Source organism: Microbacterium alkaliflavum (assembly GCF_044325405.1).
Classification (GTDB): domain Bacteria; phylum Actinomycetota; class Actinomycetes; order Actinomycetales; family Microbacteriaceae; genus Microbacterium; species Microbacterium alkaliflavum.
Genome location: NZ_JBIQWL010000001.1, coordinates 1,035,726 through 1,150,461, shown reverse-complemented (window position 1 = coordinate 1,150,461; position 114,736 = coordinate 1,035,726). Strand labels below are relative to the sequence as shown.

The window sequence follows — 114,736 nt, the reverse complement described above, 5'->3', positions numbered from 1 at the left end:
GGCCGAGGAGCTGCGCGCACGGGCGCGCGGCGGCGCCAAGGTGCTCGAGTGGTTCGAGACGGACATCACGGATGCCTCGGGCGACGTCGTCGCCCGAGTGCGCCGCGAGGTGTACGTGCGCGAGAAGAGGCGCGTGACCGACGGCACTGCGGTCTAAGTCGCCGCGCGGTACTCCGACGCCGTCATCCCGAGGACGGCGCGGAAGTCGTTCGCGAGGTGCGCCTGGTCGGCGTAGCCGAGGTCGGCGGCGATGTCGGCGAGGGATGCCTCCGGTTCGTCGCGCACGCGCTGCGCGGCCTCCTGGAGTCGACGGCGGCGGATCATCGCGACCGGCGACAGGCCCACCGTGCGGTGCGCAAGCCGCTGGAGTGTCCGCACCGAGACGCGGAGGCGCTCGGCGGCGTCCTCGACCCGGAGGATCGACGCATCCGTCAGCAGCAGCTCGGCCATCTCGTTCGCGAGGCGCCCCTCGGGCGTCGGCGGCGCCGCACGCCGAACCAGCCACGCCGCGAAGACGTCGACGGCCGCGCCGTCGTCGGGCATCGCGCCGCCGACGGCGTCCCTCAGCTCCGGGGCCTCGACGACGACCGACGTGTCGACCAGGTCGCTGGGCGCACCGCTCAGTCGCGCGAACGCCGCGGGTCGCAGGAGGGCGCCGACCGCCCATCCGCTCCCCCGGAGCACGCGCTCCGACGCCCGCGTCGTCGCTCCCCACAGCGTCACGTCGGGCCCTTCGACGACGAGGTTCGCGGCGGGGAAGCCGAGCACCGGCTGCCGCGACTCGACGCCGTCGGGGAGGTCCCACCGGGGAATCCAGAACCACGCGACGAGGTCGGATGCCGCGACCGGCGGCGCAAGCCGGGTGAAGCGCGGCAGACGGTCGGGGTAGAGCACGCCACGCGTTGGGTCGGTCACGCTTGACACGGTAGACGCACCCCCGACGCGGAGGTTGTCGCGAATCTCCAAGCCGGCGGCATCCCCTGTTCGCGAAGGTGGAGGCATGACGAACACGACCGGCGCGACCGGCGCCCACACGACAGACGGCCGTCCGCACAGCGCGACGAGCCTCACGCCCTTCCTGGCGATCTCGGGCGCGCGCGGCGCGCTGGACTTCTACCGCGACGTCTTCGGCGCGCGGATCGTGGATGTGACCGAGTTCGACGGCCTCGTCGTGCACGCGACGGTCGACTTCGGTCTCGGTCTGCTGCAGCTCGGCGAGCCGAGCCCGCAGTACGGCCTCGTGCCCGCGCCCGAGGGCGACGCCGACTGCTATTCGATCGGGATCTACGTGTCCGATGTCGACGCTGTCACGGCGCGCGCGGTCGAGGCGGGCGCGACCGTGCGCGAGGAGCCCTCGACGTTCGTGTCGGGCGACCGGTTCGCGAGCATCCGGGACCCGTTCGGCGTGCGCTGGTCGGTGATGACGCGCATCGAAGACCTCTCGGAGGAGGAGAGCGCCGCACGCGTCTCCGAGTGGGCGGCGTCGGTCGGGTCGCAGTGAGGTTCAGGCTCTGTTCGCGCGAGCGGCGGCCTCGGCTGGCGCCTCGACGAGGGCGGCCTCGGTCTGGTCGCAGTGAGGTTCAGGCTCTGTTCGCGCGAGGGGCGGCCCCGGCTGCCGCCTGAATGAGGGCGGCCTCGGTCGGGTCGCAGTGAGGTTCAGGCTCTGTTCGCGCGAGCGGCCGCCTCGGCTGGCGCCTCGATGAGGCGGCCCGGGCTGCCGCGTGGATCAGGGGTGCCTCAGCTGCCCCCTGGATCAGGGCGCCTTACCCGCTGCGTGGATCAGGGGCGCCTCGGCTGCCGCGTGGACGACGGCGGGGAGGAGCGCGTCGGCCGTGCGGCGGTAGCCGAGCGCGCTCGGGTGGAAGCGGTCGAGGCTGAACATCTCGTGCGGCTGCGAGACGAAGACGTGGCCGACGGCACGGCGGAGCGACACGGGCGTGGCGCCGATCCGCAGGGCCGCGGCGGCCTGCGCCGTCGCGAGCTGCCGCGACATGCGGCCGCCGAGCGCGCGGAGCGGCTGAGGCACCGGCCGGAGCGCGCCGAGGTCGGGACACGTGCCGACGACGACGCCCGTGCCGCGCTCGTGCAGGCGGCGGATCGCGGCCTCGAGGTGTCCGATCGAGGTCGACACCGGCACGCGGTGCGTGACGTCGTTGCCCCCGACGATGATGACCGCGACGTGCGGCCGGTAGTCGGCAGGCAGGGCGTCGAGCTGTCCCGAGAGCATCGACGTCTCGGCGCCGACGACCGCGCCGGTGCGCAGCCGGACAGGACGATGGAGGCGCCCCGCGAGACCCTTCGAGAGCCGGGCGCCGAGCGTCTCCTTGCGGCGCTGCGCTCCGAGGCCCGCCGCGATCGAGTCGCCCAGGACGAGCAGGTCGATGGGATCGCCACCGAGCGAGCGGCGCCACACGCGGTCGGCATCGAGGGCGTCCTCGCCGTGCGGCTTGCCGATGCGGCGCCGGGCGATCGCCGCCTGCCGATGCAGGAGCGCGCGGACGCTCACCAGGGCGACACCGGCGCCGACGATCGAGCCCGTGGTGGCGAGGACGGCGGTCCGCGAGCGGGTCACGGCCCGATTCGACGCCCCTGGGGTGAACGGATGGTTACGCGAGACTTCACAGATGCTCCGTTCGAGCGCTCAGAGCGGACATACGCGAAGTCTCGCGAGGCCTGGTCGGTAGGTTCGAAGCGTGAGTGCACCCGGTCTCTCGCGGCGCCTCGGCCTGGGCGACGCCGTCTTCATCGGTCTCGGCTCGATGATCGGCGCCGGCGTCTTCGCGGCGTTCGGTCCCGCGGCGGGGGCGGCGGGTTCCGGCCTGCTCATCGGGCTCGCCGTCGCCGCGATCGTCGCCTTCGGCAACGCGACGTCGTCGGCGCAGCTCGCGGCCGTCCATCCGATGTCCGGCGGCACTTATGCCTACGGGCGCGCCGAGCTCGGTCCGTGGTGGGGCTTCATCGCCGGCTGGGGCTTCGTCATCGGCAAGACCGCGAGCTGCGCCGCGATGGCTCTGACCTTCGCCGCCTACGCCGCCCCGCCCGGATGGGAGAAGCCCGTCGCGATCCTCGCGGTCGTCGCGCTCGTGACGGTCAACTGGTTCGGCGTCACCCGCACAGCGCAGCTCACACGCATCATCGTCGTGGTCGTGCTGCTGACGCTCGCCATCGCCGTCGCGGCGGGCTTCGCCGCCCCCGACGCCCCGGGCTGGCTGAGCGCGGACGCGCTCTGGGCGGACGGGTGGTACGGCATCCTCCAGTCGGCCGGCCTGCTCTTCTTCGCCTTCGCCGGATATGCGCGCATCGCGACGATGGGCGAAGAGGTGCGCGACCCTGCCAGGACGATCCCGCGGGCGATCGTGCTGGCCTTCCTCGGCGCGCTCGTCGTCTACACGGCGGTCGCGTTCGCTGTGCTCTCGGCACTCGGACCCGACGCGACCGCCGCGTCGACGGAGCCCGTCGCGGCGGCGGTCGCGGCATCCGGCTGGCAGTGGGCGGAGCCTGTCGTGCGCGTCGGCGCTGCCGCGGCGTCGCTCGGCGCTCTCCTCGCGCTCATCGCCGGGATCGGCCGCACGAGCTTCGCGATGGCGCGCGAGGGGGACCTCCCCCGCTACCTCGCCGCCGTGCATCCGCGCTGGCACGTGCCGCACCGCGCCGAGCTCACCCTCGGGATCGTCGTCGTCGTGCTGGTGTCGCTCGTCGACCTGCGCGGGGCGATCGGCTTCTCGTCGTTCGGCGTGCTGCTGTACTACCTCGTCGCGAACATCGCGGCGTTCCGCCAGCGCGCCGACGTGCGCCGCTACCCGCGCGCACTGCAGATCGTCGGCGGCGTGGGCTGCGTCGTGCTCGTGGTCACTCTGCCCTGGCAGGCCGTGGCGATCGGCGCGGGGATCATCGTCATCGGCGTCGTCTACCGCGCCGTGCGGCTGCGCCTCACCAGGGCGGCCTGAGGCGAGGGAAACTCAGTTGCGGCGATGTGCAGTGCCGACGGCCAATCGCCGCAACCGAATCACGGCGCCGGAGACTCAAATCGCGGCGAGGTGCTTCCCCGAGCGCGAATCGCCGCAGCCCACGCGCCGAGGTCACGCGAGCTGTTTGATCTCCAGGCTCTCGCGGGACGCGCCGGCGGAGACCGTTGCGAAGGCCGAGTAGCCGTCGGATGCCGCCCGCTCGAGAAGCGGCTTGAGGTTCTTCGTGCGCTGCTCGAGCCGCACGCGCGAGCCCTCCGCGACGAGCACGGCCTTGAGCGCGAGGAGCTCCCCGACCGGCACATCGCGGTCGTGCACGAGCACGACGGCGGCTGCGCCGTCCGCCTCGGCCGACGTCACCAGGTCGACGATGCGCTCGAACCCGATCGAGAAGCCGACGGCGGGCACGTCCTGACCGAGGAACCGGCCGATCATGCCGTCGTACCGCCCGCCGCCGCCGAGAGAGTACGACACCGAGGGATGCGCCAGCTCGAAGATCGTGCCCGTGTAGTAGCCCATGCCGCGCACGAGGAACGGGTCGAACACGAGCGGCACGTCTGCGACGAGGTCGCTCACCCGGCCGCGCGACGCCACGACGGCCTGCCCGATCCCGACGAGGTGCGCCACGACGTCGTCGGGCGCGCCCTCGGGCAGCGCCTTGCGGATCTGCCGCTCGCCGTAGGGGTTGTACTCGAGCGTCATGGGCCGCCGCAGGAACGCCTCGAACGCGTCGACGGCGGCCGGCGTCGCGCCGCGGTCGCGGAGCTCGGCGACGATGCCCTCGGGACCGATCTTGTCGAGCTTGTCGATCGTGATGAGCACGCCGGGACGCTCGTCGGGCGTGAATCCGAAGCTGTCGAGCATCCAGTCCAGGGCGCGCCGGTCGTTGATGCGCACCGATCCGCCCTCGAGGCCCAGCGCGTCGACGGCGTCGAGCGTCGCGACGACGAGCTCGGCCTCGGCGCGGGCCGAGGCATCCCCGATGATGTCGATGTCGCACTGCACGAACTGGCGGTAGCGGCCCTTCTGGGGACGCTCGGCGCGCCACACGGGCGCGATCTGGATGGCGCGGAAGACCGTCGGCAGCTCGGCGCGGTGGCTCGCGTAGAAGCGCGCGAGCGGCACCGTGAGGTCGTAGCGCAGGCCCAGGTCGGTCAGCGCGGACTGGTCGTCCGCCGCGGCGCGGACGGCCTCGGCATCCATGCCCCGCTTGAGGATGTTGAACGCGAGCTTCTCGTTGTCGCCGCCGATGCCCGCATGCAGGCGGGCGTACTCCTCGACGACGGGCGTCTCGATCTCGTCGAAGCCGTGCGCGCGGTAGCGCTGGCGGATGACGGCGAGCACGCGCTCGCGCCGGGCCTTGTCTGCGGGAAGGAAGTCGCGCATGCCGCGCGGCGGATTGACGGATGCCACGGCTCTATCTTTTCAGGTCGGCTGCCACGTCCCAGAACAGGAGGATCGGCGACCCCAGGACGATCCCGCCTCCCGCGTCCTGTCTCAGCCGTCGCTCCTGTTTTCGGGAGGGGTGGATGTGGTTTCGGGGGGCGTGGACGCCTCGGCGGAGCGGATGCTCCGCTCCAGGTCACGGAGACGTTCGCGCAGCGCCCGCTCGGCGTCCCAGCCGTGGGCTCGGGCCGTCGCGACGAGGGCGAGGAGCGCGTCGCCGAGCTCGGCCTCCGACGCCACTCCCGACTCGACCTTGCGAGAGCGGGGATTCTCGTCGAGACCCGGGGCGTCGCCCTCGGCTTCGGCGGGAATCCCCGGCTTCGGCGATGGGGCGGGGACCGGAGCGCCGACCGAGGTCGCCTTGCCGAGGAGCTTCTGCGCGAGCGCGAGCGAGGGCATGTGCGAAGACACGCCGTCGAGCACGCTCGTGCGCGAGCCCTTCTCGGCGGCCTTCGCGGCGTTCCAGTGCACGAGCACCTCTTCGGGCGTGTTCGCGACGGCGTCGCCGAAGACATGGGGATGCCGGCGCACCATCTTCTCCGTCAGCCCGCGTGCGACGTCGTCGATGTCGAACGGATCGTCGGCATCGCGCGACGCGATCTCGGAGTGGAAGAGCACCTGCCACAGGAGGTCGCCGAGCTCTTCGCGGAGGTCGTCGCGCGTTCCCTCCTCGACGGCGTCGATGAGCTCGGCGCTCTCCTCGACGAGGTAGGGCACGAGGGCGCGGTGGTCGATCTGCTGCGTCCAGACGCAGCGGTCGCGCACGGCGCGCATCGTGTCGGCGGCCTCGCGCAGCGGGTCGGCGCCGACGCGCGGCCATCCGTCGTCTTCGGTCATGTCGTCTGCTCCTCCACGGCTGTGCCGGCAAGGCGATGGTGGCGCACGCGGAGGGTCAGCAAGATCCCCGCCGCGATCGCCGAGATCACCGAGCCGGCCAGGACGCCGAGCACGGCCTTGTCGCGCACGACCGCGTCGGCCGCGAACGCGAGGTTCGCCAGCAGCAGCGACACGGTGAAGCCGATGCCGCCGAGCGCGCCGACCGCGATGAGGTCGCCGAGCGCGAGCTTGGGGTGATCGGGCGTTCCCACAAGACGCTGGCCGAGCCAGCCGAGCCCGGCGATGCCGATCATCTTTCCGACCGGGAGCGCGATGAGCACGCCCCAGAACACGCTCACACCCGGTCCGCTGAAGTCGGGGATCGGGACGAGCGCCGCCGTGAAGGCGAACAGCGGCAGGATCACGGCGTTGACCCACGGCTCCATCACATGGCGCGTCACGAGCGCCGGCGTCTGCGCCATCGCGAGCCCCAGCAGCACACCGGCGATCGTCGCGTGCACGCCGGACAGCAGGATGAACACCCACGTGAGGGCGGCGAGCACGACGAGAAGCGCGATCACAAGACGGCGCGCCCGCGTGTGGAGCATGCGGCTGAGGATGCCGAACAGCACCGTCGTGAGCAGGCCGGCGGCCAGCATCCCGTAATTCAGATCCGTCGCGAACAGCACCGCGATGAAGACGATTCCGACGACGTCGTCGATGATCGCGAGGGCCAGCAGGAAGATGCGCACGCCGGAGGGAAGGCCTCGGCCGAACACGGCGAGCACACCGAGCGCGAATGCGATGTCGGTCGCGGTAGGGATGGGCCAGCCCTCTTGGAAGCCGCTCCCTGCGGTGATGAGCAGGTAGATCGCGATGGGCACGATCACGCCCCCCGCCGCCGCGAGGGCCGGCTGGATCGCGCGCCGCGCGCTGCGCAGCTCGCCGCGCGTGAGCTCGAACTGCAGCTCGACCGACACCATGAAGAAGAAGAAGACGAGGAGGCCGTCGGACACCCAGTGCGTCAGCGAGAGGTCGATCGGCGTGCCGGGGATCGCCAGATGCGCGTGCGACAGTTCGATCACGTCGTGGCCGATGGGCGAATTGGCGATGACGAGGCCTGCGACCGCCGCGATGAGCAGCAGGATGGCAGGGAACCGGGCGGATCGAAGCAGCTTCACGAGACCTCCGAGAGTGAAGTTTGTCACACGTCACGAACGTGAAACACCGCGGCGATACGGTGGAACGCATGCCCGAACTCACCAAGACCGAGGCGATCGACCTCGTCGGTCGCTACGAAGCCGGTCAGGAGATCCCCGAGCGGATGCGCGCCGACGTGCGCAAGCTCGGCGCCCTGCTCGGGCGCGTCCTGCGCGAGAGCGGCTCGCCGGGCCTGTACGAAGACGTCGAGCGACTCCGAGGCGCGACGATCCAGGCCTACACCGACGAGACTCCCGAGGCCTTCGCGCGGGCGGCCGCCATCGCCGATTCCTTCACGGTCGAGCGCGCCGACGAGGTCGCGCGCGCCTTCACCGTGTACTTCCACCTCATGAACCTCATCGAGGAGCACCAGCGCGTGCGCATCCTCCGCGAGCGCGACGGGCGTCCCGAGAAGGAGGATGCCACCGACTCGGTCGCCGCCGCGTTCGTGCGCCTGGCCGCCGAGGTCGGCGACGACACGGCGCTCAAGCGCCTGCAGTCGATGCGCTTCCACCCGGTCTTCACCGCGCACCCCACCGAGGCGCGCCGGCGCGCGATCTCGCGCAGCATCCGCCGCCTCGCGACCCTCCTCGACGAGCACGACGCCATGCTGCGCAACGGCGCCGACGAGCGTCGCGCCGAGCGCCGGATGGTCGAGGAGATCGACACGCTGTGGCGAACGGCGCCCCTGCGCGCCGAGAAGCCGGCGCCCACCGACGAGGTGCGCGCCGTCATGGAGATCTTCGACGAGACGATGTACACGTCGATCCCGCATGTGTACCGACGCATCGACGACGCGCTGCAGGGTCCGGCGGCGGGCTCGCGCGCGCCCATCGTGCGCCCCTTCGTGCGCATCGGCTCGTGGGTCGGCGGCGACCGCGACGGCAACCCGTTCGTGACGTCGTCGGTCACGCGCAAGGCCGCCAAGATCGCGAGCCAGCACATCCTGCTGGGCCTCGAGCGCACGACCAGCCGCATCGGCCGCACGCTGACCCTCGACGCAGCCACCACTCCCCCGAGCGCCGCGCTGACGGCGCTGCTCAAGCGCCTCGTGATCGACGACGAGGATGCCGCGGCGGAGATCGCGAAGCGCTCGCCCAACGAACCGCACCGCCGCGCCCTGCTGCTCATCGCACGCAAGATCGCCGCGACCGAGCGACGCGACGCGGCGATCGCCTATGCCGACCCCGAGCAGCTGCTCGCCGACCTGCGCGTCGTCCAGGAGTCGCTGGTCGCGGCCCCTGCGCCGCGGCAGGCGTACGGGCACCTGCAGCAGCTCATCTGGCAGGTCGAGACGTTCGGGTTCCACCTGACCGAGCTCGAGGTGCGCCAGCACTCCGCTGTGCACGCGAAGGCGCTCGCCGAGCTCGACGCGGGCGGTGCGCGCAGCGAGCAGACCGAGGAGGTGCTCGAGGTCTTCCGCAGCATCGCAGCGATCCAGCGCCGCCTCGGCCCTCGCGCGGCCGGCCGCTACATCGTGTCGTTCACGCAGTCGGCCGACGACCTCGCCAATGTGCATCGCCTCGCGGCGTACGCGGCGGGCGAAGGTGGCGACACCCCCGTGCTCGACGTCATCCCGCTGTTCGAGACCTTCGCCGACCTGCAGGCCGCGCCCGGCATCCTCGCCGAGATCGTCGAGCACCCCGCGTTCGCGGCGCGCCTCGCGGCGACCGACCGACGCCTCGAGGTCATGCTCGGCTACTCCGACTCGTCGAAGGACGTCGGACCGGTCGCCGCGACCCTCGCGCTCTACGAGGCGCAGGCGCGCATCGCCGCGTGGGCCGAAGACAGCGGCATCGAGCTGACCCTCTTCCACGGCCGCGGCGGCGCGCTCGGCCGCGGCGGCGGTCCCGCCAACACGGCGATCCTCGGTCAGCCCCCGCACTCGGTCGACGGGCGCTTCAAGCTCACCGAGCAGGGCGAGGTCATCTTCGCGCGCTACGGCGACCCGGCCATCGCGATGCGCCACATCGACCAGGTCGCCGCGGCCGTGCTGCTCGCGTCGGCACCCTCCATCGAAGAGCGCAACCGCGCCGCCGCCGAGCGGTACGCCGAGGCGGCCGCGACGATGGATAAGGCATCCCGCGACCGCTTCTTCGCGCTCGTGAAGGCTCCGGGCTTCGCGCCGTGGTTCGCGCAGGTGACCCCCATGGAGGAGATAGGCCTGCTCGCGCTCGGCTCGCGCCCCGCGCGACGGGGGCTGTCGGTCGAGTCGCTCGAAGACCTTCGCGCGATCCCGTGGGTGTTCGCGTGGACGCAGGCGCGCATCAACCTCGCGGGCTGGTTCGGCCTCGGCACGGCGCTCGAGGCCGTCGGCGACGAGGAGCTGCTGCGCCGCGCGTACGACGAGTGGCCGCTGTTCCGCACCCTGATCGACAACGTGGCGATGAGCCTCGCGAAGGCCGACAGCCGCATCGCGCGCAGCTACCTCGAACTGGGCGACCGCGACGACCTCGCCGAGGTCGTCATGGACGAGCTCGTCCTCACGCGGTCGTGGGTCATCCGCGTCGCGGGCGGCGCCGAGCTGCTCGAGAACCGTCCGATCCTGCAGCGCGCCGTCAAGCTCCGCAGCCCCTACGTCGATGCCCTGTCGCTCCTGCAGCTGCGCGCCCTGCGGGCGCTGCGCGAGGCCGCACTCGAAGGGATCCCGGCCGATCCCGATCAGCAGCGCCTGCTGCTGCTCTCGGTCAGCGGCGTCGCGGCGGGCCTGCAGAACACCGGCTGACACGCGCGTCGCTCCCGCGCGCCGGGAAGGCGCGGCGTACCGTGGGCGCCATGGTCAGGACGTGGGATGACGGCCCGGCAGTGGCCGTCGAAGTGTGTCCCGTCTGTGCGTCTCTGCGGGTGCAGACGGTCGAGCCGGATTGGTTCACGGTGGAGCTGGAGCGCGGCGACGAGCTGCGACGCCAGGTGTTCGAGATCGAGTTCAGCTGCCGCGACTGCGGGTCGGTCTGGAGCTAGCGTCGGGGTGAGGGATGCCGCGGCATCCCGTCATTCCAGCTGTCGGTCGTGGGCGTGCCGGGCGAGCCCGCGGCCGTAGCGCTCGGTGAGCTGCACCATGAGATCGGGCGTGTCGCGGTCAAGTCCGAAGACGTAGCCGGGGAAGTCGAGTTCGCGCTGCGCCGCCCAGATCTCCTCGTGCCGGTCGGGGGGAAGGATCTGCACCGGGTCGCCGACCGCGACCCAGCCGATGGGCACCGTCGACTCCTCCGGCAGTGTCGTGCGCAGGTGCACGACGGCGTTGATGCGCACCTCGGTGCGGGCGCCGATGTGTGCGCCGTTGAAGATGCGCGTGCCCGTCGCGAGGAACACCTCGTCGCCGATGATGGCACCCGAGACGCTCGCCATGGGTCCCACCAGCACGTGGTCGCCGATGTGCACCGGGTTCGCCGCCGTCGCCCGGATGAGGGCGTTCTCCATGACGATCACGTTCTCGCCGAGAGTGATCGCCCCGCCCTCCGCGGTGATGACGGCGCCGTGCAGCACATGGCAGTCCGGGCCGATCGTGACGTCGCCGCTGATGACGGCCGTCGGCGCGACGACGGCTTCGGGATGGATGCGGGGGCTCGCCCCGAGATGCTCGAACTGCATCGTTCCTCCTGCGTGGTCGGTGCCAGCGTATCGTCGCGGGCTCGCGCTGCGAGTGGCCGCGCCCGGTCGCCCTAGGGTGGAGGAGGCTTCCGAGCCCTGCCCCCTCTCGACCAGAAAGCTCCACCGTGACCGAGACCCTCCTCGCCCTGCCCGCCGTCGTGCGCGACGTCTACGACACCGTCGTCGCCCGCAATCCGCACGAGCCCGAGTTCCAGCAGGCCGTGCACGAGGTGCTCGTCTCGATCTCGCCCGTGCTTGAGACGTACCCGCAGTTCGTCGAGGGCGGCATCGTCGAGCGGCTCGTCGAGCCCGAGCGCCAGATCATGTTCCGCGTCCCGTGGGTCGACGACGCCGGACGCCTGCAGGTGAACCGCGGCTTCCGCGTGCAGTTCTCCTCGGTGCTCGGCCCCTACAAGGGCGGCCTCCGCTTCCACCCGTCGGTGAACCTGTCGATCATCAAGTTCCTCGGCTTCGAGCAGATCTTCAAGAACGCCCTGACGGGTCAGGGCATCGGCGGAGCCAAGGGCGGCAGCGACTTCGACCCGCACGGCCGCTCCGACGCCGAGGTCATGCGCTTCTGCCAGTCGTTCATGAACGAGCTGTACCGCCACCTCGGCGAGCACACCGACGTGCCGGCCGGTGACATCGGCGTCGGCGCGCGCGAGATCGGCTACCTGTTCGGCCAGTACCGCAAGATCACGAACCGCCACGAGTCCGGCATGTTCACGGGCAAGGGCGTGCAGTGGGGCGGTGCGGAGGTGCGCACCGAGGCCACGGGCTACGGCGCGGTCTTCTTCGTCGACGAGATGCTCGGCGTGCACGGCGAGTCGCTCGAAGGCAAGCGCGTCGCGATCTCGGGCTCGGGCAACGTCGCGATCTACGCGACCGCCAAGGCGTGGCAGCTCGGTGCCCTCCCCGTCACCGCTTCGGACTCGTCGGGCTGCATCGTCGACGACGCCGGCATCGACGTCGATCTGCTGCGCCAGGTCAAGGAGGTCGACCGCGCGCGCATCAGCGAGTACGCGGCACGCCGCCGCTCGGCCCGCTTCGTCGAGGGCGGCCGGCCGTGGGAGGTCGCAGTCGACATCGCGATCCCGTCCGCGACGCAGAACGAGCTCGACGAGGACGACGCCCGCACGCTCATCGGGAACGGCGTCCGCGCCGTCGCGGAGGGCGCCAACATGCCCTCCACGCCCGGCGCCGTCGCCGCGTTCCAGGAGGCCGGCGTGCTCTTCGGACCGGGCAAGGCTGCCAACGCGGGCGGTGTGGCGACCTCGGCGCTCGAGATGAGCCAGAACGCCGCGCGTCAGCGCTGGTCGTTCGACGACAGCGAGGCCAAGCTCCGCTCGATCATGAAGAACGTGCACGACTCGGCCTTCGACGCCGCCGCCCGCTACGACTGCCCCGGCGACTACGTCGTCGGTGCGAACTCCGCAGGCTTCGAGCGTGTCGCGCACGCGATGCTGGCACAGGGCGTCATCTGACGGCCGGCGGCGGGGGCCTGGCGAAAACAGGAGGTCTGGCGCCGACAGGTCGATCCGCGTGGAATCGGCCTGCGTGCGCCAGAACTCCTGTTCTGGCGCGCGGCCGATGAGGCGGAACGCGTGTTTCCGGCGGCCGCGGACCTACTGATGTGAGGCCGACCGCGAGTTTCGCGATGGCCGACGACCGGCTTGCGTCAGGCCGCCGCAGCCCGCGCGAAGTCGTCGAGAAGCGCCCGGAGCGCCGCGGGGTCGGCCCCGGCGTCCTCGGGGTGCCACTGCACGCCGACCGCCCACGCGTCGCCGGCGAGCTCGACCGCTTCGACGATGCCGTCGGGCGCCGTCGCGCTCACGACGAGTCCCTCCCCGAGCCGGTCGATGGCCTGGTGATGGCCCGACCGGATGTCGTGGGCGCCGGCGCCGAGAATGCCCGCAAGGCGCGTGCCCGCGGCGACGTCGACGGGGTGCGTGAGCATCAGCACGTCCGGATCCTCGTCGCGGTGCATGCCGGAGCCGAGGTCCTGCACGAGCGTGCCGCCGAGCGCGACATTGAGCAGCTGCGCGCCGCGGCAGATCGCGAAGACCGGCGTTCCCGCGTCGATCGCGGCGCGCATCAGCGCACCCTCGAAGGCGTCTGCCGCAGCATCCGCCGAGTCCATCCACGTGCCGGCGGGTTGCGCCGAATAGCCTGCAGGATCGACGTCTGCGCCCCCGAGCACGATGACGCCGCGGCTGCTGGAGACGAGCGCGTGGGCCGAGGCATCCGGAGCCGCCGCGTTCACCCAGCGCACGTCGAGCCCCGCCTCGCGCGCCGCGTCGCCCGCGATGTCGGCGAGCTCGCGCAGCTCGCGGGCGAACTGCGCGTCGTGGCGCGGGGTCGAGCTCGAGTAGGTGACGACGACAGGGATCACGGCGTCGCACCGCCGGCGTCGGCGGCCGGCTCGGGCCACAGCTGCTCGAGCAGCTGTCCGACCCACGCGATGAGGTCGGCGTCGCCGACGGATTCGCCGCCCGCCGTGGGCAGCGGCACGACGAGCGCCTCGCCGCTCGCGACGAGCTTCGCCTTCGGGTACAGCCGCTGCAGGCGCACGCGGCGCGAGTCGGGCAGGTTCGCCGGCGCGATGCGCAGGTTGGGTCCCATCGCGACGACGTCGGCGAGCCCCGCGCGAGCGGCGCGGCGGCGGAGGCGCGCGACCGCGACGAGGCCCTCGACCTCGGCGGGGGGCTCGCCGTAGCGGTCGCGGAGCTCGTCGATGACGAGGCCGATCGATTCGTCCTTCGCGGTGGCGGAGGCCGCCGCCGAGAGCTTCTGGTACGCCTCGAGGCGCAGTCGCTCGCTGTCGATGTACGACTCGGGGATGCGCGCCTGCACGGGCAGCTCGAGCCGGAGCTCGGCGGGGCCCTCGTTCTCCTCGCCGCGGAAGGCCGCGACGGCCTCGCCGATCATGCGGAGGTACAGGTCGAATCCGACGCCGGCGATGTGTCCTGCCTGCTCGGCGCCGAGTAGATTGCCGGCGCCGCGCAGCTCGAGGTCTTTCAGCGCGACCTGCATGCCGCTGCCGAGGTCGTTGTTGACGGCGATCGTCTCGAGCCGGTCGGCCGCGGTCTCGGACAGCGGCTTGAGGTCGTCGTAGAGGAAGTACGCGTACGCCCGCTCCCGCGCGCGGCCGACGCGCCCACGCAGCTGGTGCAGCTGGCTGAGCCCGTACTTGTCGGCGCGGTCGATGATGATCGTGTTGGCGTTCGAGATGTCGAGGCCCGTCTCGATGATCGTCGTCGAGACGAGCACGTCGGCCTTGCGCTCCCAGAAGTCGTCGACGACCTGCTCGAGCGCGTGCTCGCCCATCTGGCCGTGCGCGACCGCGATGCGCGCCTCGGGCACGAGCTCGGCGAGCTCGGCCGCGACGCGCTGGATCGACTGCACGCGGTTGTGCACGTAGAACACCTGGCCCTCGCGCAGCAGCTCGCGGCGGATCGCGGCGGCGATCTGCTTGTCGTTGCGCGCTCCGACGAAGGAGAGGATGGGATGCCGGTCCTCGGGCGGTGTCTGCAGGGTGGACATCTCGCGGATGCCGGTGACCGCCATCTCGAGCGTGCGCGGGATCGGCGTCGCGCTCATCGCGAGGATGTCGACGTTGGTCTTGAGCTTCTTCAGCTGGTCCTTGTGCTCGACGCCGAACCGCTGCTCCTCGTCGATGATCATGAGCCCGAGGTCTTTGAAGATCACCTTCTCGGTGAGGATGCGGTGGGTGCCGATGACCATGTCGACGGTGCCGTCGGTGAGGCCTGCGATCGTCTCGCGCGCCTGCTTGTCGGTCTGGAAGCGCGAGAGCGGCCGCACCTTGACGGGGAACCCCGCGAACCGCTCGGAGAACGTCTCGAGGTGCTGCTTGACCAGGAGCGTCGTCGGGACGAGCATCGCGACCTGCTTGCCGTCCTGGATCGCCTTGAACGCGGCGCGCACGGCGACCTCGGTCTTGCCGAAGCCGACGTCGCCCGACAGCAGCCGGTCCATCGGGATCGGCTTCTCCATGTCGGCCTTGATCTCGTCGATCGTCTGCAGCTGATCGGGGGTCTCGGCGAACGGGAAGGCCTCTTCGAGCTCGCGCTGCCAGGGGGTGTCGGCGCCGAACGCGTAGCCCTTCGCGGCCATCCGCGCCGAATACAGCTTGACCAGTTCGACGGCGATGTCGCGCACGGCTTTGCGAGCCCGGCCCTTCGCCTGCGCCCAGTCGCTGCCGCCCATCTTCGACAGGGCCGGCGCCTCTCCCCCGACGTAGCGCGAGAGCAGGTCGAGCTGGTCGGTGGGCACGAAGAGCTTGTCGCCCGGATAGCCGCGTTTGGACGGCGCGTACTCGAGCACGAGGTACTCGCGCACGCTCTTCACGGCGTTGCGCCCGCCGCTGGACACCTCGCGCTGCGTGAGCTCGACGAACTTGCCGATGCCGTGCGTGGCGTGCACGACGTAGTCGCCGGTCTTGAGCTGCAGGGGGTCGACGACATTCTTGCGCCGCGACGCGAGCTTCTTGACGACCCGGTTGTCGCCGCCGATCGTGCGGCCGTAGAACTCGGTCTCGGTGAGTACGGCGAGCTTCGCGTCGGGCGCCTCGAAGCCGCGCTCGAGCGCCGCGACGACGACGTGCGCGACGCCGGCCTCGGGAGCCTGATCGAGCAACTCGACCTTGCGGGCGGCGATCCCCCGCTCCGCGAGCACATCCCGGGCGCGCTCGACGAGCCCCGTTCCGGATGCTGCGACCACGACCCGCCAGCCGTCGGCGAGCAGCTCGCCGACGTGCGCGGTCGAACCGTCGACGTTGCCCTGGAACGACGGAACCGCCGAGCCCGGCACGCGGATCGCGGCCGAGGCCTCGAGCGCGACATCGATGTCCTCGTCGAGCAGGCCCTCGGCGCTCGCGGCGGCCGCCCCCGAGTCGAAGCCGGAGAGCGTCCACCAGGCGTCGCCCCGATCGCCCGCGGCCTCGCGGAGCTTCGGAATGGTGAGGAAGTCGCCCGCGCCCAGGTCGATCGGCGTGCTCGCGCCCGACGTCGCCGCGAACCAGGCGGCATCCAGGAACTCCCGGTTCGTCTCGCCGAGCGTGATGGCGCGCGTGACCGATCGTTCAGGATCGACGAGGGCGACCGCCGATCCCTCGGGCAGGTAGTCGACGATCGTGACGAGGCTGTCGACGAGCGCCGGCGTGAGCGACTCCATGCCCTCGACCGGGATGCCCTCGGCCATCTTCTCGAGCATGCCCCGGATGGCGGGGAACTCATCCTTCAGCTGGCGCGCGCGCGCCCGCACGCCGTCGGTGAGCAGCAGCTCGCGGCTCGGCACGAGCGAGACCTCGCGCACCTCGCCGGGGAGCGAGCGCTGGTCGGCGACCGAGAACGCCCGGATCTGGTCGACCTCGTCGCCGAAGAACTCGACACGGAACGGATGCGGCGCGGTGGGAGGGAAGACATCGAGAATGCCGCCGCGCAGCGCGAACTCGCCGCGCCGCGAGACCATGTCGACGCGGTGATAGGCCAGCTCGACGAGGCGCGCCGCGACGTCGCCGAGGTCGAATCCCCGGCCGCCGACGACGAGCTCGATGGGCGCCGCATCGGCCAGGCCCGCCGCCAACGGCTGCAGGGCGCCGCGCACGGACGCCGTGACGATGAGCGGCGCGTCGGCGGTCCGCGCCGCGACGCGGCGCAGCACCTCGAGGCGACGGCCCACGGTCTCGGCGCTCGGGCTCAGCCGCTCGTGCGGCAGCGTCTCCCACGCCGGGAAGTGCATGACCTCGCCGCGGGGCAGCAGCGTCTCGAGCGCCGTGCCGAGCGATTCGGCCCGACGGCCGGTCGGAGCGATCGCGAGGAGTACGGGCGGGCGCCCGGTTGCACGGCGTCGCTCCAGGAGCGCTGCGAGCAGCGGGGCGTCGAGGCCGTCGGCGAGCGAGAAGTCGGCGTCGACGGACGCTGAAGCCACGGCATCCCGGAACGAGTCAGCCTGTTCTAGGGCGCGCACGATCCCGGGAACTGTCACCGGAAGAGTCTATTCGCGCCCTCCGACATGCGGGCTCCAGGCGGCGACGCGCGGCTCCTAGGATGAGTCGCGTGACCGACCCCGTGCCGCCGCGCCCGCCGCTTCCGAACCCTCCCGCGGGTCAGGATGCCGCGCCGCAGGCACCCTCGGGCGAGCAGGCGTCCTACGCGCCGGTGCCGCCGGCTCCGCGGCATCCCCCCGGCCCGCAGGCCGCCCATCCGCCGGCGCCGCAGCAGAGCGCCCACCCGCAGCCTCAGGGGGCCTATCCGCCGGCTCAGGCGCCGCATCCGCCGGCTCAGGCGCCGTATCCGCCGGCTGCAGGGCCTCATCCGCCTGCGCAGGGCTCGTACCCGCCGGCGCGGGGCGGCTACCCTCAGCCGCCGCAGCAGGCAGGATACGCACAGCCGCCGCAGGCGGGACACGCACAGCAGCCACAGGCGGGACACGCACAGCAGCCACAAGCGGGGTACGCACAGCCGTCGCAGCAGGCAGGATACGCACAGCCGCCGCAGGTGGACTACGCACAGCCGCCGCCGCAGGTGGGGTACGCGCCGCCGCAGCAGGCAGGGTACGCGCCGCCGCAGCAGGCCGGACACGCGCCGGCCCCGCCGTCGTTCGCCGCCCCGTCGGGCTATCCCCCGCCCTCGTCATACCCCGGGTATCCGGGCACGGCGCCCCGCCCGCCGGCGCCGGAGCCCCTCGCTCCCGCCTACGTCGCGCCGTCGGGATACCCCGGACCATCGGCCCAGCCCGCGTTCGGCGGTCCGCTGGCCGCTCCCGAGCGCCGACGCACGCTCGGCGTCGTCGCGCTCGTGGTCGGCATCATCGCCGCGGTCGGCTCGACGCTCGTCGTGTCGATCGCGTCGTTCCAGATCGGCCTCGGCACGGGCAAGGAGCTCGCGAACCGGCCACTGTCGAGCGACTTCGACTGGAGCGTCCTGTCCCCCGTGCGTGACTGGGTGCTGCTCGGCGAAGTGTCGTTCTGGGTGGGGACGGCCCTCGGCCTGTGGGCCCTCGCACAGGGCATCGTCGCGATGGTGACCGATCGCGGCCGCGGTGCCGGCATCGCCGCCGTCGCTCTCGCCGTGTTCGCGCCCGTGGCGTTCTTCGTCGCCGTCAACGTCTTCATCTCGGCAGGCTTCGCCGCGGGATCGGGTGTCGGCGGCTGACGCCCCTCGCGGGTTCGGCGTCGACCCCTCGACAAGCTCGGGGACCGAGGCGAGGAGTTCGCAGACCTCGGACGTGCACAACTGCGGAGAATCTGCGCGGCGCGCCGAGGTCACCCGGCGCGTCGGGCGAGATCTCCGAAGCTGTGCACGCGCGGAGAGCGCGTCAGACCCGCGGGGCGTGATGCTTCTGCTGCGCGGCGAGGAGGCCCTCGCCGATCAGCTGCTCGACGGCGTCGGCCGCATCGCCGACGAGGATGTCGAGGTTCTTGCGCTCGGTCGCGCCCCAGGGGTCGAGCACCCAGTCGGCGGGATCCTGCCGGCCGGACGGGCGCCCGATCCCCACGCGCACGCGGGGGAAGTCGGCTGTGCCGAGCGCCTTCGCGACGTCGCGGACGCCGTTGTGACCGCCGTGCCCGCCGCCGACCTTCAGCTTGATCGTATCGAACGGGATGTCGAGCTCGTCGTGCACCACGACGACATGGTCGGCATCGATGCCGTAGAACTTCACGAGGCCGGCGACCGGGCCGCCCGAGACGTTCATGAACGAATTCGGCTTCGCGAGCACGATCTTCGGGCCGCCCGGGCGCAGCCAGGTCTCGGCCGCCCGCGCGTTCGCCTTGTGCTGTTTGAACGCTTCGCTTCGCCGCGCCGCGAGCTCGTCGACGACGAGCTGGCCGACGTTGTGCCGCGTCAGCTCATAGCGCGGCCCCGGGTTGCCGAGCCCCACGACCAGCCACGTCTCCGCCATGCTCTCCATCCTCCCCGATCGCGCGTGCGCAGAATGCGACGAGGGGGCGCGGCATCCCGCACCCCCTCGCCGTGTGGAACCGGATTACTCCGAGGCGGTCTCGGACTCCTCGGCCTGCTCCGAGGCCGCGGCCTCGTCAGCGGCCTCGATCTCCTCGACGGCGGCGGCCGACGGCACCGCGACGGCGACGATCAGCAGGTCGGGCTCGGAGACGAGCGCGGCACCGCGCGGGAGCTTGAGGTCGGCGGCCGTGACGTGCGTGCCGTCCTCGAGGCCCTCGACGTCGAGCTCGACGTGCTCGGGGATGTGCGTGGCCTCGACCTCGAGCGAGACACTCGTGGTGTCGAGGGCGGCGATGGCGTCACCGGCGGGCTCGCCCACGACGACGATCGGCACGTCGACCTGGATCTTCTCGCCGGCCTTCACGACGAGGAGGTCGATGTGCTCGATGATCTGGTGCACCGGGTCCTTCTGGACGTCCTTGACGAGCGTCAGCTGCTGCTTGCCGTTGACGTCGAGCTCGAGCACCGCGTTCGCACGGCGGATCAGGAGCGCGACCTGGTGGCCGGGGAGCGCGACGTGCACGGGGTCGGTGCCGTGGCCGTAGATGACGGCGGGGATCTTGCCGGCGGCGCGGAGGCGGCGGGCGAAGCCCTTGCCGAAGTTCTCGCGGACCTCGGCGTGGACCTTGGTGTCGGTCTCGGTCGACATGATGGTTCTCCTTGCGGGCGCACGGGCCCGTTCTGGTCAGGCGTGGAGCCTGGCGTATTGGGGTCTGGATTCGACTCGAACGCGAGCGCGTGAGGAAAGCCGTGAGCCTTGATCACCGCGTCGATCACGGATGCCGCAGCCGACCGCAGGGCCGGTGCGAGGCATCCCTCGCCGAAGTTCAATCGACGAGTCTACCAGGGCCCGCGGCCCCGCTACGATGAGGAGCGCCCGCTCCCCCAGACTTCGGAGGTTTCCATGGACTACGGCTCCGCTTCGCACGTCGTGCTCTGGGTCATCGGGCTCATGGCCCTTGTCGGCGCCATCGGCGTCGTGGGCGCCTTCTGGACGATGGGCCGTCAGGCCTACCGCAAGGACTGAGCGCGCACCGCCGTCAGACGGCGGGGTCGAACGCGAGGAGCACCTTCGACGACACCGACGGATCGCCCGCGATCTCGAGGGCCTCGAGCGCGCGCGACGCGGGCAGGACGTGGGTGACGATGCCGTCCACGGCGAGAGAACCGTCGGCGAGCGCGGCGATGACCTCGTCGAACTCGTCGCCGAACCGGAACGAGCCCACCAGGTTCAGCTCACGCGTGATCGCGGTGGCGAGCGGTGCCTCGACCGCGCCATGACGCTGCAGGCCGAGCATGACGACGGTCCCGCCACGCCGGCACGCGGCGATCGCAGCCGCGAGCCCCGGCACGGTTCCGCTCGACTCCACGACGATGTCGGCATGCAGCGCGGCGATCGCCTCGTGGTCCCGTGCGTCGAGCGTGCGTGCGCCGAGCGACTCGGCGATGCGCCGCGGCGCCGGCTCGAGATCGGTTGCGACGATCTCCGTCGCGCCATGGTGCAGGGCGACGGCGACCACGAGCAGTCCGATCGGCCCCGAGCCGATCACGGCGACGCGCTTGCCTGGCACCTCGCCTGCGCGCCCGAGCCCGTGCCACGCGACCGCGGCGGGCTCGGCGAGCACCGCCCGCGCGAGCGGCAGGGCGTCCGGCACGGTGTGCAGCATGCGGGAGGGCAGCGCGACGCGACGCGCGAAGCCGCCCTGCGTGTGCGGCAGGTGCATGGCGGACCCGAGGTATGTGGAGGCGGGTGCGAGGTTCGGGCGGTCGGCCGGCCACGGGGTCGCGCCGTCGCCGCGCGGTGTGAGCGGATGCACAGTGACGCGCGTGCCCGCGCCCGGACCGGAGCCGTCCGAGGCCGCTGCGACGACGGTGCCCGACACCTCGTGCCCGAGGAGCATGGGCTCGCGCAGCACCGACTGGCCGGCCGCACCGTGGCGCCAGTAGTGCAGGTCGGACCCGCACACTCCCCCGAATGCGATCTCGACGACCGCCTCGTCGGCAGCGGGCTGAGGCTCGGGGAGGTCGATGACGCGGACATCGCCGGCGTCGTAGGCGATGACTCCCGGATTCGACACGGTGTTCTCCATCCGGCGTCAGACCGTCGGGGTGACGAGCACGACATCGCCGACCTGCACTTCGACCACCGCTCCGGGCTCGATCGGAACCGCCGTGAACGGCGCGCCGGTCATCACGATGTCGCCCGGGCCCAGCGGTGACCACCTGGCGACATACGCGAGGCATTCCCTGATCGATGACGGCAGGGCTCCGGCATCCGTCTTGGCGACGGTCTCTCCGTCCACGCGAAGCGTCAGGGCGATGGTGTCGAGGTCGGCGCGGGTGTCGATCCACGGCCCGAGCGGCGTGTAGCCGGCACCGGACTTCGACTCGAAGTTGCGCGGGTCGAGGGCCGACCGGTCGGGACTGGAGAGGTCGTTCACCGCCGTGAGCCCGAGCACGTACTCGTGCGCGTTCTCGGCGGTGAGGCCCGTCGTGTCGCGCCCGATCACGACGGCGATCTCGCCCTCGGCGACCGTGGTGCCGGCATCCCTCCGCAGCTCGACGGTGCACCCGCTCGCGACGACTCCGCGCGGGCTCTTGAGCCAGGCCTGCACGGGCGAGGGATGCGACGGCCCGTTCTGCGCGATGCCCACGACGAGCCCCGGTGTGCTCGGTGCGAGGAGCGGTCCGTCGCCGCCGGGCCCGATGTCGGCGGGCTCGCGCGACGCGGCGAGCGCGGCGTACGGGTCGGCGATGACGACCCAGCCGTCGGCGGTCTCGCGCACGTGCCGCTCGCCGCCGTCGACGAGGGCGCGTCCGATGCGCATCAGACGACCGCCGTCATGCCGCCGTCGACGTAGAGCGTCTGGCCGTTGACGAAGTCGCTCGCGGGGCTCGCGAGGAAGACGAGGGCGCCCACGAGGTCGCGCGTGCGTCCCCAGCGCCCGGCGGGCGTGCGCCCGCGCACCCATTCGGAGAACCGCTCGTCGGCGACCAGCGCCTGCGTGAGCTCGGTGTCGAAGTAGCCGGGTGCGATCGCGTTGGCCTGGATGCCGTGCGGGGCGAGGTCGGCGCACAGGCCCTTCGTGAGCATCGCGATCGCACCCTTCGTGGCGGAGTACGGGGCGATGCCGGGGCGGGCGAGCTGCGACTGGACACTGCCGATCTGGATGAGCTTGCCCGACCCCCGCGCGACCATGCCGCGCGCCACTCGGCGGGAGACGTAGAAGACGCTCGAGAGGTTGGTGCTCACGAGGTCCGTCCAGTCCTCGTCGCGGAACTCCGTGATGGGCGCGCGGCGCTGGATCCCCGCGTTGTTCACGAGGATGTCGAGCGCGCCGTGCTCGTCTTCGAGGGCCTGGATGCCGGCATCCACCGCCGACGGATCCGTGACGTCGAACACGGCGCTGCGCACATCGCGGCCGACGCCGGTCGCGATCCCGTCGGCCGTGGCGGCCGCCTTCGCGGCATCCCGTCCGTGGACGATGACCGTGGCTCCCGCCTCGGCGAGACCCTGCGCGAGCGTGCGTCCGATGCCCTGACTCGAGCCGGTGACGAGGGCCGTGCGACCCGTGAGGTCGAAGGCGGCGGTCCCGGTGGCGACCGCGGCGTCGGTCGTGGCCATGACGCGGTCACCGGTCCCGATGGCCACGCCGGCGTCGGTCGTAGCCATGACGCGGGCGTTGGTCACGGCGGTCACCACTGGACGGTCCGGATCGTCACGGTCGTGGCGCTCACGTCGTCGCCGACCTCGTCGCGCGACACCTTCACGGCGTCGTCGATGCGGGTGAGGTCGCGGCGGAGCGTCTCGGGGACGAGGAACGTCGAGGCAGCCGTCACGGTGGCGAGCGTCGCCATGTAGATCGCGAGCAGCAGCCAGTTGCCGTTGCTGACGGCGATCAGGTACGCGCCGAGCACGCCGGCGAGGCCACCGGCGAGGACGGCCGACAGCTCACGAGCCATCGCGACGCCGAGGTAACGGTGCCGGTTGCCGAAGAGCTCGGGGAGCATGGCGCACTGCGGTCCGAGCATCGAGTTGACCCCGACGCCGATGCCGACGGCGACGACCGCGATTGCGAGGTAGTAGTTGCCCAGCGACAGCAGCCACCATGCGGGGAACGAGTAGCAGAGCAGGAACACGGCACCGAAGCGGTACACCGTGCGGCGGCCGAAGCGGTCGGACAGGGCGCCGGTCAGCGGCACCGAGAAGATCCCGATGAGCGAGCCCAGCGTGACGCCCCACGTCAGGAGGCTGCGATCCGCGTCCGCGCCGACCATCGAGACGAAGAACGTCAGCGCGAGCGTGTTGAACATGTACGACCCGCCGTTCTCGGCCATCCGCAGGCCGATGCCGACGATGACGCCCGGCAGACCGCGGGTGAAGATCTCGCGGATCGGGTGCTCCGCGATCTGCTCGTGCTTCTCGAGCTCGACGAAGGTCGGCGTCTCCTTGAGACGCATGCGGATGAACAGCGCCACGAGGATCAGCAGGAACGACGCGAGGAACGGGATGCGCCATCCCCACGCCAGCAGCTGGTCTTCGGGCAGCAGCGAGATGAGGCTGAAGACGACGGCCGCGAGGAGCGTGCCGGCCTGGATGCCGATGAACGGCAGCGCGGAGAAGAAGCCGCGGCGGCGCACCGGCGCGTACTCGGCCATGAGGACCGTCGCACCCGCCTGCTCGGCACCCGCCCCGAAGCCCTGCAGGAGGCGCAGGAAGACGAGGATGATCGGCGCCAGGATGCCGATGGCCTCGTAGGTCGGCAGCAGGCCGATCGCGGTCGAGGCCCCGCCCATCAGCAGGATCGTGATGACGAGCACCCACTTGCGTCCGAGCCGGTCGCCGAGCGTTCCGAAGAACAGGCCACCGAACGGCCGCGCGAGGAAGCCGACGCCATAGGTGGCGAACGCCGCCACCGTCGCCATCGCGGGGTCGTCCTGCGGGAAGAACAGAACGTTGAAGATCAGCGCGGTCGACAGCCCGTAGAGGGCGAAGTCGAAGTACTCCAGGGCGCTCCCCACGCTCGAGGCGAGCGTGGCGCGGCGCAGGTTGGCGGCGTATTCAGGGTCTTCCGTCGGCGGTGGCGCCAGGTCGGGCTTCGAGGTGCTCATGCCATCTCCTTCGATCGGCTCGCCGAGGTGGCGATGTCCTCACGATACCACCCTGATGGACAGAGTTCAATATGTTGAACAGCAAATCTCAGCGAGAAGCTTTTCTCCCCGCCGCACTGAACGGATTCGTGAGGGCCTCGACGGCATCCGCGAGAGCGCCCGCGACCCGTTCGACGTGTGCGTCGTCAGCCTCGGCGGCCGGCATGCCGACGCCGAGCGCGAGCTGCGGATCGCCGGGAGCCCACGGATCGAGCGGCACGGCGACGCCGACGATGCCCGGGTACGACTCCTCGGCATCCAGCGCCCAGCCGCGCTCGCGTGCGCGGGCGAGCCGCTCCAGGAGCGCCGCCAGATCGGTGGGCGACCGGTCGGTGAGCTGCGGGAAGGGCGCCTGGCTTTCGAGGAGCTCCGTCACGGCGTCGTCGTCGAAGCCCATGAGCAGCGCCCGGCCCGTCGCCGAGAGCGCCGCGGGAAGCCGCGACCCGAGAGGAGTGCCGAGCCGCACTCGCGCGCCGCCCTCGTGGCGGGCGAGATAGAGCGCATCCGTGCCGTCGAGCATGGCGACCTGCACGAGCTCATGGCGGAGCACGGGAGAGGCGTCGCAGACGGCGTAGAACTCGCGCACCTGCTGGAACTGCACGGCGAACGCGCCGCCGAGGACGGCGGTGCGCCGTCCGAGTCGGAAGCCGAGCGCGACCCGCTCGATCATGTCCGACGCCTCCAGAGCGAGGCAGAGGTTCGCCGTCGACGACTTGGCCAGGCCGAGGCCCGTGGCGAGCTCGGTCAGCGTCATCGGCCCGTTGGCCTGCGCGAGCAGATCGAGCAGACGGATGCTGCGCGTGACGGCAGGCGCGGGGTCGCGGCCGAGGCGGTCGTCCTGGTCGTCGGTCATCGGCGTCCCTTCGCTCGGGGACGTCCGGGCGTCCCTCAGTAGAACTCGACCGTATCCACCACGCTGGACAGGGCGCGACCATCGAGGAGCCGTGTCGCGCTGTCGGCGAACCGCCGCGCGATGCGCTCCTCCTCCTTGCTGCTCAGCGCAGCCGTGTGAGGGCTCACGAGCACCCGCGGGTGCGACCACAGTCGCGAGTCGCGGGGAAGCGGCTCGACTTCGAAGACGTCGAGGGCCGCGAACGAGATGCGTCCGTCGTCGAGCGCGTGAAGCAGCGCCGCTTCGTCGATGACGGTCCCGCGCCCGACGCTCGCGAGGATCGCGCCCGGCTTGACTGCCGAGAGCACCCGCTCGCCGATCAGGTGGTGGGTCTGCTCGGTTCCGGGCAGCGTCACGACGATCGCGTCCGCCTCGGCGACGGCCGATTCGAGCTCGTCGAGCGGGATGAGCCGATCGACCCCGTCGACCGGAGCTCCCGAGCGGCTCGTCCCCCAGACACGCGCGCCGAGCGCGCTGAAGCGGCGCGCGCACTCGGCGCCGATCCCGCCGAGGCCCACGACGAGCACCGTCAGCTCGTCGAGCTGGCGCATCTCCCAGCGGTCCGGCCACGCCCGGCTCCCCTGATCCTGCAGCAGCCGGGGCAGGCCCTTGGCGCCGGCGAGCACGCCGAAGACGGCGAACTCGGCGAGCGGCCCGCCGTGCACGCCGGCGCTCGTGGTGAAGACGATGCGGTCGAGCGCCTCACGGTCGAGGCCGGCCGCCTTGACCTGGCTGCCGCCGCCGGCCGCGGTCGTCATGACCCAGCGCAGACGCGGGTTCGCCGCGACGGTGCGCGCCAGCGCCGCCGGGTCGACATCCGGGATGCCGAACAGGGCGTCGGCGGAATCGATCAGCTCGTCGAAGGCGGCCTGCTGCTGCGGAGTGCGAACGAAGGCCGGGTCGCCCGACCAGTCGGCGGCGCCGCGCATGGGCCGCATGAGAGTGTGGTCGCGCACGACCTCGACTCGCGGCTCGAGTTCCTCGATGAGAGCGCAGAGCTCTTCGCGCAGGGGCACGGCGGCCACGACGCGGAGCGTTGCGACGGCGGTCTTCACTGAGTCGATCATCCGGATCCCTTCCTCGGGGTCAGCGGTGCGGAGTCTGATTCGAGTCTAGCGTGAGTTCAACCTGTTGAACACTGTTCCATTGGATGGACTCTGCGCTAGGCTCCTCTCATGAGCACCTTCGAGGGAGAAGTCGACACAAGCCGGGACGTCGTGGGCGTCATCGGGCTCGGGGCGATGGGCGAGCCCATGGCACGGCGCCTCCTCGCCCACCGGGGTCGCCTCGTCATCCACGCCCGGCGGCACCACGCGGAACTCGTGGCCGCGGGAGCGACCTGGGCCGCGACACCCGCCGAGCTGGCCCGGCAGGTGGACGCCGTTCTCGTCATGCTCCCCGACCTGCCCGAGCTCGAGGCGCTGCTCGACGGTGCCGACGGACTCCTCGCCGGCGACCGCGAGCTGCTCGTCATGATCGGGTCGACGTCGTCGCCGACGGGGGTGCGAGCGCTTGCCGCCCGCCTCCGCGACGAGACGGGCGGCCGTGTCCGCGTCGTCGACTGCCCGGTCTCGGGCGGCACCGACGGCGCCGCGTCCGGGACGCTCTCGATCATGCTGGGCGGCGTATCCGCCGACACGGCGAGCGCCGCCCGACTGCTCTCCCCCTGCGGGCGACCCGTGCCGCTCGGACCGCTCGGCGCGGGCGAGGTGGCGAAGGCCTGCAACCAGCTCGTCGTCGCCGCGACCATCCTCGCGCTCGGCGAGGCCACCGTGCTCGCCGAGCGATCGGGCATCGATCCGCAGGCCCTCTGGGATCTGCTCGGGAGCGGATACGCGGGCTCGAACCTGCTCGCCAGCCGCAAGGCCAGGCTCGTGACGGGGGACGATTCGCCGAGCGGCGCGGCGCGCTACATGCGCAAGGACCTCGCGTTCGCGACCGACGTCGCCGACGAGACCGGCACGCAGGCGGTCGTGCTTCCCGCGGTGCGAGCCGCGTTCGAAGAGCTCATCGCGGCGGGCCTCGGCGACCGCGACATCGCTGTCACGAAGCGGTTCGTCGCGGAGCGCGGCGCATGACCCCGCCTCACAATCCGAGGCGCTCGACGGTGAGCATCACGCCCAGACGGCGTAACACGGGTGCGGCAAACTCTAGGCTTGATGTCAACCCCTGCGCGATCTATTCAAGGAGCACGTGTGTCTGAGACACCTTCGAATACCGAGCCCGACGTCCAGACGAAGATCTCGACCGACCAGGACCAGGCCCCCGGTGTGGCGGCCACCGCCCACGAGGGAGCTCCGGCTCGGGAGGACGTCGAGCGTTCCGTTCCGACCCCCGAGGGTCCGGATGCCACGGCCGCCGCGACCGCCAACATCGGCGTCGTCGGGCTCGCGGTGATGGGCTCGAACCTCGCCCGCAACCTCGCCAGCCGCGAGGGCAACACCGTCGCGGTGTACAACCGCAGCCGGTCCAAGACCGACGAGCTGACCGCAGCCCACCCCGAGGCCGAGTTCGTCCCCGCGTTCTCTTACGAGGAGTTCGCCGCGTCGCTGCAGAAGCCGCGCGCCGCGATCATCATGGTCAAGGCCGGCCGCCCCACCGACGCCGTCATCGACTCGCTCGTCGAGGTGTTCGAGCCCGGCGACATCATCGTCGACGGCGGCAATGCCCTGTTCACCGACACCATCCGCCGCGAGAAGGCCGTCCGCGAGACCGGCATCAACTTCGTCGGCGCCGGCATCTCCGGCGGCGAGGAGGGCGCGCTCAACGGCCCGTCGATCATGCCCGGCGGCTCGGACGAGTCGTGGGTGACCCTCGGCCCGATCCTGAAGTCGATCGCCGCGGTCGCCGAGGGCGAGCCGTGCGTCACGCACGTCGGCCACGACGGCGCCGGCCACTTCGTGAAGATGGTGCACAACGGCATCGAGTACGCCGACATGCAGCTCATCGCCGAGGCGTACGACCTCATCCGCCGCGGCACGGGCAAGACCCCCGCCGAGATCGCCGAGGTCTTCGCCGAGTGGAACACCGGCGAGCTCGAGTCGTACCTCATCGAGATCACCGCCGAGGTGCTCCGCCAGGTCGACGCCGCCACCGGCCGGCCGCTCGTCGACGTCATCCTGGACCAGGCCGGCGCCAAGGGCACCGGCGCGTGGACCGTGCAGACCGCGCTGTCGCTCGGTGTGCCGGTCTCCGGAATCGCCGAGGCCACCTTCGCCCGCTCGCTCTCCAGCCACCCCGAGCAGCGCGAGGTCTCGCGCGACCTGCCCGGCCCTTCGACAAGCTCAGGGACCGAGGAGGGCCTCACCGTCGACGACGCCGACGCGTTCATCGAGGACGTGCGCCTCGCCCTCTACGCGTCGAAGATCGTCGCCTACTCGCAGGGCTTCGACGAGATCCGCGCCGGCGCCGCGGAGTACGACTGGACCATCGACCTCGGTGCCGTCTCGAAGATCTGGCGCGCCGGCTGCATCATCCGCGCCCAGTTCCTCAACCGCATCGCCGACGCGTACGCCGCCGAACCCGAGCTGCCTGTGCTGCTCACCGCACCGTACTTCGTCGAGGCCCTCGGCCGTGCGCAGGGCGCGTGGCGCCGCATCGTGTCGGCCGCCGCAGGCGCCGGCATCCCGGCCCCCGCGTTCTCGTCGTCGCTGTCGTACTACGACGGCCTCCGCGCCGAGCGCCTCCCCGCCGCGCTCGTGCAGGGCCAGCGCGACTTCTTCGGCGCCCACACCTACAAGCGCATCGACAAGGAAGGCACCTTCCACACGCTGTGGTCCGGCGATCGCACCGAGATCGAGGCGGAAGACACGCACTGACGCCGAGCCGTCGGGCACCGACGCGAAGGGCCGAGCCGCTGAGGCTCGGCCCTTCGCCGTTCCTGGATGATCAGGCGGGCACGACGTTGTGGTTGCGCGCGAAGAGGTTGCGCGGATCCCACGTCGCCTTGACCGCGGCGAGGCGCGCCATCGTGTCGGCGGGGTACATGCGGCTCGCGAAGGCCGGATCTGTCGACGTCGAGAAGTTGCCGTACACGCCGCCGCCCTGCGCCTCGAGCGACGCCCACGCACCCTCGAGCCGGGCACGCTCGGCGTCGTCGACCACCCCGGGGATGTCGAACCCGCCGGCCATGAGGAACCACGTCGCATCGCGTGCGGGGAACGGCGTCGCGTCCTGCGGGACATCGCCGTACGCGCCGCCGAGCGAGCGGAGGAACAGCACCGAGGCCGGCGTCGACTCGCGGAAGGCGACGAGCTCGTCGACCAGCTCGTCGTCGAGAACGCGGGCGAGCGTGTTGCCGCCGATGAAGCCAGGGATCTGCTGCCCGGGCTCGGGTTCGGGGTGCTCGAGCAGGATGTCGGGGTAGTCGCGCACCGCGATGTCGCGCTCCTCGACGCCGTCGAGGGCGAGGAGCGGCGCGAGCACGGCGCGGAGCGCGTCGACGTCGTCGCCGATCCAGCACGCGGCGATCGAGGCGCCCGCGGGGGCGCTCGGGTCCATCGCCGGCACGTCCATGAAGGTGAGGGTGAGCTCGCGCGGCGCCGTCGCGAGCAGATCGCGGACGGCGCGCAGAATCGGTCGCGTATCGCCCGAGATGCCGAGCTCGGCCCACACGATCGAGCTCAGGTCGTGCGCCCGGAAGTCGAACCGGGTCACGACGCCGAAGTTGCCCCCGCCGCCGCGCAGCGCCCACAGCAGCTCGGGATGCGAGGCCTCGGTCACCTCGACGACCTCTCCCTGTGCGGTCACGAGCTGTGCCCCGACGAGCTGGTCGGCCGCGAGGCCCCACGCCCGCACCATCCAGCCGATGCCGCCGCCGAGCGTCAGGCCGCCGACGCCGACCGATGCCGTGTCGCCCGAGCTGATGCCCAGGCCGTGCTCGCTCAGCACCTGGGCGACGTCGCCCCAGCGGGCGCCGCCGCCGATGCGCACGAGTGCTCCCCCGTCGCGATCGCCGACGACTTCGACGGCGTCGAGCGCCGAGAGATCGATGAGCACGCCGTCGTCGAGCGTGCACCAGGCGCTGTGACCGCCGCCCCGGACGACGGCGACGCGGCGCGCGGCGGCCGCGAATCGGACGGCCTCGCTGACATCGTCGAGGTTCGAGACGCGGACGATGACGTCGGGACTGCCGGTGCCGGCATGCGACGCGCGGGCGGAGTCCCAGCCCTGGTCCTCGGCGGCGAGGACCGCTCCGGAGACGGAAGTGCGCAGAGGTGCGATATCCATACCGGGGACGCTACCGCGAGTCCCCGACATCGGCATGGGGTGATGTCAAGCGCCTGTGCACCACGCCACCACGGACTACCGTCGGGAGACCGGGACGGGAAGGCGGTGGGATCGGCGTGCGGATCGCGATGCTCGGGCCGATCGCCTGGCGGACGCCGCCGAGGCATTACGGTCCGTGGGAGCGCGTCACGAGTCTCCTGACGGAGGGCCTCGTGCGGCGCGGCGTGGATGTCACACTCTTCGCCACGGCCGACTCGATCACGGCGGCGCAACTCGATGCTGTCGCACCCCACGGATACGCGGAGGACAGCGCACTGGACGGCCGCGTCTGGGAGGCCCTGCACGTCGGCCATGTCCTCGCGCGCTCCGGCGAGTTCGACCTCGTCCACAACCAGCTCGACTGGCTTCCCCTCGCCTTCTCGGAATCGTGGCGGGCCCCCATGATCACGACGATCCACGGATTCTCCGGTGGAGGCATCCTGCCCGCCTATATGAAGGCGCGATCCGCGTTCGTCTCCATCTCGGAATCCGACCGCTCGCCCGACCTGCCGTACATCGCGACCGTGCACCACGGCATCGACTTCGGCGAGTTCGAGGAGGTGCCGACGCCGGGCGTCGACCTCGTCGTCTTCGGCCGCATCCACCCCGACAAAGGCACGGCCGAAGCGATCGCGATCGCCGCGCAGGCGGGACGGCGGCTCGTCATCTGCGGGATCGTCCAGGATGAGGCCTACTTCGCGACGCACGTCGAGCCGCACATCGACGGAGATCGCGTCGTGTATCGAGGATCGGTGGGTCCGCGCGAACGGGCGGAGGTGCTCGGGAGCGCCGCCGCGCTTCTGCATCCGATCGACTTCGACGAGCCGTTCGGCCTGTCTGTCGTCGAGGCGATGGCGTGCGGCACCCCCGTCATCGCCTACCGCCGCGGGTCGATGCCCGAGGTGATCGACGACGGCGTCACGGGGTTCGCCGTCCGCGGACGCGACGAAGCCGTGGCTGCGATTCCGCTCGCCGCGCGACTGGATCGGCGAAGAGTGTGCTCTCGCGCCCGTGAGCGCTTCGGCGTCGAGCGGATGGTGGACGACTACCTCCGCGTGTACGAGACGGTGCTTCGGGATTCGTCGTTTGTCAAGGGTTACTGAGCGGGTATTCCCGGATGCTGTAATGCCCTGGGGAGCGCGGAGCGCTCCCCAGGCGCCTCGCCCACGCCGCTCCCTCGCGCGAAATCAGAACCCCTCGCGCCAGGAAGAAGGCCCAGATGACCCGATTCGGGATCCTCTCGACGTATCCGCCCACCCGCTGCGGCCTCGCGACGTTCTCGCTGGCGCTGCAGACCGCGCTGACCGCATCGCGCGGCGACCAGGTGTCGATCGTGCGCGCGCTGGACTCTCCGAGCGAACGCGCGGCGGAGAGCAGGATGCCGCGGCGACACCCCGACGCCGAACTGGTCGCCGGCGACCCTGCCAGCATGCGCAGGGCCGTCGCGGTCCTCGACTCGTGCGACGTGGCGATCGTGCAGCACGAGTACGGCATCTACGGCGGCCCCGACGGCGACGAGGTCGTGTCCGTTCTGCGGCAGCTCCGCTCGCCCGCCATCGTGGTGCTGCACACGGTGCTCCCCTCACCCTCGGCGCACCAGCGCGCCGTCCTGGAGGCGGTGTGCGAGCACGCGGCATCCGTGGTCGTGATGACGCTCCTTGCACGCGACACGCTGCTCGCGGCCAATCAGGTGGACCCGGCGAAGGTGGTCGTCATTCCGCACGGTGTCGCCTCGCTGCGCGACCCGGATGTCTCGTCCGAGCGCTCCGCGCGACCTCGCATCCTGACATGGGGACTCATCTCGCGCGGAAAGGGTCTCGAGTGGGGCATCCGCGCCGTCGATCGCCTGCGCGATCTCGACGTCGAGTACGTCATCGCGGGTCAGACTCATCCCAAAGTGCGCGCCGTCGAGGGCGAGGAGTATCGCCGCCACCTCGAGTCGGTCATCCGCGACCTCGGGGCGGGCGGCTTCATCCGCCTCGACGATCGCTACCTCGCCACTGAGGAGCTCGGGCGCCTCGTCGAGACCGCGGACATCGTCCTGCTGCCCTACGAGTCCAGCGAGCAGGCGACCTCGGGCGTGCTCGCCGAGGCCGTCGCCGCCGGGCTGCCGGTCGTGGCGACGCAATTCCCCCATGCGATCGAACTCCTCAGCGGCGGAGCCGGGATCATCGCGGCGCACGGCGACCCGGAATCGATGGCCGGGGCGTTGCGAAGCATTCTCGAGGCGGACCCCACCTCGAGACGGGCACGTGAGGCTGCCGCGCGGCGGACGTCGCCGGCCACCTGGCCGGTCGTCGCCGACGAGTACCGGTCGCTCGCCGCCTCCATCAGGGCAGAGCGGGCGGCATGACGGCGTGGGATCGGGCGCCCGTCTTCGACCACCTGCGAGCGCTCAGCGACGACGTCGGAGTGTTCGAGCATGCCCGGTTCGACGAGCCGCGACGTGACCTGGGCTATTGCGTCGACGACGTCGCCCGAGCCCTCATCGTGCTCGCACGCGAGCGCGCACTCGCCCCGGATCTCTTCGTGATCGCGCGGCGATGCCTCGCGTTCGTGGTCGAGGCAGTGGCTCCCGACGGGCGCGTGCACAACCGCCGGACGACGGACGGGCGCTTCACCGGTCGAGCCGGCGTCGGCGACTGGTGGGGCCGCGCGGCCTGGTCGCTCGGGGTCGCGTTCGCGAGCCTGCCCCTCAGCAGCGACACCGCCGGAGCACTGGAGGCGTTCCATCGCGTCGTGGGCCGACGACCCCGGCATCTGCGACCGATGGCCTTCTGCGCGCTGGGTGCTGCCGATGTGGTCCGGATCCTGCCTCGAGATCGCGCTGCACGCGACGTGCTGCGAGACGCCGCCGAGATGATCCGCGTGCAGCCCGACTCGGAGTGGCCCTGGCCCGAGCCGCGACTGCACTACGCGAACGCCGTGCTTCCCGAGGCCGTCCTGGCCGCCGGCGCGGCTTTGCACGACGCGAAGATCATCGAGCGCGGGCTCGAGATGCTGTCGTTCCTGCTGAAGATCGAGACGAGCGACGGGCACCTTTCGGTCACCGGCACGCAGGGACGCGGACCACACGACCACGGCCCGCAGTTCGATCAGCAGCCGATCGAGGTCGCCGCGATCGCGGACGCGTGCGCTCGAGCCTTCCGCCTCACGGGCGATGAGCGATGGCGCGACGCGATCGTGATGGCCTGGGCGTGGTTCACGGGCGGCAACGACGGGAGAACACCGCTCTTCGACCCCGAGACCGGCGCGGGCTACGACGGACTCACGCCCCACGGGCGCAACGAGAATCGCGGAGCCGAATCGACGCTCGCGATGCTGAGCACCTACCAGCAGGCTCGGCGGCTGGGCGTGCTGAGTACCGTGGGGACATGAGCCTCACGGCGCACGAGGCGCTCCTCGAGCATGATCCCGGGCGTGTCGTGACGCGCCTGTTCCTCCCTGAGGAGGACCCCGCGTCGTCCGAGACGCGCGTGGATCGAATGGTGGCGCGCGTACTCGCATTGACGCCGGACCAGCTCGCCGCGACGGCGGAGCGAGCCGTCGGCGAGTTCGCATCGCAACACCAGGATGCCGAGGCCATCCTCATCTCGCATGCCGAGGCTGTCGCCGATCGCTCGACCGGCGCTGATGGTCTCACGCGGGAACAGAAGGTGGTGATCGGCTCGATCTTCACGGCGGACTTCGCGGTCGAGGGTGCGGCGCTGTGCAACCCCAGCGCGGTGCCCCACCCATCCCAGGAGGGGCTCGGACCCGATGAGCTGCGCATCGCGGTCTCACTGCGCTGCATCGGCGAAGGCCACATCTCCTCGATCGGCTTCGCCGAGGCCGTCGTCGGCTCAGATGGGTCCTGGACGTTCGGCGAGCGCGCGCGGCCGCTGCAACGAGCGCGCATCGAGGACGGTGAGTGGTCGCGTGCACATTTCCGGCGAATGCTCGCCGACGAAGGAGCGCTCGGCGATCTCGCGAGCACCGTCATCGCGACGCTGCCCGACCGGTTCCGGCGAGCCGACCTCGAAGCGGCGATCGGCGGCCTTCCGCACGCAGTCTCCATGCGTCCGAGCACGGCCCCCACGCTGCACCTGCTCCGCGAGCTGAGCATGGGTGCATACGATGCCGCGTTCGCCCCGGATTCGCCGCTGAGCGCCCGCACCCTCATGCCGGTGACCCCCAGGGAGGACCACGGAGTCGAGGACGCCCGCTTCGTGCGCTTCACCGACGAGGACGGCGACCTCGGCTATCGGGCCACGTACACGGCGTACGACGGCCGGCACATCGCTCCGCGGCTCATCACCTCCCCCGACCTCGTCGACTTCGCGTTCCACCGGCTCAGCGGCACGGGTGCGCACAACAAGGGCATGGCGCTGTTCCCGCGTCCGGTGAGCGGGCGCCAGTTCGCCCTCACTCGCCTGGGCGGCCAGAGCATCTCGCTCGCGTCGTCCGACGACGGTCTCGTCTGGAACGACGAGGGTCTGCTCTGCGAGCCCCGCGAGACCTGGGAGCTGATCCAGCTGGGCAATTGCGGATCGCCGATCGAGACCGCGGCGGGGTGGCTCGTGCTCACGCATGGCGTGGGGCCGCTGCGGACCTACTCGCTCGGCGCCCTGCTCCTCGACCTCGACGACCCGTCGAGGATCATCGCCCGCACGAGGGATCCGCTGCTCAGGCCGACGGGCGCGCTCGTCGAGGGCTACGTGCCGCGCGTCGTGTACTCGTGCGGGGGCATCGTCCACCGCGACACGCTGTGGATCCCGGTCGGCGTCGGCGACTCGCGCGTCCGGGTCTACTCGACCCCGCTCGGCGATCTGCTGTCGGCGCTCGACCCCGAACCGCCTACAGCCAGCCGCGGCGCTTGAAGATGAAGTACAGCGTGACGCTCGTCGCGATCATGAGCCCGAGCGCCATGGGATAGCCCAGCGGCCACGACAGCTCGGGCATGTAGTGGAAGTTCATGCCGTAGATCGTCCCGACGAGGGTCGGCGCGAACAGGATCGCCGCCCACGACGACACCTTCTTGACCTGGTCGTTCTGCGTGATGCTGTGCTCGGTCATGCGGCGCATCGCGTCGTTGTTGGCCTGCTCCACGAGGGTCGCGTGCACACCGAGCGCCGACTCGAGAGTGTGCCGGAAGGCGTCGACCCTGTCGGTCACGTGCCGTGCCGTGTCCTCGAGCTCGCGGAAGGCGGGGGCCGCGGCATCCTGATCCGATTTCGCCATGATGTCGCGCACACGCTCGATCATCGCGGGAAGCGGCGCCGTCGCGTGCTGGAGGTCGATCACCTCGCGCTGGAGCTTGAAGATCCGCCGGGACACGCCCGCGCCGTGCGAGAAGAGCTGTTCCTCGATCTCGTCGATGTCGTTCTCCACGCCCGCGAGCACCGGGCCGTAGCCGAAGAGCACGTGCTCGACCATGCCCCACAGGACGCCGAACGGCCCGCCCGCGAGCACCTGGGGGTGCTCGGCGAGCTTGTCGCGCACGACCGAGTCGTCGACGCGGTCGTCGCTGTCGACGGACAGCACGTAGTCGGGGCCGATGAACAGATCGATCTCGGAGCACTCGACCGTCTCGCGGTCGTCGTAGTAGTGCGCGGGCTGCAGCACGACGAAGGTCATGTCGCCGTAGCGCTCGAGCTTGCTGCGCTGATGCCCCTTGAGGCTGTCGCGGATGGCGAGCGGATGCAGGCCGAGGACCTGGCCGAGACGTTCGAGATCGTCGGCGTCGGTGCGGCTGAGCGAGATCCAGGCGAGACCGCCGCGGGAGCGGGCCTCGCGCACGGCAGCCTCCGGGTCCTTCTCGTCGGCGACGCGCGCCCCGTCGACGTAGACCCACGACTCGATGAGCGCCATGCAGCAACCCTAAGTCTCCGCCCGCGAACGGTCGTGAGACTCCACGGACGGCACGCAAACTGCGTACCTCTCGCGGAGCTGCGGCCGACGGGAGACCCCGTCCGCGCGGACGACCAAGGGGACAGGCGCGCGCGGACGGGGAGTCTTTCACCCGCGCGTGATGTCGCGGACCGAGCCCTTCTCGAGGCGCAGCCGGCGCCGCGCGCGGCGCGCGACCGCCGAGTCGTGCGTCACGACGATGAGCGTGAGCCCCTCGGCGTTCAGCGACTCGAGCACCAGGAGGATCTCGTCGCGCATGCTCTCGTCGAGGTTGCCCGTGGGCTCGTCGGCGAGGAGCACCCGTGGGCGCTTGACGATCGCGCGGGCGATCGCGACGCGCTGCTGCTGTCCGCCGGACAGCTCGCCGGGACGATGGTCGCCGCGATCCGCGAGGCCGACGTGCGCGAGCGCCTCCGTCACGCGCTCCTTGCGCTCGGTCTTGGACAGGCCGAGCGGCTCGAGCGCCATGTCGACGTTCTCGTGCGCCGTCAGGGTCGGGATGAGGTTGAAGCCCTGGAAGACGAACCCGATCTCCTCGGCGCGCAGCCGGCCGAGCTGCGCGTTCGACGCCCTGGCGACGTCCATCTCGCCGAGGAGCACGGATCCCGACGACGGGCGGTCGAGCGCGCCGAGCAGCTGCAGCAGCGTGGACTTGCCGCCGCCCGTCGGGCCCTGGATCGTGACGAAGTCGCCCGCGGCGATCTCGAGGTCGACCCCCGTGAGGGCCTTCACGACGCGTCCCTTCTGCTGATACGTGCGGGTCACGCCGGTGAGCCGGTAGGCCGGCCCGGGAGGGGCGTGGGGTGTGAGTTCGGCGGGCGAGCTGTCGGTGATCGTCATGGCTTCGTCTCCTGTCGTGGGTGCCTGATCCGGAATGGTGTGCATGGATGCCTCAACCGACCGACCGCAGCGCTTCGGCCGGGCTCAAGCGCGCTGCGCGCCAGCCGCCGAAGGCGCCGGCGATGAGTCCGCCCGCGATGGCGAGGCCGACGGCTGCGACGACGACCCACACCGTCACGGGTGCCGTGAGGACGATGTCGGAGGTGGTCTGCGACAGCGCCTGCATGAAGCCGCCGCCACCGCCGCTGGGACCGCCGCCGGGTCCGCCCGTCTGCGCCGTCGGCGCCGACGAGATCGTGGGCTGGATGATGTTGATCGCGAGGATGCCTGCGAGGCCGATGACGAGGCCGATCGCGCCGCCGATGAGCCCCTGCACCACGGACTCCCCCGCGACCTGGCCGACGACGCGGCCGTTCGACCAGCCGATGGCCTTGAGCGTTCCGAACTCACGCGTGCGGCGCGAGACGCCGGAGATCGTGAAGAGCACGGCGAGCACGACGGCGACGGCGAGCACGAGGATCGACAGCCACGTGCCGAGGTTCGTGATGAGCGACGTCGCGCTGGAGAGTGAGCCCGAGACGGTGGAGGCGAGGTCGGACTGCGAGCTGACGGTGGCGTCGGGAAGCGCGGCCTCGATAGAGGACTGCACGGCCGAGATGTCGCTCGCCGACTCCGCCTGCACGTACACCGTCGAGACGACGTCGCCGGCACCCGAGAGGGTCTGCGCGACATCCAGCGGGATGTAGACGTTCGCGGCGGTGTCTGCCGTGCTGCCCGTCGAGGCGATGATGCCGACGATCGACATGTCGGTGCCGCCCACGTCGATCGTGCCGCCCACCGCGAGGTCGTTGGAGGTCGCGTAGGTCTCGTCGAGCACGGCCACGTTCTGGCCATTGTCGTCGGTCGAAAGCGCGCGGCCGTCGACGACCGAGACCGCCGAGAGCGGTCCGACCTCGGTGTTGGAGGCGTCGACGCCGAGCACCGTGAAGGAGTTCACGTCGAACGAGCCGCCACCGAAGCCGCCGCCCTGCTGGCCCTGCTGGCCGTCCTGCGGGGGTTGCTGCTGCGTTCCGTCGGTGCTGCCGCTGTCGGACGGGCGCTGCGGGAGCTGGCCGTCGAAAGTCGTGTTGGTGAGCGAGAGCGCACCGGATGCCGCCGCCACGCCGTCGACGCCGGCGACGGTGTCGATCGTCGACGAGTCGAGCGTGCCGCGCATGAAGTCGGTCATGAGGCGGGACTGGCTGATGTTGGTGGTGCCGTCGTCGGCCGTCGATCCGTCGTCCTGACCGAAGTCGAACCGGCGGCCTCCGCCTTCGCCCGGCTGCGCCTGGGCGCCCGTCACGGTGAGGTCGGTCCCGACGCCGTAGACGGACTGCAGCGCCTGGGTCTGCGCGGCGCTCACGCCCGCCGACAGGGCGTTCACGATGATGACGAGTGCGATCGCGATGGCGAGGCCCGTCGCGACGATGATCGTCTGCTTCTTGCGGCCGGCCAGCTCCCGCCGCAGATACGTCCAATACATGGGTCTCCTCTCGGCAGGCGGAAGGCCGGCCGTCAGCGAAGACGGTAGGAAGGGCGCCGATGGGACGGTTCAGCGCAGACTATGAGCGGGTTATGAACGGCGGGATGCGGCATCCCGGACCCTCTTCCTCTTTCACAGACGACGCATAGGATTCCCCATAGGATCCGCAAAGGTAGGCGGCTCAGGATAGTGGCATGACCGTGACAGCTCCCGTTCCCGCACTGCACCGTCCCGACGGCTCGGCACTCCGAGTGCTCGTGGTCGACGACGAGCAGATGCTCACCGACCTGCTCTCCATGGCGCTGCGCATGGAGGGGTGGGACGTGCGGACGGCCGCCTCCGGCTTCCAGGCGCTGCAGGCCGCGCGCGACTTCGACCCCGACGCCATGGTGCTCGACATCATGATGCCGGACCTCGACGGCATGGCCGTACTGCAGCGGCTGCGCCAGTCGGGCAACGATGTGCCGGTGCTGTTCCTGACCGCGAAGGACGCCGTGAGCGACCGCGTCGCGGGCCTCACCGCCGGCGGCGACGATTACGTCACGAAGCCCTTCAGCCTCGAAGAGGTCGTCGCGCGCCTCCGCGGCCTCATGCGGCGCGCCGGCACCGCGCTCGCGAGCGACGCCGAGCCGATCCTGCGCGTGGGCGACCTGTCGCTCAACGAGGACAGCCACGAGGTCGAGCGCTCCGGCGAGGAGATCGAGCTCACCGCGACGGAGTTCGAGCTGCTGCGCTACCTGATGCGCAACCAGCGCCGCGTCGTCTCGAAGGCCCAGATCCTCGACCGCGTGTGGAACTACGATTTCGGCGGACGCTCGAGCGTCGTCGAGCTGTACATCTCGTACCTGCGCAAGAAGATCGACCAGGGCCGCGAGCCGCTCATCCACACGGTGCGCGGCGTCGGCTACATGATCAAAGCCCCGCAGTGACAGTTTCAGCCCCGATCGCTCGTCCGACGCGTCGCCGCCGGCCCTGGAGCCTGCAGACGCGGCTCATGGTCACGATCACGGGCATCGTGGCGCTGATCCTCGTCGGCATCGCCGTGGCGATCAGCGCGGCCCTCGGGCAGATCCTGCAGGAGAACCTCGACGCGAAGCTGCAGCAGACCGCCAACCTTACGGTCCAGACTTATCAGCGGATGCAGGGCCCGCTGGGCAGCGGCGCCGATGTCACCGCTGCCGACACCCTCAGCCAGGTGCGCCAGCAGGGGGCGCTGTTCATCGTGCGTCCGTTCAACGGCGCGGCGTCGGGCGCCGTCGTCGAGTCCGACGGCACGGTGACGGAACTCACCGACGACCAGATCGGCGACGTGCTCAACGACCTCACACGCACGGGAGTCGACTCGATCGACATCCATGGACTCGGGGAGTACCGCGTCGTGGCCGGCCAGGTCCAGGGCGCGGGAGTCCTGATCGGCCTGCCGCTCAGCGAAGTGCGCAACACCGTCACTCAGATCATCACGGCCGTGCTCATCGTGACGGCCGCGGGGCTTCTTCTGATCGCGCTCGCGATCATCCTCATCGTGCGCCGCGGACTGCGTCCGCTGCGGGCCGTCGCCGACACCGCCACCCGCGTCGCGGCACTCCCGATGTCGGAGGGCGCCGTCTCGATCAACGAGCGCGTGGCGGCCGACGAGGCCGACGAGCGCACCGAGATCGGCCGCGTCGGCCACGCCCTCAACACGCTTCTCGACCACATCGACTCCTCGCTCGATGCGCGCCAGCGCAACGAGGAGCGGATGCGGCGCTTCGTCGCCGACGCGAGCCACGAGCTGCGCACTCCCCTCGCCTCGATCCGCGGATACAGCGAGCTGTCGCTGCGCGCGATCCGTCAGGCGGAGACGAACGGCGGATCGGCACGCATGACGGTGGAGACGACGGGTCAGTCGCTCGAGCGCATCCAGGCGCAGTCGCTGCGCATGACGACGCTCGTCGAGGATCTGCTGCTGCTCGCCCGCCTCGACGAGGGGCAGGAGCTCGTGTACGGCAGCGTCGACCTCACGCGGCTCGCGATCGAGTCCGTCGCGGACGCGCGGCCGGCCGGCCCTGAGCACGACTGGGTGCTCGAGGTCGGCGAGGAGCCCGTCGTCATCGCGGGAGACTCGGGGCGCCTGCATCAGGTCGCCGCGAACCTCCTCGCGAACGCCCGCACCCACACGCCCGAGGGCACGACGGTGACGGTGACCGTGTCGCGCGAGGGCCACGACGCCGTGCTCCGCGTGCACGACGACGGACCGGGTGTCGATCCCGCCGTCAAGGACGAGCTCTTCGAGCGCTTCTCGCGCGCCGACCGCTCACGCGCCCGCAAGACGGGCGGCACGGGACTCGGCCTGTCGATCGCCAAGGCGATCGTCGACGCCCACGGCGGCACGATCTCGGTCGCAAGCGAACCCGGCGACACGACGTTCGAGGTGCGCCTGCCGGCGAGGCCGGCCGACCCCACGGCATCCTGACCCGCTCTCCCTCCGCCGTCGAGGCAGCGTTCGCCGGCTGCACCCGCGGCGATGTGCGGGTGCGGCATCCCGGCACCCGCACAATGCCGCGGGCGAGCACGTGAGCGTCCCGCTCAGCCGCGGCGATCTGCGGGTGTCGTCGGTGCAGACCCGCAGAATGCCGCGGGCGAGCCCCAGCGTCGGCATCCCGACGCCGCTCGACCCACTCCGCCGTCGAGGCAGGGGATCTCGCCGAGACAGGGTGACACGCCACCTGACCTCGGCGAAATCCCCTGTCTCGACGTTCGCAGGCAGCGTTCGCCGGCTTCACCGCGGCGATCTGCGGGTGTCGTCGGCGCAGACCCGCGCAATGCCGCGGGCGAACCCCAGCGTCGGCATCCCGACGCCGCTCGACCCACTCCGCCGTCGAGGCAGGGGATCTCGCCGAGACAGGGTGACACGCCACCTGACCTCGGCGAAATCCCCTGTCTCGACGTTCGCAGGCAGCGTTCGCCGGCTTCACCGCGGCGATCTGCGGGTGTCGTCGGCGCAGACCCGCGCAATGCCGCGGGCGAACCCCAGCGTCGGCATCCCGACCCCGCTCGACCCGCTCCGCCGTCGAGGCAGGGGGTTCTCGTCGAAACAGAGGGCCGCGCCCTGCGGCTCGGCGAGAATCCCCTGTCTCGAGAACTGGGGGCAGGTCAGTAGCCCGAGAAGGCGTCGGTCGCGATCGAGCGGGCCCGCTCGAGCGCGGGAGCGAGCTCGGCGAGCAGGCCGGGAGGGCCCGAGATGTACGCGTGACGCGACGAGATGTCGGGCACGACCTTCAGCAGGCCCTCGGCGTCGAGCCGCACTCCCCGCGCCCATATCCAGTGCCGGGGAAGGTCGGCGGGGCGGTCGCGCGTGAAGATGATGACCGGGATGCCGGATGCCTCGAGCTCCGCGCGGAACGCGAGCTCGGAGGCGTCCGATGCGACGTAGACCAGCACGACGTCGCGGTCGTCGCCGGCGAGGCGCTGATGGCGCAGCTGCGATACGAACGGCGTGATGCCGATGCCCGCCGCCACCATGAGGATCGGCGCTGCGCCGCGCTTGGGCATGACGAAGTCGCCCCACACGCCCGTCACGGCGAGCGCGCCGCCCGGCTGCACCTCGGCGAGCGCCTTCTTGTACGAGCTCTGCGGCTTGACGCCCGGGCCCGCCACCTCGCGGAACGCGACCGACAGCTCGGGGAGGTCTTCCGGGGCCGATGCGATGCTGAACTCCCGGCGCGTGCCGCGCGCGTCGGGATGGCGGTGCGGCACATCGAGCTCGAGGTACTGGCCGGGCAGGAACGCGAGCCGGTCGTGCGTGCGGAACGTGAGCTGCTTGACCGTCGGGGTGAGCTCGGTGCGCGAGACGAGCGTCAGCTTGACGGCCGAGCGCAGCGAGAACGCGAAGACGAACGCGACGGCGTTGCCGACGAGGAGCGCGCGCTCCTGGCCGAGCGTGACCTCGCCGATCGCGATGGGCCAGCCCGCCAGCACGCCGACGACGCCGGCGACCGTGAACTGCTGCCAGCGGCGCGGCGGCATCGTGAGCGGCTCCGACAGCATGAACGCGCCGAGGAACAGGAACGGCGAGGCCCACAGGATCTGCCAGAACATCGTCCACGCGTCGAAGGTCAGACCCGCCGCCTGGTACTGCGCCGACGTGCGCAGCACGGCGACGGCGACCGCGACGACGAGGAAGACCGTGACGACGCGCACCTTCTCCGTGCGCAGCAGCACGAGCGCGCCCAGGACCACGACCGGGGCGGCGAGGACGGGCGTGCCCACCCACCACGACGACGCGCCGAGCGCGGGAACCCACACGCTGATGATCGTGAGCACGGCGGCGCCGACCGCCGCCGGGTTGAAGATGTGGCGTCCGCGCCACGCGAGGACGTACTTCGAGACGGATGCCACGAAGCCGGCGAGCGCGATCCCGAGGAGCGCGACGAGGTCGACGGTGGGCCGCAGGACGAACAGCAGGATCCCCGCCGTGATGAGCGACGACTCGATGCGCCACGGGAGCTTCAGGATCGACTGGGCCACGGCATCCGTCGCGGCGCAGACTCCCGCCAGCACGGCGGCGGTCGCGAGCAGCTCGAACCACGTCGGAGCCACAAGGCCCCCGAACGAGACCAGGAGGGCGATGCCCGCGAGCGCCACGAGGCACAGGAACGCGAGGCGGTACATCGAGAGACGACCCAGCACCGCGAACACGCGGTTCCAGAGCGCAGTGAGGGATCCGATCACCTGAACAACTCTGCCTTACTGCCAGGAGACCACTCGACGCGGCCGTCGCTGGTCATCCGCACCCAGTCGACGCCCCACTCGTGCGCGAGGCGGGGTCCGCCGTCGAAGAAGAGCGCCGTCGCGGCGGCGTCGGCGCGCATCGCGGTGGGTGCGACGGCCCACGTCGCGACGATGGAGCGCACGGGATGCCCCGTCCGCGCGTCGAGCACATGGTGCAGGCCGTCGCCCCATGCGCGCCGGTTGGTCGCCGACGCGCAGAGCGCGGCATCCCGGACCTCCATCACCCCGATCGCGCGACGCGGGTCGTAGGGATGCTCGAGCCCCACGCGCTCAGGGCCTCCGCGCACGGCGAGGTCGCCGCCCGCGTCGACGACGACGTCGCCGTCGGCCCACGCAGAGGTCACCTCGAGCACGAGGTCGACGAGGCGCCCCTTGCCGAGCGCACCGACGTCGACGACCGCCGGCTCGCTCAGGGCGAGCCGCCCGTCGCCCCACTGGAGGATGCGCTTCCAGGCGGGCGCGGGCATCGCGCCACGGTCGACGAACGAGTAGGTCGCGTCGTACCCGCGCCGCGCGAGGGTCTCGCCCACGAGCGGGTTGACTGCGCCGTCGGTGGCGGCGGAGAGCTCGGCGTACACGTCGAGCATCGTCGCCGCGTCGACGGGCGCGGGCTCCGATCCGCCCGATGTCGCGAGACGCGACACGACCGAGTCGGCGCGGAACCGCGACCACGCGGCGTCGAATCGGTCGATGCACTCCGCGACGGCGGCCCGCGCGTCGTCAGGCAGAGGCGAGGGCGTCTCGATCTGCCAGACGGTGCCGATCGCGTCGAACCGCCAGACGGCGGACTGGGCGCCGGCCACGGGGATCAGCCTGCCGCTTCGGCCTTGATCTGCTCGATGGCGTCGTTGAAGCCGCCGCTCGTGAGCGACGAGCCCGCCACGCGGCTCACCGAGAGGGAGTCGATGTCCTGACCCACGACGACGTCGGCGATGCCGCCGATGAACTTGCTCTGGTACTCCTGCGACTCTCGGGCCTGAGGGCTGCCGCTGACCTCGACGTCGGTGATGACGTCGTCCTTCAGCGTCACGGTGACGCTGATCGTCTCGACGCTCTCGGGCGTCGCGTACGAGCCCTCCGCCGTGTAGGTGCCGTCGGCGTAGCCGCCGGTGCTCGAACCGGAGTCGGTCGTGGTCGAGCTCGAACCGGAGTCGGTCGTGGTGGTGCCCGTGTCGCTGGAGCCGGTGTCGGCGGTCGCGCTCGAGTCGGTCGCGGAACAGCCCGCCAGGGCGATCGCTCCCGCGACACCGACGACGGCGGCGCCGACGCGGAGCGGGCGGGGTACGGCGGTGGTGCGGATCATGATGGTCCTCCTTCTGTCGTGCCTCGCGGCGTACTTGCCACGTTATGGGACACGACTCAGGCGACCGTCCGGTTCAGGCTATGAAGGTCCTTTGAATGCAGCCGCATGCATCAGCGACGACGACGGAACACCGCCTTGAGCACCTCGACGATGAAGAAGATGGCGATCGAGAGGACGACGGGGAGGATCCAGGATGCCGCGGCCAGCGGCTCCGACTCGAAGAGCGTGTTCATGACGGGCACGTACGTGAAGATCAGCTGCAGCACGATGAGCGCACCCGCCGAGATCCAGATCATGCGGTTGCCGCGGAAGACGTCGCCGGTGATGCTCGAGCGCGACATGAAGCGGCAGTTGAGCAGGTACGCGAGCTGGCCGAGCGCGAGCATGAGGACCGCCTCGGTGCGGGCGTACGCGACGTCGACGCCGGCGGCGTTGACGCCGTAGAAGACGCCCATCGTCGCGCCGCCGATGACGACCGACACGATGAGCACGAAGGCGAGCTCGCTGCCGTTGATGATCGGCCCGCCGGTGCGTCGCGGCGGGCGCGTCATGATGCCCTTCTCGGCGGGCTCGTAGGCGAGGGCGAGGGACAGCGTGACGGCCGTCACCATGTTGACCCACAGCACCTGCACCGAGGTCAGCGGCAGCGTGAGCCCGAACACGACGGCGACGAGGATCACGAGCGACTGCGCGCCGTTGGTCGGCAGGAGGAAGACGATCGACTTGCGCAGGTTGTCGTATATGCGCCGGCCCTCGGCGATCGCGCTGCGGATCGTCGCGAAGTTGTCGTCGGCGAGGACGACCTCGGCGGCCTCCTTCGTCGCCTCGGTGCCCTTGATGCCCATCGCGATGCCGACGTTCGCGCGCGTGAGCGCGGGGGCGTCGTTGACGCCGTCGCCTGTCATCGCGACCACTTCGCCGTGCGACTGCAGCGCCCGCACGATGCGGATCTTGTGCTCGGGGCTCGTGCGCGCGTAGACGTCGACGTCTCGCACGACCTCTTTGAGCTGCTCCTGGGTCAGTGCCTCGAGGTCGGCGCCCGTGAGCACGCGCACGTCCTCGCCGCGCACAAGGCCCATCTCGCGGCCGATCGCGAGTGCCGTGCCGGCGTGGTCGCCGGTGATCATCTTCACCTTGATGCCGGCCGTGTGGCAGTCGGCGATCGCGTCGATCGCCTCGGGGCGCGGCGGGTCGACGATGCCCCACACCCCGAGGAACTCGAGGCCCTCGAGGTCGTCGATCCCGATGCCGTCGACGCTCGCCGGGACAGGCTTGCGCGCCGCGGCGAGCACGCGCAGCCCCTGCGCGCTCAGCTCGTCGATGACGGCCTCCCAGCGGACGATGTCGAGGGACTCCGCTCCGGCCGCGCCGCGCTGCGTCGCGGAGCGCTCGAGCAGCCGATCGGGGGCGCCCTTCACGAGGATCGCCCGCGAGCCGTCAGCGCCCTGGTTGAGCGTCGCCATGAACTTGTTGGCCGAGTCGAACGGGATGACCCCGACGCGCGTCGAGCCGCCCGCGTCGAGGCGCCCCTTCATGGCGACGACCTTGAGCGCGCCCTCGGTGGGCTCGCCGACGAGCTGCCACAGCGCCTGACCTGAGCCTGTCGAAGGGCCGCCGCGCACGATGTGCGCGTCGTTGCACAGCAGCGCGACCGCGAGGACCGCCGTCAGGTCGCCCCCCACGCGAGCATCGCCGACGGGGCGGATCTCGCCGGCCGGGTCGTAGCCGAGTCCCGTGACGTCGTACGCTGCGATCGGCGTCACGATGCGTCGCACCGTCATCTCGTTCTTGGTCAGGGTGCCGGTCTTGTCGGAGCACACCGTCGTGACCGAGCCGAGCGCCTCGACGGCGGGGAGCTTGCGGGTGATCGCATTGCGCCGGGCCATCTGCTGCACGCCGAGCGCAAGGGTGATCGTGACGAGCGCCGGCAGACCCTCGGGGATCGCCGCGACGGCGAATCCGATCGCCGCCGAGATGAGCTCGTCGAACGGCATCTGGTGGAGGAAGCGGCCGATCAGGAGCATGACGGCGGCCATGCCCAGGATGACCACCGTCAGGACCCGTCCGAATGAGTCGAGCTGCTGCGTGAGAGGCGTCGCGAGCGATCCCGCCTCGTCGGCGAGGCTCTGGATCTTTCCGATCTCGGTCGTGGTGCCCGTCGAGGTCACGATGCCGCGTCCCTGTCCCGCCGACACGATCGTGCCCGAGAACGCCATCGACGACCGGTCGCCGACGCCGGCCTCCGCCGCGACGGGGTCGACCTCCTTCGACGCGGGCACCGACTCCCCCGTGAGGGCCGATTCGTCGATGCGCAGCTGGAACGCCTGGATGAGCCGCACGTCGGCGGGCACCTTGTCGCCGGGCATGAGGCGGATGACGTCTCCCGGCACCAGTTCGGCGGCGGGAACGGTCGCCCATCCGCCGTCGCGCCGGGCCGAGGCATCCGCCGACAGCATCCCCCTGATGCCGGCGAGAGCCTTCTCGGCGCGCCCTTCCTGGATGTAGCCGACGATCGCGTTGATGATCGCGACCGCCATGATCACCCAGAAGTCGAGCCAGTCCCCCATCACGGCCTTGATGACGGCCGCGGCGATCAGGATGTAGATGAGGGTATCGTTGAAGTGCGCGAGGAACCGCACGATCGCGGGCTTGCGCTTGGGCTCCGGAAGCTCGTTGCGCCCGACGAGCTGGAGCCGGCTCACGGCGTCGTCGGTCGTGAGTCCGCGTTCGTCGCTGCGCAGCTCGCGCGCGACCTCGTCGACCCCGAGCGCGAACGGGCGCGCGACGACGAGATCCGCTTCGGTGACCTGAGCTGCCATGCGAGGCTCCCTTCGACAGGGTCAGGCTAAAGCACGCCCGCCGCCGTCGGCAGATTCACGTGCGCCGATTCGCGGCGCCCTCCACGAATCGGCGCAACCGAACAAGCCCGAGTGCCTTCAGTTGCGCCGATTGGCGGCGCCGTCGACGAATCGCCGCAACCGAACGGGTGCGTTGGGGTGGCGGAAGGGTCAGGCCGCGCCGTCGAACATGCTCGTGACCGAGCCGTCCTCGAACACCTCGTGGATCGCGCGTGCGAGCAGCGGCGCGATCGGCAGAACCGTGAGCGACGCGAAGCGCTTTTCGGCGGGCAGCGGGATCGTGTCGGTCACGACGACCTCGTCGATCGCCGCGCTCTGCAGCCGCTCGGCGGCGGGGTGCGAGAAGATCGGGTGCGTCGCGGCGACGATGACACGCTCGGCACCGTTGGCCTTGAGCGCCTCGGCGGCCTTCACGATCGTGCCGCCCGTGTCGATCATGTCGTCGACGAGGAGGCACACGCGACCGTCGACCTGGCCGACGATCTCGTTGACCGTCACCTGGTTGGCGACGTTGGGGTCACGGCGCTTGTGGATGATCGCGAGCGGCGCGTCGAGGCTGTCCGACCAGGTGTCGGCGACGCGAACGCGGCCCGTGTCGGGCGAGACGACGGTGAGCTTCTCGCGGTCCTCCCGCGAGAGCGTGCGCTCGAAGTAGTCGAGCAACACGGGCTTGGCGAAGAGGTGGTCGACGGGACCGTCGAAGAATCCCTGGATCTGCGCCGCGTGCAGGTCGACGCTCATGACGCGGTCGGCGCCCGCCGTCTTGAGGAGGTCGGCGACGAGGCGCGCGCTGATGGGCTCGCGGCCGCGGCCCTTCTTGTCCTGGCGCGAATACGGGTAGTACGGAGCCACGACCGTGATGCGCTTCGCCGACGCGCGCTTGGCGGCGTCGAGCATGATGAGCGTCTCCATGAGCCACTCGTTGACGGGTGGGCCGAAGCTCTGGATGAGGAAGAAGTCGCAGCCGCGGATGGAGACCTCGAAACGGGTCAGGATCTCCCCGGACGCGAACGTCCGGTACTCCGTCGGCACGAGCTGCGTGCCGAGAGACGCGGCGACGTCGGCGGACAGGGCGGGGTGCGAACGACCCGATGCGACGACGAGCCGCTTCTTCGTCTTGGCGACGAGGCCGGGTGCGATGTCGTTGTCGCGGTCAAGGTCAACCGTCTTCGTCTTGCGCGCCATCGCCCGCCTTCTGTGCGGACCGGGCTCGCGCTGCCACATCGGCGGCGCCGGTGCCCGGTCGGTTCTTCTCCACCCACCCCTCGATGTTCCGTTGAGGGGCGACGCTCAGAGCGAGTGCACCGGCCGGCACATCCTTGCGGATGACCGCCCCGGCCCCGGTCTTCGCGCCGTCTCCTACCCTAACGGGCGCGACGAAGACGTTGTGCGACCCGGAGTGCACCTCGTCGCCGATCTCGGTGCGGTGCTTCGCGAGGTCGTCGTAGTTCGCCGTGATGGCGCCCGCGCCGAGATTGACGTGGCGGCCGATGGTCGAGTCGCCGATGTAGGAGAGGTGCGGCACCTTGCTGTCCTCGCCGATCGTCGAGTTCTTCACCTCGACGAACGTGCCGATCTTGCCCTTGGCGCCCAGAATCGCGCCCGGCCGGAGGTAGGCGAACGGGCCGACGTTCGCGCCCGCGCCGATGACGGCGAGCGTCGCGTCGGTGCGCGTCACGACCGCCCCCTCGCCCACCTCGCAGTCGACGAGGCTCGTGTCGGGCCCGATCACAGCCCCCTCGTCGACCACGGTCGCACGCAGGATGTGCGTGTTCGGCAGCACCGTGACGTCGGGCGCGAGCTTCGCGGTCACGTCGATCCACGTCGTCGCGGGGTCGAGGATCGTCGCGCCCTCGAGCTGCCAGCGGCGCACCGTGCGGGCGTTCAGCGTGCGAGCCGCCTCGGCCAGTTGCACGCGGTCGTTGACGCCGAGCGCGGCTGCGGCATCCGGAGCCGTCGAGACGGCGACCGGCAGGCGCGAGTCGTGGAGCAGGCCCACGACGTCGGTGAGATACTTCTCGCCCTGCGCGTTGGCGGTGCCGACGAGCGCGATGTGCGTGCGCAGGTCGCCTGCGCGGAAGACGTAGACGCCGACGTTGATCTCGGTGACGGATGCCTCGTCGGGGGTGGCATCCTTCTGCTCCACGATGCGCTCGAGGTTTCCGGAGCCGCCGCGGATGACGCGGCCGTAGCCGGTCGCGTCGTCGACGACGGCGCTCATGACCGTGACGGCGGCGCCCGAGCCGCGGTGCGTCGATACCAGCGTCGTGAGCGTCGCGCCGTCGAGGAGCGGCACGTCGCCGCTCAGCACGAGCACGTCGCCGTCGAAGTCGCCGAGCTCCGCGAGCGCGATCTCGACGGCGCGGCCCGTGCCGGGCACCTCGTCCTGATCGACGACGGTCGCCTCGGGGTGCGCGTCGAGCACGGCCGACGCGACGAGGTCGCGCTCGTGCCGCACGACGACGAGCACGCGGGCCGGCGCGAGGCCCTGAGCGGTGTCGAGCACATGCCCGACGAGCGGGCGCCCGCCGATGCCGTGCAGCACCTTGGGGAGCGCCGACTTCATGCGGGTGCCCTGGCCTGCGGCCAGGACGACGACAGCGAGCTGCGTATCGGTCATGCTCCGCCGCCAGGACTCGAACCTAGACCTCACAGCTCCAAAGGCTGTCGTGCTGCCATTACACCACGGCGGACCGGCCGCGACTCGGACGCCGAGGCCTCGACAAGTCTGCCATGGCGAGCGGACGGACCAGGGGCAGGCGGGCGGGTGGAGCCCCTCGATAATGGAGGGATGGCAGCAGAGGCGGACGAGGTCGATCGGATCGTCGAGGCGTGGATCCTGCAGCGACCCGACCTCGACTTCTCGCCCCTCGAAGTGCTCTCGCGCGTCGACCGCCTCTCGCGGCACCTCGACCGCGCGCGGCGCGACGCGTTCCGCCGCAGCGAGCTGGAGCCGTGGGAGTGGGACGTCCTGTCGGCGCTCCGCCGCGCGGGCGAGCCCTTCCAGCTGAGCCCCAAGCAGCTGCTGCAGCAGACGCTCGTCTCGAGCGGCACGATGACCAACCGCATCGACCGGCTCGTCGGCCGCCGGCTCGTGCGACGCGAGCAGGACCCCGACGACGGGCGCAGCATCCTGGTCACCCTCACCGAAGACGGGAGAACCAGAGTGGATGCCGCGATCACGCGCCTGGTGGATGCCGAGTCACTGCTGCTGGCGAGCCTCTCGCGCGGCGACCGCGAACGGCTCGCGGGCCTGCTGCGCAAGCTGAGCCTCGGCTTCGATGTGGGCGAGGGCTGATGGCGCACCTGCTCGGCGGCGAGGCGCTGCACCTCGAGTTCCCCACGAAGGTCGTCTTCGACTCCGTCTCGCTCGGCGTCGACGAGGGCGACCGCATCGGCATCGTCGGCCGCAACGGCGACGGCAAGAGCTCGCTGCTGGCGATGCTCGCGGGCAGGATCCAACCCGACGGCGGACGCGTCACGGTCCGCGGCGGCGTGCGTGTCGGCGTGCTCGACCAGGGCGACACGCTCGACGACACGCACTCGATCCGTGAGGCCGTCGTCGGCGACGCCGCCGATCACGAGTGGGCGGGAGATGCCCGCGTCCGCGACGTCATCGCGGGGCTCCTCGCCGACCTCGACTGGGAGGCCTCCGTCACGAACCTGTCCGGCGGGCAGCGCCGCCGCGTCGCGCTCGCGAAGCTGCTCGCCGGCGATTGGGACGTGCTCGCGCTCGACGAGCCGACCAACCACCTGGACGTCGAGGCGATCTCGTGGCTCGCCGAGCACCTGAAGACGCGCTGGGCGCGCGGCAGCGGAGCGCTCCTCGTCGTGACGCACGACCGGTGGTTCCTCGACGAGGTCTGCACCGCGACGTGGGAGGTGCACGACCGCATCGTCGAGCCGTTCGAGGGCGGCTACGCGGCGTACATCCTGCAGCGCGTCGAGCGCGACCGGCAGGCCGCCTCGATCGAGGCGCGGCGCCAGAACCTCGCCCGCAAGGAGCTCGCGTGGCTGCGCCGCGGCGCGCCCGCGCGCACGTCGAAGCCGAAGTTCCGCATCGACGCGGCGAACGCGCTCATCGCCGACGTGCCCGAGATCCGCGACAAGGTCGCGCTGCAGTCGCTCGCCGTGAACCGGCTCGGCAAAGACGTCGTCGACCTCCTCGACGTCAGCGTCGACTACGACCGCCCGATCCTGAAGGACGTCGAGTGGCGCCTCGCGCCCGGCGAGCGCACCGGCATCCTCGGCGTGAACGGCGCCGGCAAGTCGACGCTGCTGGGGCTCATCGCGGGCACCGTCGAGCCGACGGAAGGCCGGGTGAAGCGCGGCAAGACCGTGCAGGTCGCGACCCTCACACAGCGGCTCGACGACCTCGACCCCTACCTCGACGAGCCGGTGCGCATCGTCGTCTCGCGCCTGCGCACGAGCTACACGTTCGGCACCGGCTCCAAGGCGCAGGAGCTCACGCCTGGTCAGCTGCTCGAGCGCATGGGCTTCCAGTCGGCGCAGCTCTCGACGCCCGTGAAAGACCTCTCCGGTGGGCAGCAGCGCCGACTGCAGCTGCTTCTGATCCTCCTCGAGCAGCCGAACGTGCTGATCCTCGACGAGCCGACGAACGACCTCGACACCGACATGCTCGCGGCGCTGGAAGACCTCCTCGACTCGTGGCCGGGCACGCTCATCGTCGTGTCGCACGACCGCTATTTCATCGAGCGCGTGACCGACCAGCAGTACGCGATCCTCGACCGGCACCTCCGCCACCTCCCCGGCGGCGTGGACGAATACCTGCGGCTGCGCACGGTGCAGAAGAACCGGGTCGAGCCTGCCTTGACCGCGACGCCGGCCGCGGCATCTCCGAGTCTCTCCGGCGCGGACCGCCGCGCGGCCGAGAAGGAGCTGTCGTCGATCGACCGCCGCCTCGAGAAGCTCACCGCGTCGATCGGGGCGCTCGACACCCGGTTCGCCGACGCGCACGACGACTACGCGCGCCTCACGGCGCTGCAGTCCGAGCGCGCGACGCTCGCCGATGAGCAGGCGACGCTCGAGGAGCGCTGGCTCGAGCTCAGCGAGGCGCTCGAGGCCTGACCCCTCGGCCCTCGGATCAGGGCCGGAGCAGCACCTTGCCGGCACGGCCGGGCTCGAAGTTCGCGCGCGCGGCGAGCGCGATGTCGTCGAACGAGTAGGTGGCGTGCACGGGCAGCGTGAGCGCGCCCGAACGGATGCGCTCGAGGAGCTCGCCGAGGAGCGCGGCCCGCCGCTGCGGATCCATGGTGGCGCTGACCCTGCTCCCCCAGAAGCCCTTCACTGTGGCCTGCTTGAAGATGACATCGCCGGAGCCGAGCTGCATGACGGGCGAGGCCATCGCACCGAACACGACGAGCGTGCCGTTCTCGGCGAGGAGCGAGAGCACGTCGCCGCTCGCCGTACCGCCGACCGAGTCGACTCCTGCGGTGATCGGCTTGCCGCCCGTGATCTCGAGCACCTCATCGCGCCATCCGTCGTGATCGGTCGCGACGACACGACGGATGCCCTGGGCGGCGAGCTCGTCCACGCCCGCGGAGCGGCGCACCAGGCCCACGACCTCCACGCCGCGGGCGGCGGCGAGCTGCGCGAGGAGCCGGCCGACGGCGCCGTTCGCGGCGTTCTGCACGAACCATTCGCCCTCGCGGAGGTCGAGGTGGTCGAGCAGGGCGATCGCGCTGAACGGCATCGACACGAGCTGCGCGGCCGTCTCGTCGCTCAGCCCGTCCGGCACGCGGATCAGGCCCGCCGCCGAGGCGACGAACCGCTCGGCCCACACGCCGAAGGTGCCGCCGGTGGCGACGCGCCGGCCCGGCGTCAGGCCGGTGACACCCGCCCCGACCGCCTCGACGACGCCCACGGCCTCGGTACCGGCGCGCGCGGGAAGCTCGGGCTTGTATCCGTACGTTCCCTGCACCGTCCAGAGGTCGTGGTTGTGGATCGGCGAGAGCACCATGCGCACGAGCGCCTGACCGGGCCCGGGCTCGGGAGTCGGCACCTCTTCGACGGCGAGGACCTCGGCAGGATCGCCGAACGAGTGGTGGATGAGTGCGCGCATGGGATCTCCTCTGAGGATCGCGTCAGTACCAGAAGCTCAACCGCGCGGGCACCGGCCACGCGAACAGGCGCGCAGCGGCGAACACGTCCGTCGCCTCGACCCGGCCCGCTGCGGTGAGCGTCGCGAGCGACACCGACCCGAGGTACGCGGCGGACAGCTCAGCGACGCCGAGCCGCACGACCGGCAGCCCTTCGGGGATGTCCGTCGAGACCGTCGCCGTGCCGTCGGCGTCGACCTCGAGCAGCCAGCGGCCCTCCGCGAACCCGAACGGGTCGGTCACGTCGAGCACGACGGAGCCGGATGCCGCGTAGCGGCGTGCCGTCAGCGCCGCGGGCACGTCCAGGATGCGGAGGTACTGGTGGTCGCGCACGGTCACCGTCGCGGCCCGCCGGTCGCCGATCATCCAGAAGACCGGCTCCTCGACAGCGAGCTCCGAGGCCTCCACCTCGCCGATGAGGTCGAGCTCGAGCACGAAGCGCCAGAGCGCGGCGTACGCATCGGCGGTGGCGGCGACGAGGCGGAGCAGATGGGCCTTCGACCGCGGGAAATCCGCCTCGTTCTCGCGCACCGTGTACAGCGCGACGCCCTGCAGCTCGCCCGCGGCATCGGTGTACTGCAGGGCGCGGATCCGCTCGGGATGCTCGGCGTCGGGCCGCGTGCCCGCGAAGCGGTCCCAGTGCCCGACGGGCATCGCGATCTCGCCCGGCATGGCCCGCCGCGCGCGATCGTGCAGGTCGGGGGCTACCTCGCGGAAACGCTCGCGCGTGATGAAGTCGATGCGGCCCGGCGTCGCAGGACCCGTCCACCGCACGCGGGTCGTGTCGATGCGCCCGCGCGCGCTGTAGGCGGCGGAAGCGAACCCGAACCGGCCGTAGATCGTCGACTCGCTCACGGTGAGCATCGCCATCGGCACGCCGAGCTCGTGCGCGACGCGCAGCTCGCCCGCCATCATCGAGCGCAGCAGTCCGCGCCGGCGGTGCGTCGGCGCGACCGTGACCATGCTGATGGCGCAGGACGGGATGCCGCCCCCGCCCGGCACCGTCAGCTCGCCCACCCACGACGCGAACGTGCCGATCGGCAGGCCGGGCAGGGGGCCCGAGGCATCGAAGACCCCGGCGAGCCGGCGCTGCACGATCCGCTCGGCGACGGCGCGCGTGTGCTCCTCCTTCGGCTCGGAGGCGAGGAATCCGCGCTCCATCGCCCGGAGCCACTCGACGACGCCGTCGGCGTCGTCGTTGGCGACGATGCGCAGTTCGAGATCCTGAGCGGCCAGAGCGGCCCGCGACTCCTCGTCGACGGGCGCGTCGTGATGGCGCGCGGCGAGGTCGTCCATGGTGGAGCTCCTTCGATTCCGGCCGTCAGAGGATGCGGGCGCCCGGGACCGGGCCGTGCACGTGGAGGGCGGTGAGACCCGATGCCGAGAGGCTGACCTGCAGCTCGAGCGCCGCCTCAGGTCCTGCCGTGAGGAAGGCGAGGGTCGGGCCCGACCCCGAAACCATGCCGGCGAGCGCCCCGGCTTCGTCGCCCAGCTCGAGAGCGGCGCGCAGCGACGGCCGCAGCGACAGGGCCGCCGCCTGCAGGTCGTTGCGCACGCACTCGGCGAGCACCGCCGCGTCGCCGGCCCGGAGCGCCTGCAGCACGGCGGGGTCGACGGCGGGCGAGCGCACCGGCGGTGCGATGTCCGCGGCGCGGTCCTCGCGCAGGCGATCGAGGTGGCGGTACACCTCTGGTGTCGACAGGCCCGCCTCGTCCGACGGGACGATGACCCAGTCGAATCGCCCCTTCGCGAGGGCGGGGCTCAGCTGGTCGCCGCGGCCGGTGCCGATCGCCGTGCCGCCGAGGAGCGAGAACGGCACGTCGGCGCCCAGGCGCGCCGCGAGTCGCTGCAGCTCCTGGCCTCCGAGGTCGGTGCCCCACAGCTGGTCGCACGCGAGGAGGGCGGCTGCGGCATCCGCCGAGCCCCCTCCCATGCCGCCCGCGACCGGCACGTGCTTGACGATCTCGAGGTGCACACCGGACTCGTACCCCGCGCGCTGCGCGACGAGCCGCGCCGCGCGCAGCGCGAGGTTGCGGTCATCGGCGGGCACGCCCGCGACGTCGACGGTGCCGCTGACCGTGATCGAGAAGCCGTCGGAGTGCTCGGCCCAGACATCCTCGTAGAGCGACACGGCCTGATAGGCCGAGGCGACGTCGTGGTATCCGTCGTCCTGCACATCGCCGACCTGGAAGAAGAGGTTGATCTTCCCGGGGGCGCGGACGTGCACGCGATCGGCGACGTGCGCGTGGCTCACGAGGTGGCCGACTCCGCCCAGAGGTCGACGTCGATCGAGTCGGCGAGAGCGTCGATGCGCTCCAGCTCCTCGGTCGTGAAGCCGGGTCCGCCGAGCGCTGCGATGTTCTCGTCCAGCTGCGCCGTCGACGACGCGCCGATGAGGGCCGAGGCCACCACCGGATCGCGCAGCACCCACTGGATCGCCATCTGGGCGAGCGTCTGCCCACGCTCGTTCGCGATGACGTCGAGGCTGCGCAGGGCCGACAACGCCTTGTCGCTGAGCCGCCTGCCCGGGAGCGACGCGCGATTCTGGCTGCGATCGGCCGTGCCGTCGCCGAGGTACTTGTTCGTCAGGAGCCCCTGGGCGAGGGGGACGAAGGCGATCGCGCCAAGACCCTCCTGCTTCAGGACGCCCGTCAGACCGTCCTCGATCCAGCGGTCGAGGATCGAGTACGACGGCTGGTGGATGACCAGCGGCGTGCCGAGGCTGCGTGCGATGGCGGATGCCACGGCCGTGCGCTCCGCGCTGTACGACGAGATGCCGACATAGAGCGCCTTGCCCTGGCGCACGAGCGTGTCGAGCGCGCCGATCGTCTCCTCGAGCGGCACGTCGGGGTCGAAGCGGTGCGAGTAGAAGACGTCGACGTAGTCGAGGTTCATCCGCGTGAGCGACTGGTCGGCGCTCGCGATGAGGTACTTGCGCGGCCCGCCGTTCGCGTAGGGGCCGTGCCACATGTCGTAGCCGGCCTTCGACGAGATGATCAGCTCGTCGCGGTAGCGCGCGAAGTCCTCGCGCATCATGCGGCCGAAGTTCGTCTCGGCCGACCCGTACGGCGGGCCGTAGTTGTTCGCGAGGTCGAAGTGGGTGATCCCCTTGTCGAACGCGTGACGAAGCACCTCGCGCTGGCGATCGAATGGGATGTTGTCACCGAAGTTCCACCACAGTCCGAGCGAGATCGGCGGCAGCAGCAGGCCCGACGAGCCGACGCGCCGGTACTCGGACGAGTCGTAGCGGTCGTCGGCGGCGGCGTAGGGGCGGTGGAGGTCTCCGCCGCGGGAACGGTAGGGCGATTCGTCGGTCACCGTTCGAGGCTAGCGCTCGCACGGCGGCCGCGGTCAGCCCGTTGCGGCGCGGCATCCCGATGTCGTCGTGTCAAGGGTCTCGCGAGGGAAACGAACCCGTAACAACCTCTGCATAGGGTGGCCGGACACTCCCCCGCCTCGCCCCGATCTCACGCTCACTCGAAGGAGGACGCCATGCCGTCACTGTCGGCGCTGCCCGCCGCGCAGCATCCGTGGACCGCTTTGCTCACCAGGCCTGACGTCGTCCTCGACCGCGGCGTGCTGCACGTCGTGCACGACAGCGTGACGCCCCACGAGGCGCGCATCTCCGACCTCCTGCTGGTCGCCGAGACGCTCGAGAAGGCCGGCGTCGAGATCACCCTCATCCGTCACGAGCGGTCGCTGCCGGCCCTCGTCGTCGACATCGCGGCGCGGGATGCCGCATTCGACGCGCTGCGCGGGCTGGGGCGCGACGAGCCGATGTACGTCAAGCGGCGGGGCGGCACCGCCGTGCTCGCGACCGATGCCACCCTCCCCGGCGCCGAGCCGTCGTCGTGGCGCGTGTACCGGCCGCGCGTCACGCGCCGAGGCGACCTTCGATACGGGGCCTCGAACGGCGCGCGCCTGGAGTTCTGGCGGTTCGGCGACGACGTCGTGGAGGCCCCGAACGCCAACGTCCTGACCCGGCGCGTGACCGCGGCATCCGATCTCGCCTTCTCGTCGGTCGTGCAGCACGGCCGATCATGGCGCACGATCGCCGGCATGTTCGACGCGCAGCCCGACGAGTTCACGGCCGACGTCGACATCGTCTTCTCGTGGGTCGACGGCTCGTCGACCGAGTTCCAGCGTCAGCGCGCCGCCCGCATGGCGGGATACGTCGTGGGCGAGGGCGACGAGGGACCGGCGCGCTACCGGCACGTCGACGAACTGCGCTACGCGCTGCGCAGCGTGCACATGTACGCGCCCTGGGTGCGGCGCATCTTCATCGCGACCGACTCCCCTGCGCCCGCCTGGCTCCAGGGCCACCCCAAGGTCACCATCGTGCGCAGCGAGGAGTTCTTCGCCGACCCGTCGGTGCTGCCGACGCACAACTCGCACGCCGTCGAGTCGCAGCTGCACCGCATCGACGGGCTCGCGGAGCACTTCCTCTACTCGAACGACGACATGTTCTTCGGCCGGTCCGTCGAGCCCGAGCTGTTCTTCACGCCCGCGGGCATCACGAAGTTCGTCGAATGCGAGGTGCGCATCGGCACCGGTGCGGCGGCCGCGCACCGCAGCGGTCACGACAACGCTCTGCGGGTCAACCGCGATCTGCTCCGGGAGCGGTTCGGTCGCACGATCGTGCGCGACCTCGAGCACTGCGCGACACCGCTGCGGCGCAGCGTCATGACCGAGCTGGAGCGGCAGTTCCCCGACGACTTCGCCCGCACCGCGGCATCCCGATTCCGCGCCGCGACCGACATCTCGGTGACCAACTGCCTGTACCACTACTTCGCGCTCATGACGGGGCGCGCCGTCACGACCCGTCGGCCCCGCACCCGCTACATCCAGACGACGCAGGCCGCGTCGCTGGGGCGCATGGAGTCGCTCGCGAAGCGGCGCGACGTCGACATGTTCTGCCTCAACGACGGCGGCGAGAAGGAGCTGCCGGAGGAAGTGCGCGTCGAGACGCTGCGCGCGACGCTCGAGCGCATGTTCCCCGTGCGGGCGCCGTGGGAGCGGGCCGAGCTCAGCGCAGCACAGGAAGCGGCTCGGTCGGCGCATCCTTCCGCACGTCGCTGAACGGGGCAGGCGCCGCGAGGCGGGATGCCGCGGGCGCGATGCCCGCGAGCGCCAGCCGGCGCAGGGACTCCTGTGCGTCGATGTGCTCGAGCGGCAGCGGCGCGTCCACGGGCACGACGGAATGGACGACCGTGTCGTCGTAGACGTGCACGAGGTTGAACGACTGCGAGCCGTCCTGCGGGCGCGTGCCGCCCGTGGGCACCGTCAGGTCCTGCGTGTAGCAGGTCGCCGAGGCGACCGAGACGGGGATGCCGGCGAACGTCGCGAACGTCGAGTAGTGCAGGTGGCCGGCGATGATGGCGCGCACATCCGTGCCGCGGAGGACGGCGGCCAGGTGCGCCTGATCGCGCAGCTCGACGCTCGCGGCGAGGGCGAGGACGCTGGGCACGGGCGGGTGGTGCATCGCGAGGATCGTGCCGAGGGGCGCGGGCACAGCCAACACCTCGCCCAGCCATGCGAGCTGCTCATCGCGCAGCTCCCCGTGGTGGTGACCGGGCACCGTCGTGTCGAGGGTGACGACGCGCAGGCCGTCGAGCTCGTCGACGCGGTCGACGGGATCGATCCCGACCTCGCCGAGCAGGTGCTCGCGGAAGCCCGCACGATCGTCGTGGTTGCCCATGACCCACAGCACGGGCGCGCCGAGGCGCGCCGCGAACGGCTCCACGAGCTCGCGGATCGCGACGTAGGCGTCGCGCTCGCCCCAGTCGGCGAGGTCGCCCGTGAAGACGAGGGCGTCGGGACGGATGCCGGTCCCCTCGATCGCGGCGAGCGCCCGCGCGAGGCGCTCGGTCGAATCGACGGTGTCGAACAGTCGCGAGCCGGCGGTACGCAGGTGCGTGTCGCTGAGGTGGAGCAGGATCCGTTCGGGGGCCGGGTGTTCGGCGGTCCGCATGGTCTTTCGTCTCCCTGTGCGCGGGTCGTCGGTCGCCGCGCGCGCCGGTCGGCGCATCCCGGAAATGTTACCGGCATGTTTCGGGACACCGGCGCCAACACTGCGTGAACGTGCGGGAAACCCGTATTCGACGCTCAGGTTCGCGCCGGGTCAGACGCGGGCGATCCTGACGAAGTCGTCGATCGAGAGCTGCTCGCCGCGCGCCGTCGGCGCGACTCCGGCCGCCTCCAGAACCGTGGATGCTGCGGCCGCGGAGCCGCCGAGCACGGGCGACAGCGCTTGGCGCAGCATCTTGCGGCGCTGCTGGAACGCGGCGTCGACGATCGCGAACGTGCGACGGCGCAGCTCCTCGCTCCCCCGCGGCTCGGGGTCGCGCTGGAATCCGACGAGCACGCTGTCGACGTTGGGGACGGGCCAGAACACCTGCCGCGACACCCTGCCGGCGAGCCGCCACGGGCCGTACCAGGCGGCCTTGACGCTTGGCGCTCCGTAGACCTTCGACCCGGGCGGGGCCGCGAGCCGCTCCCCCACCTCCGCCTGCACCATGACCACGCCGCGATCGAGGTGCGGGAACGTCTCGAGGAAGTGCAGGAGCACGGGGACGCTGACGTTGTAGGGCAGGTTCGCCACGAGCACCGTCGGGTCGCCGGGCAGCTCTCGCACGCGCAGTGCGTCGGCGTCGACGACCGTCAGCGCGCCGTCTGCGACGCCGTGCTGAGCCGCGGTCGCGGGCAGGCGCTCGGCGAGGCGGTGGTCGATCTCGACGGCCGTGACGGATGCGCCGGCCTCGAGGATCGCGAGGGTCAGCGAGCCGAGACCCGGTCCGACCTCGACGACGCGGTCGCCCTCTTCGACGCGCGCGACCTGCACGATCTTGCGCACGGTATTGGCATCGACGACGAAGTTCTGGCCCAGCTTCTTGGTCGGCGTGACGTCGAGTTCGGCCGCGAGCGCGCGGATCTCGGCGGCGCCGAGCAGGCTGACAGGCATGCGTGCAACTGTAGCGATCGCCGCGCCGGTTGCCCGGGTCGGTGCGCGTGGCACCCTCGACCCGCGTCTGCCCCGGGTCTAGCGTCTGGAGAATGAACACCACCGGAAGCATCCCGGCGGACGCGTTCTCGCTCCGCAGCCCCTACGGCCGCAGGGCGATCGGCCTCTCCGTCGCCGCCGCCGTGGGCGGCTTCCTGTTCGGCTTCGACTCCTCCGTCATCAACGGCGCCGTCGACTCGATCCAGCAGGACTTCGGGCTCAACGCCGTCGTGACGGGGTTCGTCGTCGCGATCGCGCTGCTCGGCTGCGCCGTCGGCGCGGTCATCGCGGGCAATCTCTCCGACCGCTTCGGCCGGCTGCGCGTCATGTTCCTCGGCGCCGTCATGTTCTTCGCGAGCTCGCTCGGCGCCGGCTTCTGCTTCTCGGTGTGGGACCTCGCCTTCTGGCGCGTCATCGGCGGCCTCGGCATCGGCATCGCCTCCGTCGTCGCCCCCGCCTACATCGCCGAGATCGCGCCGCGGCAGGTGCGCGGGAGCCTCGCGTCGCTGCAGCAGCTCGCGATCACGCTCGGCATCTTCGCGGCACTCCTCAGCGACGCGCTGCTGCAGAACGCTGCCGGCGGACCCGACGAGCCGCTGTGGTTCGGGCTCGAGGCGTGGCGGTGGATGTTCCTGGTCGGAGTGATCCCGTCCGCCGTGTACGGCATCCTCTCCTTCACGGTGCCGGAGTCCCCGCGCTATCTGCTGGCGAAGGGCCGCTACGACGAGGCGCGCGCGATCTTCGAGCGGCTCGTGCCGCCCGCAGACCTCGACCAGACGGTGCGTGACCTCCAGACCGCGATCGAGACCGACCGCAAGAACGCGGGCGTCTCGATCCGGGGGCCGGTGCTCGGTCTTCAGCGCATCGTGTGGGTGGGCATCATCCTGTCGGTGTTCCAGCAGTTCGTCGGCATCAACGTGATCTTCTACTACTCGACGAGCCTCTGGAGCTCCGTCGGCTTCGACGAGTCGAACTCGTTCACCATCAGCGTCATCACGTCGATCGTCAACGTCCTCGTGACGCTCGTCGCGATCTTCCTCGTCGACCGCATCGGGCGCAAGCCGATCCTCCTCACAGGGTCGGTGATGATGACCCTGTCGCTCGGGCTGATGGCGATCTCGTTCCTGTTCTCGACGACCGATTCGTCCGGCGCCGTCGTGCTCCCCGCCCCGTGGGGTCCGGTCGCGCTCGTCGCCGCGAACGTCTTCGTCATCGGCTTCGGCGCGTCGTGGGGACCGCTGGTCTGGGTGCTCCTCGGCGAGATCTTCCCGAGCCGCATCCGCGGCAAGGCGCTCGGCGTCGCCGCCGGTGCGCAGTGGATCGCGAACTTCCTCATCACGGTGAGCTTCCCCGCCATGAGCGAGTGGTCGCTGCCGCTCACGTACGGCATGTACGCCCTCTTCGCCGCCCTCTCCTTCGTCTACGTCGCGTGGCGCGTGCCCGAGACGAAGGGCATGGACATCGAGCAGACCGAGACGCTCTTCGTCCGCAAGAAGGCGCAGACCGCCGGGAACGCCTGACCTCATCCGCGGATCAGATCCCACGAGCGTGTCGAAAGCCGCTCCTAGGATGGGCGGATGCCTTCCCTCGGCGACCTCATCGCACCGCGTCGCCTCGGGACGGACTTCCGCTGGCTGCTCGCGTCGTCGTGGACGAGCAACCTCGGCGACGGCATCGCCCTCGCCGCCGCGCCGCTGCTGATCGCCTCGCTCACGTCGTCGCCGATCCTCGTCGCCGCCGGCGCGATGATGCAGTTCCTGCCGTGGCTGCTGTTCGGCCTCCTCGCGGGGGCCGTCGCCGACCACCACGATCGCCGCCGGCTCGTCATGATCGCCAACGGGCTGCGCGGAGTGGTCGTCCTCGCCCTCGTCGTCTTCCTCGTCACGGGGCAGGCGACGGTCTGGCTCGTGCTCGCCGTGTCGTTCCTCTACGGGACGGCGGAGGTGTTCGCCGACTCGGCGGGCAGCACGCTGCTGCCGATGCTCGTGAAGCCCGCCGATCTCGGCATCGGCAACGCGCGCATGCAGGCGGGCTACCTCATCGCCAACCAGCTCGCGGGGCCGCCGCTCGGCGCCTTCCTCTTCGCGCTCGGGTCGTTCTGGCCCTTCGTCCTGCAGGCGGTCTGCGTCGCGCTGGCCGTGCTGCTCATCTCGCGCATCGCGCGCACGCCCGTGCCGGAGCATCCCGAAGCGTCCCCGGGGACGAAGGTGCACGCCATCCGCGAGGGCCTGCGGTGGCTGCGCCACAACGCGCCGGTCCGCACTCTCGTGATCATCATCCTCGTCTTCAACATCACGTGGGCGGCGCCCTGGGGCGTCCTCGTGCTCTACGCGACCGAGCACCTCGGCATGGGGCCCGTCGGCTACGGCGCGCTCACGACGGCGTCGGCGCTCGGCGGCATCATCGCGGTCTTCAGCTTCGGCTGGCTCGAGAAGCACGTGTCGTTCGCGACGCTCATGCGCGTGTGCCTCTCGCTCGAGGTGCTCATGCACCTGAGCTTCGCGCTGACGACGTCACCGATTGTCGCGTTCGTCATCATGTTCGGCTTCGGCCTCTACGCGTTCGTGTGGGGCACGATCTCCACGACCGTCCGCCAGCGCCTCGTGCCGATGGAGCTGCAGGGCCGCATCGCCTCCGTCAACATGGTCGGCGTGTTCGGCGGGCTCGTGATCGGCCAGTTCATCGGCGGCGTGCTCGCCCAGGCGTGGGGCCTGACGGCGCCGTGGTGGTTCGCGTTCGGGGGCTCCGCGATCACGCTCGCGATCGTGTGGCGGTCGATCTCGCACATCGCCGCGGCCAAGCCCGTGCTCGATGCGGAGGAGGCCGATCGTGTCGCGGAAGAGGAGGAGCCGGGCGCCGGCGGGATGCCGCTGCCGGACTGAACCCCGCGCCGCGACCCGCCTCCTCCACTCGCGAGACCGCCGGATCAGTCGTCCTGCTCCCACGGGAGCTTGACGACGGGCAGGATCAGGACGCGGCCGAGCACCGCGGTCGGGTGCTTCGCCATGTACGCCGCGGCCTCGTCGATCGACTCCGCCTCGAGCAGGTCGTAGCCGGCGAACCACTCCTTGAACTCGGGGAACGGACCGTCGGTGACGATCGTGCGGCCCTCGCGGACGACGACCGACTTGGCCTGGTCGCGTCCGGCGACGGGAGCGCCGATGCCGAGGGTGCCGGCATCCATCCCCTCCTGCGCCCAGGAATCGAGCATCCGCCGGTCCTCGTCCTGGGGAAGAGTCGTCGAGGCGGTCGCGTCGGTCATGTGGATCACGAGGAACTGCTGGGTGGTCATGAGGATTCTCCTTGGGGTGAAAGGGTCTGTGGGTCGTGCTGCCAGGGAAGTCGTACGACGGGGGCGACGAGGATCCGCCCGAGCACGGCGGAGGGATGCTGCGCCATGAGCCCGACGGCATCGTCGATCGAGGCGGCGTCGATGAGCGCGAAGCCCGCGAACCACTCCTTGAACTCGGGGAATGGCCCGTCGGTGACGAGCAACCGGCCGTCGCGCACGGCCACGGCCTTCGCGTGCTCGGCGCCGCCGATGGGGGCGCCGACGCGGAGTCGATCCGTGGCCTCGTCCACCAATCATGCATGCGCTGCTCCTCGCCCGGCGGCAGCGTCGATGCGGACGCGTCCGTCATGAAGACGACGACGAACTGCTCGGTCATGAGGGTTCTCCTTGGGTGGAAAAGGTCTCTGGAAAGGGGACTTGTGATGCCAGCTGACCTCGGCGGCGGTCGAGATGGGCGACCTCGGCGGAGTTGCCCGCCAGCGCGATCGCCCGCTCGTACGCGGTGAGCGCGTCGGCGGACCGGCCGACGCGCCGCAGCAGCTCGGCGCGGGTCGCGTGGAACGCGTGATGTCCGTCCAGCGCCCCGGCGAGGCGCTCGATCATCGCGAGTCCGACCTCGGGCGAGTCGAACTCCGAGACGGCGATCGCCTTGTTGAGCGTGACGATGGGGTTCGGGTCGATGCGCTCGAGCTCGCCGTACAGGGCCACGATCCTCGCCCAATCGGTGTCGCGCGCCCGCGGGGCCGACGCGTGCACGGCGTTGATCGCCGACAGGATCTGGTACCTCTCGAGCCTGCCGTCGCCGCGCGCGACGGCATCCATGCGCTCATCGACGAGCGAGAGGCCCTCATCGACGAGGGCGCGGTCCCAGGCGCCGCGGTCCTGTTCGTCGAGGCGCACGAGCTCTCCGTCGGGTGAGACCCGCGCGTCGGCGCGGGCTTCGGTCAAGAGCATGAGGGCGAGCAGCCCTGTCGCCTCGGCGCGCTCGGCGGATCCGGCCGGCAGCAGATCGCGCACGAGCCGCGTGAGCCGGATCGCCTCCGCGGTGAGATCCGGCCTGAGAGGGTCGGACTCCCGTCCGGTGGCGAGGTATCCCTCGTTGAAGATCAGGTAGAGCACGGCGAGCACGCCGTCGGCGCGCTCCGGGAGATCCTGCTGATCGGGAACCCGGAACGGGATGCGCGCGGCCTTGATCTTCGCCTTGGCCCTGCTCAGCCGCTGACCCATCGTCGTCTCCTGAACGAGGAACGCGTGCGCGATCTCGGTGACGGTGAGTCCGCCGACGATGCGCAGGGTCAGTGCGACCCGCGCCTGGATGGACAGCGCCGGGTGGCAGCACGTGAACACGAGCCGGAGTCGGTCGTCCTCGACGGCGCCGACGTCGTCTGCCGGCGAATCGTCCGCGAGCATGAAGGCCTCCTGCTGCAGCTCGTCGCGGCGCGCTTCGCGCCGGAGCCGGTCGATCGCCTTGCGATACGCCGTCGTCGTGATCCAGGCGCCTGGATTGGGCGGGATGCCGTCGGCCGGCCACCGCTCGACGGCGATGGCGAAGGCCTCAGCCGCGGTCTCCTCGGCGATGTCGAGGTCGCCGAAGCGCCGCGCGAGGCCCGCGACGACTCGCGCCCACTCTTCGCGGTGGGTGCGCGAGATCGCGGCGGCGACATCGGAGGTCATTCGCGGCTCCTTCGCTTCATCGGGATCGCTCGTCGGCGACTCTCAAGGGATCTACGAACGGGACCCCACCGATTCGACACCCGCGCGGAAGAAATGTTCAAGAGGCCCGTTCCGTCGAAATCGCGCACTGCCGTTCGTTGCGGTTTCGAGGGCGTATCACCGGATCGCCCCGCCACGAGAGGTGGAGAGCATGAACGAGGACGGCCTGAACACCGCCGACGCGCAGGAGTACGAGCGGTGGATCCGTGAAGCGCGGAGCGAGCTCCGCCGCCGGCGCAAGGCCCGCCGCTACGCGTTCTGGGCCTCCCTCGCCGATCTGCTGCTCTCGATGCCTCCCGGGATCGGCGTGCGGCTCGGCGGCTAGCGCGGCACCATCTCGGCCAGCGTGTCGCCCAGGATCGCCATCCGCTTGATCCACGGCCCGGCCATCACCCCGTCGTCGCACCGGCGGAACACCTCGTCGAGCGGCACCCACGCCGAGTCGACGACCTCGTCAGGATCCAGCGCCAGGGTGAGGTCGGCGAGGCCGTGCACGACGTAGAGGTCCAGGAGCGCCTCCGCCTCGACGACGCGCCCGACGGGCTCGAGCGCGTCCTCGTCGGCCCGAAGGCCCGTCTCCTCGCCGAGTTCGCGCACGGCCGCCTGGCGGCTCGTCTCACCCGTCAGGGCGCTGCCGGCGGGGAACTCCCACATCAGGGCGTAGTCCTTGACGGCGGCACGCTGCGTGATGAGCACGAGTCCGTCGTCGCGCACGACGCACACGGCGGCGATGACGTGGAACAGTCCCTGCGGGAACTCCGGGTCGCCGCGGCGGTGAGTCCGGCCGATGGGCGTGCCCGCGGCATCCGTCAGATCCCACAGCTCGCCGTCCACGATCAGTCCTCGAACGAGCCGTACACCGCGAGCGTGTTCGAAGCGACCTGCGCGCACAGCTCGTCGAGTCCGATTCCGAGCTCCTCCGCCATGAAGCGCACCGTCACGGGGATGAGGTACGGCGCGTTCGGACGCCCGCGGTGCGGCGCCGGAGTCAGGAACGGGGCATCCGTCTCGACCAGGATGCGATCGCGCGGGATGACGGCGAGCGCGTCGCGCAGGTTCTGCGCGTTCTTGAACGTGACGTTGCCCGCGAAGCTCAGGTAGTAGCCGCGCTCCCGCGCGATGCGGGCCATGTCGGCGTCGCCGGAGAAGCAGTGGAACACCGTGCGGTCGGGCGCGCCGACCCGCTCGAGCGTCTCGAGCACGGCGTCGTGCGCGTCGCGATCGTGGATCTGCATCGCGATGCCGTGCTTCTTGGCCAGCGCGATGTGCGCCTCGAAGCTCTCGAACTGCGCCGGCAGGCCGTCCTCCTCCGTGCGGAAGAAGTCGAGCCCCGTCTCGCCGATCGCCCGGACGCGGGGCTGCGCCGCGAGCTCGTCGACGACATCGATCGCCTCGCCGAGCCGGCCCGCCTCGGCATACGCCGGAGCCTCGTTCGGGTGGATCGCGACCGCCGCGAGGACGCGGGGATGGGATGCCGCGGCCCACGCCGACCAGCGGCTCGACTCGATGTCGCCGCCGGCCTGCACGACGCCGATGACGCCGACCTCGCCCGCACGGGAGAGCTGCTCGTCCAGCGACAGTCCGACGCCGTCCTCGATCTCGAGGTGGGCGTGGTTGTCGTACACGGGCACGGCGAGCGGCTCGGGCGCGACGGGATAGCTCACGTCGCGCGAACCCTTCTCCCGGACGCGGACGTACTGCGACGGGTCGGCCGCCTCGGCCGGGTAAGGGACCGGGTCGGAGGTCATACCGTCTGCTCGACGCGCGGGAAGAGCGGCGCGAGGCCGCTCACCGACGAGCCCGCGGGCAGGATGCCCCAGGTGCCGGCCTCGCGGATCGGCTGGTCCTGCAGGCGACCCAGCGCCTGGTCGGCGCCGAGCGCGACCCACAGCTTCTCGGTCGCGACCGGCGTGACGGGCGACAGCAGCACGGCGAGGGCGCGCAGACCCTCCGCCGCCGTGTACAGCACGGTGCCGAGCCGCTCGCGCTGGGACTCGTCCTTCGCGAGCGCCCACGGCTCGTTCTCCGTGATGTACAGGTTGAGCGCGTCCACGATCGTCCAGATCGAGGAGATCGCCTCGTCGATGCGGAAGCGGTCGATCGCGGCGTCGGCCGCGGCCGCGGCATCCGCCACCTTCTGCTGCACGCCGAGGTCGGTCTCGGTGTACTCCCCCGCGGGAGGCACGATGCCCTCGAAGTAGCGGTCGATCATCGCCGTCGTGCGCGATGCGAGGTTGCCGAAGCCGTTCGCGAGCTCGGCCTGGTAGCGGGCCGACAGGTCTTCCCACGAGAACGAGCCGTCGTGCCCGAACGGGATCGCCGACAGGAAGTAGAAGCGGTAGGCGTCCGAGCCGAACACGTCGGTGATCTCGGTCGGGGCGATGCCGGTGAGCTTCGACTTCGACATCTTCTCGCCGCCGACGAGCAGCCAGCCGTGGGCGAAGACGCCGCGCGGCACCTCGACGCCTGCGGCCATCAGCATGGCGGGCCAGATGACGGCGTGGAAGCGCAGGATGTCCTTGCCGACGACGTGGTACGCGGGCCAGCGGCGCGCGAACTCCGTGGCCTGCGCTGAGCCTGTCGAAGCGTCGCTGCCGTAACCGACCGCCGTGGCGTAGTTGAGGAGCGCGTCGACCCACACGTAGATGACGTGTGACTCGTCCCACGGCACGGTGATGCCCCAGTCGAACGTCGAGCGCGAGATCGAGAGGTCCTTGAGCCCGTTCTTGACGAACGAGACGACCTCGTTGCGCGCCGAGTCGGGGCGGATGAAGTCGGGCACGCTCGAGTAGAGCTCGAGCAGCTTGTCCTGGAACTCGCTGAGCTTGAAGAAGTAGTTCTTCTCCTGCAGCAGCTCGAGGGGCTTCGAATGGATCGCGCACACCTTGAGGCCCTCGAAGGGGCCCTCGCCGTCGACGATCTCGGACTCGGTCTTGAACTCCTCGCAGCCGACGCAGTACAGCGCCTCGAACTCGCCCGCGTAGATGTAGCCGCGGTCGTAGATCGCCTGCACGAACTGCTTGACGCGCTCCTCGTGGCGCGGCTGCGTCGTGCGGATGAAGTCGTCGTTGGCGACGTCGAGCGTCGTCAGGAGCGGGAACCACTCCTGCGAGACGAGCTTGTCGACCCACTCCTGCGGCGTCGCGCCGTTGGCCGACGCGGCGCGCATCATCTTCTGGCCGTGCTCGTCGGTGCCCGTCAGCATCCAGGTGTCGTCGCCGGCCTGGCGGTGCCAGCGCGCGAGCGTGTCGACCGCCACGGTCGTATAGCCGTGGCCGATGTGGGGCACGTCGCTCGGATAGTAGATCGGCGTCGTGATGTAGAAGGATCGGCCGGAAGTCACCAGGAGATTCTATTTGCCCGGGATGCCGCGCCCGGCCGCCATGACGACGGCCGCCCGTCCCAGGGCCCGGGTGCCGAGGTTCGTAACACTCAGTCCCGCGCGGCGAGCGTTGCTTGATACAGCTCGCGCGAGGAGTGGCCGGTCTGCGCCGAGACCTCGGCGGCAGCATCCTTGAGGCGCGCGCCGCCGGCGACGAGATCCTGCACCTGCGCGACGGCGTCTTCGAAGACGACTTCGGCGTGCTCGGCGCCCGCCACGACGACGACGAGCTCTCCACGGACGCCCGGCGCGGCCCACGTGACGAGCTCGCCGAGCGTGCCGCGGGCGACCTCCTCGTGCAGCTTCGTGAGCTCGCGGCACACAGCGGCGCGCCGTTCGGGGCCGAAGGCTCCCGCCATGTCGGCGAGGGATGCCGCGACCCGCGCCGGCGACTCGAAGAACACCATCGTGCGGGGCTCGCGGCTCAGCGCCGCGAAGACGCCGCGCCGCTCGCCGGACTTGCGGGGCACGAACCCCTCGAACGTGAAGCGGTCGGTCGGCAGCCCCGAGACGGCGAGAGCCGTCACGACGGCGCTGGGTCCCGGGATCGCCGTCACGGTGACGCCCGCGTCGGCGGCGGCCGCGACGACGCCGTAGCCGGGATCGCTCACGGTGGGCATGCCGGCGTCGGAGAGCAGCAGCACGTCCCCGTCGCGCGCGAGCTCGACGAGTTCGGCGGCGCGCTGCTTCTCGTTGTGGTCGTGCAGGGCGATCAGGCGCGGGCGGTTGGCGATGCCGAGCGCCGCCAGGAGCCGCTGCGTCGTGCGGGTGTCCTCCGCGGCGACGACCCTCGCGGCCTCGAGCGCCTCGACGAGGCGGCGCGAGGCGTCCCCCAGATTGCCGATGGGGGTCGCCGCGAGGATGATCACGGCGTCCAGCCTAGGCTTGTCTGCGTGACCACCACTTCCGAGCCTCTGCTGCCCGCGGAGCCGCTCGTACCCGAGGTGCGTCCGACGTTCTACGAGCGCTGGCGCGTGCGCCTCGACACCGACCCGCGCGTCCACCAGGTGTGGAGCTGGCTCGCACCGATCCTCGTGACGCTGCTCGCCGCCATCCTGCGCTTCTGGAACCTGGCCCACCCGCACGCGATCGTCTTCGACGAGACGTATTACGTGAAAGACGCCTGGAGCCAGTGGCACCTGGGCTACCCGGCGACGTGGCCGGACAAGGCCGACGAGCGGTTCGCGAACGGCGAGACGGACATCTTCACGGAGAATCCCAGCTACGTCGTGCACCCCCCGCTCGGCAAGTGGATCATCGGCGTCGGGATGTGGCTGTTCGGCGCCGACTCCTCCTTCGGCTGGCGATTCTCGGTCGCCCTCCTCGGCACCGCGACGGTGCTCGTGCTCTACTTCGTCGCCCGGGCGCTCGGCGGCTCGATCGTCTACGCGTCGGTCGCGGCCCTGTTCCTCGCGGTCGACGGGCTCGGGATCGTGCTCAGTCGCGTCAGCATCCTCGACGGCATCCTCACCTTCTTCGTCGTGCTCGCCTTCTGGTTCGTGCTGCTCGACCGCAGACGACATCGAGAACGGCTCGCGGCCGCCATCGCGGCGCGCACGGTCGACGGCGTCACGCCGGCCTGGGGTCCCGTGTTCTGGAACCGTCCGTGGATCCTCGCGGCGGGTGCCGCGATCGGCGCCGCGACGGCGGTGAAGTGGTCGGGGCTCTACATCATCGCGGCGCTCGGCATCTATCTCATCGTCGACGACGCCCTCTCGCGGCGCCGGCTGGGAGTCGGATACTGGCCGACGGATGCCCTGCGGCAGGGCCTCGTGACGGGCGTGCTCTTCGTCCCGATCGCGTTCGTCGTCTACCTCGCGTCGTGGACCGGATGGCTCGTGACCGACGGCGGCTACGACCGGCACAGTGCCGACGCCTCCCCGGCGACAGGCTTCTGGTCGTGGGTGCCGCTGTCGCTGCAGAGCCTGTGGAAGTACCACCAGGCCATCTACGCGTCGAACATCGGTCTCACGACGCCGCACACCTACGCGAGCCCCGCCTGGCAGTGGCCGATGCTCATCCGTCCGACCTCGATGTACTACCTCGGCTCGAAGCTCGGCGAGAACGGCTGCACGACGGGCGGGAACGGATGCTCCGAGGGCATCACGAGCATCGCCAACCCGCTCCTGTGGTGGGCCGCCGTCATCGCCGTCATCTACCTCGTGTGGCGCTGCTTCGCCAAGCGCGAGGGCGGCGACTGGCTCGTGCTGACCGGCGTCATCGCGACCTACGTGCCCTGGCTGCTCTACCCCGACCGCACGATCTTCCAGTTCTACACGATCGTGATCCTGCCGTTCATGGCGCTCGCCATGACGACCCTGCTGCGCGATCTCGCCCAGCTGCGCACGCGGCGCGGCCGCGCCGTCGGGCGGTGGGCGACGGTCGTGTTCATCGTCGCGGTGCTGATCGTGTCAGCGTGGTACTACCCCGTGTGGACGGCGATCCAAGTGCCCTACGACTTCTGGTTCTGGCACTTCAACCGGAGCGGCTGGATCTAGGGCGCAGACGCCGCGGCGGCGGCGCGAGCCGCCGCCGGCAGCGCCGTGAGCACGCGATCGAGCGCCGCGTCGTCGTGCGCCGCGGTGAGGAACCACGCCTCGAAGACGCTGGGCGGCAGCGAGACGCCTGCGTCGAGCATCGCATGGAAGAACGGCGGATACCGCCAGGCATCCTGGTCCTTCGCGTCGGCGTAGTCGCGCACCTCCCCGTCGCGGAAGGCGACGGAGAAGAGGCTCCCGGCGCGCGAGATCGTGTGGGCGACGCCCGCGTCGGTGAGCGCGGCGTCGAGTGCGTTCGAGACGGTGGATGCCGCGGCATCCACCCGCGCGTAGACCTCGGCGTCGGCGAGCCGCAGGGTCGCGAGTCCGGCGGCGACGGCGAGCGGATTGCCGCTCAGCGTGCCCGCCTGGTACACGGGTCCGAGGGGCGCCAGGAGGTCGAGCAGGTCGGCGCGGCCGCCGATGCCGGCGAGCGGCATCCCTCCGCCGATGACCTTGCCGAATGTCACGAGGTCGGCCACCCATGTCTCGCCCGCAGCGCGCTCGAGTCCCCACCAGCCGGCAGGGCCGACGCGGAAGCCCGTGAGCACCTCGTCGAGGATGAACAGGGCGCCGTGGGCGTGGGCCGTCTCGACGAGGAAGCGATTGAAGCCCGGCTCGGGAACGAGCACGCCGGCGTTGGCGCCGGCGGCTTCGGCGATGATCGCCGCGATGCGGCCGGGGTGCGCCTCGAACGCCGCGCGCACGGCGTCGCGGTCATTGTAGGGCAGCACGAGCGTCAGGCCCGCGATGTCGGCGGGGACGCCCGCGGAGCCGGGGAGACCCAGCGTCGCGACGCCCGAGCCCGACTCGGCGAGCAGGCCGTCGGAGTGGCCATGATAGTGGCCGGCGAACTTGATGACGACGTCTCGACCGGTCGCGCCGCGCGCGATGCGGATCGCCGTCATGGTCGCCTCGGTGCCGGTCGAGACGAGCCGGAGCTTCTCGATGCCCCCGTCGAGGCGGTCGATGACGAGCTCGGCGAGGTCGGTCTCACCGGGCGTCGAGGCGCCGAACGAGAGACCGCGGGATGCCGCCTCCTGCACCGCCGCGACGACCTCTGGCTGCGCGTGGCCGAGGAGGGCCGGGCCCCACGACGCGACGAGGTCGACGTACTCGCGGCCCGTCACGTCGGTGACGGTCGGGCCGGAGGCCGACACGATCGACAGCGGCGTTCCGCCGACCGAGCCGAACGCGCGCACCGGCGAGTTGACGCCGCCGGGGATGACGGCCCGGGCGCGGGCTGCGGCATCCTGATTCGTGATTCCGGTCATGCGCGCGACCACCTCTCCGCAGCCTCGATCGCCCAGTAGGTCAGAACGCCCTCGGCGCCGGCGCGGACGATGCCCGTGATCGTCTCGTCGATCGTGCGCTCGCGGTCGATCCAGCCGTTCGCGGCGGCGGCCTCGACCATCGAGTACTCGCCGCTCACCTGGTAGGCCCATACGGGCACGGGCGAGACGGCCGCTGCGTCGGCGAGCACGTCGAGGTAGCTCATCGCGGGCTTGACCATGACGATGTCGGCGCCCTCGGCGACGTCGAGCGCGACCTCGCGGCCGCCCTCGCGGCGGTTGGCGGGGTCGAGCTGATACGTGCGGCGGTCGCCCTGCAGCGACGACTGCACGGCCTCGCGGAAAGGCCCGTAGAAGGCCGACGCGTATTTTGCAGCGTAGCCGAGGAGCGCGACATCGGGTCGGCCCGCGGCGTCGAGCGCCTCCCGCACGACGGCGACCTGGCCGTCCATCATGCCCGACAGGCCGAGCAGGGCGGAGCCCGCCTCGGCCTGCGCGAGCGCCATGTCGCGGTACCGCTCGAGCGTCGCGTCGTTGTCGACGCGGCCTTGCTCGTCGAGCACCCCGCAGTGGCCGTGGTCGGTGAATTCGTCGAGGCACAGATCGGTCTGCACGACGAGCGCGTCGCCGATCTCCTCCGCGGCGATGCGGGTCGCGACGTTCAGGATGCCGTCGGGATCGGTCGCTCCCGACCCGTCGGCGTCCTTGTGCTCGGGCACGCCGAAGAGCATGATGCCGCCGATCCCGGCCGTCGCCGCACGCTGCAGCTCGGCCTTGAGGGAGTCGGTCGTGTGCTGCACGACGCCCGGCATGGAGCCGATCGGCACGGGCTCGGTCGCACCCTCGCGGACGAAGACGGGGAGGACGAGCTGCGACGCGTGCACGCGCGTCTCGGCCACGAGACGGCGCCACGCGGGGGTCGAGCGCAGGCGGCGGGGGCGGACCGTGGGGAACTGCGGTTCGGTCATGATCTCTCAGTCGTGGTGGCGCGCTCTGCGGCGCTCAGTCGTGGTTCGGCGCTCGGTCGTGCTGCGGCGCTCAGTCGTGCAGCGGCGCGAGCCGGGCCGCACCGAGGGCGAGCAGCTCGTCGGCGACGCGGGCGGCGAGGTCGGCGGGTGCCTCGGCGTCGGGTGGCATGGCGTGCGAGCTCGTGACGTGCTCGCCGCCGTCGGGACGGTAGACGCGCGCCGTGAGGAACAGCAGCCCGTCCTCGAGGAACGCGTGGGCGCCGATCGGCGCGGCGCAGCCGGCCTCGAGGCGCGCGAGCACGCCGCGCTCGGCCTCGACGGCGAGCCGCGTCGGCCGGTGGTCGAGCTTCGCGGCGAGCTGCGTCTCGCCTCGGCGCGTCTCGACGGCGAGGGCGCCCTGCGCGGGAGCCGTGGGCCACGCGTCGATGGGCAGGAATTCCGTCACGGCGTCGAGGCGGCCCAGGCGCTCGAGCCCGGCGGCGGCGAGCACGACGGCGTCGAGCGCGCGCTCGGGATCGTCTGTCTCGATGCGCGCGAGGCGCGAGTCGATGTTGCCGCGGATGTCGACGAGCTCGAGGTCGGGACGGCGGGCGGCGAGCTGCGCGCGGCGGCGCGGCGAGCCCGTGCCGACGCGGGCGCCTTCGGGCAGGCTCGCGAGGTCGAGGCCGCCGCGTGCGCACAGCGCGTCGCGCGGGTCGGCGCGCCGCGGAACGCTCGCGATCGCGAGGCCGTCGGCGGGGGCCGTCGGAAGGTCCTTGTACGAGTGGACGACGGCATCCACCTCGCCGGCGAGGAGCGCCTCGCGCAGCGCCGTCGCGAAGACGCCGGTGCCGCCCAACGACGCGAGCGATGCCGTCGAGGTGTCGCCCTCCGAGACGATCGGGACGAGCACGCCGCCGAGCGCCTTCGCGACGGTGCCCGCCTGGGCCGTCGCGAGCGCGCTCGCACGCGTGCCGACGCGGAGAGTCATCGGGATGCCTCGATCACGACAGCACCTCGGCGACTTCGGCCGCCTCGATGCGGCGGCCCGTGAAGAAGGGAACCTCTTCGCGCACGTGGCGACGGGCCTCGGTGGCGCGCAGGTGCCGCATGAGGTCGACGAGGTCGGTCGGCTGGTCCGCCTCGAGCGCGAGGATCCATTCGTAGTCGCCGAGCGCGAAGCTCGCGACCGTGTTGCTCTGCACCTGCGGGTACTCGCGGCCCTTGATGCCGTGGTCGGCGAGCATCTCGCCGCGCTCCTCGGGCGGGAGGACGTACCACTCGTAGCTGCGCACGAACGGGTAGACGGCGAGCCAGCCCTTGGGCGCCAGGCCGCGCGCGAAGGCGGGCGCGTGGTCCCGGCTGAACTCGGCGTCGCGGTGCACGCCGAGCGCATTCCACGTCGGCAGGAGGGGGCGGAGCTCGCGCGAGCGGCGCAGGGCGCGCAGCGCCGACTGCAGCCCGTCGGCGGTGTCGCCGGTGAGCCACAGCAGGATGTCTGCGTCGGCGCGCAGCCCCGACACGTCGTAGATCGCCCGCACCGTGGCGCCCAGCTCGCCGACGACGTCGGCGAGAGCTGGCGCGCCGTCGGGGGCTGCGACGGGGTGCGGGTCGCGCCGCAGGACCGCCCACAGGGCGAAGTGCAGACCGCTCCCGGGGTCGGGCTGCTCGGCGGTCTCGGTCGTCTGGTGCTCGTCGGTCCGGTCGCTCACCCGTCTATCCTCGCCCCTGTCAGCCGAGGCGGCGAATCGATGTCTCGCGGGCGAGGTTCCTCGCAACGAGGTCCGCCTGCGGCACGACCGAGGCGAGGCCCGTGCCTGCGACCGACTCGCCGATCGCATGGGACGACGTCGCGGGCGCCGCAGCGCCGCGCGTCCAGGAGTGCAGGCTCGCATCCAGGACTCGATCCAGGGGCGTGCCCAGGAGGATGCCGGCATCCGCCGTGGCCCGGGCGACGGCGCCGTCGGGCTCTCCGTCGTAGGAGAGCCGCAGAGCATGGGTGCCGCTCGGAAAAGCGTCGCGCACCCACTGCCACTTCGCGGAGAGGTGCGTGAGGGCGCGCGCGCCGACGCCGGGGGCGCCCGCCGCGACGAGCATGCCCGTCCCGCGCGGCGCCGCGTCGAGGTCGGGCGCCGCGACGACGAGGGTGACGAGCGTGACGCGCCGGCCCTGCGGCGCGCCGGCAGGCGGCGCGGCGTGGACGACGAGCGACGTCCCGGGGTCTCGGCTCGCTGCGAGCTCGATGCGCACGCCCAGCCGTTCGCAGTCGGCCGCGAGCGCATCGACGAGCCGGAACATACCGCCGCGGATCCCCGCGACCTGCGAGCCCGCAGGCGCCGCGGCGCGCAGCGCCCGGACGGCGGCCGCGAGCGACCCGCGCTCCTGCAGCTCGGCGCGCAGCCGCGGGTGGGCGCGCTCCACCGGAAGGTCGTCGGGATCGGTCGAGTGCACGCCGCGCACGACGGGCGCGACGAGTCCGTCGACGACGGCCTGCCCCATGCGGTGGCGGACGAGCTCGCCGAGGGACGAGGCATCCCTCCCCTCTTCGACGGGAAGCGTCGCGTCCTGCGCCGCGCGCACCGCGCCCGCGGTGCCGATGGCCCGCACGACATCGGGGGCGAGGGGATCGCCGGGGATGCCGAGGAGCCCCGTCGCGGGGAGCGGCACGGCCGTGCCGTCGGCACGATGCAGCCAGGCGGATGCGGGATCAGGCGCGACGATGTCGCCCGCGAGTCCGAGCTCGGCGAGCAGATCGGCGACGGCGCTCGTGCGGGTCGCGAACGACTCCGCCGCCGCGTCGAGGTCGACACCCGCGACCGTCTGGCGGGCGACCTGGCCTCCGAGCCGGTACGACTGCTCGAGAACCGTGACGCGCATGCCCTCGAGGGCCAGGCGCCGCGCCGCGACGAGCCCGGCGACCCCGCCGCCGACGACGGTGACGTCAGAGGGCATGCACGAGCTCCACGATGCGCGTCAGCACCGTCGGGTCGGTGTCGGGCGGCACGCCGTGTCCGAGGTTGACGATGTGCGCCGGCGCGTCCTGTCCGCGCGACGCGACGTCGCGCACGTGCGCGTCGAGGATCGGCCACGGCGCCGTCAGCAGCGCCGGGTCGAGGTTTCCCTGCAGCGGCACGCGGCCGCCGAGGCGCGTGTTGGCGTCGTCGAGCGGGAGCCGCCAGTCGATGCCGACGACGTCGGCGCCGAGTCCGGGCAGCAGGTCGAGCATCTCGGTCAGGCCCAGGCCGAAGTGGATCTTCGACACCTCGAGCCCGCGGAGGGCGTCGAACGCGCGACGCGAGTGCGGCGCGACGCGGCGCTGATAGTCGCTGCGCGACAGCGAACCCGCCCACGAGTCGAAGAGCTGCACGACGCTCGCGCCCGCCTCGACCTGCGCGCGCAGGAACGCGCCCGTGATGTCGGCGCACCAGTTGAGCAGGGCCGCCCACGTGTGCGGGTCGGTGCGCATGAGCGCGCGGGCACGCAGCTGCTCGCGCGAGGGACCGCCCTCGACGAGGTAGCTCGCGAGCGTGTACGGCGCGCCCCCGAAGCCCACGAGCGGCGTCGCGCCGAGCTCGTCGACGACGATGCGCACGGCCTCCGAGATCGGAGCGAGCGCCTCGGGCTCGAGCGGTCGAAGGTTCAGCACATCGGACGCCGTGCGGATCGGGTTGTCGATCACGGGCCCCCTGCCGGCGACGATCTTCACATCGACGCCCGCGAGCAGCACCGGGATGACGATGTCGCTGAAGAACACGGCCGCGTCGACGCCGTGACGGCGCACGGGCTGCAGCGTGATCTCGGCAGCGAGGGCGGGGTCGAGGCACGCGTCGAGCATCTCGGTGCCGGCGCGACTCGCCCGGTATTCGGGCAGGGACCGACCCGCCTGGCGCATGAACCAGACGGGCAGCCGCTCGGGGCGATCGCCGCGCGCGGCGCGCACGAGCGGCGACTGCGACGTGCGTCCGTCGAGCAGAGGATGGGCGGCCGGCAGGGCGCTCAGAGGCGATGTCACCCTTCCAGGCTAAACTCGTGGTCGTGCTGTTCTGCCTGACGGCGAACCACCGGAACACCGAGTTCGACGTTCTCGACCGTATTTCGAGGGCCTCCAGCTCGACCGGCGCCGATGTCATCGCCGCCCACGACTTCGTGCGGGGCGCCGTCGTCGTCGCCACGTGCAACCGATTCGAGACGTATCTCGAGCTCGACGAACCCGTCACGGGCGGTGTCGTGCTGGCTCGCGAGGCGGTGCTCGAGGCGATCGCCCAGAAGACGGGGGCGGATGCCGAGGCCCTGCGCGCGTCGGCCGTCGCCCTCAGCGGAGACGACGTCGTGAGGCACCTGTTCGCCGTGAGCTCGGGTCTCGAGTCGATGGTAGTCGGCGAGGAGGAGATCAGCGGCCAGGTGCAGCGCGCGCTGCGCGCCGCACGCGAGGCCGGCACGAGCAGCACCGAGCTCGAGCAGGCCTTCCAGCGCGCCGCGCGCGCGACGCGCGAAGTGCGCGCCAAGGCCGATCTCGCCGCCGCGGGCCGCTCGCTCGCGCGCCTCGCGCTCGACCTCGCCGACTCCCGTGTGACCGACTGGTCCACCGTGCCGGTGCTGCTCGTCGGCACGGGCCAGTACGCCGCGACGACGATCGCCGCTCTTCAGGCTCGCGGAGCCGAGGACGTGCGCGTGTACTCCGCGACGGGCCGCGCCGACTCGTTCGCGGCCAAGTACGGCGTCGGCGCCGAGCACGATCTGCGCACCGCGATCGCCCGCGCCGACATCGTGATCACCTCGACCGCGCGGTACACGATCGGCCCCGCCGACATCCCCGACGAGCGCGCGCGCCTGGTGATCGACCTCGGACTCCCCCGCAACGTCGAACCCGCCGTCGGGTCGCTTCCCGGCATCGACCTGCTCGACCTCGAGCTCATCGGCCGGCACGCGGCCCTCGCCGAGCTCGGCGCCGGCGCGCACGAGGTCGTCGGCTCGGCCGCCGCGACCTTCAACGCCGAGCGCGCCGCCGCACCCGCGATCGTCGCGTGGCGCACCCACGTGCAGTCCGTGCTCGACTCCGAGCTCACCCGCCTGCGCGCCGACGACACCCACACCGCAGCCGCGCTGCGCCATCTCGCCGGCGTGCTGTCGCACGGCCCATCGACGCGCGCCCGCGAGTTCGCCGCCGAGGGCCGCCTCGACGAGTTCGAGCGCGCGCTCGAAACGGTCTTCGGCCTCGAGGTCGCCTCCGGGCTCTCGGTCGTCGCCGACGAGAACCGCGCCGCGGGCTGATCTCGCGCTCCGCGGAGCGCACGGGTCGACCCCTCGACAAGCTCGGGGACCGGGGTAGGCGTCACCCCCGGGTGGAGCGCCGAGGGTGGGCCGACCCTTACCCGGTCGCCGAGCCTATCGAGGCGTCGAGCTCGAACCCACGACGAACCCCGACCTCGCCCAACCCGCTCAGCGTGACCCACGGTGAGCGCCGAGAACGTCGGCGTCGACCCCTCGACAAGATCGGGGACCGGGGTAAGCGTCACCCGGGTGGAGCGCCGAGAACGGGCCGACCCTTACCCGGTCGCCGAGCCTATCGAGGCGTCGAGCTCGAACCCACGACGAACCCCGACCGCGCCCACCCCGGTCAGCATGACCCCGGGGTGAGCGCCGCGGGTGGGCCGACCCCTACCCGATCGACAAGCCTGTCGAGGCATCGAGCTCGAACCCACGAGGAACGCTCACCTCGCCCAACCCGGCGAGCGTGACCCCGAGTGAGCGCTGAGAACGTCGGCGGCGACCCCTCGACAAGCTCGGGGACCGGGGTAGGCGTCACCCCGGGGTGAGCGCCGAGGGTGGGCCGACCCTTACCCGATCGCCGAGCCTGTCGAGGCGTCGAGCTCGAACCCACGAGGAACGCCGACCTCGCCCAACCCGCTCAGCGTGACCCACGGTGAGCGCCGAGAACGTCGGCGTCGACCCCTCTACAAGATCGGGGACCGGCGCATCACCGGAACTCAGGGCACCAGGTCGGCAGAAGAGGTCACGGGGAGGCGGCAGGCGAAGTCGCGGCAGTCGTAGGCCGTCGCGAGGCCGTCGCGCTGCGTCTTGTCGGCGAACAGCTCGAACCCCGCCGTCGCCCACGCCGAGGCCTGAGACGGCGAGACCACCGCAACGACGTCGGCGGCGATCGACTGTGCCGCGACCGCGAGGTCGCCGGCGGCGTCTCCCACTACGACCACCTGCCGCGGCGGCGCGGCCAGGAGGCTCGCGGCGCGCAGCAGCGCGCTGTGCGCAAGGGGCTGGGCGAGCGCGTCCGCCGCGTGCGCCGCGACCAGTCGCTCCGCGAGCGCGCGGTGCTCCTCTCCGCCACCGACGAGCCACAGCGCAGCCGCCGCACCGGCGATCGCCGCGACCCCCGACGGCTCGTCGGCGTCGGACGCGGCATCCGGCGCCCGCACTCCGCTCGCCGCGAGCACGGGGTCGGTGCCCGCAGGCGCCCGCAGACCGCCCTCGGAATCGAGGCACACCCGGAGCAGGGCGCGGGCGCGGTCGGCGTACGTGACCTCCCCCGTCGCGACCGCGAGCGCGACGAGCCCCTCCGCGAGCTGACCGTGATCGGCGAGCGTCGCCGGCGCCCGCGACGCGATCTCGTCGAGCGACGCCCGCACGAGTGCTCCGTCGGCACGGACGTTCGCCGTCAGCACGGCGTCGGCCGCCCACCGCGCAGCTTCGATCCACTCCGGCTCGCGCAGCCGCGCGCCCGCGCGCGCGAGCGCACCGATCGCGAGGCCGTTCCAGCCCGTCACGACCTTTCCGTCGACGGCGGGAGACTCGAGCGATGCGCGGGCCGCGGCATCCCGTGCGTAGTAGCCGCCCTCGCTGCGGGCGCCGTCGATCCACGACTCGGAGTCCTGAGCCGCGCCGAATCCGCCGCCGGGCTGCTGCAGCACGTCGCGCAGGAACGTCGCGATCCCGCGCACCGTGTCGACATCGCCGGCACTGGCCGCGACGTCGAGCAGCTGCGCATTGTCGGTGAGCATGCGCTCGTAGTGCGGCACGGTCCAGTCGCGCTGCGTCGCGTACCGGAAGAATCCGCCTTCGACGGGGTCGCGCAGCTCCGAGCCCGCCATGGCCGCGAGCGCGCGCTCGGCCATCGCCGTCGCGTCGGGCGCGGTCTCACGGACGAGCCTCGCCTGCAGCAGCCGCAGTGACGTCGCGACCGGGAACTTCGGCGCCCGCGGATCACCACCCCAGAAGCCGCCGTACTGCGGATCCTCGCGCGCGGCGAGCGCCCGGGCAGCCGCGACGATGGCGGCAGCATCCGGGACCGCTCCGCCGTCCGCCGCCGACGCCTGCACCTCCGCGAGCGCCTCCGCGATCGCTCCCGCCGTGCCCTCCGCCGCTTCGCGGCGCTCGGTCCACGCCTCGTGCACGGCGTCGAGAACCTGCTCGAACGACGGCATGCCGCCGCGGGGGGCGGGCGGGAAGTACGTGCCCGCGTAGAACGGCCCGCCGTCGGGAGTCGTGAAGACGCTCAGCGGCCAGCCCAGGCTCTGCGTGAACGCGCCCGCGGCCGCCATGTAGGCGGCGTCGACCTCGGGATGCTCCTCCCGATCGACCTTGATCGCGACGAACCGCTCGTTGAGACGCTCGGCGAGCGCCGCGTCCTGGAACGACTCCCGCGCCATGACGTGGCACCAATGGCAGGTCGAGTAGCCGATCGACACGAACACCGGCACGTCGCGTCGGCGCGCCTCGGCGAAGGCCTCCTCGCCCCACGCGTGCCAGGCGACGGGGTTGTCGGCGTGCGCCCGCAGGTACGGGCTCGCGGAGGCGGCCAGTCGCGGGTTCACGGCATCCCGATCAGTTCAGCTCGTCGGGGTGCACGCTGACCCGACCCGACCCGTCGCCCGGATCGAGCGCGTCGATCGCCGAGATCTCGGCGGCCGTCAGCTCGAAGTCGAAGACGTCGAGGTTCTCCTCGAGGCGCTCGCGCCGCACCGACTTGGGGAAGACGATGAAGCCGTGCTGCAGGTGCCAGCGGAGCACGACCTGCGCCGGCGTCTTGCCGTGGGCGGATGCCGCGGCCTCGACCGGCTCGGTGCCGAAGAGGTCGTACTTGCCCTGCCCGAGCGGGCCCCACGACTCGATGCGCACGCCGTGCGCCGCCGCCCAGTCGGTGACGTCGCGCTGCTGATAGGCGGGGTGCAGCTCGATCTGGTCGACCGCGGGCGTGACGCCCGTCGCCGCGATGATGTCCTCGAGGTGCGGCACGAGGAAGTTCGACACTCCGATCGAGCGCGTCAGCCCGGCATCCCGGATCTCGACGAGCTTCTCCCAGGCGTGCACATGGTTCTTGCGCGCGGGAGTCGGCCAGTGCACGAGGTACAGATCCACCTGGTCGAGCCCGAGCTTGTCGAGGCTCTCGCGGATCGCGGCGTGCGGCTCCTCGCCGTCGTGACGGTCGTTCCAGAGCTTGGTGGTGATGAACAGCTCGTCGCGCGCGACCCCGCTCGCCGCGATCGCGGCGCCGACGCCCTGCTCGTTGCCGTAGATCGCGGCGGTGTCGATGTGGCGGTACCCGACCTCGAGCGCTTCGGTCACGGCTCGCTCCGTCTCGGCCGGCGGCACCTTGAACACGCCGTAGCCGAGCTGGGGGATGTCGTGGCCGTCGTTGAGCTTCACCGTGGGGGTCGTCATCGATCCAGCCTATGGCGGGGATAGGCGCCGGTCTCGGGATCGGCTGCGACGGGCGGCTCGGTCTGGGTGCCCCGCGTGCCTCTGCGATACGGCTTGCCCGATCCCTTGCGCGGGACACTCGCATAGCCCGACACGAAGTCGAACGGATCCCTCAGTTGCCGGGCGTCCGCGTCCCACCCTGACCGCATCTTCCACTTGCGCCGGAGCTCGCGCACCTCGGCATGGAGCTGGCGGATCGCATCGGGCGTGAGCCGCCACCACCGGAAGTTCTCCTCTGCGCGGACGTCGGCGAAACCGGCATCACGCAGCACGCGCAGGTGCTTCGAGACAGCGGTGCGGCTGATGCGAAACTCGTGGCCGACCGCATCGGCGAGCTGACCCGCCGTGTGCTCACCACTCGCCAGGATCTCAACGATCCGCCGTCGCGCCGGCTCTGCCATCGCCTCGAAGGGGTGCATGCCGTGACCGTACGACTGCTGGCCGCCAGCCTGGCTCTGGTTCGTGCGGTCGGTGGAATCCGTGGCACTTCGTGCTGCTGTGGAGGAGGATGCGACGCCGACCGATGCACCCTTGAGGTTCGATGGCATCCCGAGAACCCCATTGAACTTCGCGCTCACGCAGCACGCGAACCCCATTGAACTTCGCGCTCACGCAGCCGAGGCGGGGCTGTGTGAGCCTGAAGTTCAGTGGGCTTCTCGAACGGTGCTCAGCTATGTCCGATCACCGGGCGGAACCGACGCCCGGGTTCGACAGTTGCCGGCGCCGAGGGCTGTGCGAGCCTGAAGTTCAATGGGGTTTTCGAAGTGATGCTCGACCCGTTCGAGCCTGCCGACGACGCCCACGCGAACCACCCGCTGGGCGGGTTCTACGATGGAAGGCTATGCCCGCGCCCGAACCCGTCATCGCCTATCCGCCGGAGCTGCCTGTCAGCGCCGCCCGGGAGGAGATCGCCCGCGCCATCCGCGATCACCAGGTCGTCATCGTCGCCGGCGCGACCGGATCGGGCAAGACGACGCAGCTGCCGAAGATCTGCCTCGAGCTCGGCCGCACGAAGATCGCCCACACGCAGCCCCGCCGCATCGCGGCGCGGTCCATCGCCGAGCGCATCGCCGAGGAGCTCGAGGTTCCCCTCGGCTCGACGGTCGGCTACAAGGTGCGCTTCACGGACAAGGTCTCGGCCGACACCCGCGTCGCGCTGCTGACCGACGGCATTCTGCTCAACGAGATCCACCGCGACCGCCTCCTGCGCCGCTACGACACGATCATCGTCGACGAGGCGCACGAGCGGTCGCTGAACGTCGACTTCCTGCTCGGCTACCTCAAGCGCATCCTGCCGAAGCGGCCCGACCTCAAGGTCGTCATCACGTCGGCCACGATCGACCCGGAGAGCTTCGCGAAGCACTTCGGTCCCTCGACAGGCTCGGGAACCGGGGAGGCGGAACCCGCGCCCATCATCGAGGTCTCCGGCCGCACCTACCCGGTCGACATCCGCTATCGGGGGGCGAGTGCGGACGCCGACGGCGAATCCGACGACGTCGACGGCATCACGAAGGCCCTGCGCGAGCTCGACCGCGAGCCGGCTGGCGATGTGCTCGTGTTCCTCCCCGGTGAGGCCGAGATCCGCGATGCGATGGATGCCGTTCGAGGCATGTATTCGAAGGATGCCGCGCCCACGGAGGTCCTCCCCCTCTACGGACGTCTGAGCGCGGCCGAGCAGCACCGGGTGTTCGAGCGCTCGGCGGTCGCCGGCGTGCGCCGCCGCGTCATCCTCGCGACCAACGTCGCAGAGACGAGCCTGACGGTGCCCGGCATCCGGTACGTCGTCGACACCGGCACGGCGCGCATCTCGCGCTACAGCAATCGCAGCAAGATCCAGCGCCTGCCGATCGAGGCGATCTCGCAGGCGTCCGCGCAGCAGCGCTCGGGTCGCGCGGGCCGCACCGCGCCGGGCGTCGCGATCCGCCTGTACTCCGAGGACGACTTCGACCGTCGCGATGAGTTCACCGAGCCCGAGATCCTGCGCACGAGCCTCGCTTCGGTCATCCTGCAGATGCTGTCGCTCGGGTTCGGCGACATCTCGTCGTTCCCGTTCCTCACTCCTCCCGACTCCCGCGGCGTCAAGGCCGCCTTCGACCTCCTCATCGAGCTCGGCGCCGTGCGCCAGGAGCACGGAGGGCAGGGGGGCCCGAAGCTCACCGACCTCGGCCGCGAGATCGCGCGCCTGCCGATCGACCCGCGCTTCGCCCGCATGCTGCTCGAGGCGCGGCGGACGGGAGTCCTCCGCGACGTCATGGCGATCGTCGCCGGGATGTCGATCCAGGACGTCCGGGAGCGGCCCGAGGAGCGCCGGGAAGAGGCCGATCGCCTGCACGCGCGCTTCACCGACCCGACGAGCGACTTCCTGACGCTGTTGAACCTCTGGAACCACCTGCAGGAGCAGCAGGCCGCGCTCGGATCGAGCGCCTTCCGGCGCCTGTGCCGCGCCGAGCATCTCAACTACGTGCGCGTCCGGGAATGGTTCGACGTGCACCGGCAGCTCGGGTCTCTGCTCGGGCGTCCCACCTCGACAGCGGCCGAGGCCGACCCCGATGACATCCACAAGGCGGTCCTGTCCGGGCTGCTGTCGCACCTCGGCATCCTCGACGAGCGCCGCCGAGCCTCCGACGCGCGGAGCGGCGGGAAGAGCGCGCCGAAGGGCCGCACCCCCGCTGCGGAGTACATCGGCGCCCGCGGCGCACGGTTCGCGATCTTCCCCGGGTCGGGCCTGCGCAAGAAGTCGCCGAGCGCCGTCATGGCCGCCGAGCTCGTGGAGACCTCACGCCTCTTCGCCCGCACTGTCGCGTCCGTCGACCCCGAGTGGGCCGAGTCGCTCGCGGGCGACCTCGCGAAGCGCTCGCTGAGCGAGCCGCACTGGTCGAAGGCGGCGGGAGCGGCATCCGCCTACGAGAAGGTCACGCTCTTCGGCGTCGAGATCGTCCCCAAGCGCCGCGTGCAGCTCGCCCGGTTCGATCGTCCGCTCGCCCGCGAGCTGTTCCTCCGGCACGCACTCGTCGAGGGCGAATGGGAGCCGTTTGGGTCCCTGAGCCTGTCGAAGGGCGACAAGCGCCTCACGGCGTTCGAGCGTCGCAACCTCGAGCTGCGCAGGCGCCTCGAGAAGATCGAGGAGCGCGAGCGCCGCCGCGACATCCTCGCCGGCGACGAGGCCGTCTACGCGTTCTACGACGCACGCCTCCCGCGGGACGTCTTCGATGTGCGCTCGTTCGAGGCGTGGTGGAGGGATGCCTCGAACCGCACCCCCAAGCTCCTCGACATGACCGAGGCCGACCTCGCGGGCGACGTGCAACGCGGCGACGAGCGCGACTTCCCCGCACGCTGGCGCCAGGGAGACCAGGTGCTCTCGCTCGCCTACCGGTTCGAGCCGGGTGCGCCCGACGACGGCGTCACCGCTGTCGTGCCGCTCGCCCTCCTCGCGCAGCTGCGCCCCGACGGGTTCGACTGGCAGGTGCCCGGCATGCGCGACGAGCTCATCGCGGGGCTCATCCGCGCGCTCCCCAAGGCGATCCGCCGCCACGTCGTGCCCGCCGCCGACTGGGCCGCGAAGTTCGCCGAAGAGCTCGACGGCCAGGGCCCCGAGTCGCACAGCGGCCTTCCGCCGGCCACACTGCGCGACGCCCTCGCGGCGCGCATCCAACGCATCGCCAACCAGCCCGTGACGGCGACCGACTTCGAACTCGAGCGCGTGCCCGGGCACCTTCTCGTGTCGTTCCGCGCCGTCGACGAGCGCGGCCGCGCGGCGGGATCGGGCAGGGATCTCGCGGCCCTGCAGGAGAAGCTCTCCGGCCGTGCGCGCAGCGCCGTGAGCCGTTCGCTGAGCGAGCCGGGCAATCCGGCCCCTGCGGGGCGCAGAGGCCCCGCGCCGCGAAGCACGGCCGAGGCGGGACCCTCGTTCGCCGAGCAGTCCGGCCTCACAGACTGGAGCTTCGGCGACCTCGCCGACGTCGTCGACATGAAGGTCGCGGGCGGCGTCGTGCGCGGCTACCCCGCTCTCGTCGACGAGGGCTCGAGCGTCGCGCTGCGCATCGAGGCGACCCCGGAGTCCGCCGAGAACGCGACGAAGGAGGGCGTCCGGCGCCTCGTGCTGCTCGCCGTCGCGTCGCCTTCGGCGTACGTGCTCGACCACCTCACCTCTGCCGAGAAGCTCGCGCTCGCGGCATCCCCCTATCCGTCGGCGAAGGCGCTCGTGGAGGACGCCCGCGTGGCGGTGGCGGATGCCGTCATCGCACGCGTCGCGCCGAGCGGTGTCGTGCGCACGCGAGCAGGTTTCGACGCCGCGCGCGACGCCTTCTCGGCGGCCGTCGTCGACGAGCTGTTCCAGACGGTGTCGCTCACGGCGCGCATCCTCACGGCCGCGCGCGAGGTCGAGCGAGCGCTCCGCTCGCAGAACTCGCTGACGCTCCTCGGCGCCTTGAACGACGTGAAGGGCCAGCTCGCGGGGCTCGTGTTCCCCGGATTCGTCTCCCGCACGGGCACCGCGCGGCTCGCGCACCTGCCGCGCTACCTGCGGGGTGCACTCGACCGGGTGAAGGCGCTCGCCGACAACCCCGGGCGCGACCGCCAGCGGCTGACGGAGTTCGAGCGCGCCGCCGCCGTGTACGCCGAGGCCGGCGGCCTCATCCCGACTCCGGCCGACGCGCCCGACACACTCGTGCACGCGCGCTGGCTGCTCGAGGAGTACCGCGTGAGCCTGTTCGCGCAGTCGCTCGGCACGGCCGAGCCCGTGTCGCTGCAGCGCATCCAGAAGGCGCTGAGGTGACCGGGCTCGGACCGTCGACCGGCTACCTCGCGGCGGTTTCGAGGCGTTGCGCCCCCGGAACGGAACCCGCCGAACGGCCGTAAAGCACATCCAGCACGGCGCCGGGCTCGAAGTCCGCCCCCTGGCTGCGCCACGCCACATGGTGATCGGGCCGGACGATGACGTAGTCGGAACCGTAGAGCGCGCGCACCTCGGGCTCGGTCAGGTGGATGACGTCGAGGGGCACTCCGCGCTCGTCGGCCGCCGAACGGAACCGCTCCGCATCCGTGGTGTCGTCCGTGAGCACGAGGAGAGCGGGGAAGATGCCCAGACGCCCGTAGAGCGTCACTCCCCCGGCCTCGACCGCGCCGTTCGGCGCGCGATGCCCCGGACGCGGATCCTCGACGTACACGGTCGGCGCCCACGCCGGCTCGCTCACGAGCTGGCCCGGCTCGTACGCGACGACGGACGATCGGTCGTATCGCTCATCGAAGACGACGCCGAGATCGAACGCGAAGTCCCGCGCGAGGACGCGGCCGATGTCGGCGCGCCTCTGCTCCGCCTCGGCGCCGAGGTCGTCGTCGTCGGGCACGCCGAGGGCGCGGATCTCCTGCAGCGACGCCTCGTTGGCCGCCGCACGCGCGAGCGCGTGCTCCGCGATGCGCTCGTTGTGCACGCGGCGCTCCTCGTCGTAGGACTGCAGCAGCGCGTCACCGCCCTCGCCATGCAGCACCGCGGCCAGCTTCCAGCCGAGGTTGAGCACGTCGCCGAAGCCTTCGGACAGGTTGCCGCCCGGCGTGCGCACGTGCGCGGCATCCCCCACGAGCGCGACCCGGCCACGCACGAACTGGTCGGCGATCCGCGTGCTCTTGAAGAACGGCGTGAGGCTCACGACCTCGAGGTCGACGTCGAAGCCGAACCCCTTCGCCGCCGCTTCGATCAGCTCCTGCTCCGTGGGCACGTAGTCGATCGGAAGGGGCCCGGCGTACGCGCGCCAGTCGGTCTCGTTGATCGCGGAGATGAAGCCCGAGTAGTGCTGGTTGAAGACGATGTTGCTCGCGCTCGGTGCCGAGCCGAGCTCGGCCGGCACCCCGCCCCGCGTGCGCACGACGTACCGCCAGTGCCGCTCGGTCGCGTACTCGCCCGATCGCGTGATCCCCGCGAGGCGGCGCACGGTGCTCTTCGACCCGTCGGCGCCGACGACGTACGCCGACCGGATCGTCCGCTCGGCGCCGTCCGCATCGACGACGGTCGTGACGACGCCGTCCTCGTCCTGCTGGAGCGCCGTGACGCGCCATCCACCGGCGATCGGCACGCCGAGCTCGCCGAGCCGGTCGATGAACGCCTTCTGGAAGACGGTCTGCGGCCGACGCACGGCGTCCTCCCGCGAGAAGGCGCTGCCCGCGCGCCGCGTGTACGCGTCCGGCCCCTTGCCGCCCAGCACGTGCCCGACGACCGAGGTCACGAGCACGTTGCCCTTGTTCCATTCGGGCGGGATCGTCCAGCTCTCCCGCACCCGATCGGCGACGCCCCACGTGCGGAAGATCTCGACGGATCGGGCGCTCACGCCCGCGGCGCCTGCGCGGATGAGCGTGGCCTCGGTGGCGGCATCCACCACCGCGACGTCGAGCCCGTGCCGCTGCAGTTCGAGCGCGGTGCCCAGCCCCGACGGCCCCGCGCCCACGACGAGCACCTGCACGTTCTCGGGCGGCACGGCGCGGGGGAAGCGGACGACGTCGATCCAGTCGGCGCGGGGAGTGTGGCGGGTGCGGGTCATGGGGTCAGGGTTCCTTTCGAAAGAGGGGGTGATTCGGCGCGTCAGGCGCCGACCAGGGCTTCGGGATGCCTCACCGCCGCGCGCGATGCGAGGCCGAGGTTTCCGCGCAGCGTGTCGTGCTCGTACTCGCGGCGGAACCGCCCACGGTCCTGCAGCTCCGCGACGACGCCGTCGACGAAGGCGCGGAACCCGCTCGTCTGCACATCGATGTTGATCGTGAAGCCGTCCGCTGCGCCCGTGTCGACCCAGTGCTCGATGTCGTCGGCGACCTGTTCCGGCGTGCCGACGATGACGCGCTGGCCGCCCGACAGGTTGTTGAACAGCAGCTGCCGCACCGTGAGGCGCCGCTCCTTGGCGTCCGCGACGAGCTGGTGGCGGCGGACGGTGTGCTGCGAGGTGCTGGCCGGGCCCGCGAGCTCGCCGTAGGGCAGCTCGGCGTCCAGGGCGATCCCCGAGACGTCGTACTCGAGGTAGTCGGAGAGCTCCCGGATGAGCGGCTCGACGGCGAGCAGTTCGTCGAGCTCCCGCTTGCGTTCGATCGCCGCGGCCTCGGTGTCGCCGAGGATCACGTAGAGCCCCGGGAGGACGAGGAGGTCGTCGCGGCTGCGACCGTTCGCCTCGGCGAGGCTCTTCACCTCGTCGGCGAAGGCCCGGCCGAGGTGCGGCAGGCGCTGCGAGGTGAAGAGCGCGTCGGCCCAGCGGGCGCCGAACTCGCGGCTCGCACGCGACGTGCCCGCCTGGAAGAGCACGGGGCGCTGTCCGCGGTAGCCTCCGACGAGCGGCAGCACGCCCTCGCCCCGGAAGTAGTCACCCTCGATGTCGACGGGCCGCGTGAGGGCCTCGTCGATGTAGACCTCGGCCGCCGCGTCGCCGACGAATGCCTCGGGCGGCAGCGAGCGCCAGAACCCGTCGACGATCGAGACGAACTCGTCGGCCGCGCGATACCGCGCCTCGGGGTCGAGGACGACGTCCTTGCCGAGCGCCCGGAGCGTGTGCGGCTCTTGGCTCGTGATGATGTTCCACGCGGCGCGCCCCTTGCTGATGTGGTCGAGCGACGCGATCTGCCGCGCGAGGAGGAACGGGTTGCCGTGGATCGCCGGATTGGTCGACACGAGCCCGATGTGGCTTGTCTCGCGCGCGAGCGCCGCGAGCAGCACGGTCGGGTCGAGCCCGCGCCACGGCCGCACGCGTCCCGTGCGGTCGAGCCCGCCCAGCCGGTCGGCGATGAAGATCGCGTCGAAGCGCCCCTCCTCGGCGAGCTGGGCGATCTCGATGAAGTAGTCGACGCCGTCGACCCAGTCGCTCGTCGTGGGGAACGTCTTCCACGCCGCGTCGTGGCGGCCTGTCGACTGGAGGTTGAGGGTGAGGCGGATCTGCTTGTCGCTCATGTCGCGTCTTTCGTCTGGAGGAGCAGGAGGTGTCTGGAGCTTCAGGAGGTGACGAGCTCGGTGCGCAGGAGGTCGCGGCTCTCGCGATCGATCGACCCGCCGGCCAGCGTCGGGGCGGACCCCACGAGCAGGCGCGTGTAGGGATGCGTCGGCGCGCCGAGGATCTGTGCGGTCTCGCCCTGCTCGACGAGGCGCCCGTGGTAGAGCACGAGCGTCCGGTCGGTGATGCCGGCGACCGAGCCGAGATCGTGCGAGATGAAGATGAGCGCGACGTCCGCCGAGCGGAGGATGCCGAGGAGCTCGAGGATCCTGACGCGATTGGCGGAATCGAGCGCGCTGACCGGCTCATCGAGGATGAGCAGCTTGGGGTCGGTCACGAGGGCCCGCGCGATCGCGACGCGCTGGCGCTGGCCGCCGGAGAGCTCGGCCGGGAACCTTCCGGTCAGCGCGGGGTCGAGCTGCACCTGCTCGAAGCGTTCGCGGACCGCTGCGTCGACCGCCGAGCGCCGCAGCCCGCCCCGGATGAGCAGCGGCTCGGCGATCGACTGCCCGACCGTGAGGTCGGGGTCGAGGCTTCGCAGCGGGTCCTGGAAGACGTACTGCACGACGCCCGAGCGGCGGAACGCGCGCAGCGCGCGCGCCGACAGCGCCGTCACGTCGGTTCCATCGACCGTCACCGACGAGCCCTTCGCCGGCCGCACGAGACCCAGCACAGCGCGGGCGATGGTCGACTTGCCCGACCCCGTCTCACCGATCACGCCGACCGATTCGCCCGCGCGCACCTCGAACCCGACGTCGAAGACGACCTGCTTCGCTGCTCGCCCGCGGCCATAGTGGACGTCGAGTGAGCGCGTCTGGAGCACGGGACGCTCAGGCATACTCCAGCTCCCTGTCCTGCTCGCTCTCGCCGATCGGGCGCTGAGTGTGCAGCTCGAGGCCGTACTGCTCGTGCTCCGCGACGAGGAGTCTCGAGTACTCGTGCTCCGGGTGGTAGAGGATCTTCCGCGTCGGCCCCTGCTCCACGACCGAGCCGTCCTTCATGACGAGCACGTGGTCGCACAGGTGCGCGACGACGGCGAGATCGTGCGAGACGACGACGAGCGACAGTCCGATGCGCTCCTTCAGCTCGGCGAGGAGGTCGAGGATCTCCGCCTGCACCGTCACGTCGAGGGCCGTCGTCGCCTCGTCGGCGATGAGGATGTCGGGCTCCAGAGCGATGGCCGCCGCGATGAGGATGCGCTGCAGCATCCCGCCCGACAGCTCGTGCGTGTACTGCCGGTAGACGTACTCGGGGTCGCGCAGGTGCACCGCCTCGAACAGCTCGAGCGTGCGCCTGCGGGCGGCGGCGCGGCCGAGCCCGAGCTTGACACGCAGCACCTCCTGCACCTGCGTGCCCACGCGGATCGACGGGTTGAGGTAGGAGCCGGGGTCCTGGAAGACCGCGGAGATCCGCGTGCCGCGGAGGTCTGTCCACTCTTTCGGAGTGAGGGTCGCGGCATCCCTCCCCAGCAGGGTGATCGAGCCGCCCGAGACTTCGATGTGCTTCGTGAGGATGCCGAGGATCGCCCGGCAGGTGAGGCTCTTGCCGCTGCCCGATTCCCCGACGATGCCCACGACGCCGCCCCGCTCGAGCGTCAAGGTCACTCCGTGCACGAGCTCCACGTCGGCGAGGTCGTTGTGGATCCTGACGTCGTTCAGCTCGAGCACGACCTCTCGTGATGCGCTCGTGGTCATGACAGTCCTCCTTCGAGGGCGATGCCGGCCGCGGCGGTGCGCCGGGCGCGGGTGATGCGGGCATTGCGGGATCCGAGCAGAGTGCGGCCGGATTCTCCCGCGGCGTCTCTGATCGCATCGGCGAGCATGTTGAAGGCGAGCACCGTGATGAGGATGAGGGCCGTCGGGAAGACGGGGGCCCAGGGCTGCTGCTGCAGGTAGCCGAGGTCCGAGGCGAGGATGCCGCCCCACGTCGGAGTCGGTGGCTGCACGCCGATGCCGAGGAACTGGAGGCTCGCGATGACGATGAGGCCGATGCCGAGGGTCGTGGCGAGCGCGATGGCGATGGGCGGGAGGATCTTGCCCCACACGTGCTTGCGCACGATCCAGCCGGTCGAGGCGCCGGACAGGATGGCGGCCTCGACGTACTGCGACCGCGCGACCGACAGAGTGGCGGACCGCGCGACGCGGTAGAACAGCGGCGACACGAGGAGGCCGACGGCGACCATCGCCTGCACGATGCCGTTGCCCAGCAGCGCCGTCATCGCGACGGCGAACACGAGGAAAGGCAGGGCGATGAAGGTGTCGACGACCCGCAGCGACACCCATTCGAAGACGCTGCCGAGGTACACCGAGAGGATGCCCGGGACCGCACCGACCACGAGCGCGATCGTCGCGACCAGGACGGTGCTGACGACGCTCAGCGGTGCACCGGCGAGGATGCGGCTAAGGACGTCGCGCCCGAGGTAGTCGGTGCCGAGCCAGTGCGCGAACGACGGTCCCGCGAGCGCGTCGGGGGTGTTCTCCAACGGGTCGTACGGTGCGATCGAGGGCCCCAGGATCGTGATCAGGGCGATGAACGCGAGCATGGCGACGGCGATCCGGGCGCTGGGAAGCCTCAGGACGGTGGTGAGCATTTCAGACTCCTCGCGACGCGGACGGGATGAGGCGGTTGAGGACGATGTTCACAAGCAGGTTGAACACCACGACGAGGACCACCGAGATCACGAGCACCGCCTGCACAGAGGGCACGTCGCCCGAGACGGCCGCCTGCGCGGCGAACGTGCCGTAGCCGGCGAGTCCGAAGATCGACTCGATGAGCACCGCCCCGCCGAGCAGCGCAGGGAACTTCAAGCCCAGGACCGAGAGAGCCGGGCCGACGCCGTTGCGCAGCACGTGCACGAAGAAGATGCGACGCGACCCCAGTCCGCGCACGACGGCGCCCGTGACGTAGTTCTCGCGGTAGGCGGCGACGAGCCCCGCGCGCAGCTGCCGTGCGATGTCGGACACCGTGTCGAAGCTGAGCGCGACGGCGGGCAGGATGATGTGGCTGAACCAGAGCCCCACGCCCATCTCGATGGGCACGTAGCCGACGGCGGGCAGGAGCTTCAGCCCGACGGCGAAGACCGAGATGAGCGCGATGCCGACCACGAACGGCGGCAGGACCGAGATGACCGTCGTGCCCGTCGTGATGACGCGATCGATCCACCGCGTGTGGAAGCGTGCCGCGAGCACGCCGAAGATGAACCCGAACACGACGCCGATCAGCAGGGCGAGTCCGGTCACGGAGAGGCTCACGAGCGCCTTCTCGCCGAGCAGGGTCACGACCGGGACGCCGTTGAGCCAGCTGTTCCCGAAGCTGCCGCTCGCGAGCGTCGCGAGCCAGTCGAAGTACTGCACGAGGAACGGCCGGTCCAGGCCGTACTCGTGCTCGATCGCGGCGACGGCCTCTGGGGTCGCGGCATCCCCGAGCTGCAGTGCGGCGGGATTGCGACCGCTGAGCGCCCCGAGCAGGAAGGTGAAGAACGAGCCGAGGAAGAAGACCGGCAGGAGGATGCCGATGGTCTTCACGAGGGGCGCGAGGATGCCGCGAACCCGGTGCCAGACGATCCCGGTCGAGCGCGGGACGCTCGGCGCGGCGAGCGCTCCGCGGACGGCGGTCGTGGTCATGGTGCCCTTCCTGGACTGAGGGTGGAGCGGGTTCGGTGCCGTCCGCGGGCGGGCGACCCGTTTGCCGGATCGCCCGCCGCGGAAGGCGCTACTGCTGGGTGATCGTGACGCCGGTCCAGTCGATGAACCCGTCGATCTTGGGCAGGTCCGAGATGCTCGGGGCGAGCACGAGGGGCGTCTCGTAGGTGTAGAGCGAGATGTTGCTTCCCGTCTGGTAGCCGAGCTCGGCGGCCGCCTGGAGGTTCTTCTCGTAATCGGGCGAGTCGAGGGGCGTCGAGCGCGCGGTCGACAGCGCCGCGGTGAACTCCGGCGACACGTACGGCGAGCTCAGGTTCAGGACGCCCAGGCTGTCGTACTGATCGGACAGCCCCTGCACGGCCGAGTCGCGGCCGACCCAGCCGAACAGCGACACCGGGTAGGTCTTGCCGTAGTAGCCCTTGGCCCACGTCGTGAAGTCGCTGAGCTGGATGTTCGCAGTGATGCCGACATCGGCCAGCTGCGCCTGGATGATCTCGCCGACCTTGTCGAAGCCGCTGACGTTGAGCGCCTGCAGGTCGAAGGAGATGTCACCCGGCGCGTATCCCGCATCGGCGAGGATCTTCTTCGCCTTCTTCGGGTCGTACTGGTGCTCGTCGGTTAGTGCCTCGACGAAGTCGGGGTGACCCTGCGGGAACGGCTGCTGGTTCGCCTCGCCCTTGCCGAACGCGAGCTGCTGGATGTACTGGCCCGGGTTGATCGCGTAGCGGATCGCCTCGACGACTGCGGGATCGTCGAACGGAGCCTGGTTCCGGTTGACGCTGAGAAAGCTCGACCCCCACAGCCGGTCGGTGCCGCTGAGCACCTTCAGGCCGGCATCCTTCGCGGTGTCGATCTGCGCCGGCGAGGCGATGGCGAAGTTCGCCACCCCGGACTGCAGCGCCGAGATCAGCGTGTCGGGGTTGACGCCGAAGTTGATGCGGATCTCGTCGATGTGGATGTTGTCCGCATTCCAGTAGCCGTCCCACTTCTTGAGCACGATGTGGTCGTTGGGAACGAGCTCCTCCACGATGAAGGGACCCGCGCCGACGGGACCGTTCGCGTTGAACGCGACGGGATCCTTCTGGACCGCGGTGGGGCTGGGCAGCTCGCCGGTCTTCTCGGCGAGGAGATACGGGATCTGGTAGTCCGGCTGCTTGAGATCGAGTCGCACCGTGAGGTCGTCGATCACGGTGGCTCCCGCGACGTTGGCGTACGAGGCCCTCAGCGCCGAGTTCGTCTGCGTGAGGATGCGGTCGATGTTGAACTTGACGGCATCCGCGTTGACGGGCGTGTCGTCCTGGAAGGTCAGGTTCGGCTTCAGGTGGATCGTGATCGCATCGCCGGCGTCGTTGTACTCGTAGCTCTCGGCGAGACCCGGGACGATCTCGTGGTCCTCGTCGATCGTGAACAGCGAGCCGAAGATCGGGGTGGTCAGGTAGGTGCCTGCCGTGCCGCCGATCACGATCGGGTCCCAGTTGACGGGCGAGCTGGTGTACGCCCACGTGATGGTGCCGCCGTCGGTCGAGCCCGATGCCGTGGCAGCGGACCCTCCGGCCGGCTTGGAGCAGCCGGCGAGGCCCACGGTGAGGGCGACGGCGGCAGCGAGCGCGACACCGCGCGCAACGGCTGTGATGGTCTTCAAGGGAACACTCCGGGTACTCATGGATGCCGCTCCCGGGAGGGAGGATGCACCGTGCAAGATGTCGACCAGGCGGCCGGGTGACACAGATGCTGACAGAGCGCGGAGGGTGCGACATTTCCGATTACGCATGATTTCCCGCGGGTGCCGAATTGCTACGAATTCTTTCTTCGACCCGCGAGCGAGCTTCGGCGGAATGCCTATCGTCGGCATTCACCCGACGCAGCGGAGGAGACTGTCGTGACCGACTCGAACGGCGAGCACACCCCGAGGGGGCTGTCGATCTTCCTTCAGACACCGCCCGGCGAGAACCCCGGAGCCGTCTACGCCGACGCGATCGGGCTGATCGAGCTCGCGGAGCAGGTCGGGTACGGCACGGCCTGGATCGCGGAGGCGCATTTCGCGCCGATCGGGTTGCCGTCGGCGCTCGCGTTCCTCGCTGCCGCCGCTCAGCGGACGAGCCGGATCCGGCTGGGCACCGCTGTCGTGCCGCTCGTGTTCGACAACCCGATCAGGCTCGCGGAGACCGCGGCGGTCACCGACTTCCTGAGTGCGGGACGGCTGGAATTCGGCGTCGGCAAGAGCAACGGGGGCGGCTTCTCGACGGCGGCGTTCGCCGCGTTCCAGCTGGCGGAGGACGACAAGGACGTCCTCTACGACCGCGCGTTCGCCGAGCTCCGGCGGGCGCTCACGGGCACGATCGACGTCGGCGATCGCACGCTCCAGGTCTATCCGCCGCCGCAGTCGCTGCTGTCGCGCGTCTGGCAGGCCACGGCGACGCCCGACAACGCCGCGGCCATCGGCCGCGCCGGCGACGGGCTGCTCCTGCACCGGCTGGCCTTCGAGGGGGAGACGGGTCCCGTGCAGTCCGCGCTCATCGACCGCTATCTCGACGCGTATACCTCCGATCGCCCGCCCCGCATCGGCGTGTCACGGTCCGTGCTCCCCGCCGCGTCGCGATCCGATGCCGAGGCGCTCGTGCGCGCGGACTTCGCCCGTGATCCGCGGCCCTACACGGGCTTCGGGGCGACGACGGCAGAGGAGTTCCTGAGCCGCTCCAACGTCTACTACGGCTCCGTGGACGAGATCGCCGAGCGGCTGGGCGCCGACGAGGCCGTGGCGAGATCGACGGAGTACCTCTTCAGCATCCCCCTCCCGAACTCGTCGCCCGAGTTCCGCGACGCGCTTGCGGTGGTCGCGAACGAGCTGCATCCGCGCCTCCCCCTCGGCCTCCCCCAGGCCGTCGCGTAACGCCTTCGTTACCCTTTGTGTCGGGTCGGCGAGAGGCTACTTCTACGCTCGAGACATGACACTTATCGATCCCCTTTCGAGCACCATCGACCGCGACGAATTCACCACGGCGTGGTCGGAATGGCGTGACGCGAACGAGGCGCGCCGACGCGACCCGTACGGCTATCTCTCCTACTCCGCCGTCTACCGCCTGGATTCCACGCCGCAGCGCGTCGTCGGCATTCCGGGAAGCTGGTCGATCGACGCCGACGGTCCCGTGGTCGAGCTGGGCGAGGGCGAGCACCTCGTGATCGACGACCGGCAGACGTCGGGGACTGTGCGCTTCGGGGCCGTCGCGGAGCGCGAGTTCCGTCGCGCCGCGCGCTTCGGCGACATCGTCGTCGAGCTCTCCCAGCGCGGCGGCGTGCAGCTGCTGCGGCCCATCGATCCGCAGTACGGGCTGCGCGACGACTACGTCGAGACGCCCGCCTATGCTCCCGACCCAACCTGGCTCGTGCGCGGCGAGTTCGTGCCGTTCGACCGTCCGCGCGACACCGAGATCGACGCGGCCCTCAGCGGGATCACGCACCACCACGACGCCGTCGGCGAGGTGGTCTTCGAGCTCGGCGGCCTCGAGCACCGACTGCTGATCCTCGAGGGCGTCGGCGGCGCGACCTTCGCGCCGTTCCGGGATGCGACGAGCGGCGTCACGACCTATGGCGCGAGCCGGACGCTGGCCGTCACCCTGCCCGCGACGGCCGGCCCCGCCGTCCTCGACTTCAACCGCGCCGCGAACCTGCAGTGCGCGTACACGGATTTCGCGCCGTGCCCGCTCGCGCCGGCCCAGAACCGGCTGCCGGTCGCCATCGAGGCCGGGGAGCAGACGCCGGTCTTCCGCGAAGCACGCTGAGAACAAGAGGATGCCTCCGGCCGCACGAGCCGGAGGCATCCTCTGTTTCTGCGAATCGTCTCAGACGAGCGCCGGCACCGCCTCGACCTCCGTCGTCACGCCTCGCGCCACGGTGTACCGGTTCTCGGCGAACGGCAGCCCGAGGTGCTCGCGCAGCGTCGTGCCCTCATACTCGCTGCGCACGACGCCGCGCTCGCGCAGGATCGGCAGCACCTCGTCGACGAGCCGCCGCGTCTGGCTCGGGTGGCCGATGTGGATGTTGTAGCCGTCGACCGCGCCGGACTCGAACCAGCGCTGCAGCTCGTTCGCGACGGTGACGGGCGAGCCGACGAACGGCGTACGACGCGGCTTGGACACCGCCTCGACCGTCTCGCGCAGCGTCCAGCCGTTCGACGACGCGAGATCCACGATGCGCGCCGCCTGCGTGCGGAACGAGCGCTCCGCGTACACGAGGGTGTCGGCGGGGAACGGCTCGTCGAGGGGGTACTGGCGGAAGTCGTGCCAGCCGAACGCGCGGCCGAACTCGGCCAGCGACTGCTCGAACCCGCCGTCGGCCTCCTGCGTCGCCCGCTCGATCTCGCGGGCCTGGTCGTCGGTGTCCCCGACGTACACGGAGATGCCGGGGAGGATCAGCACGTGATCGGGGTGGCGGCCCTTCGCCTCGGCACGCGCCTTGAGATCGGTCGAGAAGGCCAGCGCCTGCTCGACGGTCGCGGCGTGTGTGAAGATGCCGTCGCCGACCGCGGCGCCGAGGTCCCGGCCCTGGTCGGAGTCGCCGGCCTGGAAGATCACCGGTTGCCCCTGCGGCGAGCGGGACAGGTTGAGGGGGCCCGCCACCTGGAAGTACTCGCCGCGATGGTTCAGCGGGTGCTGCTTCGAGGCGTCGAGGAACCGACGGGTTGCGCGGTCGCGCGGGAACGCGTCGTCCTCGTACGAGTCCCACAGCCCCTGGACGACGCGCACATGTTCGAGCGCACGGCCGTACCGCGTGTCGTAGTCGAAGTGCTCGGGCTGGCTGAAGTTCGCCGACGTGCCCGAGTCGCCGCTCGTGACGACGTTCCAGCCCGCGCGTCCGCGGCTGATGAGATCGAGTGAGGCGAACCGGCGCGCGACGTTGAACGGGTCGTTGTACGACGTCGTCAGCGTGCCGACGAGCCCGATGCGGTCGGTCGCGACGGCGAGCGCCGACAAGAGCGTGAGCGGCTCGAGGCGGTTCAGGTAGTGAGGCGGAGAGTCGGCGGTGATGAACTGGCTGTCCACGATGAACACCAGGTCGAACTTCGCCTCCTCGGCCAGCCGCGCCTGCGCGATGTACCAGTCGATGTCGATGCTCGCATCGCCCGGGATCTCCGGATCGAGCCACGTGTTGAACGCCCCCGGTCCGCCGACTCCCGTCAGCACTGCACCCAATTTGATCTGACGCTGCCTCGCCACGATTCACTCCTCGGTCGTCGATAAGTTGAAGCAGATTCTGGGGCGCGGGGCCGACAGCCGCGATTTCCTGACGAATTGTTTCCGTCGCGGCATCCAATGAGTCCCTTCGTGACCTTTCGGATTCACAATTCGACACGCGACGTGGCGTCACTCCCCTCGCACCGGTGAAATGTCCTCATGACCATCGACCTCGGATATTGGACGCCCGTGTACGGCGGATTCCTGCGCAATGTGCGCGACGAGCGGATGGATGCCTCGTGGGAGTACATCCGAGACGTGTCGCAGACCGCCGACCGGCTCGGGTTCCACACGACCCTCGTGCCCGAGCTCTACCTCAACGACCGCAAGGGCGTCGAGGCGCCGAGCCTCGAGGCGTGGTCGCTGTCGGCCGCGATCCTCGCCTCGACCGAGCGCCTGCGCGTCATGACGGCGGTGCGCCCGGGGTTCCACCTTCCCGCTGTGCTCGCCAAGACCGTGTCGACGCTCGACTCCATCGCACCCGGACGCGTCGCCCTCAACGTCGTCGCGGCGTGGTGGGCGGAGGAGGCGCGCCAGTTCGGCGGCCGCTTCACGACCCACGACGAGCGCTACGTGCAGGCGGAGGAATTCGTCCACGTGCTCCGTGGGCTGTGGACCGAGACGCCGTTCTCGTTCGCGGGGAGCTACTACGAACTCGAGGGCACGATCGTCGAGCCGAAGCCATCGTCGCCTCCCGTCGTCTTCGCCGGCGGCGAGAGCGACGCGGGCCGTCAGTCGATCGCGCGCTTCTCCGACGCCTACGTCATGCACGGCGGGACGCTCGATGAGGTGCGGGCGAACGTCGCCGACCTCAACGAGCGCTCGGAGTGCATCCACGGCCGCCCGATCCGCGAGTTCGGCATGCCGGCGTACGTCATCGTGCGCGACACGGAGGCCGAAGCGCGGCGCGAGCTGGAGCGCATCACGACGGTCGACCCGTCCTCGCCGGGGTACGCCTCGTTCGAGCAGTTCCGGTCGAACTCCAACCTCAGCCTCGAATTGACCAAGCGCGAGTACTCGGTCGGCACGCGAGGCCTGCGTCCCGACCTGGTCGGGACGCCCGAGCAGGTCGCCGAGCGCATCCGGGCGTTCGGGGATGCCGGCATCACCCTCCTCCTCATCCAGTCGTCGCCGCTGCGCGAGGAGCTGGAGCGCATCGCGGAGCAGGTGCTTCCGCTCGTGCCGCAGTCGGCGACCGTCGCCGCCTGAGTCCGGAATACCGCGGCCCCGCAGAGAGGTTGGCCTCGTCATGGCTCACGCGATCGTCTACTCCGAGTTCGGAGGACCCGAGGTCCTCACCCTGACCGAGATCCCCGACCCCGTGCCCGGGAGCGGCGAGGTCGCCGTGCGCGTCGAGGCGGCGGGCGTGAACCCCATCGAGTGGAAGGTGCGCTCTGGGCTCCGTCCGAGCGGCCCGCTGACGGCGCCTCGCCGTGTCGGCGCGGATCTGGGCGGTGTCGTCACCGCCGTCGGCCCCGACGTCGACGGCTTCCGCGTCGGCGACCGCGTCGTCGCGCTCGGCGTGCACGGCGCCTACGCGACCGACGTCGTCGTGCCCGTCGACAAGGCGCACGTGCTGCCCGCCGGTGTCTCGGCCGCCGAGGCCGCGGCACTGGGGATTCCCATCGGCACGGCCTACCAGGCCCTTCGCTCGCTCGACGTCGGTGCGGGTGACACGCTCCTCGTGCACGGCGGCTCGGGCGCCGTCGGCCAGGCGCTCATCCAGTTCGCCGTGCTGTGGGGCGCGACGGTCGTCGCGACGTCGTCCGAGCGCCGCGCAGGCCGCGTGCGCGCGCTGGGCGCGATCCCCGTCGCCTACGGCGACGGTCTGACTGACCGCGTCCGCGAGGCGGCACCGCAGGGGGTCACGGCGATCATCGACGCCGCAGGCACCGACGAGGCGCTCCAGGCATCGCTTGAGCTTCTCGTCGACAAGCGCCGCATTGCGACGCTCGTGCGCGGTCGGGATGCCGCCGGGCTGGGCATCCGCGCCTTCTCGGGCGGCAGCCCCGAGCCGCTCACGGCACAGCAGCTCGCGTGGCGCGCGGAGGCCGTGCCTGTCGCGCTCGCCCTCCTCGCCGCGCAGGCGTTCTCTGTCGAGCTCGGCCCGTCGTTCCCCCTCGCCGAGGCCGGCAGAGCTCAGGACGCTGTGTTTCAGGGCGCCGACGGCAAGGTCGTCCTCGTCCCCTAGGAGATCTCGTCGCCCGGCGTCGGCCCCGTCGCGACAGGGCGGCCGGGCGTGTTGGACCATTGGCTCCACGAGCCCGGGTAGACGGTGACGTCGATGCCGACGACGGCGCCCGCGAGCGCCGTGTGGGCGGCGGTGAGGCCCGAGCCGCAGTACGCCGCGACGGGCGTCTCCCCCGTCGCGCCGACGGCGGCGAACGCGTCGCGGATGCCCTCGGGCGACACGAAGTGCTCGCCGTCGAGGTAATCCGACGCAGGGAGGTTGACCGCGCCCGGGATGTGCCCCGCGATCGGGTCGTACGGCTCGGTGTCGCCGCGGTAGCGCTCGGGCGCCCGCGCGTCGAGCAGCACGCCGCGGTCGGGCCACGCGGAGGCGTCGTCGATCGTCGCGATGTCGCCGGAAAGCTCGGTCAGCGAGATGGAGCCGGGCGTCGGCACGACCTCGCCCGCCTCGAGCGGGAGGACCGCGGCCGTCCACGCCGACAGGCCGCCGTCGAGCACGCGCACATCGGCGACCCCCGAGTGGACGAGCAGCCACCACGCCCGCGCGGCGGCGACCGAGCGGTAGTCGTCGTAGACCACGACGGCGTCGCCGTCGTCCAGCCCCCATCGGCGCGCGGCATCCTGCAGCACCTCTCGCGAGGGAACGGGATGCCGCCCCTCCGACGGCTCGCCGTGCGCGGCGAGCTCGGTGTCCATGTCGACGTACACGGCGCCGGGAAGATGGCTCGCGGCGAAGTCCGTCGTGCCGTCGGGCTGGTCGAGGCGGTAGCGCACGTCGAGCAGGCGGATGCCGTCACCCGCCTCCATGCGGCGGTGCAGTTCGTCGACGGAGATCAGCGGATTCAATGGCATACAGGCATCCTCACACGGCGATCTCTGCAACAGTTCGCAACACCGGAATACGTCGAAGCGGTCCGACCCCGACAATTGACAAATGTCCACCACACCCCGCCGCCAGGGCTTCGCCACGGCCCAGGTGCAGGCCGGGTACGCCCCGGGCCAGCCGCAGAACACCGCCGTCGCGCCGATCTACCAGTCGAACGCCTACGAGTTCGCGTCACTCGCCGACGCCCGCGACCTGTTCGCGCTGCGCAAGTCCGGCAACATCTACAGCCGCAACGCCAACCCGACGCAGCTCGTCTTCGAAGAGCGCGTCGCCGCTCTCGAGGGCGGCCGGGCCGCCGCAGCGGTCGCCTCGGGGCAGGCCGCCGTCGCCGTGACGCTGCTCGCGCTGGCGAAGGCGGGCGAGCACATCGTCGCGGCCAAGCAGATCTACGGCGGCACGGTCGACCTGCTGCAGGACACCTTCGCCGACTGGGGCATCGAGGTGACGTTCGTCGATCAGGACGATCTGGATGCCTGGCGCGCCGCCGTGCGACCCGAGACGCGGGCCCTCTTCGGCGAGTCGATCACCAATCCGCTCGCGCAGGTGCTCGACATCCAGGCCGTCGCCGACATCGCCCACTCCGCCGGCGTGCCGCTCGTCATCGACAACACGGTCGCGACGCCCGCGCTCATCCGCCCGGGCGAGTTCGGCGCGGACTTCGTCGTGCACTCCGCGACGAAGTACATCGGCGGGCACGGCACCTCGATGGGCGGCATCGTCGTCGACCTCGGCACCTTCGACTTCGGCGCCGAGCCCGAGCGCTGGCCGCAGCTCACGAAGCCGTACGAACGCGTGCGCGACCTCGTGCTGTGGGACCGCTTCGGCGCCGACGGCTTCGCGTTCGTCGCGCTCGTGAAGTCCAAGTACGTGCACGACCTCGGCCCCTCGATCTCGCCGTTCAACGCCTTTCAGCTGCTGCAGGGCACCGAGACGCTCGAGCTGCGCATGGCGCGGCACAGCGCCTCGGCCCTCGCGGTCGCCGAGTTCCTCGCAACCCACCCCGCCGTCGCGACCGTGCACCACCCGCTCCTCCCGACGTCGCCGTGGAACGACCTCGCCAAGCGCTACGCACCGCGGGGCGTGGCATCGGTCTTCGCCTTCGACCTCGTCTCGACGGGCGACGCCGAGCGCGACTGGGAGAAGGTCCAGACGTTCGTCGACTCGCTCGAGGTCGTCAAGCTGGTCGCGAACATCGGCGACGCGCGCAGCATGGTGGCCCACCCCGCCTCGATGACGCACAGCCACCTCACCGAGGAGCAGTTCGCCGAGGCCGGCATCACCTGGACGACGATCCGCCTGTCGATCGGCCTCGAAGACCCGGCGGACGTCATCGCCGACCTGGCGCGCTCGCTCGACCTCGTGAGCGACGTCGTCGCGGAGGCCGAGGAGGCGCTCAGCTCGACGCGCTGAGCGCAGGAATCGACCCGCTCAGCGCGACGCGCTGAGCGTGGAGAGCTCAGCTCGTCGCGATGAGCTTTTCGCGGGGCGCGCTCAGCTCGACGCGATGAGCGCCCGATAGAACCCGATCCCGCGCAGCCACACCTCGACACGGATGCGCTCGTTGTGCGAGTGCAGCGCGTCGCGTTCGGCGCGCGTCAGGTGGAACGGCGTGAAGCGGTACACGTGGTCGCTGATCGCCGTGAACCAGCGGCTGTCGCTCGCGCCGAGCTGAAGGTAGGGCGTCGGAACGACGTCGCCGCCGAGCGTCTCACGCACGGTGCGCGCGAGGCGACTCCACGCCTCGCCGCGCCACGGTGAGATCGGGGACGGGTCGGAGCCGTGCCGCACGTCGATCTCGACGGCGTCATCGGCGACGATCCGCCGCGCACGGGCGGTCGCGCTCGCCACGGTGTCGCCGTGCAGCAGCCGGATGTTGACGGCCGCCTTCGCCGTCGTCGCGAGCACGTTCTCGCCCGGCGCGCCGCTCAGCTGCGTCGCGACCGCGGTCGTGCGCACGACGGCGTTCGTCTCGGGGCCGAGGCGCGAGAAGGCGGCAGCCACGACCAGCGCGGTGACGTCCAGCCGCTGCAGCACGCCGCGCAGCGGCTGCGGCGCGTACGGCGCGACGGTCGACAGCATCGCGCGGACGGGCGGCGCGATGCGCCGGGGGAAGGGATGCCGGTGCAGCCGGTCGATCGCGCGCGCGAGGCGCGCCGTGGCGGGCGTCGCGGGCGGGGTCGAGGCATGGCCGCCCTGCTCGCGGACCGTCAGCAGGAGCGTCATGACGCCGCGTTCGGCGACGCCGATCATCGCGGTCGGCACCTGGACGCCGGGGATGACCCCCTCGACGACGGCACCGCCCTCGTCCAGCACGAGCCCGGGCCGCACGCCGCGGGCGCGGAGCGTCTCGACGATCGCCTGCGCACCGCCGCCGGCCGTCTCCTCGTTGTGGCCGAACGCGAGGTACACGTCCCGTGCGGGTTCGACGCCGTCCGCGAGCGACGCCTCGACGGCCTCGAGGATCGCGACCAGCGCGCCCTTGTCGTCGATGGCGCCACGGGCGTGGATCACAGCATCCACCCCCGCCCCCGTAAGCGTCGCGGCGAACGGCGGATGCTCCCACTCCGACTCGACCACCGGCACGACGTCGAGGTGCGCCATGAGCACGAGCGGATCCGCGGGTGAAGCGCCGGGCCAGCGGTAGAGCAGGGAGTGCCCCGCGACGACCTCGCGCTCGAGCCGGGCGTGAATCAGCGGGTACAGCCGCTCGACGGCGGCGTGGAAGGCGTCGAACGGCGCCCAGTCGATCTCGGACTCGTCGGTGTGCGACACCGTCGGGATCTGCAGGAGTTCGCGGAATCGGTCGACGGACGCTGTCACCCGCCCGAGCCTACCCGCGCGCCGGAACGGCCCGTCCGAGCGCGGGAGAGCGCTCCCTCGATACTCTCGACGCATGACCTCACCCGCTTCCCCCGGCCTGCGCTGGGGCATCCTGGCGACGGGCGGCATCGCCCACGCCTTCACCCGCGATCTGCGCACGGCCGGCCGCGACATCGCCGCCGTCGGCTCGCGCCGCGCCGACGCGGCACGCGCCTTCGCCGACGAGTTCGAGATCCCGCACGCGCACGACTCGTACGAGGCGCTCGTGGACGACGACGACGTCGACATCGTCTACATCGCGACGCCGCATCCGCAGCACGCCGACAACGCGATCCTCGCGCTCGAGCACGGCAAGCACGTGCTCGTCGAGAAGCCCTTCACCCTGACGGGGGCCGAGGCGGCGCGCGTGCGCGATGTCGCCCGCGCGCACGGGCTCCTCGCCATGGAGGCCATGTGGACGCGCTACCTGCCGCACATGATCCGCGTGCGCGAACTCGTCGCCGCCGGCGCGCTGGGCGACGTGCGCAGCCTCTTCGCCGACCACACGCAGAAGCTGCCGTCCGACCCGGCGCATCGCCTGAACGCGATCGAGCTCGGCGGCGGCGCCCTCCTCGACCTCGGCATCTACCCCGTCTCGTTCGCGTGGGACATCCTCGGCGCGCCCACGACGACGACGGCGTCGGCCCGCATCATCGAGACCGGGGTCGACACCGAGGTCGCGACGACCTTCACGCACGCGGGCGGCGCCGTCTCGACGACCTTCTCCTCGTCGCGCACGGCAGGGCCCAACACGGCGCACATCCTCGGCACAGACGCCCGCATCGACATCGACCGCGTCTGGTACAGCCCGACCTCGTTCCGCCTCATCGGTCCCGACGGCACGGTGCTCGAAGACTTCGTGCCGCAGCACGAGGGTCGCGGGATGCAGTTCCAGGCGCTCGCCGCCGAGCGGTACGTCGCCGCCGGCCAGACCGACAGTGAGCTGCTCCCCCTCGACGAGACGGTCTCGATCATGGGAACGCTCGACGAGATCCGCGCGCTCATCGGCGTGAAGTACCCACAAGAGGACTGACGATGCCCGACTCCACGCCGCGCGTAGCGGTGTACCTCGACTTCGACAACATCGTGATGTCCTGGTACGACCGCGTGCACGGCCGCAACACCTACTCGCGCGATCGGCAGCGCATCGCGACGCCGCCCATCGAGCCCGACATCGCGGACCGCCTGGCCGCCGCGACCGTCGACGTCGGCGCGATCATCGACTACGCGGCATCCTTCGGCACGCTCGTCCTGACCCGCGCGTACGCCGACTGGTCGTCGCCGGTCAATGCCGAGTACCGCAGCCAGCTCGTGGCGCGCGCCGTCGATCTGGTGCAGCTGTTCCCCGCTGCGGCGTACGCGAAGAACGGGGCCGACATCCGGCTTGCGGTCGACGCCGTCGAGGACATGTTCCGCCTCCCCGACCTCACGCACGTCGTGATCGTCGCGGGCGACAGCGACTACGTGCCACTTGCGCAGCGCTGCAAGCGGCTCGGCAGGTACGTCGTGGGCGTCGGCGTCGCCGGGTCGACGGCGAAGTCGCTCGCGGCGGCGTGCGACCAGTTCGACTCGTACGACTCGCTTCCGGGCGTAGCCGCACCGAACGGGGCGAAGGAGACGGATGCCGCGCCCCCGTCGCGCACGCGCCGCTCGAAGAAGACCGCGCCCGACCCGTCGGGCGAGCTGCTCGCGCGGGCGCTGCGCCTCGAGCAGGAGCGCACCGACGAGGACTGGGTGCACCTGTCGGCCGTCAAGAACCTGCTCAAGCGCATGGACCCCTCGTTCAGCGAGAAGGCCCTCGGACACAAGTCGTTCTCCGACTTCGTGAAGGCGTATCCCGCCGTCGCCGAGCTCGACGAGTCGACGAACGCCGTCCGCGTGCGCCTCGTCGCCCGCTGACACCGAAGGGTTCCCGGGCTCGCCACCGCGGGCCCGGGAACCCCCGGAGGTCGGCGTCACGCCGCGAGCGGCACCGCCCCGACGAGCACGGCGACGGCGAGCATCACGAGCGACACGATCGTCGCGCGCCACAGCACCTTCTTGTGGTGATCGCCGAGATTGACGCTCGCGAGCGACACGAGCAGCAGGATCGCCGGCACGAGCGGGCTCTGCAGGTGCACGGGCTGGCCGGTGATCGACGCGCGCGCCATCTCGACGGGATCGATGCCGTACGCCGTCGCGCTCTCGGCGAGGATCGGCAGGATCCCGAAGTAGAACGCGTCGTTCGACATGAAGAACGTGAACGGGATCGACAGGATGCCGGTGATGACGGCGAGGAACGGGCCGAGGGATGCCGGGATCACCGTCGTGATCCAGTTCGCCATGGCCGCGACCATGCCCGTGCCGTTGAGCACGCCGACGAGCACGCCGGCCGCGAGGACCATCGAGACCACCCCGACGATGCTCGGCGCGTGCGCGACGATCTCGTCGGCCTGGCCCTTGATCTTCGGGAAGTTCACGACGAGCGCGATCGCGGCGCCGACCATGAAGACGTAGGGCAGCGGGAAGAGGTCGAGCACGAGCAGCACCATGACGGCGAGGGTCAGAGCGAGGTTGAACCAGATGAGCTTCGGCCGCAGCGTGGGGCGGCGCGGGTCGAGCATCGTGTCGGCCATCGCCGTGTCGGCGGCGTCGACGAACTCGGGCGCGGCGATCGCGGTGCGGGCGCCGTCGACCGTGAGCAGGTTCCCCGTGCGCAGGCTCGCCCGGGCGCCGGGCTTGGGGTCGCCGCCGCGGAAGATGCGGGGCGGGCGGATGCCTCCTGAGCCACCCGGTGCCTCCAGACGCGAGGTGTCGACGAGGCCGAGACGGCGGCGCTCGCCGAGACCCAGCATCCACGCGAACGTCAGCGAGACCGCGAGGCCTGCCGCGAGCGACGGCAGCATCGGAACGAAGATCGCCGTCGGCTCCAGTCCCAGCGCCGTCGCGGCGCGTACCGTCGGGCCGCCCCACGGCACGATGTTGAGCGTGCCGTTCATGAGACCCGCGACGCACGTCAGCACGACGGGGCTCATGCCGAGGCGAAGGTAGATCGGGAGCATCGCCGAGGTCGTGATGATGAACGTCGTCGAGCCGTCGCCGTCGAGCGAGACGGCGCCCGCGAGCAGCGCCGTGCCGAGCACGACCTTCGCGGGGTCGTCGCCGAGGAGGCGCGTGATGAAGCGGATGAGCGGGTCGAACAGCCCGACGTCGATCATGATGCCGAAGAACATGATCGCGAACATGAGCAGTGCCGCCGTCGGCGCCATGTTCCCGATCGAGTCGAGGATCATGTCGCCGAGCCCAAGGCCCGCCCCGGCGAACAGCCCGAAGATCGTCGGCACGAGGATGAGCGCCACCATCGGCGTGAGGCGGCGCGTCATGATGAGCGCCATGAACGTCAGGATCATCGTGAACCCGAGGATCACGAGCACCGTCTCGGACGGCACGAAGGCCACGGCGTAGCCTTCGTCGGCCGCCGCGGCGAGCGCAGTCAGTTCCATCTCGACTCCTTCGTCTGGCACACCGTCGCGGTGTGCGATTCCCGCGATGCTAGGCAGGCGCCGCCCTCGGGCGCGCGCTATCTCGCATTGCCGGCGGTTCTGCGCGTAGCGTTGGTTCAGCGCATTGTGCTCACGATGGAGGGAGGTGCCGTGCGGTTCGCGACCCGGGTCCTGATCCTCCAGCTCGCGACGGTCGCCGCCGTCGTCGCCGTGTGCACGGCCGTGTTCGTCTACCTCGGCGTGCAGCAGCTGCGCGCCGAGTCCGAGGCATCCGCCCTCAACATCGCCCGGACCGTCGCGGAAGACCCCGAAGTGCGGCGTCTGGTCGCAGAATTCTCGGCGGACCCGGGCACACCGGATGCCGCAGATCTGCGCGGCGGCGAACTGCAGCTCATCGCGACCGGGGTGAGCGACCGCACCGACGCCCTGTTCGTCGTCATCGCCGACGACCACGGCATCCGGTTGGCGCATCCGAATCAGGACATCCTCGGGCAGCAGGTGAGCACGCCGTTCGACGAAGTGCTCGCGGGTCACGAGGTCGTCGACTGGGAGCTCGGGACGCTCGGCGAGTCGGCCCGCGCCAAGGTGCCGGTCTACGCACCGGCCCGGGCCGGCGAGCCGCCCGTCGGCGAGGTGAGCGTCGGGTTCGAGCGGGCGAGCGTCTTCGACGACCTTCCCGCCCTGCTCCTGGGCATCGCGGTCGCCGCTGCAGCGGCCCTCGCGATCGGTGCGCTCGCCGCCCTCCTGCTCCGCCGCCGATGGGAGCGCCTGACGCTCGGCCTGCAGCCCGAGGAGCTCGTCGGGCTCGTGCAGAACCAGGCCGCGGTGCTCGACGGGGTGGGTGACGGCGTCGTGGCCCTGGACACTTCCGGCGTCGTGCGCGTGTGCAACGAGACGGCGGCGCGGATGCTGGCACTCGACGACCCCGTCGGCCGCCGGCTCGACGAGCTCGACGTGCCTCCCGAGGTGCGCGAGGCCATTGCCGAGCGCAGACCGCGCGACGGCATCGTCGTGGGCGACCGCGTGCTCTACCTCGACGCGCATCCCGTCGTGCGCGACGGCCGGCCGCTGGGCGACGTGCTCATCGTCCGCGATCGCACGGACCTCATCGCGATCGCCGAGCGGCTCGAGACGGTGCGCGCGATGACGAGCGCCCTGCGCGTGCAGCGCCATGAGTTCGCCAATCGCCTGCACGTCGCGACGGGACTCCTCGACGCCGACCGCGCCGCCGACGCTCGCGCGTTCCTCGCCGAGCAGCTGGGCCGCGGCCCGGTCGACTTCCCCGTCGACGGCCTCGAGCGCGTCTCCGAGCCGCTGCTGCAATCGTTCGTCGGCGCGAAGGCCATCGAGGCGGGGGAACGCGGCGTCGCACTGCGCGTCGCCGACGACACTCTGCTGCTCGGGGCGCTCATCGGCGCCGAGGATGTCGCGGCCGTCCTCGGCAACCTCGTCGACAACGCGATCACGGCCGCCGTCCGCGGCGGCGAGCCCAGGGAGGTCGAGCTCGCCCTCCTCGACGCCGGCGACGAACTCGTCGTGACAGTCGCGGACTCCGGTCCGGGGATCGAGCCGGGTGTCGATGTCTTCGCGGGTTCGTCGCCGTCGACGGATGGCGCAGACCGCGTGCACGGCCACGGCCTGGGGCTGAGGCTGTCGCGGGAGCTGGCCCGCCGTCGGGGCGGGGACGTGTGGGTGATCGAGGCGAAGCGATCCGACGGAGGCGCGGTGTTCGGCGCCCGGCTCGCCGGGGTCATGCGCCCGGCAGGAGAGGAGACCGCCCGATGACCGATTCCATCCGCGTGCTCGTGGTCGACGACGACTTCCGCGTCGCCGGTCTGCACCGGGGCATCGCCGACCGGCCGGGGTTCACGGTGCTCGACTCCGCAGGGTCGATCGCCGCCGCCCGCGCGGCGATCCGCGATCATCGACCCGACCTGATCCTCGTCGACGCGTATCTTCCCGACGGCGACGGCATCGACCTCGTGCGCTCGGTCGACCTCGACGCCATCGTCCTCTCGGCGGCGAATGACGCGGCGACCGTGCGGCGGGCGCTCCGCGCGGGCGCCCTCTCGTACCTCGTCAAGCCCTTCGAGTCGCGCGCGCTCGGCGACCTGCTCGACCGCTACGCGCGGTACCGCAACCTCGTCGGCTCGGACGGCGCGCTCGGCCAGGAGGAGCTCGACCGTGCCCTCTCGATCCTGCACGGCGGCGAAGCGCCGTCGCTGAGCCGGTCGGCGACGGAGCAGCTCATCCTGGAGGCGCTCGATGCCGAGGGCGCTTCCGCGTCGGAGGTGGCAGAGCGATCGGGGGTCTCGCGCGCGACGGCTCAGCGTCACCTCGCGGCCCTGGCCTCGCGCGGGATCATCGACGTGCGCCTCCGCTACGGCAGCACCGGCCGCCCCGAGCACCGCTACCTCCGCCGCTGAGATCGATCCGGTCGCCACCTCGCCACGGGGCCGATCCGGTCGCCACCTCGCCACGGGGCCGATCCGGTCGCCACCGTCGCGATCCGGGCCGATCCGGTCGCCACCGTCGCCATCCCGGCCGATCCGGTCGCCACCGTCGCCATCCCGACCAGTCCGGTCGCCGAGCTTGTCGAGGCGTCGAGCCCACGCCGACGCGGAACTCCGGGTTCCGACCCCTCGACAAGCTCGGGGACCAACCGAGCAAACCGATGTCAGGGCCGCGGTGGGGCGACCTCGGCGAGGAACTCGAGCATCGCCGCGTTGAACGCCTTCGGCTGCTCGATGTTCGCCGCGTGCCCGTCGTTCGCGATGATGACCGAACGCCCGTTCGGAGCGAGCGCGGCCGAGGCCGACGCATGCGTCGACGGCCAGAACTCGCTCTCGGCGCCGGCCAGGAACAGCACCGGCACATCGGCACCCGCGATGACAGGCCTCCAGTCGGCCTTGGCGTGGTCGCCGAGCAGCACGAGCTCGCCCGGCGTCAGCTCCCGCTCAGCGTCCTTCATGGCCTTCAGCAGGCGCACGAGGCGCATGCCGCGCTTGGCGAGCGGCGTGCCCTTCCCGGTGTCGGGGATCCCCTCGGCGAAGTACGTGTCGAGGTTCGACGCGCCGTACCCGTAGAAGCCGTGCGGCCAGTCGTCGGTGTTGAGCATCTGCGGCGTCTGGTCGACGATGACGACGGCCTTCACGCGAGAGGCGCCGAACTGCCCGAGGTATGACCAGATCGTGTTCCCGCCCATCGATCCGCCGACGAGCACGACCTGACGCAGATCGAGCGCCTCGAGCACGTCCCGCACGTCCTTCCCCCGACGCGCCATGTCGACACTCGACGGGGGCCGCTCGGCCGCGCCGTGCCCGCGCAGATCGACGACGAGCACGCGGTACCCGGCCTTCGCGAGCGGGTCGATCTGGTAGCTCCAGCTGGTGCCCGCCGCCTTGAAGCCCGCGAGCAGCACGACGGGGCGCCCGGCAGGATCGCCGTGCTCCGTGTAGTCGAGGCGGACGCCGTCGTCGGCCTGCAGAGAGGTCATCGTGCTCCGTTCGGGAAGGCCTTGCCGGGATTCAGGATGCCGCGCGGATCGAGGGCGCCCTTGATCGAGGCGTGCAGGTCGAGCACGACGTCGCTCAGCTCGGCCGCGGCACCGGGCAGCTTGAGCAGCCCGACGCCATGCTCGCCCGTCACGGTGCCGCCGAGCGCACGGCAGTCGTCGACGATCCGATCGAAGGCGCGCTTGGCCCGCCGCTTGGCCTCGTCGTCGCCCTCGGGCGCGATGATCAGCGGGTGGAGGTTGCCGTCGCCCGCGTGGGCGATGTTGGCGATCACGACGTCCTCGTCGGAGGCGGCGCGCTCGATGCGCGCGAGCATCTCGGGAACGGCCGACCGCGGCACGCAGACGTCCTCGGTCAGCACGGGTCCGAGGCGCTCGAGCGCGGGATAGGCGAGCCGCCGTGCGGAGAACAGCCGGGCGACCTCGTCGGGGTCGACGGCGCGCTCCACCTGTGAGCCGCCTGCGGCGAGGAACGCCTCCTCGATGCGTCCCGCAAGCTCCTCGCCGCGCTCCCCCGGCTCGTCGACTTTGGCCAGCAGGAGGGCGCTCGCCCCTTCGGGAAGCTCCCAGCTCTGCCACTCGGCCACGGCGTGCAGGCACGTGCGGTCGATGAGCTCGAGCGCCGACGGGATGATGCCCGCGCCCGACACGGCGGCGACCGCGCGACCGGCATCCGTCAGTGAGCGGAAGTAGCCGACGATCGCGCGCTCCTCCCGGCCTCCGAGCGGGAGGAGCTTGACGGTGGCCTCGACGACGATGCCGAGCGTGCCCTCCGAGCCCACGAAGAGTCCTGCGAGGTCGTACCCGGTGACGCCCTTCGCGGTCGTGCGGCCGACCTTCGCGACGCGCCCGTCGGCGAGCACGACCGTGAGGCCCAGCACGTAGTCGCGCGTCACGCCGTACTTGACGCAGCAGATGCCGCCCGCGTTCGTCGCGACGTTGCCGCCGATCGTCGAGATCGACTGGCTCGCGGGGTCGGGCGGGTACCAGAGACCGGATGCCGCGACGTGGCGCCGCAGATCGTCGTTGAGCACACCCGCCTCGACGACGGCGTAGCGCTCGGCGACGTCGACCAGGGCGATGCGCGTCATGCGCTCGAGCGAGAGGACGAGGCATCCCGGCGTCGCATTCGCCCCGCCCGACAGGCCCGTGCCCGCCCCGCGCGGAACGACGGAGACCCCATGCGCCGCAGCGATCCGCACCGTGGCAGCGACGTCGTCGACCGTCGTCGCGAACACGACAGCGGCCGGGAGCGCGTAGTCCGCCCATTCCGCGTCGTCGTGGCTGCAGCGTTCCAGGGTCGCGGCATCCGTGTCGACGGACCCGGGCGGAAGAGCGGCGATGAGTTCTGTGACGACGGCGTCCATGGCGATCCGATGCTAGCCCGCGTGCCGCGAATCAGAAGTTCGCCCATACTTCACACAACCGGACAGCGCAAGTGTGTTGAAACCTGAATCAACTGTCATGTACATTCACCCGGAGCGGCTCTCCCCCACGCCGCGTTCCGCGCTCTACAAGGAGGTATCCAGCGCATGGCATCCCCCCGCACTACCGATCCGACCGCGAAGCAGTCGAGCCTGCGCCGTGTCGTCACGGCGTCGATGGCAGGCACCGTCGTGGAGTGGTACGAGTTCTTCCTCTACGCCACCGCCGCGACGCTCGTGTTCAACAAGATCATGTTCCCGCCGTCGGACGACCCGTACGCGCCCATCATCGCGGCGTTCATCACCTACGCCGTCGGCTTCATCGCGCGCCCCCTCGGCGGCATCGTGTTCGGCCACTTCGGCGACAAGTACGGCCGCAAGAAGCTCCTCCAGCTCGCGATCATCCTCGTCGGCATCGCGACGTTCCTCATGGGATGCCTCCCGACGTTCGACATGATCGGCTACTGGGCTCCCGTGCTGCTCGTCGCGCTGCGCTTCGCGCAGGGCTTCGCCGTGGGCGGCGAGTGGGGCGGCGCCATCCTGCTCGTCTCCGAGCACTCCCCCGACCGGACACGCGGCTTCTGGGCGTCGTGGCCGCAGGCCGCCGTGCCGCTCGGCAACCTCATCGCGACCGTCGTGCTGCTGATCCTCAGCCGCACCCTCACGGAGGAGCAGTTCCTCGCGTGGGGCTGGCGCGTCGGCTTCTGGCTGTCGGTCGTCATCGTCGCGATCGGCTACTACGTGCGCACCCGCGTGACGGACGCCCCGATCTTCCTCGAGGCGCAGAAGCAGGTCGAGCAGTCGAAGGCGACGCGCTACGGCGTGCTCGAGGTGATCAAGCGCTACCCGCGTGGCGTCGTGACGGCGATGGGCCTGCGCTTCGCGGAGAACATCATGTACTACCTCGTGGTGACGTTCTCGATCACGTATCTCGCGGTGGCGCGCGAGGTCGCGACGGCCGAGATCCTGGGCCTCCTCGTCATCGCGCACATCGTGCACGCGATCGTCATCCCGCTCATCGGCGGCCTCGCCGATCGCCTCGGCCGCAAGCCCGTGTACCT

At 71.3% G+C, this 114,736-nt stretch carries 96 protein-coding genes and 1 tRNA gene (2 of these 97 only partly in view); 35 read left to right on the top strand and 62 right to left on the bottom strand.

The genetic code is table 11. The features are described from left to right. A protein-coding gene (locus ACH3VR_RS04930; protein ID WP_396639627.1) for a DUF4442 domain-containing protein crosses the window boundary here: on the top strand, positions 1 to 157 show its 3' portion. The gene continues 317 nt to the left of window position 1, outside the view; the window shows 157 of its 474 coding nt (coding positions 318-474); the start codon falls outside the window, past its left edge; it ends in the stop codon at positions 155 to 157. Here the strand turns inward: ACH3VR_RS04930 and ACH3VR_RS04925 are convergent. Then, positions 154 to 915 carry a helix-turn-helix domain-containing protein gene (locus tag ACH3VR_RS04925; RefSeq protein WP_396639626.1) on the bottom strand — a complete coding sequence of 254 codons (762 nt, stop codon included), beginning with the start codon at positions 913 to 915 and terminating at the stop codon, positions 154 to 156. The genes ACH3VR_RS04930 and ACH3VR_RS04925 overlap by 4 nt on opposite strands. A gap of 85 nt (positions 916 to 1,000) precedes the next feature. Here ACH3VR_RS04925 and ACH3VR_RS04920 point away from each other — a divergent pair, with 85 nt between their 5' ends. Beyond that, entirely contained in the window at positions 1,001 to 1,501 is a 501-nt protein-coding gene (locus ACH3VR_RS04920; protein WP_396639625.1) for a VOC family protein, read from the top strand. 252 nt (positions 1,502 to 1,753) lie between these two features. Here ACH3VR_RS04920 and ACH3VR_RS04915 read toward each other — a convergent pair whose 3' ends face one another. Then, a complete protein-coding gene (locus ACH3VR_RS04915; protein WP_396639624.1) occupies positions 1,754 to 2,572 on the bottom strand; it encodes an SGNH/GDSL hydrolase family protein in 819 nt (272 codons plus the stop codon). Positions 2,573 to 2,693: 121 nt separating this feature from the next. Between ACH3VR_RS04915 and ACH3VR_RS04910 the strand changes: the two genes are divergently transcribed. Then, positions 2,694 to 3,947, top strand: coding sequence for an APC family permease (locus tag ACH3VR_RS04910; protein ID WP_396639623.1), 1,254 nt, complete (start codon positions 2,694 to 2,696; stop codon positions 3,945 to 3,947). A gap of 132 nt (positions 3,948 to 4,079) precedes the next feature. Here ACH3VR_RS04910 and ACH3VR_RS04905 read toward each other — a convergent pair whose 3' ends face one another. From ACH3VR_RS04905 to ACH3VR_RS04895, 3 genes are all read right to left on the bottom strand, one after another. After that, positions 4,080 to 5,351: a histidine--tRNA ligase gene (locus tag ACH3VR_RS04905; protein WP_396639657.1), complete on the bottom strand. Its 1,272-nt coding sequence runs from the start codon at positions 5,349 to 5,351 to the stop codon at positions 4,080 to 4,082. 111 nt (positions 5,352 to 5,462) lie between these two features. Next, on the bottom strand, positions 5,463 to 6,248 hold the full coding sequence (locus tag ACH3VR_RS04900; protein ID WP_396639622.1) for a MazG family protein: 786 nt from the start codon (positions 6,246 to 6,248) through the stop codon (positions 5,463 to 5,465). Beyond that, positions 6,245 to 7,408, bottom strand: a complete 1,164-nt coding sequence (locus ACH3VR_RS04895; protein ID WP_396639621.1) for a Na+/H+ antiporter NhaA — start codon at positions 7,406 to 7,408, stop codon at positions 6,245 to 6,247. Before ACH3VR_RS04895 ends, ACH3VR_RS04900 begins: the two co-directional genes overlap by 4 nt. A gap of 68 nt (positions 7,409 to 7,476) precedes the next feature. On the opposite strand from ACH3VR_RS04895, the gene ACH3VR_RS04890 reads away from it, so the two are divergent. Together ACH3VR_RS04890 and ACH3VR_RS04885 are read left to right on the top strand one after the other, a co-directional pair. Next, positions 7,477 to 10,152: a phosphoenolpyruvate carboxylase gene (locus ACH3VR_RS04890; protein WP_396639620.1), complete on the top strand. Its 2,676-nt coding sequence runs from the start codon at positions 7,477 to 7,479 to the stop codon at positions 10,150 to 10,152. 50 nt (positions 10,153 to 10,202) lie between these two features. Then, positions 10,203 to 10,388: a hypothetical protein gene (locus tag ACH3VR_RS04885; RefSeq protein WP_396639619.1), complete on the top strand. Its 186-nt coding sequence runs from the start codon at positions 10,203 to 10,205 to the stop codon at positions 10,386 to 10,388. Positions 10,389 to 10,418: 30 nt separating this feature from the next. Here ACH3VR_RS04885 and ACH3VR_RS04880 read toward each other — a convergent pair whose 3' ends face one another. Then, the gene (locus ACH3VR_RS04880) at positions 10,419 to 11,018 is read right to left on the bottom strand and encodes a gamma carbonic anhydrase family protein (protein WP_396639618.1); all 600 of its coding nucleotides are present in this window, start codon (positions 11,016 to 11,018) and stop codon (positions 10,419 to 10,421) included. 146 nt (positions 11,019 to 11,164) lie between these two features. Between ACH3VR_RS04880 and gdhA the strand changes: the two genes are divergently transcribed. Further along, a complete protein-coding gene (gdhA, locus tag ACH3VR_RS04875; RefSeq protein WP_396639656.1) occupies positions 11,165 to 12,502 on the top strand; it encodes an NADP-specific glutamate dehydrogenase in 1,338 nt (445 codons plus the stop codon). A 194-nt stretch (positions 12,503 to 12,696) separates the two neighbouring features. Here the strand turns inward: gdhA and ACH3VR_RS04870 are convergent, their stop codons facing one another. Both ACH3VR_RS04870 and mfd read right to left on the bottom strand, forming a co-directional pair. After that, on the bottom strand, positions 12,697 to 13,410 hold the full coding sequence (locus tag ACH3VR_RS04870) for a gamma-glutamyl-gamma-aminobutyrate hydrolase family protein (RefSeq protein WP_396639617.1): 714 nt from the start codon (positions 13,408 to 13,410) through the stop codon (positions 12,697 to 12,699). After that, the gene (gene mfd, locus ACH3VR_RS04865) at positions 13,407 to 17,024 is read right to left on the bottom strand and encodes a transcription-repair coupling factor (protein WP_396639616.1); all 3,618 of its coding nucleotides are present in this window, start codon (positions 17,022 to 17,024) and stop codon (positions 13,407 to 13,409) included. The genes ACH3VR_RS04870 and mfd overlap by 4 nt, the downstream gene beginning before the upstream one ends. Positions 17,025 to 17,095: 71 nt before the next feature. On the opposite strand from mfd, the gene ACH3VR_RS04860 reads away from it, so the two are divergent. Continuing rightward, a complete protein-coding gene (locus ACH3VR_RS04860) occupies positions 17,096 to 18,193 on the top strand; it encodes a hypothetical protein (RefSeq protein WP_396639615.1) in 1,098 nt (365 codons plus the stop codon). A gap of 163 nt (positions 18,194 to 18,356) precedes the next feature. Here ACH3VR_RS04860 and pth read toward each other — a convergent pair whose 3' ends face one another. Both pth and ACH3VR_RS04850 read right to left on the bottom strand, forming a co-directional pair. Beyond that, on the bottom strand, positions 18,357 to 18,941 hold the full coding sequence (pth, locus tag ACH3VR_RS04855; RefSeq protein WP_396639614.1) for an aminoacyl-tRNA hydrolase: 585 nt from the start codon (positions 18,939 to 18,941) through the stop codon (positions 18,357 to 18,359). A gap of 84 nt (positions 18,942 to 19,025) precedes the next feature. After that, positions 19,026 to 19,652 carry a 50S ribosomal protein L25/general stress protein Ctc gene (locus ACH3VR_RS04850; protein ID WP_396639613.1) on the bottom strand — a complete coding sequence of 209 codons (627 nt, stop codon included), beginning with the start codon at positions 19,650 to 19,652 and terminating at the stop codon, positions 19,026 to 19,028. A 255-nt stretch (positions 19,653 to 19,907) separates the two neighbouring features. On the opposite strand from ACH3VR_RS04850, the gene ACH3VR_RS04845 reads away from it, so the two are divergent. After that, the gene (locus tag ACH3VR_RS04845) at positions 19,908 to 20,030 is read left to right on the top strand and encodes a hypothetical protein (protein WP_396639612.1); all 123 of its coding nucleotides are present in this window, start codon (positions 19,908 to 19,910) and stop codon (positions 20,028 to 20,030) included. A 13-nt stretch (positions 20,031 to 20,043) separates the two neighbouring features. Here the strand turns inward: ACH3VR_RS04845 and ACH3VR_RS04840 are convergent, their stop codons facing one another. The 6 genes from ACH3VR_RS04840 to ACH3VR_RS04815 all read right to left on the bottom strand — a co-directional run bounded on the left by ACH3VR_RS04840 (position 20,044) and on the right by ACH3VR_RS04815 (position 26,113). Beyond that, positions 20,044 to 21,081 carry a zinc-binding dehydrogenase gene (locus tag ACH3VR_RS04840; protein ID WP_396639611.1) on the bottom strand — a complete coding sequence of 346 codons (1,038 nt, stop codon included), beginning with the start codon at positions 21,079 to 21,081 and terminating at the stop codon, positions 20,044 to 20,046. A gap of 18 nt (positions 21,082 to 21,099) precedes the next feature. Next, positions 21,100 to 21,831, bottom strand: coding sequence for a fumarylacetoacetate hydrolase family protein (locus ACH3VR_RS04835; RefSeq protein ID WP_396639610.1), 732 nt, complete (start codon positions 21,829 to 21,831; stop codon positions 21,100 to 21,102). Beyond that, complete coding sequence (locus ACH3VR_RS04830; RefSeq protein ID WP_396639655.1) at positions 21,831 to 22,628, bottom strand: SDR family oxidoreductase; 798 nt, start codon at positions 22,626 to 22,628, stop codon at positions 21,831 to 21,833. Before ACH3VR_RS04830 ends, ACH3VR_RS04835 begins: the two co-directional genes overlap by 1 nt. A gap of 71 nt (positions 22,629 to 22,699) precedes the next feature. Beyond that, complete coding sequence (locus tag ACH3VR_RS04825) at positions 22,700 to 24,115, bottom strand: MFS transporter (protein WP_396639609.1); 1,416 nt, start codon at positions 24,113 to 24,115, stop codon at positions 22,700 to 22,702. An 88-nt stretch (positions 24,116 to 24,203) separates the two neighbouring features. Next, entirely contained in the window at positions 24,204 to 25,007 is an 804-nt protein-coding gene (locus ACH3VR_RS04820) for an IclR family transcriptional regulator (RefSeq protein ID WP_396639608.1), read from the bottom strand. A 35-nt stretch (positions 25,008 to 25,042) separates the two neighbouring features. Beyond that, positions 25,043 to 26,113: a D-2-hydroxyacid dehydrogenase gene (locus ACH3VR_RS04815; protein WP_396639607.1), complete on the bottom strand. Its 1,071-nt coding sequence runs from the start codon at positions 26,111 to 26,113 to the stop codon at positions 25,043 to 25,045. Between the two features lie 108 nt (positions 26,114 to 26,221). On the opposite strand from ACH3VR_RS04815, the gene ACH3VR_RS04810 reads away from it, so the two are divergent. Then, on the top strand, positions 26,222 to 27,124 hold the full coding sequence (locus ACH3VR_RS04810; protein ID WP_396639606.1) for an NAD(P)-dependent oxidoreductase: 903 nt from the start codon (positions 26,222 to 26,224) through the stop codon (positions 27,122 to 27,124). Between the two features lie 117 nt (positions 27,125 to 27,241). Continuing rightward, on the top strand, positions 27,242 to 28,864 hold the full coding sequence (gndA, locus tag ACH3VR_RS04805; RefSeq protein ID WP_396639605.1) for an NADP-dependent phosphogluconate dehydrogenase: 1,623 nt from the start codon (positions 27,242 to 27,244) through the stop codon (positions 28,862 to 28,864). 70 nt (positions 28,865 to 28,934) lie between these two features. Here the strand turns inward: gndA and ACH3VR_RS04800 are convergent, their stop codons facing one another. Beyond that, positions 28,935 to 30,275, bottom strand: a complete 1,341-nt coding sequence (locus ACH3VR_RS04800) for an FAD-binding oxidoreductase (protein ID WP_396639604.1) — start codon at positions 30,273 to 30,275, stop codon at positions 28,935 to 28,937. Between the two features lie 116 nt (positions 30,276 to 30,391). Here ACH3VR_RS04800 and ACH3VR_RS04795 point away from each other — a divergent pair, with 116 nt between their 5' ends. From ACH3VR_RS04795 to ACH3VR_RS04780, 4 genes are all read left to right on the top strand, one after another. Continuing rightward, positions 30,392 to 31,417, top strand: coding sequence for a glycosyltransferase family 4 protein (locus tag ACH3VR_RS04795; protein ID WP_396639603.1), 1,026 nt, complete (start codon positions 30,392 to 30,394; stop codon positions 31,415 to 31,417). Positions 31,418 to 31,533: 116 nt separating this feature from the next. Then, positions 31,534 to 32,667 carry a glycosyltransferase gene (locus ACH3VR_RS04790; RefSeq protein WP_396639602.1) on the top strand — a complete coding sequence of 378 codons (1,134 nt, stop codon included), beginning with the start codon at positions 31,534 to 31,536 and terminating at the stop codon, positions 32,665 to 32,667. Then, positions 32,664 to 33,692 (top strand): glycosyltransferase, encoded by a 1,029-nt coding sequence (locus ACH3VR_RS04785; RefSeq protein WP_396639601.1) that lies wholly within the window; start codon positions 32,664 to 32,666, stop codon positions 33,690 to 33,692. The genes ACH3VR_RS04790 and ACH3VR_RS04785 overlap by 4 nt, the downstream gene beginning before the upstream one ends. After that, a complete protein-coding gene (locus tag ACH3VR_RS04780) occupies positions 33,689 to 35,173 on the top strand; it encodes a glycoside hydrolase family 130 protein (RefSeq protein ID WP_396639600.1) in 1,485 nt (494 codons plus the stop codon). Before ACH3VR_RS04785 ends, ACH3VR_RS04780 begins: the two co-directional genes overlap by 4 nt. Here ACH3VR_RS04780 and ACH3VR_RS04775 read toward each other — a convergent pair. From ACH3VR_RS04775 to ACH3VR_RS04765, 3 genes are all read right to left on the bottom strand, one after another. Further along, positions 35,151 to 36,164, bottom strand: coding sequence for a magnesium and cobalt transport protein CorA (locus ACH3VR_RS04775; RefSeq protein WP_396639599.1), 1,014 nt, complete (start codon positions 36,162 to 36,164; stop codon positions 35,151 to 35,153). The genes ACH3VR_RS04780 and ACH3VR_RS04775 overlap by 23 nt on opposite strands. A gap of 147 nt (positions 36,165 to 36,311) precedes the next feature. Next, complete coding sequence (locus ACH3VR_RS04770) at positions 36,312 to 37,043, bottom strand: ABC transporter ATP-binding protein (protein WP_396639598.1); 732 nt, start codon at positions 37,041 to 37,043, stop codon at positions 36,312 to 36,314. 52 nt (positions 37,044 to 37,095) lie between these two features. Beyond that, positions 37,096 to 38,565 (bottom strand): ABC transporter permease, encoded by a 1,470-nt coding sequence (locus ACH3VR_RS04765; RefSeq protein ID WP_396639597.1) that lies wholly within the window; start codon positions 38,563 to 38,565, stop codon positions 37,096 to 37,098. A gap of 194 nt (positions 38,566 to 38,759) precedes the next feature. On the opposite strand from ACH3VR_RS04765, the gene ACH3VR_RS04760 reads away from it, so the two are divergent. Together ACH3VR_RS04760 and ACH3VR_RS04755 are read left to right on the top strand one after the other, a co-directional pair. Beyond that, entirely contained in the window at positions 38,760 to 39,494 is a 735-nt protein-coding gene (locus ACH3VR_RS04760; protein ID WP_396639596.1) for a response regulator transcription factor, read from the top strand. A gap of 65 nt (positions 39,495 to 39,559) precedes the next feature. Then, complete coding sequence (locus ACH3VR_RS04755) at positions 39,560 to 41,017, top strand: sensor histidine kinase (protein WP_396639595.1); 1,458 nt, start codon at positions 39,560 to 39,562, stop codon at positions 41,015 to 41,017. Between the two features lie 680 nt (positions 41,018 to 41,697). Here ACH3VR_RS04755 and ACH3VR_RS04750 read toward each other — a convergent pair. The 7 genes from ACH3VR_RS04750 to ACH3VR_RS04720 form a co-directional block, all read right to left on the bottom strand. Further along, positions 41,698 to 43,275: an FAD-dependent oxidoreductase gene (locus tag ACH3VR_RS04750; RefSeq protein WP_396639594.1), complete on the bottom strand. Its 1,578-nt coding sequence runs from the start codon at positions 43,273 to 43,275 to the stop codon at positions 41,698 to 41,700. Continuing rightward, complete coding sequence (locus tag ACH3VR_RS04745) at positions 43,272 to 44,147, bottom strand: FAD:protein FMN transferase (RefSeq protein ID WP_396639654.1); 876 nt, start codon at positions 44,145 to 44,147, stop codon at positions 43,272 to 43,274. The genes ACH3VR_RS04750 and ACH3VR_RS04745 overlap by 4 nt, the downstream gene beginning before the upstream one ends. Then, positions 44,144 to 44,638, bottom strand: a complete 495-nt coding sequence (locus ACH3VR_RS04740; protein WP_396639593.1) for an FMN-binding protein — start codon at positions 44,636 to 44,638, stop codon at positions 44,144 to 44,146. The genes ACH3VR_RS04745 and ACH3VR_RS04740 overlap by 4 nt, the downstream gene beginning before the upstream one ends. 110 nt (positions 44,639 to 44,748) lie before the next feature. Next, positions 44,749 to 47,457 (bottom strand): cation-translocating P-type ATPase, encoded by a 2,709-nt coding sequence (locus ACH3VR_RS04735; protein ID WP_396639592.1) that lies wholly within the window; start codon positions 47,455 to 47,457, stop codon positions 44,749 to 44,751. Between the two features lie 189 nt (positions 47,458 to 47,646). Next, on the bottom strand, positions 47,647 to 48,681 hold the full coding sequence (locus ACH3VR_RS04730) for a ribose-phosphate diphosphokinase (RefSeq protein WP_396639591.1): 1,035 nt from the start codon (positions 48,679 to 48,681) through the stop codon (positions 47,647 to 47,649). Next, the gene (gene glmU, locus ACH3VR_RS04725; protein ID WP_396639590.1) at positions 48,656 to 50,116 is read right to left on the bottom strand and encodes a bifunctional UDP-N-acetylglucosamine diphosphorylase/glucosamine-1-phosphate N-acetyltransferase GlmU; all 1,461 of its coding nucleotides are present in this window, start codon (positions 50,114 to 50,116) and stop codon (positions 48,656 to 48,658) included. The genes ACH3VR_RS04730 and glmU overlap by 26 nt, the downstream gene beginning before the upstream one ends. Before the next feature lies 1 nt (position 50,117). Then, positions 50,118 to 50,189, bottom strand: a tRNA-Gln gene (locus tag ACH3VR_RS04720). Between the two features lie 98 nt (positions 50,190 to 50,287). On the opposite strand from ACH3VR_RS04720, the gene ACH3VR_RS04715 reads away from it, so the two are divergent. Both ACH3VR_RS04715 and ACH3VR_RS04710 read left to right on the top strand, forming a co-directional pair. Further along, positions 50,288 to 50,794: a MarR family winged helix-turn-helix transcriptional regulator gene (locus tag ACH3VR_RS04715; protein WP_396639589.1), complete on the top strand. Its 507-nt coding sequence runs from the start codon at positions 50,288 to 50,290 to the stop codon at positions 50,792 to 50,794. Then, positions 50,794 to 52,584: an ABC-F family ATP-binding cassette domain-containing protein gene (locus ACH3VR_RS04710; protein WP_396639588.1), complete on the top strand. Its 1,791-nt coding sequence runs from the start codon at positions 50,794 to 50,796 to the stop codon at positions 52,582 to 52,584. The genes ACH3VR_RS04715 and ACH3VR_RS04710 overlap by 1 nt, the downstream gene beginning before the upstream one ends. 16 nt (positions 52,585 to 52,600) lie before the next feature. Here ACH3VR_RS04710 and ACH3VR_RS04705 read toward each other — a convergent pair whose 3' ends face one another. From ACH3VR_RS04705 to ACH3VR_RS04690, 4 genes are read right to left on the bottom strand one after another with little or no spacing between them, the layout of a single operon-like run. Continuing rightward, the gene (locus tag ACH3VR_RS04705; protein WP_396639587.1) at positions 52,601 to 53,578 is read right to left on the bottom strand and encodes a zinc-binding dehydrogenase; all 978 of its coding nucleotides are present in this window, start codon (positions 53,576 to 53,578) and stop codon (positions 52,601 to 52,603) included. Positions 53,579 to 53,600: 22 nt separating this feature from the next. Then, positions 53,601 to 54,911, bottom strand: coding sequence for a GNAT family N-acetyltransferase (locus ACH3VR_RS04700; RefSeq protein ID WP_396639586.1), 1,311 nt, complete (start codon positions 54,909 to 54,911; stop codon positions 53,601 to 53,603). A 25-nt stretch (positions 54,912 to 54,936) separates the two neighbouring features. Next, entirely contained in the window at positions 54,937 to 55,869 is a 933-nt protein-coding gene (locus tag ACH3VR_RS04695) for a 4-(cytidine 5'-diphospho)-2-C-methyl-D-erythritol kinase (protein ID WP_396639585.1), read from the bottom strand. Continuing rightward, positions 55,866 to 56,933, bottom strand: coding sequence for an aldo/keto reductase (locus ACH3VR_RS04690; RefSeq protein ID WP_396639584.1), 1,068 nt, complete (start codon positions 56,931 to 56,933; stop codon positions 55,866 to 55,868). The genes ACH3VR_RS04695 and ACH3VR_RS04690 overlap by 4 nt, the downstream gene beginning before the upstream one ends. A 174-nt stretch (positions 56,934 to 57,107) precedes the next feature. On the opposite strand from ACH3VR_RS04690, the gene ACH3VR_RS04685 reads away from it, so the two are divergent. Then, positions 57,108 to 58,694 (top strand): stealth family protein, encoded by a 1,587-nt coding sequence (locus tag ACH3VR_RS04685; protein ID WP_396639583.1) that lies wholly within the window; start codon positions 57,108 to 57,110, stop codon positions 58,692 to 58,694. Here ACH3VR_RS04685 and ACH3VR_RS04680 read toward each other — a convergent pair. Beyond that, entirely contained in the window at positions 58,642 to 59,586 is a 945-nt protein-coding gene (locus ACH3VR_RS04680; protein WP_396639582.1) for a phosphodiesterase, read from the bottom strand. The two genes, ACH3VR_RS04685 and ACH3VR_RS04680, sit on opposite strands and share 53 nt — an antisense overlap. 150 nt (positions 59,587 to 59,736) lie before the next feature. Further along, complete coding sequence (gene rsmA / locus ACH3VR_RS04675; RefSeq protein ID WP_396639581.1) at positions 59,737 to 60,576, bottom strand: 16S rRNA (adenine(1518)-N(6)/adenine(1519)-N(6))-dimethyltransferase RsmA; 840 nt, start codon at positions 60,574 to 60,576, stop codon at positions 59,737 to 59,739. A 92-nt stretch (positions 60,577 to 60,668) separates the two neighbouring features. Between rsmA and ACH3VR_RS04670 the strand changes: the two genes are divergently transcribed. Further along, positions 60,669 to 62,135, top strand: a complete 1,467-nt coding sequence (locus ACH3VR_RS04670; protein WP_396639580.1) for a sugar porter family MFS transporter — start codon at positions 60,669 to 60,671, stop codon at positions 62,133 to 62,135. 57 nt (positions 62,136 to 62,192) lie between these two features. Next, a complete protein-coding gene (locus ACH3VR_RS04665) occupies positions 62,193 to 63,497 on the top strand; it encodes an MFS transporter (RefSeq protein WP_396639579.1) in 1,305 nt (434 codons plus the stop codon). A gap of 44 nt (positions 63,498 to 63,541) precedes the next feature. On the opposite strand, the gene ACH3VR_RS04660 is transcribed toward ACH3VR_RS04665, so the two are convergent. The 3 genes from ACH3VR_RS04660 to ACH3VR_RS04650 all read right to left on the bottom strand — a co-directional run bounded on the left by ACH3VR_RS04660 (position 63,542) and on the right by ACH3VR_RS04650 (position 65,581). Then, positions 63,542 to 63,907, bottom strand: coding sequence for a YciI family protein (locus ACH3VR_RS04660; RefSeq protein WP_396639578.1), 366 nt, complete (start codon positions 63,905 to 63,907; stop codon positions 63,542 to 63,544). Then, positions 63,904 to 64,197, bottom strand: a complete 294-nt coding sequence (locus tag ACH3VR_RS04655; protein ID WP_396639577.1) for a YciI family protein — start codon at positions 64,195 to 64,197, stop codon at positions 63,904 to 63,906. The genes ACH3VR_RS04660 and ACH3VR_RS04655 overlap by 4 nt, the downstream gene beginning before the upstream one ends. Positions 64,198 to 64,279: 82 nt before the next feature. Next, positions 64,280 to 65,581: an RNA polymerase sigma factor gene (locus ACH3VR_RS04650; protein WP_396639576.1), complete on the bottom strand. Its 1,302-nt coding sequence runs from the start codon at positions 65,579 to 65,581 to the stop codon at positions 64,280 to 64,282. Between the two features lie 190 nt (positions 65,582 to 65,771). Here ACH3VR_RS04650 and ACH3VR_RS04645 point away from each other — a divergent pair, with 190 nt between their 5' ends. After that, complete coding sequence (locus tag ACH3VR_RS04645) at positions 65,772 to 65,945, top strand: hypothetical protein (RefSeq protein WP_396639575.1); 174 nt, start codon at positions 65,772 to 65,774, stop codon at positions 65,943 to 65,945. Here ACH3VR_RS04645 and ACH3VR_RS04640 read toward each other — a convergent pair. From ACH3VR_RS04640 to rsmI, 4 genes are all read right to left on the bottom strand, one after another. Continuing rightward, complete coding sequence (locus ACH3VR_RS04640; RefSeq protein ID WP_396639574.1) at positions 65,942 to 66,454, bottom strand: NUDIX hydrolase; 513 nt, start codon at positions 66,452 to 66,454, stop codon at positions 65,942 to 65,944. The two genes, ACH3VR_RS04645 and ACH3VR_RS04640, sit on opposite strands and share 4 nt — an antisense overlap. A 2-nt stretch (positions 66,455 to 66,456) precedes the next feature. Further along, positions 66,457 to 67,368 (bottom strand): TatD family hydrolase, encoded by a 912-nt coding sequence (locus ACH3VR_RS04635; protein WP_396639573.1) that lies wholly within the window; start codon positions 67,366 to 67,368, stop codon positions 66,457 to 66,459. Next, on the bottom strand, positions 67,365 to 68,963 hold the full coding sequence (metG, locus tag ACH3VR_RS04630) for a methionine--tRNA ligase (protein WP_396639572.1): 1,599 nt from the start codon (positions 68,961 to 68,963) through the stop codon (positions 67,365 to 67,367). Before metG ends, ACH3VR_RS04635 begins: the two co-directional genes overlap by 4 nt. Before the next feature lie 89 nt (positions 68,964 to 69,052). Next, positions 69,053 to 69,871, bottom strand: coding sequence for a 16S rRNA (cytidine(1402)-2'-O)-methyltransferase (gene rsmI / locus ACH3VR_RS04625; RefSeq protein ID WP_396639571.1), 819 nt, complete (start codon positions 69,869 to 69,871; stop codon positions 69,053 to 69,055). Between the two features lie 24 nt (positions 69,872 to 69,895). On the opposite strand from rsmI, the gene ACH3VR_RS04620 reads away from it, so the two are divergent. Next, positions 69,896 to 71,500, top strand: a complete 1,605-nt coding sequence (locus ACH3VR_RS04620) for a dolichyl-phosphate-mannose--protein mannosyltransferase (protein WP_396639570.1) — start codon at positions 69,896 to 69,898, stop codon at positions 71,498 to 71,500. Here ACH3VR_RS04620 and ACH3VR_RS04615 read toward each other — a convergent pair. The 6 genes from ACH3VR_RS04615 to hemE form a co-directional block, all read right to left on the bottom strand. Beyond that, positions 71,497 to 72,813, bottom strand: a complete 1,317-nt coding sequence (locus ACH3VR_RS04615; RefSeq protein ID WP_396639569.1) for a glutamate-1-semialdehyde 2,1-aminomutase — start codon at positions 72,811 to 72,813, stop codon at positions 71,497 to 71,499. The genes ACH3VR_RS04620 and ACH3VR_RS04615 overlap by 4 nt on opposite strands. Continuing rightward, positions 72,810 to 73,799, bottom strand: coding sequence for a porphobilinogen synthase (gene hemB / locus ACH3VR_RS04610; protein WP_396639568.1), 990 nt, complete (start codon positions 73,797 to 73,799; stop codon positions 72,810 to 72,812). The genes ACH3VR_RS04615 and hemB overlap by 4 nt, the downstream gene beginning before the upstream one ends. Before the next feature lie 70 nt (positions 73,800 to 73,869). Next, positions 73,870 to 74,769 (bottom strand): hydroxymethylbilane synthase, encoded by a 900-nt coding sequence (hemC, locus tag ACH3VR_RS04605; RefSeq protein ID WP_396639567.1) that lies wholly within the window; start codon positions 74,767 to 74,769, stop codon positions 73,870 to 73,872. Between the two features lie 13 nt (positions 74,770 to 74,782). Continuing rightward, on the bottom strand, positions 74,783 to 75,490 hold the full coding sequence (hemQ, locus tag ACH3VR_RS04600; protein ID WP_396639566.1) for a hydrogen peroxide-dependent heme synthase: 708 nt from the start codon (positions 75,488 to 75,490) through the stop codon (positions 74,783 to 74,785). 19 nt (positions 75,491 to 75,509) lie between these two features. Beyond that, positions 75,510 to 76,730, bottom strand: a complete 1,221-nt coding sequence (locus ACH3VR_RS04595) for a protoporphyrinogen/coproporphyrinogen oxidase (RefSeq protein ID WP_396639565.1) — start codon at positions 76,728 to 76,730, stop codon at positions 75,510 to 75,512. Beyond that, on the bottom strand, positions 76,720 to 77,790 hold the full coding sequence (hemE, locus tag ACH3VR_RS04590) for a uroporphyrinogen decarboxylase (protein ID WP_396639564.1): 1,071 nt from the start codon (positions 77,788 to 77,790) through the stop codon (positions 76,720 to 76,722). The genes ACH3VR_RS04595 and hemE overlap by 11 nt, the downstream gene beginning before the upstream one ends. A gap of 23 nt (positions 77,791 to 77,813) precedes the next feature. Here hemE and ACH3VR_RS04585 point away from each other — a divergent pair, with 23 nt between their 5' ends. Next, positions 77,814 to 79,049, top strand: a complete 1,236-nt coding sequence (locus ACH3VR_RS04585; protein WP_396639563.1) for a glutamyl-tRNA reductase — start codon at positions 77,814 to 77,816, stop codon at positions 79,047 to 79,049. A gap of 716 nt (positions 79,050 to 79,765) precedes the next feature. On the opposite strand, the gene ACH3VR_RS04580 is transcribed toward ACH3VR_RS04585, so the two are convergent. Genes ACH3VR_RS04580 through ACH3VR_RS04570 form a run of 3 tightly spaced genes read right to left on the bottom strand, consistent with a single transcriptional unit; the run spans position 79,766 to position 83,038 of the window. Continuing rightward, a complete protein-coding gene (locus tag ACH3VR_RS04580; protein ID WP_396639562.1) occupies positions 79,766 to 81,604 on the bottom strand; it encodes a thioredoxin domain-containing protein in 1,839 nt (612 codons plus the stop codon). Between the two features lie 10 nt (positions 81,605 to 81,614). Continuing rightward, positions 81,615 to 82,451 carry an aldo/keto reductase gene (locus ACH3VR_RS04575; protein WP_396639561.1) on the bottom strand — a complete coding sequence of 279 codons (837 nt, stop codon included), beginning with the start codon at positions 82,449 to 82,451 and terminating at the stop codon, positions 81,615 to 81,617. Next, entirely contained in the window at positions 82,448 to 83,038 is a 591-nt protein-coding gene (locus ACH3VR_RS04570; RefSeq protein WP_396639560.1) for an ArsR/SmtB family transcription factor, read from the bottom strand. The genes ACH3VR_RS04575 and ACH3VR_RS04570 overlap by 4 nt, the downstream gene beginning before the upstream one ends. Positions 83,039 to 83,331: 293 nt before the next feature. Here ACH3VR_RS04570 and hrpA point away from each other — a divergent pair, with 293 nt between their 5' ends. Further along, complete coding sequence (gene hrpA, locus ACH3VR_RS04565) at positions 83,332 to 87,264, top strand: ATP-dependent RNA helicase HrpA (RefSeq protein WP_396639559.1); 3,933 nt, start codon at positions 83,332 to 83,334, stop codon at positions 87,262 to 87,264. 22 nt (positions 87,265 to 87,286) lie between these two features. Here hrpA and ACH3VR_RS04560 read toward each other — a convergent pair whose 3' ends face one another. From ACH3VR_RS04560 to ACH3VR_RS04530, 7 genes are all read right to left on the bottom strand, one after another. Then, positions 87,287 to 89,020, bottom strand: a complete 1,734-nt coding sequence (locus tag ACH3VR_RS04560; protein ID WP_396639558.1) for an FAD-dependent oxidoreductase — start codon at positions 89,018 to 89,020, stop codon at positions 87,287 to 87,289. 41 nt (positions 89,021 to 89,061) lie between these two features. Next, positions 89,062 to 90,408, bottom strand: coding sequence for an NtaA/DmoA family FMN-dependent monooxygenase (locus ACH3VR_RS04555; RefSeq protein ID WP_396639557.1), 1,347 nt, complete (start codon positions 90,406 to 90,408; stop codon positions 89,062 to 89,064). Positions 90,409 to 90,449: 41 nt separating this feature from the next. Then, positions 90,450 to 91,286, bottom strand: coding sequence for an ABC transporter ATP-binding protein (locus ACH3VR_RS04550; RefSeq protein WP_396639556.1), 837 nt, complete (start codon positions 91,284 to 91,286; stop codon positions 90,450 to 90,452). After that, the gene (locus ACH3VR_RS04545) at positions 91,279 to 92,142 is read right to left on the bottom strand and encodes an ABC transporter ATP-binding protein (RefSeq protein ID WP_396639555.1); all 864 of its coding nucleotides are present in this window, start codon (positions 92,140 to 92,142) and stop codon (positions 91,279 to 91,281) included. Before ACH3VR_RS04545 ends, ACH3VR_RS04550 begins: the two co-directional genes overlap by 8 nt. Then, on the bottom strand, positions 92,139 to 93,038 hold the full coding sequence (locus ACH3VR_RS04540; protein WP_396639554.1) for an ABC transporter permease: 900 nt from the start codon (positions 93,036 to 93,038) through the stop codon (positions 92,139 to 92,141). Before ACH3VR_RS04540 ends, ACH3VR_RS04545 begins: the two co-directional genes overlap by 4 nt. A gap of 1 nt (position 93,039) precedes the next feature. Next, positions 93,040 to 94,071, bottom strand: a complete 1,032-nt coding sequence (locus ACH3VR_RS04535; RefSeq protein WP_396639553.1) for an ABC transporter permease — start codon at positions 94,069 to 94,071, stop codon at positions 93,040 to 93,042. 88 nt (positions 94,072 to 94,159) lie between these two features. Further along, the gene (locus ACH3VR_RS04530; RefSeq protein WP_396639552.1) at positions 94,160 to 95,731 is read right to left on the bottom strand and encodes an ABC transporter substrate-binding protein; all 1,572 of its coding nucleotides are present in this window, start codon (positions 95,729 to 95,731) and stop codon (positions 94,160 to 94,162) included. Between the two features lie 237 nt (positions 95,732 to 95,968). Here ACH3VR_RS04530 and ACH3VR_RS04525 point away from each other — a divergent pair, with 237 nt between their 5' ends. Continuing rightward, positions 95,969 to 96,979, top strand: coding sequence for an LLM class flavin-dependent oxidoreductase (locus ACH3VR_RS04525; RefSeq protein ID WP_396639551.1), 1,011 nt, complete (start codon positions 95,969 to 95,971; stop codon positions 96,977 to 96,979). A 55-nt stretch (positions 96,980 to 97,034) separates the two neighbouring features. After that, positions 97,035 to 97,868, top strand: coding sequence for a DUF1684 domain-containing protein (locus ACH3VR_RS04520; protein ID WP_396639550.1), 834 nt, complete (start codon positions 97,035 to 97,037; stop codon positions 97,866 to 97,868). A 60-nt stretch (positions 97,869 to 97,928) separates the two neighbouring features. On the opposite strand, the gene ACH3VR_RS04515 is transcribed toward ACH3VR_RS04520, so the two are convergent. After that, entirely contained in the window at positions 97,929 to 99,302 is a 1,374-nt protein-coding gene (locus ACH3VR_RS04515) for an LLM class flavin-dependent oxidoreductase (protein ID WP_396639549.1), read from the bottom strand. 177 nt (positions 99,303 to 99,479) lie between these two features. On the opposite strand from ACH3VR_RS04515, the gene ACH3VR_RS04510 reads away from it, so the two are divergent. Both ACH3VR_RS04510 and ACH3VR_RS04505 read left to right on the top strand, forming a co-directional pair. Further along, positions 99,480 to 100,529 (top strand): LLM class flavin-dependent oxidoreductase, encoded by a 1,050-nt coding sequence (locus ACH3VR_RS04510; RefSeq protein WP_396639548.1) that lies wholly within the window; start codon positions 99,480 to 99,482, stop codon positions 100,527 to 100,529. 40 nt (positions 100,530 to 100,569) lie between these two features. Then, complete coding sequence (locus ACH3VR_RS04505) at positions 100,570 to 101,511, top strand: quinone oxidoreductase family protein (protein WP_396639547.1); 942 nt, start codon at positions 100,570 to 100,572, stop codon at positions 101,509 to 101,511. Here ACH3VR_RS04505 and ACH3VR_RS04500 read toward each other — a convergent pair. Then, entirely contained in the window at positions 101,508 to 102,362 is an 855-nt protein-coding gene (locus ACH3VR_RS04500; protein ID WP_396639546.1) for a sulfurtransferase, read from the bottom strand. The two genes, ACH3VR_RS04505 and ACH3VR_RS04500, sit on opposite strands and share 4 nt — an antisense overlap. Before the next feature lie 82 nt (positions 102,363 to 102,444). Between ACH3VR_RS04500 and ACH3VR_RS04495 the strand changes: the two genes are divergently transcribed. After that, entirely contained in the window at positions 102,445 to 103,806 is a 1,362-nt protein-coding gene (locus tag ACH3VR_RS04495; RefSeq protein WP_396639545.1) for an O-acetylhomoserine aminocarboxypropyltransferase/cysteine synthase family protein, read from the top strand. A gap of 81 nt (positions 103,807 to 103,887) precedes the next feature. On the opposite strand, the gene ACH3VR_RS04490 is transcribed toward ACH3VR_RS04495, so the two are convergent. Beyond that, complete coding sequence (locus ACH3VR_RS04490; RefSeq protein WP_396639544.1) at positions 103,888 to 105,216, bottom strand: M20/M25/M40 family metallo-hydrolase; 1,329 nt, start codon at positions 105,214 to 105,216, stop codon at positions 103,888 to 103,890. 73 nt (positions 105,217 to 105,289) lie between these two features. On the opposite strand from ACH3VR_RS04490, the gene ACH3VR_RS04485 reads away from it, so the two are divergent. Then, positions 105,290 to 106,288 carry a Gfo/Idh/MocA family protein gene (locus ACH3VR_RS04485; RefSeq protein WP_396639543.1) on the top strand — a complete coding sequence of 333 codons (999 nt, stop codon included), beginning with the start codon at positions 105,290 to 105,292 and terminating at the stop codon, positions 106,286 to 106,288. Positions 106,289 to 106,290: 2 nt separating this feature from the next. Next, a complete protein-coding gene (locus tag ACH3VR_RS04480; RefSeq protein WP_396639542.1) occupies positions 106,291 to 107,154 on the top strand; it encodes an NYN domain-containing protein in 864 nt (287 codons plus the stop codon). Between the two features lie 56 nt (positions 107,155 to 107,210). On the opposite strand, the gene ACH3VR_RS04475 is transcribed toward ACH3VR_RS04480, so the two are convergent. Then, positions 107,211 to 108,737, bottom strand: a complete 1,527-nt coding sequence (locus tag ACH3VR_RS04475) for a CitMHS family transporter (protein ID WP_396639541.1) — start codon at positions 108,735 to 108,737, stop codon at positions 107,211 to 107,213. 150 nt (positions 108,738 to 108,887) lie between these two features. Between ACH3VR_RS04475 and ACH3VR_RS04470 the strand changes: the two genes are divergently transcribed. Both ACH3VR_RS04470 and ACH3VR_RS04465 read left to right on the top strand, forming a co-directional pair. Then, positions 108,888 to 110,522 (top strand): sensor histidine kinase, encoded by a 1,635-nt coding sequence (locus ACH3VR_RS04470; RefSeq protein ID WP_396639540.1) that lies wholly within the window; start codon positions 108,888 to 108,890, stop codon positions 110,520 to 110,522. Beyond that, a complete protein-coding gene (locus ACH3VR_RS04465; RefSeq protein ID WP_396639539.1) occupies positions 110,519 to 111,163 on the top strand; it encodes a response regulator in 645 nt (214 codons plus the stop codon). Before ACH3VR_RS04470 ends, ACH3VR_RS04465 begins: the two co-directional genes overlap by 4 nt. 251 nt (positions 111,164 to 111,414) lie before the next feature. Here ACH3VR_RS04465 and ACH3VR_RS04460 read toward each other — a convergent pair whose 3' ends face one another. Then, positions 111,415 to 112,233 (bottom strand): alpha/beta fold hydrolase, encoded by an 819-nt coding sequence (locus tag ACH3VR_RS04460; RefSeq protein WP_396639538.1) that lies wholly within the window; start codon positions 112,231 to 112,233, stop codon positions 111,415 to 111,417. Next, complete coding sequence (locus ACH3VR_RS04455) at positions 112,230 to 113,618, bottom strand: FAD-binding oxidoreductase (protein WP_396639537.1); 1,389 nt, start codon at positions 113,616 to 113,618, stop codon at positions 112,230 to 112,232. The genes ACH3VR_RS04460 and ACH3VR_RS04455 overlap by 4 nt, the downstream gene beginning before the upstream one ends. 165 nt (positions 113,619 to 113,783) lie before the next feature. Here ACH3VR_RS04455 and ACH3VR_RS04450 point away from each other — a divergent pair, with 165 nt between their 5' ends. After that, positions 113,784 to 114,736, top strand: the 5' portion of a protein-coding gene (locus tag ACH3VR_RS04450) for an MFS transporter (protein ID WP_396639536.1). It continues 418 nt past the right edge of the window; the window shows 953 of its 1,371 coding nt (coding positions 1-953); its start codon is at positions 113,784 to 113,786; the stop codon falls past the right edge of the window.

Coding starts and splice junctions, on each gene's coding strand:
- ACH3VR_RS04880 (WP_396639618.1), bottom strand. CDS start 11,018: ATGCAGTTCGAGCATCTCGGGGCGAGCCCCCGCATCCATCCCGAAGCC.
- ACH3VR_RS04780 (WP_396639600.1), top strand. CDS start 33,689: ATGAGCCTCACGGCGCACGAGGCGCTCCTCGAGCATGATCCCGGGCGT.
- pth (WP_396639614.1), bottom strand. CDS start 18,941: ATGGCGGAGACGTGGCTGGTCGTGGGGCTCGGCAACCCGGGGCCGCGC.
- ACH3VR_RS04475 (WP_396639541.1), bottom strand. CDS start 108,737: ATGGAACTGACTGCGCTCGCCGCGGCGGCCGACGAAGGCTACGCCGTG.
- ACH3VR_RS04845 (WP_396639612.1), top strand. CDS start 19,908: ATGGACTACGGCTCCGCTTCGCACGTCGTGCTCTGGGTCATCGGGCTC.
- ACH3VR_RS04885 (WP_396639619.1), top strand. CDS start 10,203: ATGGTCAGGACGTGGGATGACGGCCCGGCAGTGGCCGTCGAAGTGTGT.
- ACH3VR_RS04500 (WP_396639546.1), bottom strand. CDS start 102,362: ATGCCATTGAATCCGCTGATCTCCGTCGACGAACTGCACCGCCGCATG.
- ACH3VR_RS04835 (WP_396639610.1), bottom strand. CDS start 21,831: ATGCGCATCGGACGCGCCCTCGTCGACGGCGGCGAGCGGCACGTGCGC.
- ACH3VR_RS04900 (WP_396639622.1), bottom strand. CDS start 6,248: ATGACCGAAGACGACGGATGGCCGCGCGTCGGCGCCGACCCGCTGCGC.
- ACH3VR_RS04520 (WP_396639550.1), top strand. CDS start 97,035: ATGACACTTATCGATCCCCTTTCGAGCACCATCGACCGCGACGAATTC.
- ACH3VR_RS04705 (WP_396639587.1), bottom strand. CDS start 53,578: ATGCGCGCACTCATCCACCACTCGTTCGGCGATCCTGCCGAGGTCCTC.
- hrpA (WP_396639559.1), top strand. CDS start 83,332: ATGCCCGCGCCCGAACCCGTCATCGCCTATCCGCCGGAGCTGCCTGTC.
- ACH3VR_RS04715 (WP_396639589.1), top strand. CDS start 50,288: ATGGCAGCAGAGGCGGACGAGGTCGATCGGATCGTCGAGGCGTGGATC.
- ACH3VR_RS04740 (WP_396639593.1), bottom strand. CDS start 44,638: ATGATCCGCACCACCGCCGTACCCCGCCCGCTCCGCGTCGGCGCCGCC.
- ACH3VR_RS04550 (WP_396639556.1), bottom strand. CDS start 91,286: ATGCCTGAGCGTCCCGTGCTCCAGACGCGCTCACTCGACGTCCACTAT.
- ACH3VR_RS04670 (WP_396639580.1), top strand. CDS start 60,669: ATGAACACCACCGGAAGCATCCCGGCGGACGCGTTCTCGCTCCGCAGC.
- ACH3VR_RS04635 (WP_396639573.1), bottom strand. CDS start 67,368: ATGACCTCCGACCCGGTCCCTTACCCGGCCGAGGCGGCCGACCCGTCG.
- ACH3VR_RS04815 (WP_396639607.1), bottom strand. CDS start 26,113: ATGATCGACTCAGTGAAGACCGCCGTCGCAACGCTCCGCGTCGTGGCC.
- ACH3VR_RS04480 (WP_396639542.1), top strand. CDS start 106,291: ATGCCCGACTCCACGCCGCGCGTAGCGGTGTACCTCGACTTCGACAAC.
- ACH3VR_RS04830 (WP_396639655.1), bottom strand. CDS start 22,628: ATGGCCACGACCGACGCCGCGGTCGCCACCGGGACCGCCGCCTTCGAC.
- ACH3VR_RS04760 (WP_396639596.1), top strand. CDS start 38,760: ATGACCGTGACAGCTCCCGTTCCCGCACTGCACCGTCCCGACGGCTCG.
- ACH3VR_RS04650 (WP_396639576.1), bottom strand. CDS start 65,581: ATGACCTCCGATGTCGCCGCCGCGATCTCGCGCACCCACCGCGAAGAG.
- ACH3VR_RS04660 (WP_396639578.1), bottom strand. CDS start 63,907: ATGACCACCCAGCAGTTCCTCGTGATCCACATGACCGACGCGACCGCC.
- ACH3VR_RS04645 (WP_396639575.1), top strand. CDS start 65,772: ATGAACGAGGACGGCCTGAACACCGCCGACGCGCAGGAGTACGAGCGG.
- ACH3VR_RS04700 (WP_396639586.1), bottom strand. CDS start 54,911: ATGGACGACCTCGCCGCGCGCCATCACGACGCGCCCGTCGACGAGGAG.
- ACH3VR_RS04800 (WP_396639604.1), bottom strand. CDS start 30,275: ATGGATATCGCACCTCTGCGCACTTCCGTCTCCGGAGCGGTCCTCGCC.
- ACH3VR_RS04755 (WP_396639595.1), top strand. CDS start 39,560: ATGGTCACGATCACGGGCATCGTGGCGCTGATCCTCGTCGGCATCGCC.
- ACH3VR_RS04545 (WP_396639555.1), bottom strand. CDS start 92,142: ATGACCACGAGCGCATCACGAGAGGTCGTGCTCGAGCTGAACGACGTC.
- ACH3VR_RS04785 (WP_396639601.1), top strand. CDS start 32,664: ATGACGGCGTGGGATCGGGCGCCCGTCTTCGACCACCTGCGAGCGCTC.
- ACH3VR_RS04510 (WP_396639548.1), top strand. CDS start 99,480: ATGACCATCGACCTCGGATATTGGACGCCCGTGTACGGCGGATTCCTG.
- ACH3VR_RS04710 (WP_396639588.1), top strand. CDS start 50,794: ATGGCGCACCTGCTCGGCGGCGAGGCGCTGCACCTCGAGTTCCCCACG.
- ACH3VR_RS04820 (WP_396639608.1), bottom strand. CDS start 25,007: ATGACCGACGACCAGGACGACCGCCTCGGCCGCGACCCCGCGCCTGCC.
- ACH3VR_RS04505 (WP_396639547.1), top strand. CDS start 100,570: ATGGCTCACGCGATCGTCTACTCCGAGTTCGGAGGACCCGAGGTCCTC.
- ACH3VR_RS04905 (WP_396639657.1), bottom strand. CDS start 5,351: ATGCGCGACTTCCTTCCCGCAGACAAGGCCCGGCGCGAGCGCGTGCTC.
- ACH3VR_RS04560 (WP_396639558.1), bottom strand. CDS start 89,020: ATGACCCGCACCCGCCACACTCCCCGCGCCGACTGGATCGACGTCGTC.
- glmU (WP_396639590.1), bottom strand. CDS start 50,116: ATGACCGATACGCAGCTCGCTGTCGTCGTCCTGGCCGCAGGCCAGGGC.
- ACH3VR_RS04765 (WP_396639597.1), bottom strand. CDS start 38,565: ATGTATTGGACGTATCTGCGGCGGGAGCTGGCCGGCCGCAAGAAGCAG.
- ACH3VR_RS04685 (WP_396639583.1), top strand. CDS start 57,108: ATGCCGTCACTGTCGGCGCTGCCCGCCGCGCAGCATCCGTGGACCGCT.
- ACH3VR_RS04890 (WP_396639620.1), top strand. CDS start 7,477: ATGCCCGAACTCACCAAGACCGAGGCGATCGACCTCGTCGGTCGCTAC.
- ACH3VR_RS04465 (WP_396639539.1), top strand. CDS start 110,519: ATGACCGATTCCATCCGCGTGCTCGTGGTCGACGACGACTTCCGCGTC.
- ACH3VR_RS04575 (WP_396639561.1), bottom strand. CDS start 82,451: ATGACGACCCCCACGGTGAAGCTCAACGACGGCCACGACATCCCCCAG.
- ACH3VR_RS04540 (WP_396639554.1), bottom strand. CDS start 93,038: ATGCTCACCACCGTCCTGAGGCTTCCCAGCGCCCGGATCGCCGTCGCC.
- ACH3VR_RS04730 (WP_396639591.1), bottom strand. CDS start 48,681: ATGGCGCGCAAGACGAAGACGGTTGACCTTGACCGCGACAACGACATC.
- ACH3VR_RS04810 (WP_396639606.1), top strand. CDS start 26,222: ATGAGCACCTTCGAGGGAGAAGTCGACACAAGCCGGGACGTCGTGGGC.
- ACH3VR_RS04595 (WP_396639565.1), bottom strand. CDS start 76,730: ATGCCCTCTGACGTCACCGTCGTCGGCGGCGGGGTCGCCGGGCTCGTC.
- ACH3VR_RS04790 (WP_396639602.1), top strand. CDS start 31,534: ATGACCCGATTCGGGATCCTCTCGACGTATCCGCCCACCCGCTGCGGC.
- ACH3VR_RS04920 (WP_396639625.1), top strand. CDS start 1,001: ATGACGAACACGACCGGCGCGACCGGCGCCCACACGACAGACGGCCGT.
- ACH3VR_RS04825 (WP_396639609.1), bottom strand. CDS start 24,115: ATGAGCACCTCGAAGCCCGACCTGGCGCCACCGCCGACGGAAGACCCT.
- ACH3VR_RS04735 (WP_396639592.1), bottom strand. CDS start 47,457: ATGGCAGCTCAGGTCACCGAAGCGGATCTCGTCGTCGCGCGCCCGTTC.
- ACH3VR_RS04455 (WP_396639537.1), bottom strand. CDS start 113,618: ATGGACGCCGTCGTCACAGAACTCATCGCCGCTCTTCCGCCCGGGTCC.
- ACH3VR_RS04495 (WP_396639545.1), top strand. CDS start 102,445: ATGTCCACCACACCCCGCCGCCAGGGCTTCGCCACGGCCCAGGTGCAG.
- ACH3VR_RS04485 (WP_396639543.1), top strand. CDS start 105,290: ATGACCTCACCCGCTTCCCCCGGCCTGCGCTGGGGCATCCTGGCGACG.
- ACH3VR_RS04770 (WP_396639598.1), bottom strand. CDS start 37,043: ATGACGATCACCGACAGCTCGCCCGCCGAACTCACACCCCACGCCCCT.
- ACH3VR_RS04615 (WP_396639569.1), bottom strand. CDS start 72,813: ATGACCGGAATCACGAATCAGGATGCCGCAGCCCGCGCCCGGGCCGTC.
- ACH3VR_RS04665 (WP_396639579.1), top strand. CDS start 62,193: ATGCCTTCCCTCGGCGACCTCATCGCACCGCGTCGCCTCGGGACGGAC.
- hemC (WP_396639567.1), bottom strand. CDS start 74,769: ATGACTCTCCGCGTCGGCACGCGTGCGAGCGCGCTCGCGACGGCCCAG.
- ACH3VR_RS04850 (WP_396639613.1), bottom strand. CDS start 19,652: ATGTCGACCGAGACCGACACCAAGGTCCACGCCGAGGTCCGCGAGAAC.
- ACH3VR_RS04680 (WP_396639582.1), bottom strand. CDS start 59,586: ATGCGGACCGCCGAACACCCGGCCCCCGAACGGATCCTGCTCCACCTC.
- ACH3VR_RS04535 (WP_396639553.1), bottom strand. CDS start 94,071: ATGACCACGACCGCCGTCCGCGGAGCGCTCGCCGCGCCGAGCGTCCCG.
- ACH3VR_RS04775 (WP_396639599.1), bottom strand. CDS start 36,164: ATGGCGCTCATCGAGTCGTGGGTCTACGTCGACGGGGCGCGCGTCGCC.
- rsmA (WP_396639581.1), bottom strand. CDS start 60,576: ATGCCTGTCAGCCTGCTCGGCGCCGCCGAGATCCGCGCGCTCGCGGCC.
- hemB (WP_396639568.1), bottom strand. CDS start 73,799: ATGACCGAACCGCAGTTCCCCACGGTCCGCCCCCGCCGCCTGCGCTCG.
- ACH3VR_RS04460 (WP_396639538.1), bottom strand. CDS start 112,233: ATGACCTCTCTGCAGGCCGACGACGGCGTCCGCCTCGACTACACGGAG.
- ACH3VR_RS04570 (WP_396639560.1), bottom strand. CDS start 83,038: ATGCCATCGAACCTCAAGGGTGCATCGGTCGGCGTCGCATCCTCCTCC.
- ACH3VR_RS04555 (WP_396639557.1), bottom strand. CDS start 90,408: ATGAGCGACAAGCAGATCCGCCTCACCCTCAACCTCCAGTCGACAGGC.